Source organism: Clostridium sp. HBUAS56010 (genome assembly GCF_007115105.1).
Classification (GTDB): Bacteria; Bacillota; Clostridia; order Lachnospirales; family Lachnospiraceae; genus Lacrimispora.
Genome location: NZ_SULJ01000006.1, coordinates 498 through 115,840 on the forward strand (window position 1 = coordinate 498; position 115,343 = coordinate 115,840).

The 115,343-nt window shown below is 43.0% G+C and carries 90 protein-coding genes and 1 pseudogene (1 of these 91 only partly in view); 26 read left to right on the forward strand and 65 right to left on the reverse strand.

All coding sequences use genetic code 11. The features are described from left to right. Positions 1-204 (forward strand): annotated as a pseudogene (locus FAY33_RS19460) (hypothetical protein); the annotation flags it as partial. A gap of 147 nt (positions 205-351) precedes the next feature. On the opposite strand, the gene guaA reads toward FAY33_RS19460, so the two are convergent. The 12 genes from guaA to FAY33_RS10775 all read right to left on the reverse strand — a co-directional run bounded on the left by guaA (position 352) and on the right by FAY33_RS10775 (position 22,039). After that, positions 352-1,893 (reverse strand): glutamine-hydrolyzing GMP synthase, encoded by a 1,542-nt coding sequence (guaA, locus tag FAY33_RS10720; RefSeq protein WP_143321224.1) that lies wholly within the window; start codon positions 1,891-1,893, stop codon positions 352-354. Between the two features lie 208 nt (positions 1,894-2,101). Continuing rightward, positions 2,102-4,927: an excinuclease ABC subunit UvrA gene (uvrA, locus tag FAY33_RS10725; protein WP_143321225.1), complete on the reverse strand. Its 2,826-nt coding sequence runs from the start codon at positions 4,925-4,927 to the stop codon at positions 2,102-2,104. Positions 4,928-6,263: 1,336 nt separating this feature from the next. Further along, on the reverse strand, positions 6,264-6,686 hold the full coding sequence (locus tag FAY33_RS10730) for a pyridoxamine 5'-phosphate oxidase family protein (protein ID WP_143321226.1): 423 nt from the start codon (positions 6,684-6,686) through the stop codon (positions 6,264-6,266). Positions 6,687-6,698: 12 nt separating this feature from the next. Next, positions 6,699-10,061 (reverse strand): SbcC/MukB-like Walker B domain-containing protein, encoded by a 3,363-nt coding sequence (locus tag FAY33_RS10735; RefSeq protein WP_143321227.1) that lies wholly within the window; start codon positions 10,059-10,061, stop codon positions 6,699-6,701. Beyond that, entirely contained in the window at positions 10,042-10,692 is a 651-nt protein-coding gene (locus FAY33_RS10740; protein ID WP_143321228.1) for a DUF4194 domain-containing protein, read from the reverse strand. The genes FAY33_RS10735 and FAY33_RS10740 overlap by 20 nt, the downstream gene beginning before the upstream one ends. Continuing rightward, complete coding sequence (locus FAY33_RS10745; protein ID WP_143321229.1) at positions 10,692-12,050, reverse strand: Wadjet anti-phage system protein JetA family protein; 1,359 nt, start codon at positions 12,048-12,050, stop codon at positions 10,692-10,694. Before FAY33_RS10745 ends, FAY33_RS10740 begins: the two co-directional genes overlap by 1 nt. A gap of 213 nt (positions 12,051-12,263) precedes the next feature. Next, positions 12,264-14,237 carry an ATP-dependent zinc metalloprotease FtsH gene (gene ftsH, locus FAY33_RS10750; RefSeq protein ID WP_143321230.1) on the reverse strand — a complete coding sequence of 658 codons (1,974 nt, stop codon included), beginning with the start codon at positions 14,235-14,237 and terminating at the stop codon, positions 12,264-12,266. Positions 14,238-14,376: 139 nt separating this feature from the next. Beyond that, positions 14,377-15,357, reverse strand: a complete 981-nt coding sequence (locus FAY33_RS10755; RefSeq protein WP_143321231.1) for an ABC transporter permease — start codon at positions 15,355-15,357, stop codon at positions 14,377-14,379. Positions 15,358-15,371: 14 nt separating this feature from the next. Continuing rightward, on the reverse strand, positions 15,372-16,472 hold the full coding sequence (locus FAY33_RS10760; RefSeq protein ID WP_143321232.1) for an ABC transporter permease: 1,101 nt from the start codon (positions 16,470-16,472) through the stop codon (positions 15,372-15,374). After that, the gene (locus FAY33_RS10765; protein ID WP_347562683.1) at positions 16,469-18,013 is read right to left on the reverse strand and encodes an ABC transporter ATP-binding protein; all 1,545 of its coding nucleotides are present in this window, start codon (positions 18,011-18,013) and stop codon (positions 16,469-16,471) included. The genes FAY33_RS10760 and FAY33_RS10765 overlap by 4 nt, the downstream gene beginning before the upstream one ends. A gap of 95 nt (positions 18,014-18,108) precedes the next feature. Beyond that, positions 18,109-19,368 (reverse strand): BMP family ABC transporter substrate-binding protein, encoded by a 1,260-nt coding sequence (locus FAY33_RS10770; RefSeq protein ID WP_143321234.1) that lies wholly within the window; start codon positions 19,366-19,368, stop codon positions 18,109-18,111. A 307-nt stretch (positions 19,369-19,675) separates the two neighbouring features. Continuing rightward, positions 19,676-22,039, reverse strand: a complete 2,364-nt coding sequence (locus FAY33_RS10775; protein WP_143321235.1) for a right-handed parallel beta-helix repeat-containing protein — start codon at positions 22,037-22,039, stop codon at positions 19,676-19,678. A gap of 322 nt (positions 22,040-22,361) precedes the next feature. Here FAY33_RS10775 and FAY33_RS10780 point away from each other — a divergent pair, with 322 nt between their 5' ends. From FAY33_RS10780 to FAY33_RS10805, 6 genes are all read left to right on the forward strand, one after another. Further along, the gene (locus tag FAY33_RS10780) at positions 22,362-23,963 is read left to right on the forward strand and encodes a CTP synthase (protein WP_143321236.1); all 1,602 of its coding nucleotides are present in this window, start codon (positions 22,362-22,364) and stop codon (positions 23,961-23,963) included. Between the two features lie 210 nt (positions 23,964-24,173). Continuing rightward, the gene (locus FAY33_RS10785) at positions 24,174-25,355 is read left to right on the forward strand and encodes an ABC transporter substrate-binding protein (protein WP_143321237.1); all 1,182 of its coding nucleotides are present in this window, start codon (positions 24,174-24,176) and stop codon (positions 25,353-25,355) included. A gap of 119 nt (positions 25,356-25,474) precedes the next feature. Then, a complete protein-coding gene (locus tag FAY33_RS10790; RefSeq protein ID WP_143321238.1) occupies positions 25,475-26,356 on the forward strand; it encodes a branched-chain amino acid ABC transporter permease in 882 nt (293 codons plus the stop codon). A 10-nt stretch (positions 26,357-26,366) separates the two neighbouring features. Further along, complete coding sequence (locus tag FAY33_RS10795; protein ID WP_143321239.1) at positions 26,367-27,470, forward strand: branched-chain amino acid ABC transporter permease; 1,104 nt, start codon at positions 26,367-26,369, stop codon at positions 27,468-27,470. Then, complete coding sequence (locus FAY33_RS10800; protein WP_143321240.1) at positions 27,467-28,333, forward strand: ABC transporter ATP-binding protein; 867 nt, start codon at positions 27,467-27,469, stop codon at positions 28,331-28,333. Before FAY33_RS10795 ends, FAY33_RS10800 begins: the two co-directional genes overlap by 4 nt. Next, the gene (locus tag FAY33_RS10805; protein WP_143321241.1) at positions 28,320-29,030 is read left to right on the forward strand and encodes an ABC transporter ATP-binding protein; all 711 of its coding nucleotides are present in this window, start codon (positions 28,320-28,322) and stop codon (positions 29,028-29,030) included. The genes FAY33_RS10800 and FAY33_RS10805 overlap by 14 nt, the downstream gene beginning before the upstream one ends. An 84-nt stretch (positions 29,031-29,114) precedes the next feature. On the opposite strand, the gene FAY33_RS10810 is transcribed toward FAY33_RS10805, so the two are convergent. The 15 genes from FAY33_RS10810 to queD form a co-directional block, all read right to left on the reverse strand. Next, positions 29,115-30,158, reverse strand: coding sequence for a C40 family peptidase (locus FAY33_RS10810; protein ID WP_143321242.1), 1,044 nt, complete (start codon positions 30,156-30,158; stop codon positions 29,115-29,117). A 71-nt stretch (positions 30,159-30,229) separates the two neighbouring features. Then, complete coding sequence (locus tag FAY33_RS10815; RefSeq protein WP_143321243.1) at positions 30,230-31,168, reverse strand: bifunctional riboflavin kinase/FAD synthetase; 939 nt, start codon at positions 31,166-31,168, stop codon at positions 30,230-30,232. Between the two features lie 2 nt (positions 31,169-31,170). Beyond that, on the reverse strand, positions 31,171-32,073 hold the full coding sequence (truB, locus tag FAY33_RS10820) for a tRNA pseudouridine(55) synthase TruB (RefSeq protein WP_143321244.1): 903 nt from the start codon (positions 32,071-32,073) through the stop codon (positions 31,171-31,173). Between the two features lie 11 nt (positions 32,074-32,084). Continuing rightward, positions 32,085-33,035, reverse strand: a complete 951-nt coding sequence (locus FAY33_RS10825) for a DHH family phosphoesterase (protein ID WP_143321245.1) — start codon at positions 33,033-33,035, stop codon at positions 32,085-32,087. Between the two features lie 12 nt (positions 33,036-33,047). After that, complete coding sequence (rbfA, locus tag FAY33_RS10830; RefSeq protein WP_143321246.1) at positions 33,048-33,410, reverse strand: 30S ribosome-binding factor RbfA; 363 nt, start codon at positions 33,408-33,410, stop codon at positions 33,048-33,050. Positions 33,411-33,495: 85 nt separating this feature from the next. Next, positions 33,496-36,552, reverse strand: coding sequence for a translation initiation factor IF-2 (gene infB / locus FAY33_RS10835; RefSeq protein WP_143321247.1), 3,057 nt, complete (start codon positions 36,550-36,552; stop codon positions 33,496-33,498). After that, positions 36,539-36,937 (reverse strand): ribosomal L7Ae/L30e/S12e/Gadd45 family protein, encoded by a 399-nt coding sequence (locus tag FAY33_RS10840; RefSeq protein ID WP_143321248.1) that lies wholly within the window; start codon positions 36,935-36,937, stop codon positions 36,539-36,541. Before FAY33_RS10840 ends, infB begins: the two co-directional genes overlap by 14 nt. Continuing rightward, a complete protein-coding gene (locus FAY33_RS10845; RefSeq protein WP_143321249.1) occupies positions 36,930-37,199 on the reverse strand; it encodes a YlxR family protein in 270 nt (89 codons plus the stop codon). The genes FAY33_RS10840 and FAY33_RS10845 overlap by 8 nt, the downstream gene beginning before the upstream one ends. Positions 37,200-37,222: 23 nt before the next feature. After that, positions 37,223-38,413 carry a transcription termination factor NusA gene (gene nusA / locus FAY33_RS10850; protein WP_143321250.1) on the reverse strand — a complete coding sequence of 397 codons (1,191 nt, stop codon included), beginning with the start codon at positions 38,411-38,413 and terminating at the stop codon, positions 37,223-37,225. 29 nt (positions 38,414-38,442) lie between these two features. Continuing rightward, the gene (gene rimP / locus FAY33_RS10855) at positions 38,443-38,910 is read right to left on the reverse strand and encodes a ribosome maturation factor RimP (RefSeq protein WP_143321251.1); all 468 of its coding nucleotides are present in this window, start codon (positions 38,908-38,910) and stop codon (positions 38,443-38,445) included. Between the two features lie 127 nt (positions 38,911-39,037). After that, positions 39,038-39,535 (reverse strand): preQ(1) synthase, encoded by a 498-nt coding sequence (gene queF, locus FAY33_RS10860; protein ID WP_143321252.1) that lies wholly within the window; start codon positions 39,533-39,535, stop codon positions 39,038-39,040. Next, positions 39,535-40,230, reverse strand: a complete 696-nt coding sequence (queC, locus tag FAY33_RS10865) for a 7-cyano-7-deazaguanine synthase QueC (RefSeq protein ID WP_143321253.1) — start codon at positions 40,228-40,230, stop codon at positions 39,535-39,537. Before queC ends, queF begins: the two co-directional genes overlap by 1 nt. Before the next feature lie 17 nt (positions 40,231-40,247). Next, positions 40,248-40,823 carry a GTP cyclohydrolase I FolE gene (folE, locus tag FAY33_RS10870; protein WP_143321254.1) on the reverse strand — a complete coding sequence of 192 codons (576 nt, stop codon included), beginning with the start codon at positions 40,821-40,823 and terminating at the stop codon, positions 40,248-40,250. 15 nt (positions 40,824-40,838) lie between these two features. Further along, positions 40,839-41,507 carry a putative 7-carboxy-7-deazaguanine synthase QueE gene (queE, locus tag FAY33_RS10875; RefSeq protein WP_143321255.1) on the reverse strand — a complete coding sequence of 223 codons (669 nt, stop codon included), beginning with the start codon at positions 41,505-41,507 and terminating at the stop codon, positions 40,839-40,841. Further along, entirely contained in the window at positions 41,494-41,931 is a 438-nt protein-coding gene (gene queD / locus FAY33_RS10880) for a 6-carboxytetrahydropterin synthase QueD (protein WP_143321256.1), read from the reverse strand. Before queD ends, queE begins: the two co-directional genes overlap by 14 nt. A 335-nt stretch (positions 41,932-42,266) precedes the next feature. Between queD and FAY33_RS10885 the strand changes: the two genes are divergently transcribed. Next, the gene (locus FAY33_RS10885) at positions 42,267-43,031 is read left to right on the forward strand and encodes an ATP-binding cassette domain-containing protein (RefSeq protein ID WP_143321257.1); all 765 of its coding nucleotides are present in this window, start codon (positions 42,267-42,269) and stop codon (positions 43,029-43,031) included. Next, positions 43,028-43,822 carry an ABC transporter permease gene (locus FAY33_RS10890; RefSeq protein ID WP_143321258.1) on the forward strand — a complete coding sequence of 265 codons (795 nt, stop codon included), beginning with the start codon at positions 43,028-43,030 and terminating at the stop codon, positions 43,820-43,822. The genes FAY33_RS10885 and FAY33_RS10890 overlap by 4 nt, the downstream gene beginning before the upstream one ends. A gap of 205 nt (positions 43,823-44,027) precedes the next feature. Here the strand turns inward: FAY33_RS10890 and FAY33_RS10895 are convergent, their stop codons facing one another. The 12 genes from FAY33_RS10895 to FAY33_RS10950 form a co-directional block, all read right to left on the reverse strand. Beyond that, the gene (locus FAY33_RS10895) at positions 44,028-45,821 is read right to left on the reverse strand and encodes an L-fucose isomerase (protein WP_143321259.1); all 1,794 of its coding nucleotides are present in this window, start codon (positions 45,819-45,821) and stop codon (positions 44,028-44,030) included. Between the two features lie 71 nt (positions 45,822-45,892). Then, the gene (locus FAY33_RS10900) at positions 45,893-49,018 is read right to left on the reverse strand and encodes a glycosyl hydrolase (RefSeq protein ID WP_143321260.1); all 3,126 of its coding nucleotides are present in this window, start codon (positions 49,016-49,018) and stop codon (positions 45,893-45,895) included. Positions 49,019-49,021: 3 nt separating this feature from the next. Then, complete coding sequence (locus FAY33_RS10905; RefSeq protein ID WP_143321261.1) at positions 49,022-50,047, reverse strand: sialidase family protein; 1,026 nt, start codon at positions 50,045-50,047, stop codon at positions 49,022-49,024. Positions 50,048-50,124: 77 nt separating this feature from the next. After that, positions 50,125-51,783, reverse strand: coding sequence for an extracellular solute-binding protein (locus FAY33_RS10910; protein ID WP_143321262.1), 1,659 nt, complete (start codon positions 51,781-51,783; stop codon positions 50,125-50,127). A 35-nt stretch (positions 51,784-51,818) separates the two neighbouring features. Beyond that, positions 51,819-52,712 carry a carbohydrate ABC transporter permease gene (locus tag FAY33_RS10915; RefSeq protein WP_143321263.1) on the reverse strand — a complete coding sequence of 298 codons (894 nt, stop codon included), beginning with the start codon at positions 52,710-52,712 and terminating at the stop codon, positions 51,819-51,821. 17 nt (positions 52,713-52,729) lie between these two features. Beyond that, a complete protein-coding gene (locus tag FAY33_RS10920; protein ID WP_243126698.1) occupies positions 52,730-53,671 on the reverse strand; it encodes an ABC transporter permease subunit in 942 nt (313 codons plus the stop codon). A 15-nt stretch (positions 53,672-53,686) separates the two neighbouring features. Then, positions 53,687-54,646, reverse strand: coding sequence for a dihydrodipicolinate synthase family protein (locus tag FAY33_RS10925; protein WP_143321264.1), 960 nt, complete (start codon positions 54,644-54,646; stop codon positions 53,687-53,689). Positions 54,647-54,861: 215 nt separating this feature from the next. Continuing rightward, positions 54,862-55,626: an IclR family transcriptional regulator gene (locus FAY33_RS10930; protein ID WP_243126700.1), complete on the reverse strand. Its 765-nt coding sequence runs from the start codon at positions 55,624-55,626 to the stop codon at positions 54,862-54,864. A 167-nt stretch (positions 55,627-55,793) separates the two neighbouring features. Further along, entirely contained in the window at positions 55,794-56,810 is a 1,017-nt protein-coding gene (locus FAY33_RS10935) for a pirin family protein (protein ID WP_143321265.1), read from the reverse strand. Beyond that, positions 56,807-57,265, reverse strand: a complete 459-nt coding sequence (locus FAY33_RS10940) for a MarR family transcriptional regulator (protein ID WP_143321266.1) — start codon at positions 57,263-57,265, stop codon at positions 56,807-56,809. The genes FAY33_RS10935 and FAY33_RS10940 overlap by 4 nt, the downstream gene beginning before the upstream one ends. A gap of 75 nt (positions 57,266-57,340) precedes the next feature. Further along, entirely contained in the window at positions 57,341-57,709 is a 369-nt protein-coding gene (locus FAY33_RS10945) for a DUF6508 domain-containing protein (protein WP_143321267.1), read from the reverse strand. A gap of 67 nt (positions 57,710-57,776) precedes the next feature. Then, the gene (locus tag FAY33_RS10950) at positions 57,777-60,476 is read right to left on the reverse strand and encodes an HAD-IC family P-type ATPase (protein ID WP_143321268.1); all 2,700 of its coding nucleotides are present in this window, start codon (positions 60,474-60,476) and stop codon (positions 57,777-57,779) included. 460 nt (positions 60,477-60,936) lie between these two features. Between FAY33_RS10950 and FAY33_RS10955 the strand changes: the two genes are divergently transcribed. From FAY33_RS10955 to FAY33_RS10995, 9 genes are all read left to right on the forward strand, one after another. Beyond that, positions 60,937-62,349 (forward strand): PLP-dependent aminotransferase family protein, encoded by a 1,413-nt coding sequence (locus FAY33_RS10955; protein WP_143321269.1) that lies wholly within the window; start codon positions 60,937-60,939, stop codon positions 62,347-62,349. Then, positions 62,318-62,644 (forward strand): FeoA family protein, encoded by a 327-nt coding sequence (locus tag FAY33_RS10960; protein ID WP_185967587.1) that lies wholly within the window; start codon positions 62,318-62,320, stop codon positions 62,642-62,644. The genes FAY33_RS10955 and FAY33_RS10960 overlap by 32 nt, the downstream gene beginning before the upstream one ends. A gap of 146 nt (positions 62,645-62,790) precedes the next feature. Beyond that, a complete protein-coding gene (locus tag FAY33_RS10965) occupies positions 62,791-63,996 on the forward strand; it encodes an FTR1 family protein (protein ID WP_143321271.1) in 1,206 nt (401 codons plus the stop codon). 65 nt (positions 63,997-64,061) lie between these two features. Next, positions 64,062-64,706, forward strand: coding sequence for an iron transporter (locus FAY33_RS10970; RefSeq protein ID WP_143321272.1), 645 nt, complete (start codon positions 64,062-64,064; stop codon positions 64,704-64,706). A gap of 123 nt (positions 64,707-64,829) precedes the next feature. After that, positions 64,830-66,077: a Fe-S-containing protein gene (locus tag FAY33_RS10975; protein ID WP_143321273.1), complete on the forward strand. Its 1,248-nt coding sequence runs from the start codon at positions 64,830-64,832 to the stop codon at positions 66,075-66,077. Between the two features lie 16 nt (positions 66,078-66,093). Continuing rightward, positions 66,094-67,377, forward strand: a complete 1,284-nt coding sequence (locus FAY33_RS10980; protein ID WP_143321274.1) for an ABC transporter permease — start codon at positions 66,094-66,096, stop codon at positions 67,375-67,377. A 4-nt stretch (positions 67,378-67,381) separates the two neighbouring features. Continuing rightward, positions 67,382-68,518 carry an ABC transporter permease gene (locus tag FAY33_RS10985; protein ID WP_143321275.1) on the forward strand — a complete coding sequence of 379 codons (1,137 nt, stop codon included), beginning with the start codon at positions 67,382-67,384 and terminating at the stop codon, positions 68,516-68,518. 11 nt (positions 68,519-68,529) lie between these two features. Continuing rightward, on the forward strand, positions 68,530-69,195 hold the full coding sequence (locus FAY33_RS10990) for an ABC transporter ATP-binding protein (RefSeq protein WP_143321276.1): 666 nt from the start codon (positions 68,530-68,532) through the stop codon (positions 69,193-69,195). A gap of 11 nt (positions 69,196-69,206) precedes the next feature. Next, positions 69,207-69,641, forward strand: a complete 435-nt coding sequence (locus FAY33_RS10995) for an FMN-binding protein (RefSeq protein ID WP_143321277.1) — start codon at positions 69,207-69,209, stop codon at positions 69,639-69,641. A gap of 67 nt (positions 69,642-69,708) precedes the next feature. On the opposite strand, the gene FAY33_RS11000 is transcribed toward FAY33_RS10995, so the two are convergent. The 9 genes from FAY33_RS11000 to garD all read right to left on the reverse strand — a co-directional run bounded on the left by FAY33_RS11000 (position 69,709) and on the right by garD (position 82,044). Next, a complete protein-coding gene (locus FAY33_RS11000) occupies positions 69,709-71,502 on the reverse strand; it encodes an ABC transporter ATP-binding protein (RefSeq protein WP_143321278.1) in 1,794 nt (597 codons plus the stop codon). Continuing rightward, on the reverse strand, positions 71,495-73,228 hold the full coding sequence (locus FAY33_RS11005) for an ABC transporter ATP-binding protein (RefSeq protein WP_143321279.1): 1,734 nt from the start codon (positions 73,226-73,228) through the stop codon (positions 71,495-71,497). Before FAY33_RS11005 ends, FAY33_RS11000 begins: the two co-directional genes overlap by 8 nt. Positions 73,229-73,396: 168 nt before the next feature. Next, on the reverse strand, positions 73,397-74,164 hold the full coding sequence (locus FAY33_RS11010; RefSeq protein ID WP_143321280.1) for a TatD family hydrolase: 768 nt from the start codon (positions 74,162-74,164) through the stop codon (positions 73,397-73,399). 39 nt (positions 74,165-74,203) lie between these two features. Continuing rightward, a complete protein-coding gene (locus FAY33_RS11015; RefSeq protein WP_143321281.1) occupies positions 74,204-75,352 on the reverse strand; it encodes a BMP family ABC transporter substrate-binding protein in 1,149 nt (382 codons plus the stop codon). Between the two features lie 73 nt (positions 75,353-75,425). Then, the gene (locus FAY33_RS11020) at positions 75,426-76,340 is read right to left on the reverse strand and encodes an ABC transporter permease (RefSeq protein WP_143321282.1); all 915 of its coding nucleotides are present in this window, start codon (positions 76,338-76,340) and stop codon (positions 75,426-75,428) included. A gap of 13 nt (positions 76,341-76,353) precedes the next feature. Then, complete coding sequence (locus FAY33_RS11025; protein ID WP_143321283.1) at positions 76,354-77,448, reverse strand: ABC transporter permease; 1,095 nt, start codon at positions 77,446-77,448, stop codon at positions 76,354-76,356. Position 77,449: 1 nt separating this feature from the next. Then, entirely contained in the window at positions 77,450-78,991 is a 1,542-nt protein-coding gene (locus FAY33_RS11030; RefSeq protein WP_143321284.1) for an ABC transporter ATP-binding protein, read from the reverse strand. Between the two features lie 9 nt (positions 78,992-79,000). Continuing rightward, positions 79,001-80,269, reverse strand: coding sequence for an amidohydrolase (locus tag FAY33_RS11035; RefSeq protein ID WP_243126701.1), 1,269 nt, complete (start codon positions 80,267-80,269; stop codon positions 79,001-79,003). A gap of 251 nt (positions 80,270-80,520) precedes the next feature. Then, positions 80,521-82,044 (reverse strand): galactarate dehydratase, encoded by a 1,524-nt coding sequence (gene garD, locus FAY33_RS11040; RefSeq protein ID WP_347562684.1) that lies wholly within the window; start codon positions 82,042-82,044, stop codon positions 80,521-80,523. A gap of 169 nt (positions 82,045-82,213) precedes the next feature. Here garD and FAY33_RS11045 point away from each other — a divergent pair, with 169 nt between their 5' ends. Then, complete coding sequence (locus tag FAY33_RS11045) at positions 82,214-83,131, forward strand: LysR family transcriptional regulator (protein ID WP_143321285.1); 918 nt, start codon at positions 82,214-82,216, stop codon at positions 83,129-83,131. A 10-nt stretch (positions 83,132-83,141) separates the two neighbouring features. Here FAY33_RS11045 and FAY33_RS11050 read toward each other — a convergent pair whose 3' ends face one another. After that, complete coding sequence (locus tag FAY33_RS11050) at positions 83,142-84,353, reverse strand: glycoside hydrolase family 18 protein (protein ID WP_143321286.1); 1,212 nt, start codon at positions 84,351-84,353, stop codon at positions 83,142-83,144. A gap of 141 nt (positions 84,354-84,494) precedes the next feature. Continuing rightward, positions 84,495-88,562: a SpaA isopeptide-forming pilin-related protein gene (locus FAY33_RS11055; RefSeq protein WP_143321287.1), complete on the reverse strand. Its 4,068-nt coding sequence runs from the start codon at positions 88,560-88,562 to the stop codon at positions 84,495-84,497. Between the two features lie 187 nt (positions 88,563-88,749). On the opposite strand from FAY33_RS11055, the gene FAY33_RS11060 reads away from it, so the two are divergent. Beyond that, positions 88,750-90,150, forward strand: coding sequence for a hypothetical protein (locus tag FAY33_RS11060; protein ID WP_143321288.1), 1,401 nt, complete (start codon positions 88,750-88,752; stop codon positions 90,148-90,150). A 69-nt stretch (positions 90,151-90,219) separates the two neighbouring features. Here the strand turns inward: FAY33_RS11060 and FAY33_RS11065 are convergent, their stop codons facing one another. The 9 genes from FAY33_RS11065 to FAY33_RS11105 form a co-directional block, all read right to left on the reverse strand. Then, a complete protein-coding gene (locus FAY33_RS11065; protein ID WP_185967588.1) occupies positions 90,220-91,233 on the reverse strand; it encodes a GTP-binding protein in 1,014 nt (337 codons plus the stop codon). Between the two features lie 23 nt (positions 91,234-91,256). Further along, entirely contained in the window at positions 91,257-92,123 is an 867-nt protein-coding gene (locus FAY33_RS11070; RefSeq protein WP_143321290.1) for a TIGR03943 family protein, read from the reverse strand. Next, entirely contained in the window at positions 92,120-93,673 is a 1,554-nt protein-coding gene (locus FAY33_RS11075) for a permease (protein WP_143321291.1), read from the reverse strand. Before FAY33_RS11075 ends, FAY33_RS11070 begins: the two co-directional genes overlap by 4 nt. After that, positions 93,670-94,617: a GTP-binding protein gene (locus tag FAY33_RS11080; protein ID WP_143321292.1), complete on the reverse strand. Its 948-nt coding sequence runs from the start codon at positions 94,615-94,617 to the stop codon at positions 93,670-93,672. The genes FAY33_RS11075 and FAY33_RS11080 overlap by 4 nt, the downstream gene beginning before the upstream one ends. 19 nt (positions 94,618-94,636) lie before the next feature. After that, positions 94,637-95,443, reverse strand: a complete 807-nt coding sequence (locus tag FAY33_RS11085) for a metal ABC transporter permease (RefSeq protein WP_143321293.1) — start codon at positions 95,441-95,443, stop codon at positions 94,637-94,639. Next, positions 95,430-96,137: a metal ABC transporter ATP-binding protein gene (locus tag FAY33_RS11090; RefSeq protein ID WP_143321294.1), complete on the reverse strand. Its 708-nt coding sequence runs from the start codon at positions 96,135-96,137 to the stop codon at positions 95,430-95,432. The genes FAY33_RS11085 and FAY33_RS11090 overlap by 14 nt, the downstream gene beginning before the upstream one ends. Before the next feature lie 21 nt (positions 96,138-96,158). Then, positions 96,159-97,112, reverse strand: coding sequence for a metal ABC transporter substrate-binding protein (locus FAY33_RS11095; RefSeq protein ID WP_143321435.1), 954 nt, complete (start codon positions 97,110-97,112; stop codon positions 96,159-96,161). A gap of 63 nt (positions 97,113-97,175) precedes the next feature. Next, on the reverse strand, positions 97,176-97,487 hold the full coding sequence (locus tag FAY33_RS11100; protein ID WP_143321295.1) for an AraC family transcriptional regulator: 312 nt from the start codon (positions 97,485-97,487) through the stop codon (positions 97,176-97,178). 23 nt (positions 97,488-97,510) lie between these two features. Further along, on the reverse strand, positions 97,511-97,918 hold the full coding sequence (locus tag FAY33_RS11105) for a transcriptional repressor (RefSeq protein WP_143321296.1): 408 nt from the start codon (positions 97,916-97,918) through the stop codon (positions 97,511-97,513). Positions 97,919-98,067: 149 nt separating this feature from the next. On the opposite strand from FAY33_RS11105, the gene FAY33_RS11110 reads away from it, so the two are divergent. The 4 genes from FAY33_RS11110 (at position 98,068) to FAY33_RS11125 (ending at position 103,808) form a co-directional block, all read left to right on the forward strand. Continuing rightward, entirely contained in the window at positions 98,068-99,876 is a 1,809-nt protein-coding gene (locus tag FAY33_RS11110; RefSeq protein ID WP_143321297.1) for an aminotransferase class I/II-fold pyridoxal phosphate-dependent enzyme, read from the forward strand. A 16-nt stretch (positions 99,877-99,892) separates the two neighbouring features. Next, a complete protein-coding gene (locus FAY33_RS11115; protein ID WP_143321298.1) occupies positions 99,893-100,480 on the forward strand; it encodes a class I SAM-dependent methyltransferase in 588 nt (195 codons plus the stop codon). A gap of 352 nt (positions 100,481-100,832) precedes the next feature. Further along, complete coding sequence (locus tag FAY33_RS11120) at positions 100,833-102,011, forward strand: site-specific integrase (RefSeq protein WP_143321299.1); 1,179 nt, start codon at positions 100,833-100,835, stop codon at positions 102,009-102,011. A gap of 120 nt (positions 102,012-102,131) precedes the next feature. Beyond that, positions 102,132-103,808, forward strand: coding sequence for a HAMP domain-containing methyl-accepting chemotaxis protein (locus tag FAY33_RS11125; RefSeq protein WP_143321300.1), 1,677 nt, complete (start codon positions 102,132-102,134; stop codon positions 103,806-103,808). Between the two features lie 84 nt (positions 103,809-103,892). Here FAY33_RS11125 and FAY33_RS11130 read toward each other — a convergent pair whose 3' ends face one another. Then, positions 103,893-105,779: an ABC-F family ATP-binding cassette domain-containing protein gene (locus FAY33_RS11130; RefSeq protein WP_143321301.1), complete on the reverse strand. Its 1,887-nt coding sequence runs from the start codon at positions 105,777-105,779 to the stop codon at positions 103,893-103,895. 68 nt (positions 105,780-105,847) lie between these two features. Next, positions 105,848-108,469 carry a cation-translocating P-type ATPase gene (locus FAY33_RS11135; protein WP_347562690.1) on the reverse strand — a complete coding sequence of 874 codons (2,622 nt, stop codon included), beginning with the start codon at positions 108,467-108,469 and terminating at the stop codon, positions 105,848-105,850. Between the two features lie 533 nt (positions 108,470-109,002). Here FAY33_RS11135 and FAY33_RS11140 point away from each other — a divergent pair. Both FAY33_RS11140 and FAY33_RS11145 read left to right on the forward strand, forming a co-directional pair. Further along, the gene (locus FAY33_RS11140) at positions 109,003-110,406 is read left to right on the forward strand and encodes an AAA family ATPase (RefSeq protein ID WP_143321302.1); all 1,404 of its coding nucleotides are present in this window, start codon (positions 109,003-109,005) and stop codon (positions 110,404-110,406) included. Then, positions 110,390-111,076 (forward strand): hypothetical protein, encoded by a 687-nt coding sequence (locus FAY33_RS11145; RefSeq protein WP_143321303.1) that lies wholly within the window; start codon positions 110,390-110,392, stop codon positions 111,074-111,076. The genes FAY33_RS11140 and FAY33_RS11145 overlap by 17 nt, the downstream gene beginning before the upstream one ends. 74 nt (positions 111,077-111,150) lie before the next feature. Here the strand turns inward: FAY33_RS11145 and FAY33_RS11150 are convergent, their stop codons facing one another. The 4 genes from FAY33_RS11150 to FAY33_RS11165 all read right to left on the reverse strand — a co-directional run. Next, entirely contained in the window at positions 111,151-113,298 is a 2,148-nt protein-coding gene (locus FAY33_RS11150) for a polyribonucleotide nucleotidyltransferase (RefSeq protein WP_143321304.1), read from the reverse strand. Between the two features lie 185 nt (positions 113,299-113,483). Next, complete coding sequence (rpsO, locus tag FAY33_RS11155; RefSeq protein WP_143321305.1) at positions 113,484-113,750, reverse strand: 30S ribosomal protein S15; 267 nt, start codon at positions 113,748-113,750, stop codon at positions 113,484-113,486. Between the two features lie 143 nt (positions 113,751-113,893). Then, positions 113,894-114,094 (reverse strand): hypothetical protein, encoded by a 201-nt coding sequence (locus FAY33_RS11160; RefSeq protein ID WP_143321306.1) that lies wholly within the window; start codon positions 114,092-114,094, stop codon positions 113,894-113,896. A 61-nt stretch (positions 114,095-114,155) separates the two neighbouring features. Continuing rightward, positions 114,156-115,343: the 3' portion of a PTS sugar transporter subunit IIA gene (locus FAY33_RS11165; RefSeq protein ID WP_185967589.1), read on the reverse strand. 918 nt of this gene lie beyond the right edge of the window; only the last 1,188 of its 2,106 coding nucleotides appear in the window; the start codon falls outside the window, past its right edge; its stop codon occupies positions 114,156-114,158.

The following is a 115,343-nucleotide window of genomic DNA, read 5'->3' on the forward strand; positions in this document are numbered from 1 at the left end:
ATGAAATCATCTTCTTTCAATTCCATTCCGGTAAAAGAATTAACGGAGCAGGTCAACCGTGATTTCCAGACAACCATTCAGTATCAATTTGATTGTTTGGCAAGAAAGGTCATGATTCGTACACAAAGCAACTGCCGCGGTACTTCCGGAAGAAAAGCGGAACATTCTTCTAATGTTTTACTTTCTGGAAATGTCCGACGCTGAGCTTCACGCAGCATTGCTGGCTATACTAGCAATCAACATACTTCTATCTATCACAGAAAAGTGGAATAAATAATGCAATCGTGATGCAATAAAAAAGAAAAAAGCCGCTAGACCCTTGTGTTTACGGGCTTTGCGGCTCTGCTTCAACTATTCAAACTCAATAGTAGCCGGCGGTTTCCCAGTGCAATCATACAGCACCCGGTTCACACCTTTTACTTCATTTACAATTCTTCTTGTCACAATTCCAAGTACTTCCCAAGGCAGTTCTGCTGATTCTGCAGTCATGAAATCAGAGGTGAGTACTGCACGAAGTGCAATGGCATAATCATAAGTTCTCTCATCTCCCATGCATCCTACAGAACGCATGTTGGTAAGGGCTGCAAAATACTGACCAAGTTCCTTATCAACTCCAGCTTTCGCAATCTCTTCTCTGTAAATTGCATCTGCTTCCTGAACAATCCTTACCTTCTCAGGGGTAACTGCTCCTATAATACGGACACCAAGTCCTGGACCAGGGAATGGCTGACGGTATACAAGATACTCAGGAATATCCAGTTCCAGACCAGCCCTTCGCACTTCATCTTTGAAGAGAAGTCTCAAAGGCTCAATAATCTCTTTAAAGTCTACATGCTCTGGAAGACCTCCAACGTTGTGGTGGGATTTAATCACTGCTGACTTTCCAAGACCGGACTCAATGACGTCCGGATAAATGGTTCCCTGAACAAAAAAGTCCACTTTGCCAATCTTCTTCGCTTCATCCTCAAATACACGAATAAACTCTTCTCCAATGATCTTACGCTTTTTCTCAGGATCTTCCACCCCTTCCAGCTTATCATAAAAACGCTGCTGGGCATTGACCCGGATAAAGTTTAAGTCATATGGACCCTCAGGTCCAAAGACCGCTTCCACTTCATCGCCTTCATTCTTGCGCAGAAGACCATGATCAACAAATACACAGGTAAGCTGTTTTCCTACTGCTCTTGCCAGCATAACGGCAGCAACAGAGGAATCCACACCGCCAGAAAGTGCACAGAGAACTTTTCCTGATCCTACTTTTTCTCTGATTGCCTGAATGGAGGTTTCCACGAAGGAATCCATCTTCCAGTCACCAGAACACTGGCAAACATTGTACACAAAATTGGAAAGCATTCTGGTACCTTCCTGAGTGTGCATTACTTCCGGATGGAACTGCACTGCATAAAGTCCACGTTCTTCACATTCCATGCCAGCAACCGGGCATACTGGAGTGTGAGCGGTAACACGAAAACCCTCTGGTGCTTTCTCTATATAATCCGTATGACTCATCCAACAAATGGTCTTGGAACTTACATTCTCTAAAATTCTGCTGTCTGGTTCTACATCCACTTCCGTCTTTCCATACTCACTGACTGGGGCTGTGGAAACCTTTCCGCCCAGCATGTGTGCCATTAACTGGGAACCATAACAGATACCCAGAATCGGGATGCCCATTTCAAAGATCTCTTTCTCACAGCGAGGGGACTCTTCCTTATAAGCACTGTTTGGACCACCAGTAAAAATGATTCCCTTCGGATTCATTTCTTTAATCTTGTCCAGGGACAATGTATGAGGATGAACCTCACAGTAAACATTGCATTCTCTGACCCTTCTGGCAATTAGCTGGTTATATTGTCCGCCAAAATCCAGAACGATAATCATTTCTCTTTTCACGGGTATTCCTCCTAATTTCATCTTCAACAAATAACGCTTTGGGTTACATTATATTCTACTTCCATGGGCTTGACAAGTATTTTCTTGTTTTCAGTCGAAAGATGTAAAAAACAATACTGATTATTGTGTATTTCCATCAGATGAACATAGAATAGAAAGGGAACACAACGGAACCATCATTGTAGAAAACTTACGGAACTGGATTTACTCACTCCAGATATTTCTTCACATAATAACCGGTATAAGAATCAGCACAAGCCGCCACTTCTTCCGGTGTCCCCTGTGCAATTACTGTTCCACCCTTATCTCCGCCTTCCGGACCAATATCTATAATATAATCTGCTGTTTTAATAACCTCTAAATTGTGTTCAATAACGACCACCGTGTTCCCGCCGTCAGACAGTTTTCTTAGAATCTCTACCAGCTTGTGGACATCCGCAAAATGAAGTCCTGTCGTTGGTTCATCCAGAATGTAAATGGTCTTACCAGTTCCACGTTTACTTAATTCTGTTGCAAGTTTGATTCTCTGTGCCTCTCCGCCAGAAAGCTCTGTGGAAGGCTGTCCCAACTTAACATAGGAAAGCCCAACTTCATTTAAAGTGGATATCTTCCTTGCAATGGAAGGTACATTTTCAAAGAACTTCACTGCTTCTTCCACGGTCATGTCCAATACATCGTAAATACTCTTTCCTTTGTATTTTACATCCAATGTCTCACGGTTATACCGTTTGCCTGCACAGACTTCACAGGGAACATATACGTCGGGCAAAAAGTGCATCTCGATCTTAATGATACCATCTCCGCTGCATGCCTCACACCGCCCGCCTTTCACATTAAAACTAAAACGTCCCTTTGAATATCCTTTCGCCTTTGCATCGGAAGTTGAAGCGAATAAGTCCCTGATTAAATCAAATACGCCCGTATATGTAGCCGGATTTGACCTGGGAGTACGCCCAATAGGGGACTGGTCAATCGCAATGATCTTATCAAGCTGTTCCACGCCCTCCAGAGATTTATGTTTTCCTGGGACAGTTCTGGCACGGTTTAATTTCTTAGCCAGGGATTTGTAGAGAATCTCGTTAACCAGAGAACTCTTTCCTGAACCAGACACTCCAGTCACACAAGTCATAACGCCTAAAGGAAATTCCACATCAATGTTTTTTAAGTTATTCTCGGCTGCTCCCTTTACTGTGATGAATCCAGTAGGCTTTCTGCGTTCCTTCGGAACTGGTATCTTAATACGCCCGCTTAAATAAGCACCTGTCACAGATTTCTTATTCTTCATGATCTGCTTTGCATTACCGACTGCAACTACATTACCGCCGTGTTCTCCTGCTCCAGGTCCTATATCTACAATATAGTCTGCTGCCATCATGGTATCTTCATCATGTTCCACCACAATTACACTGTTGCCAAGATCCCGAAGGTGCAGAAGGGTCTTTAACAGCTTGTCATTATCCCTCTGGTGAAGACCAATACTGGGTTCATCCAGAATATAAGCTACTCCCACCAGTCCGGAGCCAATCTGCGTGGCAAGACGGATTCTCTGTGCTTCTCCTCCTGAGAGAGTTCCGGTTGCGCGGCTTAATGTCAGATAATCAAGACCTACATCTATCAGAAAAGAAATTCTGGCACGAATCTCTTTTAATATCAGATCGCCAATGGCATGCTGCATAGGAGTTAGTTCCAGCTGGTCCATAAATTCACGGGAACGGACAATGGACATATTGGTGGCCTCATAAATGTTCTTACCACCTACCGTTACTGACAAAGACTCCTTTTTCAGCCTCATTCCACCGCAGGCCGGGCAAGGAGTTATTCTCATGAATGTCTCATACTCTGCCTTTGAAGATTCTGAATAGGTCTCCCGGTATCTTCGTGCAACGTTCTGAATCAGACCTTCAAATGCCACATCATAGATTCCTTCTCCCCGCTGTCCTTTATAATAAACCTTCACTTCTTTTCCATTGGTTCCGTGGATGAGAACATCGTGAATCTCTTTGGAATAGTCCTGAAAAGGCGTGTCAAGCTGAAAATCATAGGCCTTGGCGAGAGCTTCCAAAACTGCTCTTGTATAACTGCCCTTATCCGTACAGGACTGCCAGCCTAATACAACAATAGCTCCCTCATCAATGCTAAGACTTTTATCCGGAATCATCAGATCCTCGTCGAACTCCATCTTATAGCCCAGTCCAAAACAATCAGGACAGGCACCGAAAGGGTTATTAAAGGAAAAACTTCTTGGCTCCACTTCATCAATGCTGATTCCGCAGTCCGGGCATGAAAAACTCTGGCTGAAATTAATCGGCTTACCGTCGATGACATCAACTACCATTAACCCGTCCGCAAGTTCCATAACAGTCTCAATAGAATCGGTCAGACGCTTTTCAATTCCTTCCCTTATGGCAAGACGGTCTACTACCACTTCAATATTATGCTTAATGTTCTTATCCAGTTTAATCTCTTCAGAAAGTTCATAAATACTGCCGTCAATACGGATTCTGACATATCCGCTTCTCCTTGCATTCTCTAAAACTTTTGCATGTTCGCCTTTTCTTCCTCTTACCACAGGAGCAAGAAGCTGGATCTTGGTCCGCTCAGGCAGTGCCATAATCTGATCTACCATCTGATCTACCGTTTGTTTACGGATTTCTCTTCCGCACTTAGGACAATGGGGAATTCCGATTCTGGCATAGAGCAGCCTCATGTAATCATAAATTTCCGTTACGGTTCCTACTGTGGAACGGGGGTTGCGGTTGGTAGACTTCTGATCAATGGATATAGCAGGAGACAGTCCTTCAATATTCTCCACATCCGGCTTCTCCATCTGTCCCAGGAACTGCCGGGCATAGGAAGAAAGGGACTCCATATAGCGTCTCTGCCCTTCTGCATAAATCGTATCAAAAGCCAGAGATGATTTTCCCGAACCACTCAGACCAGTTAAAACAACAAGTTCATTCCTTGGAATATCCACGGAAACGTTCTTTAGGTTGTGCTCATTGGCACCTCTTATCTTAATATACTGTTTTGCCATAATGTACTCCTGTAATAAATTGACAGCCATACCGCTGCTTCAAAACACACTTCTATTATCTATCTGGTGAAAAAATATTTGATTCTTCGATTATATCACATAATAATTTCATTTGCAAACATTTGTTCGATTGTTCTTTTGTACAAATTTTTTTCTAAAAACCCCTCTCCCTTAATCTTTTTTACTCAAAATGCTGCTGAAAGACCAGAGGAACAAAAAAGAACAACAGGTCTATTATATAACAGATTTTAAATAGAAGTAATACTGAAATCTCATCCAATCGCAACAAAAATTTACGATTAATTCTCCTCTATTTCCTGGACGTGTCGGAGTACTTCCTGTTTCAACAGGCTCGTTACATTTTGTGTAAGATTTGTTCCGGCTGAAAGGGGGGTAGTGGGTAGTGAGCTGCACGAACTAAATTTGATGCAACTATACTGCAAACTGGGTCGTATAAATGGAAGCAATGAGTTTTCAGACATATCATAAAATTCTGTTACCAATTATAATGACTCTTCAACAGAAACGGAAGCAGGATAATAATGATGTGGAACATGAGAAAATGGTTTTTAAAACTACCTGTTTCAAAAAATAAACAGATTTCTTAAAAATTATGTATAGAAGAAGATCAGCATAACCGAATTAGAAGTAAATACACAAAAAATCAAGAATACCGATTGTGGCATCAAATCTTCAGACGAGCTTTAATCAATAACTAAATTATTATGTTTTTACTGTTTTCATAATATTTAAGTAACTATTAACAAGCTTAAAAAACATTCTTATCCCCCTATCTGCTATAAATATCTTTATTTTAAAACCGCTTCCTGGTATGTATCTTGAAAACCATTGCATCATTTTCATCTGAAACAAATTTTTCCCAAAATGTATAGCACCTCTTGAAGCAGATGGTTTTCAAATCTTCCCTAATAAAAGCACAAATCCATGAGATTCAGAGATTTTAGACAATAAATTATAACAGAAACATTTGCTTTATAATTAACACCCGCCTATCAGTAACATAGTGAATTTAATATTATTAGAGGCTGTGACAAAATGAATCTGAAATAACCGTTTATACAAACATATGATACAGATAACATGATGATACACTTTGAGACAGGACGTTAAACTGACTTGATTCTTGGCAAATTATTCTTATAATATCTTGCCCTACATTCTGGAGCGTGCAGAGATTTAAACACAAAAAATCCTCCTAAAGTGGATTTGGTTATTTACCGCATCTACTTTAGGAGAATCCTATTACCTCCTAAATGCCTTGATACAGGTGCACCTGCATCAAGGCATACTTGTATTAGGTAGCTTTTGGGAACTTTTATTCTATGGGAAAACTTTCCGACTTAAAATTGGAATAAAACCTCCCTGCACTTGCCGTAAACTTTAAGACACAATAATCCGGGTCTGTAACACCTTTGGAGTAGTATTGTGTGTCACCTTCCTGCCAGATCATTTCTTTAATTGCAGCATCCTCCAGCACTTCCACCATACCGATTAGCATTACTCCTCTAAAAAACCTTTTATCACAGAAATAGATACATGCTTTCGGATTCGAGCGATACTGCAATACTCTCATAGAAGAAACATTTGTTGAAAAATAAAAGGTTCGAATCCCCTCCCTCTTTCTCGGAGGAAGCATCGCCTTTGTATTAGGAAATCCATCTTCATCTACAGAACTAATAAAAGAAACACGCTGATTATCAATCAGATTTCCTATGGTTTTCTCCTTATCTCTTAACACTCCTGTCACCTCCTACTCTTCTTCATCAAGATCTTTCATCAGCTCAGGAAAACTTTCCCGTTCAAATTCCTGAATGGATATGGACTTTTTATTGGGATTTGCAAAAACAAAAGTCTTATCAACGTTTTCCACATAATTCTGGATTTTATCATTGGTTGCACTGATGATTGCCTGGAATCCCAACCCGCGGATCAGTTCAATACAGCTTGCTACTTTCTCTGCATCCATCTTGGAGAATGCCTCATCGAGCACCACCAGGCGTATGGTTGGATTCCTCTGTACTTTCGGGGATAAATTAATCCGGTATGCCTGGGCAAAGCTTGCTAAAAGGGCGACATAGAGAGGATTCTGTCCCTCGCCTCCGGAATTCTTCTTAAGCATTTTGCTTAACCGGATTTTAATAACCTCATCATCATTCTGAATGATCTGCTGCATATCAAAAGACAGATAGGTACGATAATCTGCATACCGATCCATATTGCGCTTTGCCTCTTCCATCTGCTCTGGAGTTGCATTATCCGGAGGAATAAAAATATGAATTAAGTCGTTAATAACCTCTCCATACTGATTCTCATGTTCCATGGTAAACAAATTCATCTGATCATGATCTCCATCCGTAAGATGGGATGGATTCACGTCCAGAGAATCATCCATGAACATGTCAAAATATCTTCCGTCCGGACCTTTGTTTTTTCCAATCACAAACTGGTATTTATCCTTTCCAAAATCCAGCCGGCTGATGATCCGGTTCAGCTCATCTCTTCTTTGCAATGCATCTTTAATTGCACTCCTTATCTTAAACATAAAATCATCTTTAAAATGCAGAACGGCTGATTTTGCCTGCTCCGCTGCCCTTATTTTATATTCCTCCAGATTTGTGCACTCCATAATTTCAAGTAATCGGTCATATTCCTCATTCTCCTTTGCAGTCAGGGAACAGTTTCTATTGGGATACCGTCTGGCATACTCTCCTCTGGCAGACATCAGCACTTGAAAAGCTTCTTCTCTGGATTCCTCTTTTTCTTTTACCGCAGAAAAAAATTGGTCCTTTAACCTGTCATACCGGAGTGTTTCTGAAGTCTCGAACCAGGCTCTTCCTTCCTCTTCCAGATCGTCACAAACCTCCAGAGATTTTGTCTTCCATGCCAGTTCCTCCTCAATCTGTAAAATCTCCCTTTCAAATCCTTTGATTCTGCTGGTGCATTCAAACATCTGACGTTCCACAATCCTCTGCTTCTCTCGCTTCTCCTCGCAAACCTTTAAAACAGCATCTCGTTCTTTTTCCCATTCACTGACGTTCTGTGCCTTGATCTGCTCCAGTTTTTGTTCCAGCCTTCTTTTTTCCTTTTCCTTCATTTTTAAGGAAGAGATATCCTGCTGCCACTCCAGATAGACCAAAACGTCCTCCCCAAGTGCCTCCATGGAAAGAATTCTTTCGCATTCTTTTACCGTTGTCTCAGGTTCCTTTTTTTCCTCTTCCATTGAGACAAGACTCTTTTCCAGAAGACGGATTCTTCTGCGCACACTGTCCTTTCCAATATAGGCATACTTTGTATAATGGTCGGGATTCATATGCTGCAGACGAAAATTGTGATAAAGCATACATTCTGGAGTTACACCAACTTTACTGTTTCTCAATTCCATAACATTCTGGCATTTGACAACACGGCCAAAAAGAAGATCAATATAAGGCTTTAAATAGGATTCTCCTGCAATCACTTCCTCTGCCAGTGAATGTTCAACGGTTTTGCTGGTGGTGTCAGAGGCCTTTTCTGTATCCAGAACTGTAACGTTATAATATTCATTCCGATCCAGTTCTTCATATATTAGTAAAGCGGTCTTTGCATAAGCCGGAGGAACTACCAGAGAAAGCTTATTATTACCCAGATAACCTTCTACTGCATTTCTCCAGGTGTCATCCCTGATATCCAATAAATCAGCTAATACATGAACCTCCACTGCTTTTTTCGTCTCTTCCAGCAGCCGCTTTTGTATGATTGATCTGGCACGCTCCAAGTATTTGGGATAGGCTTTATTACCAGCCTTTAATTGAAGCAATTCTTCGTTGGTCTGACGCTCTTTTTTCCGGATATCCCGAAGAATTCCCTCTGCTTCTTTTTTTGCATCTTCCATTTCTTTTTGCATTTCAGCAATCAAACGTTTTAACCGGAGTATTCCCTCTTCATCCACTTCCTTTTTTTCAAAAGCTTCAATATCCCAAATGGTCTGATTGGAGGTGGTCTCTTCTTCAATCCATTCTAACAGTCTTTTAGCGGTCTGAGTCCACTTGTCTGCACTTTTCTGTAAATGAATGACCAGTTCCTGTGTGGAGTCAAGCTGATTCTTTAAATCCTCATATCCGGTGGAAGAAATTCTCCTTAGTAATTCCTCCCCCTGACCTGTCAGCTCCTGAATCTGAACCTCCAAATCCGACTTTTCTTTTTCCTGACGGCTTAAATCCTTCTTTGCCAGAAATACCTTATCAGCCAATGCCTTTATTCTGGTCTGAAGGTCTAACATCTCCGCTTTCTGGAAAAAATACTGATTCTTTCTGATTTCTTCTTCTAACTCCTGAATCACAGCATACTTTTGGGAAATATCCTTTAAAATACCGATCTCAACAGAGGTATCTTCAATCTTCTTCCGCATTCGCCCGTACTGCATTACGCTTTCCTGCATGTCCTCAATATGAATATCCTGCTCCATACAGATATATTCCCTGACAAAATCTTCCAGTCTGATATTCATTCGGAACGGGATGGCACGTTTGAATAAAAGAGGGAATTTTTCAGAATCCAGACCTCCCAGATACACATCGTAAAGTTGTCTGCGGAATCTTTCATTATGGGAAGTTGCAAAATAATCTTCTTTCCCATAAAAAGTCTGGAGATAGGACATGACCTCTTCTATTGCCATGGCTCTTTTCTCTGTCCGGTATTCATTCTCCCACAAAGGACCTTTATGCCAGAAAAACTTTCTGGAAATCTGATTGGTGGAAGTCTCCACATCAAAGACAACACCCACACACTGGCAATCCTCTGTATCCGTCCGTTTTAATTCCAGAACAATGGTAGTAGAAAAGTTCTGATTTCTCAAATAGGCAAATTCATTATTCTCCCCGATGTTTACCATTCCACGAAGGTATTCAATCAGATTCCGGTCTGAATCATCTGCTGCCGCTTTATTAAAAAAACCTCTTCCGTCTGTATTGGCATAAAGAAGAATCTGCATGGCGTCAATCACCGTTGATTTTCCACTGCCGGAATGTCCGGTGAAAAAATTGATCTCCTGGTGAAAAGACAATGTTTTCCGGTTAATATAATGCCAGTTGTTCAGAAGTATCCTGGAAAGAGCTTCAAATCTCTGGTTCGTCATCGCTGTCATCTCCTTCTTCAAATGATTCTAACAGACCTCTGGCATCATCACCGAACAGCACCACATTAATGCAGGGGTAGATGATGAACCGGCTGTCTCCTTCCAGATCTTCCAGAAGATCCAGAGGTTCAATAACCTGGTATTTTTTTAACAAACCGATGGTACGCCGTATTTCTGTAAGGGCAGGCTGCTTTTTAAATAAACGGTAACTGCCAAGCTTCTCATGAATGTCACTTAAGGTGGTATACACATTCACGCTGGTCGATGCTTCTGCCATCCGTTCATCATAGATCAGTTTTAAAACCAGGAGGTAGAGAGTTGTCAGTTTAGGAAGTCTTTCTCCCATTGTAGTCTCTCCCTGAATGTAAATAAGCCCGAGCTGACTGTTTTCCAAAACCCTAATGCCGATTACGGCAAAATATCCGCGGATAAATTCCAGATGTTTATTGCAGAATTTAAATTCCTGGTTATAGATGAAACGCCCGGAACGTTTGTCATATTTGTGTTCTAACATAAAAGTCTGTCCCAGAAGACGCTTTATGCTTTCTGTTACTTCTTTCTTTTCTTCCTGATTTAAGGCTTCAAAATAGGGAATCTGTCCCATGGCGCCAGCCGTTTCCTCATAAGTCATCAATCATTCCTCCTTACAAATACCAGCCTGGGATAGCGGTATCTTCCATTATCTATCACTTCCGGTTCCATCTCTTCCACCTGATAAAGGCTTTTCTGTCTGGTGGAGTAATCATAAGCCAGAATCAATTTTTCAAATTCCTCGGGAGAGTTTACCGTGTGTTCTGTTACTGTCATACGGCCTTGTTCGAAATGGGATGTAATATAGTTCTCAATCTCTCTTTTACTGTATCGGTTTTTTAAACGGTTCAGATTTAAAACCTCCTCGGTACTCAGTTCCCTGGATTCTTCATCTGCCATCAGATGTTCTTTAAATACAGATCTTGGTTTTCTTTTTTTATAAAGTGCCTGTTCCGATAGAACGGAAACCTGTGACAGATTCATCCGGTTTCCCATCTCCTTAATCGCCTCATCCTGATCCTTGGCGGCTGAAAGATGATTCAACAGACGAATCACAAGCCCTTTCATATTATCTTCCTGATTCAGAAGATAGTTAAGTCTTGTCACCGTTGCCCGAATGTACCTGGAATGTTCCCGGTCCATATTGGCAATCCTGTGCTCAATGTCATCAAATCCTCTTTCAATCTGATCCAGTTTCTCAATAATCTGGGCAGTTGCCATCTTATTCCCGCTGCGTCTGCTCATCTGTTCCAGCCACTCTGTGTCATCCCTCATACCCGCAAGCCAGCCCTTAATATCATTTTTATACAGATAAAAGTTATCAGAGGTCTTTAAAATATGGTATTTCTTCTTGACAATCTCCTCTACATAGCCTTCCAGATGCTCTTTTAAAAGTTCCCCATACGCCTTTTGTTCCAGCAGACTGGAAAAAAACTTATCCATATTATGAAGCATATCCTGCAGCGTCTTATTCAGTTTCTTGGTGTTGACATAGGCTGTATTCAACAGACTGACTCCCGCTCTTTTATCGTTCTGCAAAGAAAACAGAATGGCATACACATTCTGGATATAAATCTGGGTCTCATCCTCTTCATCATTGGTAAGTTTAAAAAACGCTTCAATCATGACTGCTGCATAATCAGGAATTACAATATGCACTGCCATGGAAGCATAATCATCCACTTTTCGAAGCCACCCGGACCTTAACAGCCAGTTCAACACCCGGTTTGCAGGCGGTTCCATCTCGTCCTCTTCCTCTTCCAGATCGTCATTCCAGATTACAAACCTTTTCTGGTTAAAATAATCTTCCAGCACCTGAAGACAGACTTCCCGGCTCAAAAAATAGTTGCTGTATTCATATTCCTCATTAATTCTCAACAAAGCTTCTATGTAAGTAGACCGGTTAATGGAACGGAACAACCCCCAGAACCGGTCTGGTATTTCATTCATCAATATCATTTGTCTTTCGCTTCCTCTCTCCTCTTTCTGCCATAAGAAAATCCTTTCGGATACACCAGATGTTCCGTAGAAATAGACAAAAAGAAACGGCTATCATCATTCATGACGCCGCTGTAATCTAAAGGCTTCTCCTGCTATTATACCAAAGATGTCCATTTCTTACAATAGAAAAACCGCTTCAGGCATCTATCCTTCAGCGGTTTTAAACCAATGTTAATCTTTAACATTCCCAAGTCCCAGATCAATCTCTTTTGCTTCTGTTCTTTCTTCTGACCAGTCGGAAAGGATGTCCCCGTTCTTGAATTCTGCTTCTTCTCCAGAAGTTTTATCTTCCTTCTCTGGCTCCGGAATTCCTTTTGCTTCACGGAATATCTTCATGAATTCCTTGCCTGTAATCGTCTCTCGTTCAATGAGGAATTCAGCAATCTTATCCATAACATCCCGATTCTCTTTGAGAAGGCTCTTTGCTTCTTCATATGCTTCCTTGAGCATTCTCATAACTTCGTCATCCACCTGGGATGATGTGGCTTCCGCACAGTTCATCACTGTCCGTCCGCTTAAGTACTGGTCTTCCTTGGCTGCCAGACCTATAAGACCAAACTTCTCTGACATACCGTACTGGGTAATCATGGCGCGGGCTACCTTGGTCGCCTGTTCAATGTCATTGGCTGCACCTGTGGTTATGGAATCGAATACGATCTCCTCTGCCGCCCGTCCTGCCAGATATCCAACCAGCATGGCATGAAGTTCCTTCTTGGAGTTTAAAAACTTCTCTTCTTCCGGAACGTGCATGACATACCCCAACGCTCCCATGGTTCTTGGAACAATGGTGATCTTCTGGACTGGTTCTGCATCCTTTTGAAGAGCGCTGACTAAAGCATGCCCCACCTCGTGATAAGATACAATACGCCGTTCTTCTTTGTTAAGCACACGATCCTTCTTCTCTTTACCAACCAGCACTACTTCCACTGCTTCGAACAGATCCTTCTGAGATACTGCATGGCGTCCGTTCTTCACCGCTAAAATAGCACCTTCATTAATCATATTGGCAAGATCCGAACCAACTGCACCGGAGGTTGCAAGGGCAATGGCATCCAGATCAACGCTTTCATCAAGAAGAACGTCTTTGGAATGAACTTTTAAAATATCCACACGTCCTTTTAAATCCGGTTTATCGACAATGATTCTCCGGTCAAAACGGCCTGGACGAAGAAGTGCCGGATCAAGAATCTCCGGACGGTTGGTTGCCGCAAGAACTAAAAGTCCTTTGGAGGAATCAAATCCATCCATCTCGGAAAGCAGCTGGTTTAAAGTCTGTTCTCTTTCGTCATTGCCGCCGCCAAACTTTGAATCACGGCTCTTACCAATGGCATCCACTTCATCTATAAAGATAATACAGGGTGCTGATTCCTGTGCCTGCTTAAACAGATCACGGACACGGGATGCACCGACTCCTACAAACATCTCTACAAAATCAGAACCGGACAAAGAATAAAATGGAACATGGGCTTCACCGGCAACTGCTTTTGCCAAAAGTGTTTTACCTGTTCCTGGAGGTCCTACTAAAAGGGCACCTTTTGGAAGTTTTGCACCGATCTTCGTATATCTGCCGGGATTATGAAGGAAATCAACAATCTCTGTCAGCGATTCCTTTGCCTCATCTTCTCCGGCTACATCTTTAAATGTAATTCCCGTCTCCTTCTGTACATAGACCTTTGCATTGCTTTTCCCGACTCCCATTAATCCACCGCCGCCACCGACCCGGCGCATCATGAAATTCAGCAAAAACCCCATAGCTGCAAACAGAATCAAGTAACTGAAAATGGTCTGGATAAAAAAATTACTGTCACGGCGGGTTCTCACTGTCTCAACGCCTGCATCATGGAGACGCTGTACAAGAGTCAAATCATTGTCCATCCGCACTGTATAATAGGAAACTCCCGGCTTATAACCCTCCCAGGTCTTCTTCGGGGTGATTGTAATCTTTGTATCTTCCACATGGACTGATACAACCTGCCCGTTATCCACCATATTCATAAAGGTGTCATAACTCAGCTCTTTATTGGTCCTTGTTGTAATCGCATTGTGCAAGTAAGAGATTCCTGCTACCGCAATCAGAAACGCAAAGATCCATATGCCGATTGCCTGAGCATTCTTCGGCATCTTATTTTGATTCTTGTTATCCATCTGTGTAAAGTCTCCAATCCGGATAGTTTCTACCCATTCTATATCTCTATCATTATAGTGTCAGTCTCTCCATAAATCAAGAAAAGAATTATAAAATCCTTATAAACAGCCGGACTGGTTTAATTTCTCAGTAATGGTTTTACCGGTCTTCCCGGAAATATGGCTGACCCAGACTTTCCGGTGGCTGGTGCTCTCTTTTTTTCCTTAAACTGGAAATAATTAATACGATTATGGTAACAACATAAGGCAATGCCTTAAATAATTCCTGTGACCCACGGCTTAAGCCGGGAATGTATAAATAAAGAATATACAACCCGCCAAACAGCAGAGAACCCCAGATGGCTCCCACTGGTTTCCAGAGTGCAAATATAACCAGGGCAATTGCCAGCCAGCCTCTGTCACCAAAACCATTATTTGTCCAGGTTCCTCCCGAGTATTCCATAACGAAGTACAGTCCGCCCAGTCCGCTTAATCCACCGCCAACGCATGTGGCTAAATATTTATATGCAGTTACAGGAATGCCAGCCGCATCTGCTGTTGCAGGGCTTTCCCCTACTGCTCTCAAATTAAGTCCCTTTCTCGTTCTATTTAAGAAAAAGCCAAGTGCTATGGCAAGAATGATTCCAAGGTAAGTCAAAAATCCATAAGAAAATAATGCCTGTCCCAAAGCTCCCAGTCTGGAAAGACCTGGAATAGGTCTTTTAAATGCTTCTCCTGTGACAGCAACGGAAATCTGTCCCACTCCGCCTGCCAGTTTTGATAAGGAACCTCCGAAGAAGTTGCCGAATCCAACACCAAAGGTCGTCAGCGCAAGCCCGGTAACGTTCTGGTTTGCCTTTAAGGTTATGGTCAGAATGCTGTAAATCAGACCTCCGAATGCGGCGCAGAGAAAGGCACAGAGAAAGGATATTAAAACTCCTGCAAATCCATTTGGCGCTGCTGCAGAATTTTCATATAAAAATGCACCAATCAGTCCTGCAATGCCGCCCATATACATCATACCCGGAATTCCCAAATTTAAATTACCGGATTTTTCCGTCAGGATTTCTCCAAGCGCACCGTATAAGATGCCAATTCCCTGACCAATGACTTTCTGAATAAATATAACCAAAAATTCCATGGTGGTTCTCCTCTCTATTCTGCAGTAGACCGTTTGCCGACCCGGAATCTGACCTTATAATCAATAAAGAATTCACAACCCAGAATGAAAAACAGAATGATTCCTGTGATGACATCAGAAGCATTTTCATTCAAATTAAACTGGGATGCGATCTGCCCCGCACCTTTTTGCATAAACACAAGGAAAAAGGAGACTAAAATCATGGCAAATGGATTAAATTTACTGAGCCAGGATACGATAATTGCTGTGAAACCGCGTCCTCCTGCAGTGCTGGTTGAAATCGTATGGCTGGCACCGCTTACAATAATAAACCCGGCAATTCCGCATAAGGCACCTGACAGGGCAACGGTCCTCATAATTACTTTTTTCACATTGATTCCGGCGTAACGTGCTGTATTGCCGCTCTCTCCCACTACAGAAATCTCGTATCCCTGTTTGCTGCTTTTTAAGTAGAAAAACATGGCAATTGCCAATCCCAACACAATTACCAAATTCCAGCCGTATTCCAGACCAAACAGTTTTGGAAGCCAGCCGCCTTTGGTTGCGGAGTTAATGGTTCCCACTGAATTGGAACCTTTGGGATTTTCCCAAAAAATGATTCCAAAGGTAATCACCTGCATGGCAACATAATTCATCATCAAGGTAAACAACGTCTCATTGGTATCCCAGTATGCCTTGAAAAATGCAGGAATAAATGCCCATATCATGGCTGCAGCAGCACTTCCCAAAAACATGAGGGGAAACAAAATGAGCGGAGGAAGGGTATTTCCAAAATAAATCATCATGGCTGCAGAAGTCACTCCTCCGATGAGTACCTGTCCTTCTGCTCCGATATTCCAGAATCTCATTTTAAATGCAGGGGTAATTCCTACTGCAATACAAAGAAGAACCAGGGTATCCCGGACTGTCATCCAGATTCTACGCCTGGTGCCAATGGCACCTTCTACAATCCCTTTATAAACTTCCAGGGGATTTAATCCCGTCAGTGCTACGATTACTCCTGCACAGACCACCAGAGACAGAAATACCCCCAAAAGGCGGATGACCCATGCGTTCGCCGGTTTTATGGATTCCCGCTTTGCCACCTGGAAAAGCGGTTCTTTTCCCTTTCTCATTCCTGCTTTCCTCCTGTTTTCATCATCAGTTTTCCGATTTCTTCTTTTGTAGCTGTTCTTCCGTCCACAATGCCGCTGATGGTTCCGCCGCACATGACAAGAATGCGGTCACATAATTCCATCAGCACATCCAGATCTTCTCCTACACAGATTACAGCGGTTCCCCGTTTCTTCTGCTCATTGAGAAGATTGTAAATGGTATGGGAGGAATGGATGTCCAGCCCCCGGACCGGATATGCTACCAGAAGAACGGCAGGAGCCGATGCAATCTCACGTCCCACCAGCACCTTCTGTACATTTCCACCGGAGAGTTTTCTTACTGGAATGGCAGTTCCTGGTGTGGCAATTCCCAACTCCTGAATCAGCTTCTCCGCAAGCTGTTTTGGCGATCTTCTGTCTGCAAAGAAAGAACGTCCCCGTTTATAACTTCTCAGCATAATATTATCTGTTAAATCCATGGTTCCCACAAGTCCCATTCCAAGACGGTCCTCCGGTACAAAGGACAGGCGGACTCCCGCTTTTGCAATGTCCGTGGCACTCATCTCCGTCAGTTCCCGTTCTCCCCCTTCGGGTGGGTAATAAACGGCAGAACCAGAAGCGGCAGGCATTAAACCTGCAATGGCTTCCAGCAGTTCTCTCTGTCCGCTTCCAGCCACACCAGCAATTCCAAGAATCTCTCCGCCGTTGGCAGTAAATTCTGCATGATCAAGCGTTTTTACTCCTTCATTGCTGATGCAGGTAAGCCCTTTTACATCCAGACGTTTCACTGGTGAAACCGGATCAGGGCGTTCGATGTTTAAGGCAACTTTCTTTCCCACCATCATCTCTGTCAGAGATTCTTCGGTTGCATCTCTGGTATCAATGGTCCCGATATATTCCCCTTTCCGAAGAACGGACACACGGTCGGACAGAGACAGGACTTCCTGAAGCTTATGTGTGATGATGATGATGGAATGGCCTGCTTTGCGCATGTTCCGCAAAACGGTAAATAAACGGTCCGCTTCCTGAGGAGTTAAAACAGCCGTAGGCTCGTCTAAGATCAGAATATCCACACCCCGGTATAAAAGCTTTACGATCTCAACGGTCTGCTTTTGGGAAACGGACATGGAATAAATCTTCTGGTCCGGATCTAAGTCAAATCCATACCGGTCTGTCAATTCCTTTATTTTCTCCGTAACAGCCTTTCGGTCAAGCAGCTCTTTCCCAGGCAATCCAAGAATAATATTCTCGGCTGCTGTAAACACATCCACCAGTTTAAAATGCTGATGAATCATACCAATTCCAAGATCAAAGGAATCTTTGGGAGAGCGTATGGACACCTCTTTTCCATTCACGCTAATCTGTCCTTCATCAGGGAAATAAATTCCTGAGATCATATTCATAAGCGTGGTCTTTCCACTTCCGTTTTCACCCAGAATCGAAAGAATCTCTCCCTTTTTCACAGAAAGGCAGACCTTGTCATTGGCAATGACGTTGCCAAAGTGTTTGGTAATATTTTTCAGTTCAATGGCGTAATTTTCGTTCACCGGGGTAACCTCCATTTTTTCCTGTGTTTTCCATCCATATTATAATAGGAAAAAGCGGGGCCAGAATTCCTGGCGCCGCTTTTCAGTCTGACTCATCTCCGTCTGAGCATTTATTTGTCAATGGTTGTAATACCATCAATCAAAATATCAAATGCCGGTGCAGAACCGTATTCAGACTCATGGAAATATCCATCAGAGACATATTCCACATCACTTCCATCTTTTTTATAGGTTTCCAGCTTCTTGCCGTCTACGGTAAAAGTAGAGGTATCAAATACATGAAGGGTTCCTGCTGTTATAGCTTCTTCCACTTCTGCTACCTTTTCCTCGGTTCCTGGAACGACTACATTTTTATTCAGTTCTGTAATAGAAACTGCCCCGTCTTTGTAACCCTGACACCAGTCCGTGTCAATGGCAGTTCCATCAATCACACTCTGAACAGCGTAGGTTACATAAGGTGCCCAGTTGATGGAGGCAGATGTAAGTGCTGTCTTAGGTGCAGTTGCAATCATGGAAATATTATAGCCTACATCAGGAACACCGGCTGCCTCACAGGCAACAGGAGCGCCTGTTGTATCTGCATGCTGGCTGATCAGTACACAGCCATTGGAAATCAGCGCATCAGCGGCTTCCTTTTCCAGATCAAAACTTCCCCAGCTATTGGTAAACTTCACTTCCATGGTTGCCTGAGGGCATACAGAACGAACGCCCAGGAAAAAGGAAGTATAACCGCTGATTACCTCAGCGTAAGGATAAGCTCCCACATATCCGATCTTTACGGCATCTTCTTTTACTTTGCCTTCTTCGATCATCTGATTTAACTTAAGACCGGCTACCACACCGGAAACATAACGGGATTCATATACATTGGTAAAATAATTGTGCATGTTACTCAGACCGCTTGATTTTGCCTGAAAACCAGTTGCATGACAAAACTGTACATCAGGATATTCTTTGGCAGCCTCTATTATATAAGATTCATATCCAAAGCTGTTGGCAAAGATAATGTTACATCCCTGGTCTGCCAGATCCATAGCTGCATCTTTTGCTGTTTCATCTTCTGGTACATTCCACTTTACAATGACCTGATCATCAGAAAGTCCAAGAGCTTTCTTCATCTCCAGGGCACCATTGTAATGGGCAGCAGTATAACTTTCGTTCTCATCTCCGATGTAGATAAAGCCTGCCTTGATATTCTCTTTGGCAATGGGACCGTTTGGTTCACCGGCTTTTGCATTTTCGGATTCTGTTGCCTGATTCTCTGTTTTTTGTGTACCTGTAGCGGATGGGGAACCGGATTTACCGCAGGCGGTTAATGACAGGGCCATAATGCCTGCCAAAGCCAGACCAACCAACTTCTTTGTTTTCATAACCTAATCCTCCTCGAACATGGGCATCAGTTGATTTTAAAATGCGCCAGATACTGCCTCTGGCATACCTGACGCAATTGTCAACTTTTTATGAATGATAAAAATTACACTACTCAGTATAACATTCTTTTAATGCTTGTCAATACGAATTATGTCATTTTTCCTGGTATTTTAGCAGCCCATTAGCCCCTTTAATCAGTGTTCATAAGCGTTGATTATAGCAGGATATATGACAGCGCCATTCTCCCCTTATTGTCTGACTTATTTTTAATTAATATACATATATCTGCCTTTTGTAAATCTTGTTTTATCTTGCTCCTGCATGGGCAGGTGCAAGAGGTGTCAGCGTGAGAAGACCATGTCTGTCAATAGATCCATCCTCCCGCCGTTGCGGTTCCCGTTTTGTATCCAGACTTTCAAACATATTTTTACGGATGACCTCTCCCCGGCTGTTGGCAGATTTACCGCCCTGGTACAGGTAGTTGCTCTCTGTATAAATCTGACCGGCTTCCTGTCCGTTTAAATCAATCTTTTCTTCCACATTGAGATATTTATCCCTAAATGAGATGATTCCTTCTGCCTTAAATCCTGTTTTGGTTCCCTTATTGCCATATAGTGCAACGTTGGCACCTTCATTGTTATAGGATATGGAATTGTATACTTCAATATCCGGGCAGGAGTTGGAATCAATTCCCTTGGCTTTGTTTTCATAAGAAATACTGTTTTTTAACACATGATGTCCGGATAATCCGGAACCGCCCATCTTAAAACCGTTTCCATTACCGGCATCAATGACTTTGCCGTCCCGGATAATGTATCCGTTTTTATATGCCACACAGTTTTCAATGGTAACAGCACCAATGGTTCCGCTTCCTACCTTTGCAAAGAAATCCCAGCCGTCATCGGCATTATAACTGGCAATACAGCCATCAAACACATTGCCTTCCCCGCAAGTCAGCTTTGCCGCAAATCCATCGGCATCTTCCATGGCTGCATCAGAATTGTTGTAAGAATTACAGTTCTTAATTAAATTATAAGAAGGCCATTTTTCAAAAGATTCCGCTGAGGTTCCGCTGATCTGGATTCCAGTATTTCCATTGTGATGGGAATTCACCAGTTCAACGATATTATGACTGCCTGCAACCTGTAAACCTGCTTTTAAATCCCTTGTTCTGGTGATGTCAATATTTTTCAGATGCCAGTAATTTCCCCATAACTGAACGCCGGTTCCCTGTTCCTGGAAATCAAATACAGCACGTCCCTGTTTTGCAGGATCGGTTTCTAATGTAATCATATTGTCAGCGGTTCCGTTAATTCCACGCTCTATAATCAGCTCTCCTAAGGAATAAGTTCCAGGCGCAAGGTAGATCTTTTGTCCAGGTTTTGCATACTTTACAACTTCTGAAATGGACAGAGGTTCTTCACTGGTTCCTTTTCCTTCTGCAGTTCCCTCTGGAGATACATAAATAACATCATCAGGGTAAGACTTGTAAATAACCGTTTTTTCTACTGCTTTTGTGGTATAGGAACTGAGTTTTGTAAAAGCAGCCGGCTCATAAGAACCAGAAGGAGTAAAGATCATGGTAACCTTATTCTCTCCGTTATTAAGATATAAAGGCTGAACCACCTCTTCTCCTGCCTTTACCTTTCTGGAAGGCATGGACAGCTTATTGAGCTTTGGTGTCACCCAGCCATCTGCATTTGCCTTAAATACGGTCTCATAGGTGCCTGTTGCAGAGCTGGAAGCGGAAGTGATCTGGTAGTCCGGTTCCACATAAGTAATTGGATGAGCCATTGCCGGAGGATCGGTCTTTTTATCTGTCACTGTAAATTCTATATTGGAAAATGTAGCATTACAGCCTCTTGCCACGGCAAATCCCACATAAATATGATCTTTGTCAATCTGACATAAAGGGTCCGGCATGCCGTCAAAATAATAAACCTGTTCCACATTCTCTCCTTTTTTGTTGATGTAGGAAACGTGGTATCCGGTATTGGTTCTTTTTAATGCCATTGTATAGGTTTCTCCTGCCTTCACCAGCCTTGATGGATCAAGGGCGCCATCCTGGACTGTAAAACTTTTTCTTGCAGGCGCTTTATCCGTGGAAGCAATTCCTGTGAAAAAACGATACCCCAACCCGTCTTTTAAGGTTTTTGTATCGCCCTCCTGGGTATTATAATTTAGTTTGGTGCCTATGGCTGCCATGGAATTGGTATAAAAAGCTTTGTTGCTTACTTTATCTTCTCCAATGCTGTCTCTTGCCAATAAAGCAAATCCCTCCTGACCATCTGGAGATGGATTGATATAATTTATGGTTACATCTGCTTTTAAGGAGAAATTCTCTTTTTTAGGATCAATGGTTGTATAATAATAGGATATTCCATCGTAACCATCGGTGGATACGAATTTCCCCCCCTTTTTATCAATACTGCCATCTTCCCTGATGGAGCAGGAAGTAAGATCAACCCCTGTTTCAATGGAACTTCCTTCCTTCATGGTATTAATACTTTTGTTCGTCGAGGTTCCGAAGAAAGTAAAGTTCCACTCTTTTTTATTCCCCTCCGCCGTGGGTTCCGGTGCTGACGCCCAGGCAGAGCTATTCGTTGCTGCAAGTGTTACCCCACACAAACAGCATAGAGCCAGGACTTTTTTTAAACTGTGTTTTCTCATTTTAATCCCCCTTTTTTAATTATATAGGTAATTTTTTTTGTTGATACATTGATGTAAGCGCTTACATTGTGCAACATATCCTATTTTAGCACATTTAATTGGGTTTTTCAATACAATATACCTAACACATTTCTATTTATTGTGTTTTTATCTGTTTTTATTATCTTATTTAAAGGTAAAGTATAATTTTTGCACAAAATCTTTTCTAGACTTTACTATCTTAGTTTTTTTTTTTAATACTGGATTTTTCTTTTATTTAGATGTATAATACTTTTTTTGAAAACATCCCCATACCATCACCACAGAAGGAGGTTACACTGTTATGTCAGTGAAATACGTATTTGTCACCGGAGGCGTCGTATCCGGACTTGGCAAAGGTATTACCGCAGCATCGCTTGGACGGCTGTTGAAAGCCAGAGGCTACAAAGTCACCATGCAAAAATTCGATCCCTATATCAATATTGATCCAGGTACCATGAACCCGGTTCAGCATGGAGAAGTTTTCGTCACGGAAGATGGAGTAGAAACAGACCTTGACCTTGGTCACTACGAGCGTTTTATTGATGAAAATCTGACCCAGAATTCTAACGTTACAACCGGTAAGGTTTATTGGACCGTATTAACCCGTGAACGGCGGGGAGATTTCGGGGGAGGCACCGTACAGGTTATCCCTCATATTACAGACGAAATAAAGAGCCGTTTTCACTGCAACCACAACTCCTCTGAAACAGAGATTGCTATTATAGAGGTAGGCGGAACAGTGGGCGACATAGAAAGCCAGCCTTTTTTAGAAGCAATCCGCCAATTCCAACATGAAGTAGGCCACGAAAATGCCATTCTCATTCACGTGACCCTGGTTCCATATCTAAAAGTTTCCGGAGAACTGAAAACCAAACCAACCCAGTCCAGTGTAAAAGATCTCCAGGGAATGGGAATCCAGCCCGACATCATTGTATGCCGTTCCGAACTGCCCCTTGATGACGGAATCAGAAGCAAAATCGCACAATTCTGCAATGTCCCCAAATCGAATGTAATCCAGAACCTGGATGTGGAAGTCTTATACGAGCTTCCATTAGTAATGGAAGAAGAACATCTGGCACAGGTTGCCTGTGAACGTTTAAAACTGCCATGCCCCGAGCCGGATTTAACCGAGTGGTGTGCCATGATTAACAACTGGAAACATCCAGAAAAAGAAGTAACCATTGCTTTAGTAGGAAAATACATCCAGCTTCATGACGCTTACATCTCTGTGGTCGAAGCATTGAAACACGGCGGCGTACACAACCGGACAAGCGTAAACATTAAATGGATCGACTCCGAACTGGTTACCGACAGCAATGCAGAAGAATATTTCCATGATGTAAACGGAATTCTTGTTCCAGGCGGCTTTGGAAGCCGTGGAATTGAAGGAAAGATCTCTTCCATTCGATTTGCCCGTGAACATAACATTCCTTTCCTTGGCATATGCCTTGGCATGCAGATGGCAATCGTGGAATTCGCCCGCCATGTGGCTGGATTTTCTGATGCCCATACCGTGGAGCTTGATGAGAACACCACCCATCCGGTGATTCATCTGATGCCGGACCAGAACGATGTGGAAGATATCGGCGGCACTTTAAGGCTTGGCTCCTATCCCTGTATTCTTGACAAAACTTCCAAATCCTATGAAGTCTATGGGCAGGAACTGATTCATGAACGGCACAGACATCGTTATGAAGTGAATAACGACTTTAGAGAAGATCTGGTAAAGGCAGGAATGAAGCTTTCCGGCATCTCTCCTGACGGACGGATTGTGGAGATGGTGGAGATTCCAACCCATCCTTGGTTCATTGCCACTCAGGCTCATCCGGAATTTAAATCAAGACCAAACAGACCTCACCCACTGTTCCGGGATTTTATCCGGGCGGCTGCAGAAAACAAATAATATCCATACATTGAACGAAGGAGTTCAGGTTTCGGTAAAAAGAACCTGGCTCCTTTTTTATTGCATACTGCAGATGTTTCCTTTCATTTATTAATTTATTTCAATTTTTTCTTGCACTTTTTTCATCTTCTGCTATAATATAATGCAACGTGTGTCCACAGGAAAGACAGTTGTATTTGTTGGAGATACATATAAAGGAGGATATAGTTTATGAAATTAAAAAAGGTATTTGCGCTCACTCTTGCAGCTTGTCTGAGTGCCAGTCTTATTGTGGGATGCAGCAATTCAGGCTCTGGTACAGCATCAGAAAAAGGTGAGAAAATTATCAGGATTGGTGTCTTTGAACCAACCACCGGTGAAAATGGCGGAGGCGGTTTTCAGGAAGTTTTAGGTATACGGTATGCTAATAAGGTTCATCCAACTGTTAAGATCGGCGAGGAAGAATACACCGTTAAATTAGTGGAAGTAGATAACAAATCAGATAAGACAGAGGCAGTCAATGCTGCTCAGAAGCTTGTAAGCCAAAAAGTTTCTGTTGTTCTTGGCAGTTATGGTTCCGGAGTTTCCATTGCAGCGGGACAGATCTTTGCAGATGCCAAGATTCCTGCCATCGGTGCTTCCTGTACCAACCCTCAGGTAACCCAGGGCAATGACTATTACTTCCGTGTGTGCTTCCTGGATCCATTTCAGGGAACTGTAATGGCTAACTATGCCAATGACAACGGTGCAAAGAAAGCAGCCATTATCACCCAGCTTGGAGATGACTATTCCTCCGGTCTTGGTTCTTTCTTTAAGACTTCCTTTACAAAATTAGGGGGAAGCGTTGTCAGCGAAGAACAGTTCCAGACGAACCAGACAGATTTTAAAGCAATCCTTACTAATATTAAAGCTCAGAATCCTGACATCATTTTTGCACCATCTTCCATCACCACAGCACCGCTTATCATCAAGCAGGCACGTGAACTTGGAATTACTGCAACCATTGCTGCCGGAGATACCTGGGAAAACTCAACCATCATAGAAAACGCAGGTGCTTCTGCAGAAGGAATTGTCCTCTCCACCTTCTTTGATGAAGCTGCACCAGCGAACGATGAAGCTGCTTCCTTTGTTTCCGGATTCAAAACATATTTGAAAGAAGAGAAACAGGCTGAAATTATCCCGGCAGTTTCTGCCCTTAGCTATGACGCTTACTTAAGTGCCTTGAAAGCAATCGAAACAGCAGGTTCCACAGATGGAGCCGCTATCAAAGACGCATTAAAGGGTGTTACCATTGAAGGTGTAACCGGCTCCATCTCTTTTGATGAAAACGGGGATGCAAAAAAGGATATGGCATTTATAAAGACAGTCGAGGATGGAAAATTTAAATTCTTAACAACTACAACTGTAAAATAATCGGGTTAGCAGCAACATATAATATCACTGGATGAGTGGGGCGATTTACCTTCCCCACTTCTTCCATTTTTAACAGGAACTTTTATCACATACCTTACAGATAGGAGGCTTTACGCCACATGAGTTTTTCAACCTTTTTACAGCAGTGCCTGACTGGTATTTCCTTAGGCGGTGCTTACGCGCTCATAGCCATTGGCTATACTCTGGTTTACGGCATTCTTCGTCTTATTAATTTCGCCCACGGCGATATTTTTATGATGGCTGGTTACTTTATGATCTTTGCGATGGCAAGTTTCCCATGGTACATCTCCATTCCCCTGGTTTTAATTATAACCGTTGTTCTGGGCGTATCCATTGAGCGAATCGCTTACCGCCCTCTCCGTACAGCTCCCAGAATGTCTGTTATGATCTCTGCCATTGGTGTCTCTTACCTGCTGCAGAACCTGGCTACATATCTGTTTACAGCTTTGCCAAAGGGCTATCCAGAACTTCCGGTTTTAAAAAAGATCTATCAGATCGGCGGACTTTCTGCTTCATTTGTCACTTTTTTAACACCAGTTCTTACTTTGATCATTGTATATGTACTGATCACACTGATTAATAAAACAAAGATCGGTATGGCAATGCGTGCAGTTTCAAAAGATTATGACACCGCTTCCTTAATGGGAATTAAGATCAACCGCATTATCACTTTTACCTTTGCTGTAGGTTCTCTGCTGGCTGCTGTAGGATCTATTTTGTACTTCACAGACCGTATGACTGTTTTTCCCTTCTCTGGCTCTCTGCCGGGATTAAAATGCTTTGTGGCTGCTGTATTTGGCGGAATCGGAAGCATACCAGGTGCCGTCATCGGCGGTTTTATCCTGGGACTTGGGGAAACGGCTCTGGTCGCTATGGGGTATTCTACCTTTAGCGATGCGTTTACCTTTATTCTGTTAATTGTTATTCTTCTGATCAAACCTACGGGATTGTTCGGTGAGAAAACAACCGATAAAGTGTGAGGTGTCTTTTATGAAGAAAAAAGCAGTATCCAAAAACAAACTTTATACTCTGATTGCCCTTTTATTCCTCATCGGCATTCTGGGTATTTTACAGGCGAACAGCGGGAAATACAGCTATCAGATTTCCATTCTGGAAAGAAGTGCCATCTATGCGGTAGTTGCTGTTTCCATGAACCTTCTTACGGGATTTACCGGGCTGTTTTCCTTAGGTCAGGCAGGATTTATGGCAATTGGTGCCTATACTGTCGCCATCTTAACCATACCGGTTGATGACCGGGCAAGCGTTTACTATGTGCAGGGAATCGCACCTGGTCTTGCTTCCCTGCAATGTCCATTCTGGGTTGCCCTTATTATTGCAGGATTGATTTCAGCCGCCATTGCCGCACTGATTGGTATTCCGGTGCTCCGGTTAAAAAGTGATTACCTTGCCATTGCAACCCTTGGTTTTTCCGAGATTATCCGGGCTGTCATTGCAGCTCCCCAGCTGGATAAGATCACAAATGGTTCCTACGGTCTTAAAAATATTCCAGGCTTTCCAAACATTTTTGTTGCCTTTGGTTTATGTGCCCTCTGCATTCTTTTGATGGTTCTGCTGATTAATTCCTCTTATGGGCGGGCTTTTAAAGCTCTTCGGGAAGATGAGGTTGCAGCACAGGCAATGGGACTTAATTTATTCCGTTACAAAGAACTGGCATTTGTCATTTCCTCTTTCTTTACAGGAGTGGGCGGAGGTCTTCTGGCAATCTTTATGCGTTCCATTGATTCCAAAACCTTTTCCATTAACCTGACCTATGATATTTTGCTTATTGTTGTTCTTGGAGGAATCGGCAGCATAACAGGAAGCGTTATCGGAGCCTTTTTAGTAACAGCAGGAAGAGAATGGCTGCGTTTCTTTGATAATCCATTAATCATTGGAGGCGTTGATATTCCATTATTCCGTTCTGGTTTCCGTATGGTCATCTTCTCCATTCTTCTTATGGCAGTGGTACTCTTCTACCGCAGAGGTATTATGGGAAGCAATGAATTTTCATGGGAAGGACTTGGACGGCTGATCCGCAGCATTCCAGACCGGCTTAAGAAACGAGGAAAGCAGAAGGGAGAAAACGTATCATGACAACAGATGTTAAAAACCGGGCAAACGTCCTTCACATGCAGGATGTTACCATGCAGTTTGGTGGTGTTGTGGCTGTCAATGGTCTGACCCTTGATGTAAATGAAGGGGAAATCGTTGCCCTGATCGGACCCAACGGTGCTGGAAAAACTACTGCATTTAACTGTGTTACCGGTATCTACGAACCAACCTTTGGGCAGGTAGACTTTATGGGTGAAACCATTCTCTCCAACACTCCGAAAGGAAAGATGCAGAAGATGTATCTGGGAGAAATTCCTGCAAGACCAATTCCAGTAATCCGCAATTCTCCCGACAAAATCACACAAAAGGGAGTTGCCCGTACCTTTCAGAACATCCGGCTTTTTGGAGAGTTGACCGTTTTTGATAATGTTCTGATTGCAAAACATATGAGAGCAAAACAGAACGTATTGTCTGCCACTCTTCGTTTAAACTACAAGGAAGAACAGCGGATGAGGGCAGAAACCAATGCGCTTTTAGAAGAACAGAACCTGCTTCATTTAAAGGATGAAATCGCATCTTCTCTTCCTTATGGCTTACAGAGAAGACTGGAGATTGCCAGAGCGCTTGCTACAGAACCAAAGTTTCTGCTTCTGGATGAACCGGCTGCGGGAATGAATCCTCAGGAAACCCAGGAACTGACCGATTTCATCAAACAGATCCGGGATTCCTACCATCTCACTGTATTTATGATTGAGCATCATATGGATCTGGTTATGCAGATCTCGGACCGCATCTATGTACTGGATTTCGGAAAGCTGATTGCCCAGGGAACACCAGACGAGATTCAGAATAATGAACGGGTAATTGAAGCATATCTGGGGGTGAGCGACGATGCTGAAGATTGATAATTTAAGAGTGAATTACGGCGGTATTGAGGCTGTTAAGGGAATCTCTTTTGAGGTTCCGGATAAAAGTATTGTAACCTTAATCGGTGCCAACGGTGCAGGAAAAAGTACTACTCTGCGTTCTATCGTTGGGCTTGTAAAACCTTCTGCCGGAAGCAGTATTACCTTGGACGGGGAAGAGTTAATTGGAGTGGACACCACGGAAATCGTTGCCAAAGGAATCGCCCTGGTTCCAGAAGGACGTCATGTATTTCCAGATATGACCGTAATTGAGAATATTAAAATCGGTGCTTATTTAAGAAAAGACAGCCTGGAGGAAGATATCAACTGGGTCTACTCTCTTTTTCCACGGTTAAAGGAACGAAGCTGGCAGCTTTCCGGTACACTTTCCGGTGGAGAACAGCAGATGCTTGCTGTTGCAAGGGCATTGATGAGCCATCCAAGAATTCTAATGATGGATGAGCCTTCTCTTGGGCTTGCACCGCTGATTGTAAAGGATTTGTTCTCTATTATACGGGAGATTAATAAAAAGGGCGTTACGGTCCTGTTAATCGAACAGAATGCAAATATGGCACTCCACACAGCCGATATTGGATATGTGCTGGAAACTGGACGGGTTATCATGTCTGGAGCTGGAAAAGAGCTTCTGGCTGATGAATCTGTGAAAGCAGCTTATCTTGGAAAAAAGAAAAACTAAATGATAAAAGCAAAAAAGCCCTGGAAGAAAATTGGTATCTAATCAATTTTCTTCCAGGGCTTTTCTTTCCGCCAGGTTCCTCTTCTATGGAATCACCCGGCGGATGGTCACTGGTTTTCTGTAATTCCAGGTGGATATCTTGACTCCGCTTCTTCTGTTGGCAGCATGGACAATCTGACCTTTCCCAATATACATGGCTACATGGTCAATCTCGCGGCCGCTGGAATAAAACAGCAGATCTCCCGGTTCCATACTAGAGGCTGGAATTGCCTCACCTTCTCCTGCCTGCTGCCTGGAAGTCCGATCCAGACGGACGCCTGCTCCATGTTCCATGACATACTGAACAAAGCCGGAACAATCCGCTCCTGTATTCGGGTCAGTTCCTCCCCACCGGTAAGGTTTTCCTACAAACTTTACTGCATAATTTACAACCTGGGTTCGTATGTCATCATTTTTGACTGCCTCTGGTATGGTATATGCAATGGTCGCATATTCCGGTACAAACGCATAGGCAGCCTGTCCCTGATACTCAATCTTTGCCCAGCCGTCCTTTGCGGAAATGTACCGGTAGGTTTCTCCTTCATGAATTCTTCCTACAATTTCAGAATCCGTACCTGGCTGCCGGCGGACCCGGAGGGTATCGGTATCTACCCTGAGCATAAGCCGCATATCGTAATATGCCATGGCTCTTGCTTCTTTTCCGGTCGCTAAATATTTTCCATACACATAACCGGTTACCTGACCTGATTTTATTTTATACCAGCCATTTTCTTCCGACAGCACACTGGCTCCGGCATGGCTTTTCAGTTTCCCTACAATTTCCGCGCTATTCTTTGGTTCTTTTCTGATATTCAGAGAATCTTCCACGGTTGCTACTCCAAGATTTTTAAATATTGTGTGGAAAGTCCCATATCTCATTTTCTCCTGCGTAAGACTGGCCCCAGTCTGTTCTGACTTCTGTTTTACGGATTCCTGATACTCATCCATATAGACTTCCATACCGGCTACCGGAGTACCGGCAGTCACAGTCGTCGTCTTCCCTGCGGCCTGCACATCTGCTGCTCCTATCCATACGGCACTGCCGCATAAAAGGACGAAGCCCAGCATTTTCCATGCTTTATCAGTCATATGCACGTTCCTTCGCAAGTTATTAATTGTGAACCTGGCGGATCTACCGCCTTTTTCTTATATTTCGGTTCTTACTGCTCTGACAGTTGTTCCAGATACTGTTTTCCGTAATCCCTGTCTTTTTCTATTTGCACTTTTAACTGCTCCAATCCGTCAAATTTCCGTTCCGGACGGATGAAGTGCAATAGCTGTACTTCTATATTCTTTCCATAAATATCCTTATTTATACCATAAATGTAAGTTTCTATTCCTACAGGGGAATCTCCTTTTACCGTTGGCTTCTTCCCCAGGTTCGTAACCCCTCCATAATATGTGCCGTCAATATAAACTCTGGAGACGTATACCCCGAATGCAGGCAGATGTTTTTCCGGTTCGGGTATGATGTTGGCTGTGGGAAATCCCAGAACAGGCCCTCCTAAGTGGTTGCCGTGAACAACAACGCCATGAATAGCATACGCTTCTCCCAGAAGCTCATTTGCCTTTTCCATGTTCCCGGCATCCAGCAGTTCCCTAATATAGGTACTGCTGATATCCCTGTGATCATCCCTCTTTTTGGGTATCACAATCAGCTCATACCCATAACGGTCTTTCCACTGATATAAATGCTCTGCTTTTCCAGCGCCCTTATAGCCAAACGTACAGTCTGTTCCTACCACAATGGTTTTTGCATTCATCTGCCGGATCAATATATTTCTGACAAACTCCTCTGGCTCCATACGAGCCGTCTCATCTGTAAATGGGTATTCCACCAGATAATCAATTCCAATCTTCTCCAGATTGTTTTTTCTTTCCAGATTGGTAGTTATGACTCTCTGGGGACCGTTTGTTCCCAGAGAAAGAGGAGCCGTATCAAAGGTAAAAACCGCAATCTTATATCCTTTTTCTTTCTTTACTTCCGCCATCTTCTTTAACAGTTTCTGATGACCGATATGCCGTCCGTCAAATTTTCCTAACGTTACTACTGCCGGTTCTTCTATGTGAAATTCTCTGGTTCCGGTTATATACTCCATCTTTAATTTCCTCCCAGAAATACCTTTTGAGGCTTTAGTAAGTCCCGTTCTTTTCCCGGCTCATAAATTCCTATAAACTGTCTTAAGCTGTCATAAACTCTCACCGGACCCTGTTCCATCTCATAATCGCCCAATGCCTGATGCCTGTAAATAGGATTTCCATTATGAACCAGCTTATCATAACTCTCATCCATAACCAATAGGGGATACTCTTCAAACACCTTGTCCACCGCAAGAATGTGTTCTTCCAGTTCCCCTCTATCCCGAAGCTCTTCAATCTGAGAGAGAGTCAGACTTTCTTCCAGAGAGAAGTTGGAAACGCGGGTCCGGACAAGTGATTCCATACACCCTCCGCATCCTAATTTCCTTCCTATATCATAACAAAGTGTCCGGATGTAAGTTCCCTTGGAACAGGTTACCGTCATGGTAACCCTGGGGAGTTCTATCCGGTTCACTTGAATTTCCAATATTTCCACTGGTCTTGCTTTTCGTTCGATTTCTTTTCCTTCTCTTGCTAATTCATATAACTTTTTTCCGCCTACTTTCAAAGCGGAATACATGGGCGGTATCTGATCGTAGGGACCTAAAAAGCTGACAACCGCTTCCTGTACCTCTGCCTCGCTTACTTCTACTGCATATTCTTCCAAAATCCTGCCGGTCACATCCTGGGTATCGGTTTCTCTGCCTAAGAGCATAACGGCTTCATAGGTTTTGGTTTTGTCAGTCAGCATATCACAAAGCTTGGTTGCCTTTCCCAGACAGACAGGAAGCACTCCCTCTGCCATCGGGTCCAGGGTTCCTGTATGCCCTATCTTTTTCTGCTTTAAAATACCTCTCATTTTCGCTACGACGTCATGAGAGGTAAAACCTTGTTCCTTATAAACATTGATAATGCCGTCTGCCATTGCCTGATCTCCTAATTAAGCTGTTTTACAATCTGATCGGACAGATTGTTGATTACATCATGAACATTTCCTGCCATCGTGCAGCCAGCAGCCTTTTTATGTCCGCCGCCGCCAAAATAGACAGCAATCCTGCTCACATCAAGATCTGTAGTGGAACGCAGGCTTACTTTGTATTCCCGACAAGCTGTTTCATACATGAATATGGCACATTCCACTCCCTGGGTAATCCGGAGCTGGTCAATGATTCCATCCATATCTCCGCTGGAAACTCCATAAAAATCCATATCCTTTTTCCCGATTACGCTGAAAATACAGCGGCCATCATGAAACGCAATACTCTCCAGCAGCGCTCTTCCAAGAATCTGGTTCTGAATGTAAGTCTTTCGGTAAAAACTATCATCTATAATCCTGGAAAAGTCGATTCCCTTTTCCATCATTTTTCCTGCAATCTCCATGGTTCTTCTGGAGGTACAGTCATATTTAAATACGCCGGTATCGTGAATGATTCCCGTGTAAATACATTCCGCCACATCTTTACTGATCTTTTCTTCTTCCAATAAACCAAACAGCACTTCGCAGGTGGAACTGGATTCCACTTCCACAAAATTCTCCTGTGCATATTTAAGATTGGTAATATGGTGATCCACACAAACACTCTTTTTTGCAGCTTTTAAGTATCTGACTGCTTCCCCAAGCCGAAGGGTATCACTGCAGTCAAGGCAGATACACAGATCATATGTCCTGTCTTTTGAAAAATCACTGACAATGCGTTCAAAATTCTTTAAGTACGCAAATTTCTCCGAAGGAGTCTCTAAATATACCACTGCCTCCACATCGGGATAGTTCTCATTTAAATAGTTGTAAACCGCCAGACAGGAACCAATGCAGTCCCCGTCCGGGCGGATATGGCCGATAATAGCCGTATTCTTTACATCTTTAAGGATTGTATCAAGGGTACTCAAGGTTGCACCTCCTTAATCTTTGATGTCTTTTGTAACCTCGTCAATAAGCTTTGACATGTTAACGCCATACTCAATGGACTGATCCAGAATAAATTTAATCTCCGGTGTATTGCGCAGATTGATTCTTCTTGCCAGTTCCCGGCGAATATATCCTTCTGCACTTTTAAGACCTTCAATCGTTGCTTTTCCTGCCTCTTCATTTCCTAAAATACTGACATAAGCTTTGCAGAATTTTAAATCTGGAGTGACTTCAACGGATACAACGGTTGTCATCGGGTGGATTCTCGGATCCTTAATTCCCAAACGGATAATCTCACTTAATTCTCTCTGAACTTCCATATTGATTCTTGTATTCTTTATACTGTTTTTACGCATATTATTCCTTTCGCACTTCTGACGCATATTCAAAAAGATCAGCCCGCATATACGGGCTCATCTCTTTAAATTCCACGAGGAGTTCTTAGCGGGGAACTTCTACCATGGCAAATGCTTCAATCATATCGTCTTCCTGAATATCGTTAAATTTCTCGAATACAAGACCACATTCATAACCGGTTGAAACTTCCTTTACATCATCTTTAAATCTCTTTAAGGAAGCCAGCGGTCCTTCGTAAACTTTCTCTCCTGCTCTTGTGATGCGTACGCTGCAGCCTCTGGTGAACTTTCCATCCATTACATAAGAACCGGCAATTGTACCTACACCGGATGCCTTGAATGTCTGGCGGACAATCGCATGACCGATGATCTGTTCTTCGAAGATCGGATCAAGCATTCCCTTCATGGCTGATTCCACATCTGCAATTGCCTGATAGATTACCTTGTAGAGTCTCATATCAACTTTTTCCCGGTCCGCAATGGATTTTGCCGTCACATCTGGTCTTACGTTAAAACCGATGATAATTGCATTGGATGCGGAAGCCAGGGATACATCAGATTCATTGATGGCACCTACACCACCATGAATCACTTTAACCATAACTTCTTCATTGGAAAGCTTAACAAGACTCTGTTTTACTGCTTCTACAGATCCCTGTACATCAGCCTTCACAATAATCGGCAGTTCTTTTATATTGCCTGCTTTGATCTGGCTGAATAAATCATCCAATGATAACTTAGCTTTTGTATCTTCCAGTAATTTATTCTTTCCTTCGGAAATAAATGTCTCAGCAAAAGTTCTTGCTTCCTTTTCATTCTCTGTTCCAACTAAAACTTCTCCTGCATTGGGAACATCGTTTAAGCCTAAAATTTCTACCGGAGTCGATGGACCAGCTTCTTTCACTCTGCGGCCCTTATCATCCATCATGGCACGCACTTTACCATAACAGGAACCAGCAGCGACAGTATCACCTACATGAAGAGTACCCTTCTGTACCAGAACGGTAGCAACAGGACCTTTTCCCTTGTCAAGCTCTGCCTCAATGATCAGACCTCTTGCAGTACGGTTTGGATTGGCTTTTAACTCTTTTACTTCTGCTGTAAGAAGAACCATCTCTAAAAGCTCTTTGATTCCTTCTTTTGTATGAGCAGATACCGGAACAAAGATGGTGCTCCCGCCCCAATCTTCTGCAATCAGTTCATGCTCAGATAATTCCTGTTTTGCACGTTCTATATTGGCACTTGGTTTGTCAATCTTATTGATTGCAACAATGATTTCAACTCCTGCTGCTTTGGCATGATTAATTGCCTCAATGGTCTGAGGCATAACACCATCATCAGCAGCAACCACTAATATTGCTATATCAGTAGACTGAGCGCCTCTCATACGCATAGCGGTAAACGCTTCATGTCCTGGAGTATCTAAAAATGTGATCTTCTGTCCGTTAACTTCTACTGTATACGCACCGATATGCTGTGTGATACCACCAGCTTCTCTGGAAGTTACACTGGTCTGACGGATCGCATCAAGAAGAGAAGTTTTACCATGATCGACATGCCCCATAACGCAGACAACCGGCGGTCTGGAAACCATATCCTTCTCATCTTCCTCTTCCTCTTTTAACAACTCTTCAATTACATCTATTTTAATTTCCTTTTCGCACAGAACTTCGTATTCCATTGCAATTTCTTCTGCCTGCTCAAATGTAATATCAGAGTTCAGTGTAACAACTTTTCCCTGTAAAAACAGTTTTTTTACAATTGCAGAAGGCTGCAGTTTCATGCTTTCTGCCAGCTCCTTGATTGTTAAAACCTCTGGAATCGTAATTGTTTTGATCTCTTCTACCTTCGCTTCTTTATGAACCGGAGGATGAATTCCTGCCTTTAAGCCTTTGCCTGCTGTCTTGCCTTTTGTATCTTCATCTTTATCTCTCTTATCAAATCTGCCGTTCTTGTAAGAGTTCTTTACGCCTCTGTTGCTGGTAGGCTTTGCCTGGATTGGTGTATCAAAATTCTTTGGTGCACCATCTCTGCCGGTACGAGGACCACCCTGACCCTGTGGTCTTCCTCCACGGTTATCACGGTTGCCCTGATAGCCGCCCTGCCCCTGCGGTCTTCCGTCACGGTTACCCTGATAGCCGCCCTGACCCTGTGGTCTGTTGCCCTGGTAACCGCCCTGACCCTGTGGCCGGTTGCCCTGGTAACCGCCCTGGCCCTGCGGTCTGTTTCCCTGGTAACCACCCTGGCCCTGCGGTCTGTTTCCCTGGTAACCACCCTGGCCCTGTGGTCTGTTTCCCTGGTAACCACCCTGGCCCTGCGGTCTGTTTCCCTGGTAACCACCCTGACCCTGTGGCCGGTTGCCCTGGTAACCACCCTGGCCCTGTGGTCTGTTTCCCTGGTAGCCACCCTGGCCTTGTGGTCTGTTTCCCTGATAACCGCCCTGACCCTGTGGCCGGTTGCCCTGGTAGCCGCCCTGGCCTTGTGGTCTGTTTCCCTGATAACCGCCCTGACCCTGTGGTCTTCCATCACGGTTGCCCTGATAACCCTGACCCTGCGGTCTTCCGTCACGGTTGCCCTGATAACCCTGACCCTGCGGTCTTCCGTCACGGTTGCCCTGATAGCCCTGACCCTGCGGTCTGTTTCCCTGATAGCCCTGACCCTGTGGTCGGTTGCCCTGGTAACCCTGACTCTGCGGTCTGTTTCCCTGATAGCCCTGACCTTCCGGTCTTGCTGTTTCAGAACCAGGCGCATGCTGTACACTTCCGGTTTCTCCCGTAGCAGGTGAGGCGGACTGCTCTCTTACCTGTGGATTCCTTGCAGAATAATCTCTTTGTGATGGGTTGGAATTCTGAGCTGGTCTTGTATTTCCTCTTTGTCCCTGAGGTTTCATCTGTGCATTCTGTGGACGGAATACTGCTGCGATTTTCTTCTTTGGAGCATCTGGATCTTCTCCAGCCTGTGCCTCAGAATGTCCCGCAGAGTTACTCTTATTATACCCGCCAATTTCCTTTTTTACAATTGATGCCTGCTCTTCCGAAATATTAGAAGAACTTTTTAAATTTATACTATGCTTTTCCAAAATATCCAGGATCTCCTTACTACTGTCTTTTCCAAGTTCCTTTGCCAGATCATATACTCTCATGTTTTCCTCCATTCTGTGCGCACTCTACAGCACATGCGGTTAGAGGTGAAGGTTCTTTTTTACACTCACTACCAACCATTGTATTCATTAGTTTCATGACTGCCTTAGCAAATCCATTATCCACGATAACAAGAGATGCCCTCATCTCTTTTCCCATGGCGCGGCCCAGTTCATTCTTACTTGCAAAGAAGTAGATAGGAATCTGATAATAAGTACACATGTTAGTAAACATCTTTTTCGTATTTTCTGAGGCTTCCTCTGAAACAATTACTAATGATGCTTTTCCTGTTTTTACAGATTTTTCTGTCATGAATTCCCCGCTGGCAGTTTTTCCTGCTTTGGTTGCCAGACCAATCAGATTCAGGATCTTTTGTCTGTTATCCAAACTGTTCCATCTCCTTTTCCAATGATTCATATACTTCTTTCGGAATCGCCATCTTAAAGGAGCGCTCCAAACCCTTATTCTTCACTGCCTTCTTAAAACATTCCATAGAAGGACAAAGATAAGCCCCACGCCCGTTCTTACGTCCTGTTGCATCAAGAATAATCTCATCTTCCGAGGTTTTCAGCACACGAATCATCTCTTTTTTATTTTTCATCTCACCACAGCCGATACACTGTCTGAGGGGTATTTTTTTTGTACTCACGCTTCCATCACTTCCTGTTTTCTTTATTCCTGGTAATCGCCGTTCTGGCTGTTGTCCTGATACTCTACCGGGTAGTCTGATGTCTCCCCGTCACCGCCTTCCTTATAGTCACTGCCAACTTCTTCATATGGTGCACCAGGGTCCTGATACTCCAGTCCCAGTTCTTCAAAAAGTCCCAGTTCTCTTGCCTGTGTTTCGCTCTTAATGTCAATCTTAAATCCAGTCAGTCTTGCTGCAAGTCTGGCGTTCTGGCCTTCCTTACCAATCGCAAGAGATAACTGATAATCCGGTACAATCACCTGCGCTTCTTTTGATTCCTCATCCGCAACCACACAGATCACTTTTGCAGGGCTTAAGGCATTCTCAATCAGATACGCCGGATTCTCATCCCAGTTAATGATATCAATCTTCTCGCCTCTTAATTCATTGACAATGGAATTCACTCTGGCACCATTTAATCCGACACATGCACCCACCGGATCAACATTGGCTTCATTGGATTTCACTGCAATCTTGGTTCTGGAACCTGCTTCTCTTGCAATCGCTTTGATCTCTACGGTTCCGTCCTTTACTTCTGCAACCTCTGATTCAAACAGACGTTTCACAAGGTCCGGATGGGTTCTGGAAACAGAAATTCTTGGTCCTTTTGGTGTATCCTTTACTTCCAAAACAAGAACCTTGATTCGTTCTGTGGCTTTAAATACTTCGCTCTTAACCATCTCGGTTTCATTTAAAATGGCATCGACTTTTCCCAGGTTAATGCTTACATTTTTGCCTAAATATCTCTGCACAATTCCAGTAACCACTTCTCTTTCCTGGCAATACCAGTCATTATAAAGAGATTTTCTGCCTTCTTCCCGGATCTTCTGCAAGATTACGTTCTTGGCATTCTGTGTTGCAATTCTTCCGAACTTTTTTGAATCAATCTGGCAGCGGATCACATCGCCTAAATCATACTTGGGATCTGCCATCTTTGCATCTGCAAGGCTAATCTGCAGCAGAGGATCTTCAACTGTTTCAACCACTTCTTTTTCTGCAAAAACATGAAAATCACAGGTATCATGATTGATGGTAACCTTAACATTATCCGCTTTCCCGAAGTGATTCTTGCACGCTGTCAGGAGAGAATTCTCAATTGCTTCCAGCAGGGTTTCCTTACTGATGTTATTCTCCTTTTCCAGAATATTCAGTGCTTCTAACAGTTCCTTATTCATTTTTTTATCCTCCTAATATCTCTTACTGTTTAGAAATCAAAGGCCAGCCGGATTAATGCGATTGCCGGACGGTCAAACACGAGTTCTGTTCCATCTTCCTGGGTGATTGTCACATGCTCTTTATTATATGATACAAGTGTACCTGTAAAATCTTTTTGCTTATTCATTGGGCTGTATAATCTGATATCGACCTCTTGCCCAATGCTTCTGTCAAAATCTTTATCTTTTTTTAAGGGTCTTCCAAGTCCTGGAGAACTTACTTCCAAAATATAGCTGTCTTCAATAAAGTCTTTTTCATCAAGCCATTCTCCCAGACGGCGGCTGACAATCTCACAATCATCAACGGTAATTCCGCCTTCTTTGTCAATGTATGCCCGTAAATACCAGTTTCCTGCTTCCTTAACATATTCCACATCAACCAGTTCAAAGTTATTCTCTTTCATCAGAGGCATCAAAAAGCTTTCTGTCTTTGACTCATATTCTTCTCTTTTTGCCATGATCAACCCACCTTTCCAAACAAATTGAAAGAGTGGACTTTCGCCCACTCTTCATCAGTCATACTGTCTTGTTATCCTAAATAGTATAGCACCAATTATTTCTTAATGCAAGGGGTTTTTCTATCTTTTACCTGTTGTCAACTTTCTCCGGATAGAGATCGTGATTGGACAACCTGGTAAAAGCCACATTTTCCCATGGTGTTCCTGGTCTGCCGTAATTGCAGTAAGGATCAATGGAGATTCCGCCTCTTGGAGTGAATTTCCCCCATACTTCTATGTATTTGGGATTCATCAGCTCAATTAAATCATCCATGATGATATTGACACAGTCTTCATGAAAATCCCCATGATTGCGGAAACTGAACAGATAAAGCTTTAATGATTTGCTTTCCACCATCTTTTCCCCGGGAACATAGGAAATAATGATATTTGCAAAATCAGGCTGTCCGGTCATGGGACACAGACTGGTAAATTCGGGGCAATTAAATTTGACAAAATAATCCCGGTCCGGATGTTTGTTGGAAAACGCCTCTAAAATCTCTGGTGCATAATCCATGGCATATCTGGTGTTCTGATTTCCTAAGAGAGTGATCTCTTTTTCTTCGTTCCTGTCTCTTCCTGTCATCACGCTTCTCCTTTTATGGCTGCTGCCGGATCCATGATTTCGTTCTTTTCAAATGCTGCTGCCCGGTCAATACAGGTTCCGCAGACTCCGCAAGGCTCTTCCCCGCCTTCGTAACAGCTCCAGGTCAGTTCATAGGGTACATGCAGCTCCAGTCCTTTTTTTACTACATCGGCTTTTGTTGCCAAGACAAATGGAGCCTCCAGCCTGACCAGGTTTCCGCTTCCTATATAAACTGCCTGATTCATGGCATCCTGAAATTCACTGCTGCAATCGGGATAGGCATTGCCAGCCGCATCATCACCATGAGCGCCGTAATAAACCACGCTGCAGCCTTTTGACAGAGCAATGCTTGCTGCCGTTGATAAGAACAAGCCATTCCGGAAAGGTACATAAGTAGAAACAGGACCGGTCTGGTCTGAATCAATCTGTTCTGAATAGGATTTGTGAGGGATCTCCTTTTTAGAATGTTCCAAAAGGGAACAGTCGCTATAGGAAAATATCTTTGACAAATCCATGGATATCCATTCCACCTGGTAATGCTCTGCTATTTTCTTTGCTGCTTCTAATTCCTTTGTATGTTTCTGTCCATAAGATAAGGAAAGAGCACATACCTGTTCCTTTCCATATAAAGAGACAGCCATACCAAGACAGGTTGTGCTGTCAATTCCACCGCTGAATAATACCAATGCTTTCATTTTTTTCTCCGTTTCTTCTATATTATATGTGCGTAAAGCTCCGGTTCTGTCTGAAATCTTCCTCTGAGGGTACGGGTATGGGTTCTGGCAGAAGAATTCCTGATCCCCCTGGCGCTCATGCAGCTATGACTCGCTTCAATGAATACCGCCACATCCGGTGAACCGGTCACCTCTTCCATGATTTCTGCAATATCCGCACCAATTCTCTCCTGTAACTGAAGACGCTTGGATACCATATCTGCAATCCTTGCCACCTTACTGAGACCGATTACCTTTCCTTTTGGCAGATAGGCGACGGACACCTTCATATCGTACATCAATGCCATATGGTGTTCACAATAACTGAATACCTCTATATCTTTGATGTAAACCACATCATTACCATTCTTGCCATTGAAACTGTCCTCTTCAAATACAGAAGAAAACATCCGGGCAATATCATGATTGGTATAATTCATTCCCTCAAAGACCTCTTCATACATGCGGGCTACCCGAAGCGGGGTATCTTTCAGTCCTTCCCGTTCCGGATCTTCTCCTAATGCCGCCAAAAGTCCTTTAACATGCTTTTTTACCGCTTCTGTATCAATTGCCATTTCCTGCTTCCTTTCTTAAACACCCCTTGCTTCCGGTTCCCAGATGATCTTATGAAGCTGTAACTGCAAATTTACACCGTTCATCCGTTTTTCTTTCATGTATTCTACGACTTCTTTCAAATCCAGTTTTCCAAATACTGTGCTGATATAAACCCGGCAGTGATCCGTCAGTCGGCGGATTCCGATGATCTCTCCGGCTTTCTCCAGATCTTTTCTGCTTCCTGCAACAAACTTCACGGTATCCTGATCTGTGAGAAGTTCAAAATTGGATAAACACATCTGTTGTTCCATCCCACTGTCCGGCAGTTTATAGTCCATGGTAAGGGAAGGGGCGTTGGAAATGGTTTTCACCTTGGAAATGTCCATGCTCCCATTGGTTTCAATCTCCACTGACAGACTTCTATCTCTGGATAACCGTTCCAGAAGAATGAAAATCTCCGGCTGGCAAAGAGGTTCTCCTCCAGTCAGGGTTACATTTTTATATCCGGTCTCTTTAATGGCATGATAGATCTGCTCTTCCGTCATAGCCATACTGGCTGCCGAAGATTCATTTGCCCATGCCGTATCACAGTAGCTGCAGCGTAAGTTACAGCCTTTAAACCGGACAAACACTGCCAACTGACCAGCAAAAGGTCCTTCCCCATTAATGCTTTCAAAGATTTCAACCACCTCATAATTCGCCATGAGCGTCCTCCTCATAAGAAGCACAGTTATCCGGTGTTTCATAGACAGATGCCCTTGCTACCTGATATCCTTTTTCTTTCATACGTTCATAAAAATAACGGGAAAATGATTCTGCTGTGGGTCGGAAATTCACTTCAATAAAACGGAAACCGCCTTCTTTAAGAGCTTCCATGGCTGTCTGCTTTAAACTGCCCGCTTCCAGAATCAGCGCATGGTCAAAAAAGTCCGTTTCTTCTTTTATGTCCTTTTTTAACTGGGAAAAGTCTACCACCATCCCTTTTAACTGCCCTTCGGTCCTAAGCTCCCTGCTTTTAATCTCAATGACCACCCGCCACCGGTGACCATGAATATTTCTGCATTTTCCATCATAGTTTGCCAAAAAATGGGCGGAGTCAAAGCTCTGCTCCGATTTTAAATAATACATGATTCTCTTTCCTTTCCTCAAACATGGTTTGGGGCTGACGTAAAAAAAAGCAGGCATCCCATTGTGCCTGCTTCATCTATCTTTATAGAAGATTATCAAAATAATTATGGTTATCTTTGTAAGATATATAAATTCAGCCCTGGTTTTGTTTATAGACAGGATGGTACAAACGAACTGTCTTTTTCTTTCATTTTCTTTGGAATTATAGCACTTTTTTCAGCTTCCTGTCAAGCCTGTTCCTTTTTTCTTCTCCCCTGTCCGTTTCTCTTCACACTCCATGTTTGTATACATATTATAACATTATACCAGATTATTTTTAAGTATAAGGAGGACCCATGAAACCAAAACTGGAAGTTCGGGGGCTGAGTTATTCCTATCATTCTCTTGACGGTGAAACCCTGGCCCTTTCTGATATATCATTTACTGCTGATAATGGGGAATTCCTTGCAATCGTCGGACCATCCGGCTGTGGAAAATCAACTCTTCTTTCCCTGCTCAGCGGATTGCTTACCCCTGACAAAGGAGAAATCTATATCAATGGCGTTCCCCGGGCAGAATCCGGTGTAAATATTGGCTATATGCTGCAGAAAGATCACCTGTTTGAATGGAGAACCATTCTGGGTAATGCCCATCTGGGACTTGAAATCCAACGAAAGAAAAACAGCAATTCCATTGAAAAAGTTCAAAACATGCTTAAAACCTATGGACTTGAAAATTTTGAAAATGCAAAACCTTCTGAACTGTCAGGAGGTATGCGGCAGCGTGCCGCACTGGTCCGTACATTAGCCTTGGAACCGGACCTTCTTTTATTAGATGAACCATTTTCCGCTCTGGATTATCAGACCCGTATATCGGTTTGTGATGACATCAGTTCAATTATAAAAAGCACACATAAAACCGCAATTCTGATCACTCATGACTTATCAGAGGCAATCAGCGTTGCAGACCGGGTGATTGTGCTTACAAAAAGACCTGGAAGATTAAAAGCGATTATTCCCATTTCCTTTGGCGAAGAAGATATCAGTCCTTTGCACCGGAGAAATATGCCGGAATTTTCAGTTTATTTTAACCAGGTATGGAAGGAGCTGCAAAAAACATGAGTGAACATCCTTCATTGGCACAACAGGAATTTATAGAAAAAGAAAAGCTCCACCGTCGCAATGTGCAGATATGGCGGAGTATGCTTTTAGTACTTTTGCTGGCTCTGTGGGAATTGTGCGCAAGACTTGGAATCATCAATGATTTTATTTTCAGTTCGCCTTCCCGCGTGACTATCTGCTTCTGGAAAATGCTGGTGGATAAAAGTATCTTTTTACACACAGGCATTACGATTATGGAAACACTGATCAGTTTTCTGCTGGTCATTACCCTTGGTCTTATGATCTCTGTTCTGCTCTGGGCAAGCCGCAGCGCTTCCGAAGTTCTGGAACCTTATCTTGTTATGTTAAACAGCCTTCCAAAATCAGCTCTGGCACCTATCCTGATTGTGTGGCTTGGAAATAATATTAAGACAATTATTGTGGCTGCTATCTCTGTGGCTGTGTTTGGATGTATTATGACAATTCATACCGGATTTACCCAGACTGACCCGGATAAGATTAAACTGATTTACTCTCTTGGCGGGAAAAAGAAAGATGTATTGCTTAAAGTACTGCTTCCCGGCTCAGTTCCCCTGATTATCAGCAATATGAAAGTCAATATCGGACTTTGTCTGGTGGGCGTTATCATCGGAGAATTTTTAGCAGCAAATAAGGGACTGGGATATCTGATTATCTATGGAAGCCAGGTGTTCCAGATGGACCTGGTAGTAACATCAATTGTAATCCTCTGCATCGTATCGGCAATCTTGTATCAGGGCATTTCCCTGTTGGAAAAGAATATCAGGTTTTAATTTCACCTGATAAAAAAGGAATAAACGATACCCCTTACCCCAAGGATTTTTTGTACAAAAATGACATACCTTTAAATTTTTATTTAAAGGTATGTCATTTCCCTTGATCAGCCCCATATGATGTATGATTTCCTGGTGCCAATCCTTTTTTTATTAACGCTTTCAAGCATAAAAGCTTTTAAATAAAATATATAAATCAAAACACTTAATATAGGGGACCAAAGGTCTCGCATGCACGGTAATCAGCGGCTTCCTGATCCATCCCAAATGCATTCCATACGGCTGGACGGAACACTTCTTCCGGGTCCACGTTATGCATTGCCACCGGTATCCGCAGCATGGAACACAGGGTGATAATATCGGCACCTATGTGCCCGTAGCTAATTGCCCCATGGTTGGCTCCCCATTGGTTCATGACCCCATAGGCAGACCCAAACGGTCCCTGTGTGCTATTACAGCGCGGTACAAACCAGGTGCAGGGCCAGGTATAATCCGTTCGTTTCCAAAGCTGGTCGGAAACCTCCCCCGGAAGCTTAATGGTCCATCCTTCTGCAATCTGCACCACAGGACCAAGTCCCTTGATCAGATTCAGACGAATCATGGTAACAGGCATGGAAGTATCGGTGAGAAATCTGGAAGAATATCCTCCTCCTCTGAAGTATCCGTTGTCCGCCGGGCACCACTGGGTTGCTTTAAGCATTGCCTCCTGATCCTCTTCTGTCACATCCCACCACGGTTTCATAACGGAATTTCCCTGTTTGTCCAAAGATGCCCCGCTGGCATCCAGACAGGCTGCACCGGAATTGATCAGATGAATAAAACCGCCGGCCTTTTTTGCTTCTCCGGTAAGCTCATAACCGGTTGCCTTTTTGACCGCATCTTCTGACCAGAAGGTTCTGACATCCGCAAATAACTGTGCCCGGTTTGTTAACAGCTTCATGATCAGCATACTGATGCCGTTTAGCACGTCATTTTCCGTTGCCACTATGTAAGGTTCCCGTTTTCCGTTCCAGTCAAAGGAGGTATTGCACAGTGCTTCGGCAAAATCAGCATTGGGATAATGGTCGGTCCACTGCCTCTGCCCTTGAAACCCGGAAGCAATGGCATTATGACCCATGGCTTCTTCCGGGAAGCTCTGCTTTAACTGTTCATTGCCATTCATCAGATCCTTAATAATCAGCATCATTTTGACCGTGAATTTCCAGTCCTCATCCTTTTGACTGCGGCTCTTTTGAATATGGGGTGGATTCTTGTCAAACCCTTCTGTGATTCGGCTGCTGACCCATTCCATGGCGGTCTCATATTCCTGTTTATCATAGATTTCTTCCTCGATCCGGCGTAAAACCTCCACTTCGTCTACAGACTCCAGCCGCATTCCCAGATAATCCTCCAGAAAATCACAGTCCACAATGGAACCTCCGATTCCCATACAGACAGCCCCTATCTGAAGATAACTTTTTCCCTTCATGGTTGCCACAGCAACGGCTGCACGGGCAAATCGTAACAGCTTTTCTTTTACTTCCTCCGGGATGTTCTTATCGTCTGCTTCCTGAATGTCATAGCCATAGATTCCAAAGGCGGGCAGACCTTTCTGAGCGTGAGTAGCCAGCACGCTTGCCAGATAAACAGCTCCCGGCCTTTCCGTTCCGTTAAATCCCCACACCGCTTTTAAGGTGTCTTTTTCCATATCCATGGTCTCCGCCCCATAGCACCAGCAAGGAGTTACGGTCAGCGTAATTCTGACTCCCCCACGGCGGAACTGTTCCGCACAGGCCGCGGCCTCCCGCACACCCCCAATGGTAGTATCTGCTATGATTACGGATACTTTTTCTCCATTGGCATAGAACAAATTCTCTTCCAGAAGATTTTTTGCAGCCAATGCCATTCCCATGGTCTGTTCTTCCAGGGAACCTCTCACATCCAAGGGACCTCTTCTGCCATCAATGACCGGACGAATGCCGATGACCGGATAGGTTTCCATATATCGGTTTTCTGCCATTTCAATTCTTCCCTTCTCGTTTTCTTTTTGCTAACTTATTTATTTACTTTTTTTGCTTATGATTCAAATAATCAAATCCGGCTTCTTTCCTGCTTTTTCATGATCTGAATACTGGGTCTTTTGTTCAGCCCATAAAACACGGTCTGATAAGACTCCTCATACTCCTTTTCAGCCGGAGAAAAACAGGCATCATTTGTAGTGACCGGGTGTTTTTCTTTTATATGGAAGGGGCCAAGCATGTTTCTTGGACTTCCGGTCAGTTCAATTTCGATCTCATTTTCTCCCAGATGAATGAATTCGGTTATAGGAACCGGTTCGCCATAGATCCAGGGGATATTTATAGAACTGCCATTTACCAAAACTCTGACGCACACTGCAGTTGGATCCATCAGAAGAAGAATCTGATCCCCTTTTCCATGCCAGAAGAAATGGTACTGATAGGAAACACTTCCGCTATAGTGAAACAGTCCCTGCCTGCACCAGTCTCCCACAGCCAGAGCTTTTACCGGTTTTCCCAGCCTGCGCATGGGGGACACGGAAAAATCACCGGACAGATAGATATTTTCCAGCTCCATGTCATTTCGGTAGGCGCAGAAAAGCTGGATTTCATTGTATCCCTGCTTCACTTTGGGAACGGGAACCGTATGAAAGGAACGGTCTAAGTACCAGTCCTTTTTGCTCTGATCCAGCAAAGCCCCATTTATGTAAATCTCAAACTCTTTTGCCCGCTCCACAACAAGCTGGCACCCTTTTACCGGACAATCGGAATCAAATCCAAATATCAGCTCCAGTTTTTTGCCATCCGCTTTATGAGGGGTGTTTATCCACCGATATCTCTGCTCCATTCCATTTCTGCTGATGGATCTCATGCCAAGGTCTTTCCTTATTTTCTCCTGGGCCTGCCACACTTCCATGAGATTGGATAAGGGGTCATTCTCAAGATGATAACGGCACATATCCAGCGTTAAGACATTGGGACCGGATAAAATGATCTGGCATTGTTTTGGAAGGTCAATCACATTAGACCGGGTCAGGACCGGATCCTTCACATAGGTTTCTATCTGGTTTTTATCAATGAGATAAAGTCTGGAATCACAAGGAGAATAATCTGCTGTCAGTAATGATTTTCCTTCTATCTGACGGATTCCTGACACTTTGTTACACTCCCCGGTCAGAAGATTCATTTCCTTCCAAAGCCCTTCTCCATTCATGCTGATCCGAATGGAATGAGGCTGTTCCCGATCCGTATTGACCACAAAAAGAATATACCCCCATTCCGTTCTCCGAAGCTGGTATAATATCTTTTCATCCGGATTACCGTCAGGGTCTGTGATACCAACGGTCCTATATGGTTCTAATTGTTGGAGTAATTTCTCTTTTTTATTAAGCTGCACCAATTGAGAATGATTCAAAAACCGTTCTCTGATTTCTTTCTTTTGCTCCGATCCATCGGTCAGAAATGGCTGATTTCCCACAAGAAAGACAGTTTTTCCTTCCTCCATCCACTGAATCAGTATCTGATATGTAGATTCCATCAAGGTATCCACGGGAGGGATCACTACCGCATCATAACCTGCATTACCTATAAAAAAACGCCCTTCTTCCACACGTCCGTAGTCCTTTATCAGCATTTCATCACCCAGGTCACAGTCAAAATGCTGCTCCAGCAGATAACGAAGGAACTCCTGAAACCGATCTCCATACTGGTTTAGCTTCGGAACATCCCGTTCCTCACGCCTTACCGGATTTCCATAAGGATTGACCCCCAGCAGAGACCAGACCGTGGACGCAGGGTGAAGAAGCAGGACCTTTCTTACCGGCACACCTTCTTCCAAAGCGGTCCCCAGCCTTGCAAAGTAATCCTCCACCCCCTTATTTTGCTTCCACCAGGTGGTATTGTAATGAAATGACGGGGGATAATCTCGTTTCCTGCAGCCTCTGAGAGAATAAAGGGCCAGGTGCTGGCACCTTCTTGTGACACCTAATACATACTGCCAGTCTCCCATCCATTTCTGTCCCTCAAAGGTAAAGTCCCAGCCCGTGCAGCCATACATTTCCGAAAGAACAAATGGTTTTCCCAGTTGACTCGCAACACTGGTGCACTGCTTGACGGTCAGAAACTCCTGAATCTGTTCACAAAGCATATCAATGCCTGGCACATGCTGATATTGATAATGAGGCATTACCCCGCCGTTGACTCTGGCGCAAAGCCCCATCTTGTCTTCCTGGAGAAAATGCCCGGTAAACAGAAGATGATTCTCTTCACACCAGTTTCCTATGCGCTTAAAATAAGTCTCACCAAACCGCATGGTAAGGGTATACCAGTAATCATGCCGTATTTTCCGGCTGTTTGTTCCGTGAAAATACAGTTCCGGCAGAAACTCTAAAAAGTCATATCCTGTTTTTTCCGTAAAATAGGCTGCAAATCCAAAGGTCCAGGGAATCCAGCCTTTCTTTTCTCCAAAATACGCGTGCCGGTCATGAAGGCTGGGCTCATCCGTAAAGATGCCGGGCACCGTACGTCCAAATTCTGAGCCTGCAAGCGCTTTGTATGTTTCGTGGGTTTTCCGTATAAATGCATCCACGCAGTCCGGATTTAAATTGTCCGGGGGAGCCTCATGATTAAACCACTGGCTTGCTGCCGACACCTCCAGCCGGACCGCCAGAAGTATTTCTCCCGACTCTGTGTGACAATGGTGGTTCAAATCCATTCTCCGGTATGAGGTTATCTCCATATCATGAATCACAGCGGCATACAATGCGGTCAGGCCTGTTTTCCCATCCGGTCCGGCACTGGAATCCATGCTTGTATCTTCCTTTAGAATCTGGTTTAACTGTTCCCGCTCCAGGATCTCCAGGGTCAGACCTTTGCACCGATAGGCATCTCCCATGGCAGTCACCCTGCCCCCAGCCATTCCCGAAGGCCATCGGTCTTCATCATAAAGCCAGGCTTGCATTCCAAGCTTTTCCGCCTCTTTTATGGCAGTCTCAATGGATTGTTTCCATTCTTCCCCCATATATTCAGTTTCCAGCCCCTCTCTGGAATGCATAAAAAAGCCGCCGGCTCCTGCTTCCTTCATGGAATGGATCTGCCGGATGATTTCTTCCCGGTCAAGTTTCTCATTCCAGGCCCAAAAAGGCAGGGAGCGGTGAGACATCTCCGGATTTTTCAGTCTCTCCATAAACTTATTATCCATTATTTAATCCTCAATGGTGAACGAACAGTATACGATCCTCTCCCTGTTCCAGGTATAAGTGATTTTCACCTCATTATGGCTGTTGCAGACAATGGCCGGATAACAGTAATTGCCCCGTTTCTCCTCCAGAACCTTGATGATGGAAAAGTTCTCTCCGTTGTCCAAGGAAATGGCCACCACCAGAGGCGTTCTAGGTCCTTTATAGTAACCCGGCAGATTTTCCCTGGGATTATAGACAAGGAGCAGTCTTCCGTCTGCCATCCGGTCTAAATCAATGCCGCTATTATTGTTTGGAAGTCCCGTATCATAAGCCGTACACCAGGTTCTTCCTCCGTCTTTGGAATCACTTCGAAAGATTTTGGAGCTGGTGCTGCGAAGAAGCATATGTACCTCTCCCTTTTCGTCTTCCCAAAGGGCAGGCTGAATGACACCTTTTCCGTAAATGTCCCGTTTGTCATAAGGTCTGTCAACCATCTGAATGTCAAAGCAAGATCGTTTTAATGGCACCAGCCCACTCTTTTCCCAGGTTTTACAGTCATCTTCCGAACGGTCTGTAAAAGAATCCCATACGGAACCTTCCAAAGATGCCGGGGCAAGCACGGCTCCATCGGATAAGCGGATGGGCTTATTTTTCACCGGTCCGCGGCCTCCCACATCGGAAGACACCAGCTCTTCTGGCTGTGTAAAGCTTTCTCCCTCGTCAGCACTTTCCACATACCAGGTCTGCCATTCGGAAATGGTGGCACCCACCTTGTAAAACAGGATGATCGTTCCGTCCTCTTTCCGGAATAACACCGGATTCCACATGGCAACGCCTCTTACATCTGCCACATTCCTGGGCTGTTCCCACACTCCCCTGATTCTTCTGGAGATCCATATGGCAACATCAGATCCTTTCTCCCAGCTTCCGCCGAACCAGGAAGCCAGAACAGCCCCATCCTTTAATTCCAAAACAGTGGAGGCATGGGAACTGTTAAAATCCCTGTCTTCGTCCATAATAAATTCCTGCGTAAAATCTTTAATTTTCATTCTTCTGCTCCCTTTTGTTCGATTAAAAGGGGCAGCCTCAGATGCGGCTGCCCCTCCAGTTCTGGCTCATCAGCCTGTTATTTCTGCTCAAGAGCTCTCTGATCCGCTTCGTTGTATATTTTCTCAAGTTCTCTCACTCCCATGGATTCCTGCTGGGCAATTACCTTATCCCAATCCTCAATGGGTGCTTCTCCCATAATGTACTTATTAAACTCCTGTTCCAGCATTGTGTTAAGATCCACTAAAATATCATTGACCGTTTCCGTCTCCTCTTTTGTCAGAGGCGGATTGATATGAGGCTGTTCATAGGCCTCATCATTATTGATGATATCCCAGTATTTTTCCGCAAGATCATCCCAGCTTCCGGTCAGCTTCTGGATTTCAAACCAGGTTTTGGTGTTGCATGCCCACAGGCTCCAGTCCAGCTTTGTAATTCCAAGATCCGCGTAAACGGCATAATAATCCGATGGCTGTGCATCCTGAAACTGCATCACATAATCCTTTATAAATTCTGGTTCTCCCTGCTCATTGTACTCAAATGATTTTCCTTCCACGCCGTAGTTGGTGATATCTGAGCCTTCCTTCGAATACATCCAGTCAATAAATTTGATGATTTCCTTTTTATTTTTTGCTTTTGCATTCAGGGCATAAAAACGTCCGGGAAGCTCTGCGGCGTATGCCATGGCCCGTTTCTGACCGAAGCTGTTTTCAGGAATCGGAATAATCTGCATGGCTGCTTCCTGGTTTCCGTCAATCTTTTTCAAAGCCTTTGTATAGTTCTGTCCAAATCCGCTGTTATCCAGGAAGAAAAATGATTTTCCGCTGGAAAGCTTTGATTCCATCTGCTCTGCTGTACTGGTTGCAAAATCAGGATCCAGGACCCCGGATTCATAGGCTTTATTTAAATAGGTGAGAACTTCTTTGAAATTCTCTGATGCAGGTCCGAACACATACGTTCCGCCCTCCAGATCATAATCGTAGTAAAGTCCGTTGCCATCATAACCGGATCCAAGCATATAGGCGGTGGTCTTTAACAGATTGGCGGTTCCTTTTCTGGTGGTCCAGGGTACGCTGTCCGGATATATTTCCTTTAATTTCTTTAGCACCTCAAGAAGCTCATCAAAGGTTTGGGGCGTCTCCAAATTGTTGCTTTTCAGCAGATCTTCCCGAATGACCGGGCCCGGGCCGTTGGCGGATTCTCCTCTGGCAACCACCGGGAATACATAAAGCTCACCGTCTACCAGATACTTCTTCATCTCCGGATACTGCTGCCAGAACTTATATAAGTTTGGCATATCTGTTTCATTGACATACTGGGACAGAGGTTCAAAAATTCCAGAGCCTGAATAGGTAACCACATCGTCCATGCCCTGAAGATAAACGATATCCGGGAAATTATTGGTTCCCAAAAGAATGTTCTTTTTATCCTTGTAGCTGCTGGAAGGAACGATCTGCAGATTCAGCTTTACGTTTGTTTTCTTCGTAATTTCCTCATGAGCCGGAGCATCATTTTTTAAGGGCTGGCTGGGACTGTCCATCAGCATAATGCTGACCTCGATCTGCTTATCGGAAACCCAGGACGGATGGTCCTTGCTATTTGCAGAGCTCTCTGTGCCGTTTTCCTTTGATGTTTTGCCTTCTCCCCCTGTACCGGCTGCGCAGCCGCTTACCCCTGTAGCTGCAACGGTCATTGCAACAAATGCTGCAACTAATTTTGTTGAAAACCTCTTTTTCATATTACCTCTCCTTTATATTTTATTTCCTATAGCTTTTAACCTTTTACTGCTCCTACCATAACTCCTTTTGTAAAGTACTTCTGAAGGAGAGGGTAGACCATTAAAATCGGTATGACAGAAATTATAATGACGGCATATTTATAGTTAGTCGCTACGACATTCATATTTCCCGCAATATCCGCAGATAAATCCCCCTGAATGACGATATCTCTCATAATGACCTGAACCGGATATTTTGCCTGGTCATTCAAATAGATCATGGCCGGGAAATAACTGTTCCAGTGCTGCACTGCGTAAAAGAGGGTCATAGTTGCCATAATCGGTTTCGATAGAGGCAGAATGATCTTTAAGAGAATCTGAATATCGTTGGCTCCATCCAGATAAGCGGATTCCATCAAGGACTCTGGAATTGAGGAAAAGGAGGTTCTCATAACGATCATGTTGTATGTACTGATGGCAGGCGGCAGCACAATGGCCCACATGGTATTAAGCAGGTGAAGCTGATTGATCACCAGATAAGTTGGAATCAGTCCTCCGTTGATAAACATGGTAACTGTAATAAGTACTGTAATAGGACCTCTTCCATATAGATCCTTTCTCGAAAGAGGATAGGCACATAAGGAGGTGCAGACCAGGTTGATCAAGGTACCTGAAATCGCATACAAAAACGTATTTTTATATCCCGACCATATGGCCTTATTTCCAAACACCACTTTATAAGCTTCAAAATTAATGCCCTTTGGAAGGAACGATACCAGTCCCTGATTGATGTACTGGGAGGAACTGATGGATACAATAAACACATAAAACATTGGGTAAAACATGATAATTCCGATTACTGCCAGCAGAATTCCATTCACCACATCAAACGCCCTGCTTCCGATTCCCTGTGGCTTTCTGCTTTTCACTTTCAATTTTAGTTTACTCATATCAACTCTCCTCAGCATCACCACAGGCTGGTATCACTTAATTTCTTTGATACCTTATTTGAAATTACCAGTAACAGAACTCCTACCACGGACTGAAACAGTCCCACAGCCGTTGCATAGCTGAAATCATTATTTAAAATACCTCTCCGGTATACATAGGTAGAGATAATATCTGCTGTCTCATAAGTGGAACCGTTGTAAAGAAGGAGGATCTTCTCATATCCAAGGGTCATCAGCTTTCCTAACTGCATAATCAGCATAATAGAAATGGTGGGTGTAATGGACGGCAGGGTCACATTCTTTATCCTCTGCCACCGGTTTGCGCCATCAATCATGGCAGCTTCTAAAATCTCCTGATCCACACTTGTTAAAGAAGCCAGATAGATAATAGAAGTCCAGCCGCAGGTCTGCCAGATCCCCGAAGCAGTAAAAATAGTCCGGAAGTAACTGGGGATCATTAAGAACTGAACCTTATCAAATCCCAATGCACTGACAAACTGATTGATCACTCCGTCAAGAGACAGGAAATTGACCACCATACCGCAGACAACTACGGTTGAGATGAAATGAGGCAGGTAACTGACGGTCTGTATGAGCCGTTTGTATCTGACATGGGACACCTCGTTTAACATGATTGCAAGTATGATTGGAATGGGAAATCCCCATAGCAAACCGTAGATGTTTAACAACAAAGTATTGCGCACCAGTTTCCAGAAGTAAGGGTCTGTTAAGAATTTTCCAAACCACTTACCTCCCACCCAGGGACTCCCCCACACGCCCTTACCGATGTTGTAATCCTTAAATGCAATCAGTACCCCGTAAAGAGGCATGTAATGAAAACAAAAATAATAGACAAGCGGAATTAACAGCAGTACATATAAATACCTGCATCTTTTCATCTGCTTTATTCTTCTGCCGCGGTTTCCCCCCTGTTTTTTTGCTGCATATAGTTTTGCCACTAATCTGTCCTCCCTCTATTGCCGGCAGGGATCCTGCTGTGCCGGAATCTGATCTGCCTCCAGATATTTCTGCTCATATCTTCTGGTTATGGATTCAAGCATATGCACCTCTGCCTTATATGTATTGGTTAAAAGTTCATGGTCTTTGGTCCGGCTTATGGTAGACATGCCAAGCCGTTCAAATTCCTGTAAGTAATACTTGGCATTGACCGGATAGCACTGCCGTTCAATGAAGGAGGCCAGGGTTAAAAACTCTTGAAGCATGGCAACCTTATCGCCTTCTTCCCTGCTGTGATCACAGAGGTAGGTATAGAGCCTGGGGTGAAAATTTGCCATTACTCCGCTGTAACCAGCGGCACCAAGCTGCAATGATTCCAAAAGAGTTGTGGTATTTGCGTTATAGAGTTTTAATTTTGATCCTTTTACCGCTTCCAGCCGTTCCTTGATCCGTTCAATATCACAGCACGTATCCTTGATGAAATAAAACCGGCCCGTCTCAACACACTTTTTCATATTTTCCAGGGAGAGAAGACGTTTGTATGGATAAGGGCACTCATAAAATCCCAGTGGAATCTCTGAATCAATTCCCTCCATCAGCCGATTGCAGTTGTTCAGCCATATTTCATCATCCTCATCCTCCGCTGCAAGGCGGTTCGTGATCAAAATAAGAGCATCAATTCCTGTCTTCGCCATCTCATTCAGCTCATGGATCTGTTCCTCTAAGCTGTCAGACACATGGCCCGAAGCAATGACCGGAACTCTTCCTCCTGCCGCTTTTACTACCGCCTTTGCCACCTGAATCCGTTCTTCCAAATCCAGGAAAAACATCTCACTGGACTGGCAGACCGCAAACAAACCATTGACCCCATTTTCTATGTACCAGTTCACCAGCCCGCTTAACGCCTCATCATCAACCTTACCTGCCTCGTTATAGGGCGTAAGCATCACCGGCCATACTCCTCCTGGAAAATTCATATTCTGCTCCCTTTCTTTTGTTCATTATTAATGAACTATATTCATTATTATTGTCTTGATTGTATTATAATATAAAACAGATGCACTGTCTATTTATGAAGTATAAAAAATACAAGAGTTTTTTTGTGTATTTTGCACAATATTTTTAAAGTCTCTCTATAAAATGATAACAAAAAAGCCTACGGGGTTTTTATACCGTAGACTCCTTTTTCTGCTTATAATTGATTTTTAACCTGCTTTGCCATATTCTGAAGGCTGGCAGCCAGGCGTTTGATCCGGTCTGCATTGAATCTGGGAGATGGTCCGGAGATGCTGTATGCACCGATCACTGCCCCTTCCTTGTTGCGAATGGGCACTGCAACACACTTGACTCCATATTCATGTTCCATATTATCAATGGAAAACCCGCGCTGCCTGATTTGATCCAATTCCTTCCTTAACTTCTCACCGTCAGTAATGGTATTATGGGTGAAAGGCTCCATTCCCCCTTCCTCTACCCTTTTTATTACCTCCTCATGGGCAAATGCAAGAATCGCCTTGCCAATTCCCGTACAGTAAGAAGGTGCAGTCACTCCAGTCATATTCCGTCCGCCAGTAGATGCCGTCGGGAATGCGGCATCAATATAAACCACATCAAGATCACTCATAACCGCCAGATAAACGCATTCCTCCTCCTGATCTGCAATCTTCTGCATAAAAGGTTTCATTACCTGACGAATGTCGTTGTTCTGATAGAATTGATTGCTCAGTTCCAAAACCCGGACTCCCAGGCGGTATTTGTTTGTTTTCTTATTTCTCTCCACAATTCCGCAGGTCTCAAAGGTGGACAGGATGTTGTGTATGGAGCTTTTTAACATTCCGCTTTTTTGGGCAAGCTCTGTGACCCCCAGCTCGTCTACTTCCCTTGTAAAATAAAAAAGGACCTGCATTGCCTTATAAAGGGATTTTACTTTTACACCTTCCGGTAAATTCTCGTTCATGCTCATCTCTTTCATTATTAATAAACAGCTTTCATATTTTTTCTTTTAGCTTATTTTATATAATAAATGATAATTTTTCAATCCCTTTTCCTATTAATCTGTGAAATTTTTGAATTTCCCTTATTATCTTCCTGATAAACCTCAATCAATAAAACAAAACGTCTCTATTACTTTTTCACAACACTACCGTCTGGATAACGGGCAAATCGTCCTGTCTCTCTTTCATGAACCGGCTCATCATCATTCCATGGCCAGCCGCCAAACCGGGTATTCTGATAATCTTCATATGCCTCTCGTATCTCTTGTTCAGAATTCATGACAAATGGTCCATATTGTGCCACTGGCTCAAGAACTGGTTCTCCTTCTAATAACAGAACATAACTGGTTTGATCTCCATTTACCACAGTAATCTCCTCTTCTCCGGAAAGCCTGATTCGGGAGGATGGATCAATGGTTTTACCATCTATCGTAATAGAACTGCTTCCCTGATAGAAATACAGGTTCCGGTTTAAGGTTTTAGAGCCTGCCTGAATGTAAAATTCTGCCTCAGGTTCCAGTTCCACAAGCTGGATTCCCACATGGTTTTCTTCCTTTGCTGCCCATGAATCTTTTGTCGGCTCCAGGCTTTTTTTATCTTCATATTTGCCTGCAATTAACCGTATGGTTGCTGTCTTTCCTTTTTCATTGGTATTTTTTATCACTGGAATTTCTTCTGCCCATAACATCTTATAATCCGGGTCTGTGAATTTACTTTTTGCAGGTAAATTCAGCCAGATCTGGAATAATTCCAGGGGATTTTCCTTATCCTGATGAACCAGCGGGAACATCTCTACATGCTGACATCCCGATCCGGTTGTCAGCCACTGGACATCTCCATTTCCATAACGCCCTTCTGCTCCCTTGGAATCAAAATGGTCAACAATTCCTTCCAATACAACGGTAACCGTCTCAAAACCACGGTGAGGGTGAACCGGAAATCCAGGAACCTTCTCTCCATGATACATACTAAAACCATCTTTTCCGGAAAAATCATTCCCCATCCTTCTTCCTGCTAAAGAGACTGCAGGCCCTTGAACCTCATTGCCTGCCGGAAATTGGTCGTGATGGTGCATACATGCCAGAAACGGACTGTCCATTCCCCATTGAAATCCTATTTTTTCAATTAATTTAATTTTTTTACTCATACTAATTCACTCCTTGTCTTGATTTTTTTTAACAGATGCAGTAACATTTCTTTTTCCTCTTCATAAAGTCCGGTAAAGCTCTCTGCTAAATCTTCTACATGCCTGGGAAATATCTCTTCGATTTTTTCTCTGCCCTTATCGGTAATCGCAATAATGCAGGATCTTTTATCATTGGGATTCGGCTGCCTTTCTATCATGGCATCTTTTTCTAAATTATTAATTACCACCGTCATATTCCCGGAGGTAGAAAGAATACTGGCAATAATCTCGCTAATTGTCAAATCACCTTTATGGTACAATGCCTCCAGCACAGCAAATTGCGCAGAAGTAAGACCTCCCTGGTTAAAGATCGCACCTGCTCTTCTATGAAGTCCCTGAGTTGTCCTGCTTAGTCCAATAAATGCTTTTAAATTAAGATCATTTTCTTTTCCATAAGATATTGTGTTTTTCTTCATGATTTTAATATATCACTAATTAGTGATATTGTCAACTGCACTGTCATTGAAATTTAAGACAGTCCCGCTTTCCATTTATTTTCCGGAGTCTATATCTTTTAATCGTTTCAACCATTTTGCAATAGAACCACTTAAAAAAAAATCCAGCAATACCCCTTCACAAAACCTCTCAGCCCGAATAGCTCCTACGATAAGAGCCATGATACACGGGGCATCTAATAACCGGACTTCTACATCCTTTATGGAATCCATTTCCAAATTAATTCCATTTTTATTCAAAATATCTCCATAGCGTTTTAATTCCATCTCTTTATTTTCATCTATAAAAGCATATAAATCATGAATAAAAGTTCTGACTAAATTGGTGTAATTAACAAACGGCATCTGAATCGGATTTTCTGCCGTACCATCATGTTCTGTATCAATTACCCAACTGCCATACAAACAAGGAGCTGCTTTTCAATTAAGAATAGCAGCTCCTCATAAATCATAGAATTATTTTATTTTTCTTTTAACTGCACTTCGATACAAACATATCTTTTTTTCTTCTGCGTTTCTCGTAAATCCGATATGCTTTATCAACTTCCGTAATCAGTAAAATGATTAATCCGGTAGCAAATGCAATCCCCCATTCCCGAAGGGTAAGGGCTTCTGTCTGAAATGCCTGCTGCATAAATGGAATATAAGTAAACGCCGCCTGGAGCAAAAGCATGATTCCGATAATGAGAAATGCTTTCGGGTTGGTAAACAGGGCATCCGATAGTGCTGGTTTTGAAGTACGGATATTAAACAGATAAAAAATCTTGCTGATAACAATGACATTAACCATCATTGTACTTGCCGTCTTCTGATCTAACCCGGCACGAATCAGCCAGTCTTGTGACACTAAACTTATCACCGCTATCAAAACGGATACATAAGCCATCTGAATGATATCATGGCGGTTCATTAATCCGCTTCCTGTCTTTCTGGGAGCACGCTTCATAATTCCTGGTTCTGCCGGTTCAAAAATAAATGCAAACTGGATCGTAATTGCAGAAACCATGTTGATCCACAAAAGCTGTGTTGCCTGAAGCGGCATGTCTCTTTGCATCAAAAGGGTAAATGCAACAATCAGACCTTCTGCAAACGAGGTAGGCAGTAAGAATAAAATACTCTTTTTAATGTTGTCATATATGCGCCTGCCTTCTTTTATGGCAACAGACATGGTCGCAAAGTTGTCATCGGTTAAAATCATATCGGCAGAATCTTTTGCAACATCCGTACCTTTCATTCCCATGGCAACTCCAATATCAGCTCTCTTTAAAGCGGGAGCATCGTTTACCCCATCTCCTGTCATTGCCGTTACCTTTTCACTTGCCTGCAGCGCTTTTACAATCTCTAACTTATTCTTTGGTGTTGCTCTTGCAAATACCTGGTGAGTAAGAGCCGTTTCCTTTTTATCCTCTTCCGTCAGTTTATCCCATTGGGGACCTGTAATAACTTTAATATGGTCCGCAAGACCTAACTTCTGTCCAATGATCCTGGCTGTTATAGGGTGGTCGCCGGTTATCATCTTTACTTCCACACCGGCTCTTCTCATCTCTTTCAGGGACTCAATTACCTCTTCCCTTGGCGGGTCAATAATTCCTGTTAATCCAAGGAAACACATTCCCTCATGAAGCAGGGTATGGCTGACCTCCTGGACATCAGAAGAGACTTCTTTGTACCCAACAGCAACAACCCTTTTTCCCTGTTCGGATAAAAGCTTAACCCGCTGATTCCATATATTTATATCAAAAGAACTATCGTATGCCTGAGCCATTGGAAATAGTTTATCCGGTGACCCTTTGATAAATACTTTCCTTTTACCGTTCTGATCCTCTACTAATTTTGCTATATAGCGGTAATCAGAGTCAAAGGGCAGTATATCTATTTCCTGGTAATGAGGTTCTGAATCAACCGGAAAAACTTTGTGGTAAAGCGTTAAAAATGATCCATCGGTTGGCTCTCCGCTTATGTTCCATTTTCCATTTTCCTCAATTAACTGTGTATCATTTGCCTCATAACCGGCTTCCAGAAATAATTGGAGCTCCGGTGATAGTTCTGCTGGTTTATTGTTTTCTGTTATTTCTCCTTTTGGTTCATATCCGGTTCCGCTTACCTTGTAGACATGATCGCTAATCATAAGGTTTTTTACGGTCATTTCATTCTTTGTCAACGTACCTGTTTTGTCTGTTGCGATGACGTCTACGGAACCAAGTGTTTCAATTGCGGGCAGGGATTTGACGATGGTATGTTTTTTCTTCGCCATATCATTGACACCCATTGCAAGAATTACCGAAGTCGTAGCAGGCAGACCTTCCGGCATGGAACCCACAATCATGGTTACAACGGCTAAGGAAAGCACAGGCAATGAGTAAATCTGAAAGATCATTCCCAGAGCAAACAATAGAATGGACGCAATAATTACTACGATGGATACACCTTTGCCAAGGTTATCAATTTCTTTCATCAGAGGAGTTTTTCTTTCCACAACGTTATTTACTTCCGTTGATATCTTACCGATCTCTGTATGTTCACCCGTTGCAACAACGACTGCAACTCCACTTCCGCTGGTTATAGAGGTGGAAGCAAAAGCTATATTCTTCTGCTCTGCCAATGCTACATCTTCGTCCAATATGGTTTCGTTTGTTTTCTCTACGGAATCAGACTCTCCTGTTAATGCAGATTCCTGAATCTTTAAATTATCGCAATCCACAATACGCAGATCTGCCGGAACGTTATCTCCTGCTTCCAAAAAGACCACGTCTCCAACGACGAGCTTTTCAGCAGAAATATCTTTCCGGATGCCATCCCGGTATACGGTGGCTTTGACCGAAAGCATGGCTTTGATCTTCTCCAGTGCATCGGATGCATTGGCCTCCTGATAGTAACCGATCAGGGCATTGGCGATAATGACCAGTCCGATTATAATTGCATCGGAATGATGTCCCATTATGATGGTCAGCATTGCGGCTACAATCAGAATATAGATAATCATGTTGTTAAATTGCTTTACAAACAGCTTCCATTTCTGCACCTTCTGACCTTTTAATTCATTTGGTCCAAATTCAATCAGTCTCTTTGCCGCCTCTTCTTCACTTAATCCCTGTTCAAAATCCTGTTCTAGATAATTCCCTGTTAATTCTTCTAAACTTATTCGATAATGTTCTTTTTTCTGTTGTTCCATTGTTTTCTCCTATTATTTTTAAGTACGCAAAAATAGCACCTTGTTAAAAACAACGTGCATCACAAAAATTACTTATTCAATTTGGGGAAAACAATGAAACGTATTTAATGAGTACGTATGTATATGCGTATCATCCGAATCATCAGACATCAATTACACCTCCTTTTCTGATGTTAATTTATCAGATTTTTCGACATAATTCAAGTGAAGAATTATTATTTTATACTTTTTTTAGAATTATAAACTTTTTTTATGCTGATAATGACATTTTTTCTCTGTTTATCCGTCTTTTAATTATTTGTTACCAGCCTCAAAATCCATTTCCTACTTCCATATCTATACAACTTTTCTCAACTAGCCCTTTTTCCTAAAAAAAGCCCGAAACACACACACCTTCTACACATAACAATTATATATAGTTGGAAGGCTTACCAAAGTTTAACGAAAGGATACCATCATAATGATTTTAGACCTAACCAGCAAAAAACCATTATATAACCAGATATATCAGCAGATCAGACAGGATATTCTTACCGGTGTTATGAAGCAGGGGAGCAGGCTCAAATCAAGCCGGGCTCTTTCTTCGGAACTGGGAATCAGCAGGAATACGGTTGATCTTGCCTATGATCACTTATTTGCAGAAGGCTTCATCACAAGCGTGCCGAGAAAAGGCTATTATGTAGAAATACCTGATATGCTCCCTGTACCAGACAAGGGCACTTTTAAGGAAACCTGCTGCTGTTCCAATAAAGAATCTCATCATGATGACAAAATTTTATATGACTTTCAATCGGATAAACTGCTCATAACAGAATTTCCCTGTCATCAATGGAAAAAACTGCTTTTAAGATGCATCCATGAACATTCTGAAGAATCAGAAGAAGCTTCCGTATTTGGCAGTCTGGGGCTTCAGACGGAAATCAGGCGGTTTTTACATCTATACAGCAATGTGGAATGCAGTACCGAACAGATTTTAATAACAACAGGGAGGCAGCATTGTCTGGAGCTGGCATGCCGGCTGATTAAAACCGTGGATTCCAGACCATACATCGCCTTGGAAGATCCTGGCTTTGATCAGTCCCGAATTACCCTTCAAAACAATGGATGTCAGATCTTCCCCATGAAACTGGATTCCCTTGGGCCACTGATTCCTTCCATAGAGAAAACAGCCATTGGGGCAGCATATGTTACACCATCCCATGAATTTCCAACAGGCATTGGGATGTCTCTGTCCAGACGCAAGGAATTCTCCCGTTGGGCTGACACAGCCAGTACCTATCTCATTGAGGATGAATCCAACTGCTTTTTTCACCACAATTTAAAACCTTTTCCGCCTCTCCATCACTTAAACCCGGAAAGGACCTTTTATCTGGGTGGTTTTTCTGATCTTTTATACCCATGTGTGGATGTGGCCTTTCTGGTGGTTCCTGCTTCCCTTGTTACTGCCATGCACAGGCTGATTGACCAGCATACTCCATTTGTGCCTTACCTTTCCCAAAAACCACTGGAACTGTTTTTAAAGGAAGGCCACTGGGATGCCCATATCCGGAGAGTGAGAAAAATGAAAAAAGAAAAATGCAGACTTCTGATTCATGCTTTAAAGCATCGGTTCGGGCATCAGATTCATATCTCCGATTTTCAATCCGGGATGTACATTCTGATTCAGGCAAAATGGCACATCACGGAAGAAGAACTGGTAACACAGGCTTATGAAGCAGGAATCCTGGTATGCCCTGTATCCAAATCCTGGTATGAGCCCGAACCGTGCCAATCCCCGTCTCTGCTTCTTCATTACAGCCACATCTCTTTCGAAGACATTGCACCTTGTGTGGACCGGCTCTATGAAACGTGGTCTGCTGGACTGGAACCATAAGAGAGGGCGACTCTGGCTCTTTTCTCCTTTTGGAAAGGCCGATAATATAAAAGAAAAAAGCAAAAAGGGGGATATTATGCTTTTGTCACTGGCACCCATTGGGGAGTTAATTCAAATCAGCGGAATCTGGGCGGAGGAAGAATACACTGCCCTCTTAAAGGAAGCTGGGATCGTAGTAAATGCAAGGGTACGCATTCTGTTTAAACCCTCAAAAGAAATATTTGTTATCGGAAGCAATGGAAGGCGTATCATGATTGATGAATTTCTGGCAAGAAAAATTATTGTGCACTGTTAAATCTCTTTTTTATGCTTGTCTGGCACCATGAGTATTTTCAAATCTGGCACTTGTCTGTTTAGTTAGTTTGAACTAACATGAATGCGGTATATAGATTTTACGGCTTACAGCCGGTATACCTAAACTTTAAGAAAGGAGGAAATAAAGTGCGCAGATTATTATCCATACTTATGTTTGTACTTGTTCTTTTCAGTACATTTCCAACTGCCGCCTATGCAGAATCCGCCCATGACACATGGAACGATGTGGTCGATGACATGGAAGCCATTCTATTGGAATCTTATGATCTTTATACAGCAGGATCTCCCAAAGAGGCGAAAGCCAAAGTAGACGTGGCATATTTCTCTTACTATGAGAAACTGGGATTTGAAAAGACAGTTATGGCACATATATCCGGCAACCGGGCTGCTACCGTAGAATATCAGTTCAGCTTTGCAAAAAAAGCAATCAACGGAGACAAAAGCAACGAAGAAGTAAAAGCTTCCCTTGATGAACTGACCAAACTGTTACGGGAAGATGCAAACCAGTTAGATGGAAAGCAGGAAAGTGCACTGGGTGTCTTTCTTGGTTCTCTTTTAATTATTACCAGAGAAGGCTTTGAAGCGATTATTATTGTGGGTGCAATTATCGCATATCTGGTCAAGTCCGGTCATAAGGACAAAACAAAAGCCGTCTACGGCGGTTCTGTCATCGCTCTGGGAGCAAGTGTTATTATGGCTTTTATTTTAAATGCTCTTTCTGGGGTGAACGGAGCCAATCAGGAGATTACAGAAGGTGTGACCATGCTGATTGCCGTTGCCGTACTTTTTTATGTCAGCAACTGGATGGTCTCCAAATCAGAAGCTCAGGCATGGACTCATTACATTGAAGGCAAAGTACAAAGTTCCATTACAAAGGGAAGTCTCTTTTCACTTGCTTTTGCTGCATTCCTGGCTGTTTTCAGAGAAGGGGCTGAAACCATTCTCTTTTACAAAGCTTTGCTTGCAGGAACCCAGAGTTATTATAACATGGTCTGGCTGGGACTTGGAGTCGGATGCATCATTCTGGTTGTGATCTATCTGTTGATCCGCTTTATGAGCATTAAACTGCCGTTAAAGCCGTTTTTCCTCGGCACCAGCATTCTGCTGTTTGTAATGTCCATATCTTTTATCGGTTCAGCCGTAAAAGAATTGCAGGAAGGCAACCTTGTGGGCGTAACACCGGTACCTGGAGTTACCTCCATCAGCATCCTTGGAATCTATCCAACCCTGGAAACCTTAATTCCACAGGTAATTCTGCTGATTCTGACACTTATTACATTTGTAATCCAGATCCGCAAAACAAAACGATCTAAAATAATCCATTCCAAGTGAGAATGGGACAGGCACTGATGAATACCATCATGCCAAGGCTACTTACATAAAAGGAGGATTTCATTATGAAATTAAAAAGTTTAACGAAACTCACATTTGCTCTGGCGGTAGGCGCATCCGTTGCAATCACCGGCTGTGCATCAGGCGGTAATTCCACAGCAGCAAACAAAGACACAACCGCTGCTGGTGCTTCCGCAGAAGGCGCTGAAACCACCGCTGCCATTGCTGCTCCCGGAGATGCCGCAGGATTTGAAGAGTTTCCAATTGGGGATGACATTGAACTTCCGCCACTGAATGTTGCTGCTGTGTATTTTCAGCCGGTAGATATGGAGCCTACAGGCAACAGCCTTCCTGCTTCCGAATCTGATATGCACATTGAGGCTGATATCTCTGCATTAAGCAACGACCTTGGATACGGTGTTGGAGACTTCGTTCCCAACCTTACCGTAAAATACGAGATCACAAGTGAAGACGGAAAGACAAAAGTAGAAGGTACTTTCATGCCGATGAATGCAAGTGATGGTCCTCATTACGGCGCAAACATCAAGTTAGGAGATGCCGGTACCTATAAAGTTCGTTTTATGATCGAAAGTCCTGAAGCCCAGGGATTCCTGCTTCACGTTGACAAAGAAACCGGTGTTACCGGACGCTACTGGACTGAGCCGCTTGTAGCAGAGTGGGATTTCGATTACGTTCCAAGAGTCTGGTAATTCTTTAACCAGGTGATTTGGAACGCGCCATGATAGTTCGCGTATAGGTGCGGGCTGTCATGGCGTTTTTATTTGTCTGAAGTTGGTAAACAATACTTTTACATACCAGGAGGTGGTAACACCATGCTGAAATATCTGATACAAGTCATACAAAGTTCGCTTTCCACAGGAATCCTTGTGGCTATGCTGGTTTCTTTTTCACATTTACAAAATAAAAATCCAAAGAAAAAATGGGTGTTGTGGGGACTGGCTGCAGGATCTGCACTTGCCTTTATACTGGCTGTCTTAAAATCTACTACCGTACTGATTAACCGGGAATATGTGAACATTGTCCTTCTCACTTCTGCCCTTGTTACAGAACTGGTTTTCTATGGATTTTTATTTGGAACCAGACAAAAAGTACAGACTGAATTTCAGAAACACGCCCTTCATTTTTTAACCGCTTTTATTACTGGTGTACTTGTGCTCTACTGTCTGCCGGATATTTTTCTCTATCCAACAGAGTTTGCCGCTATGGGAACCAGTATGATCAGCACTGACGTTCTGTTTAAATCCATTGGTTATCTGGCTGGGCTGGCTGTGACAGGGATCTCTGTCTTTACCCTGTATCAAATAGGTTCTTCCTTATCCGGCAGTCTGTTAACGTGGATTCTGTCTCTGGGCATTGGAATCAATATGATTCACCAGCTTGCAACGATTTTACAGTTTCTTCTTGCAAGAAGAATGATCCCAATGAAAAAATGGCTGTTTGAATTCATTAAACTATCCGTTAATTACTATAACTTTTTCCTGTACTTCATTCTCCTGCTCTCTCTTTTCCTGCCGGCCATCTTATGGATCAGAAGCCTTCGCAACGACCAAAGCTATGATAATCCGGCACAGCACAGAAAAATCCGTTCCCTGGCACGCCGCCAGAGACGCTGGTGCAGCGTGGTCTGTTCCGGATATGTACTGGCACTTCTGATTCTGACCGTAGGAAAAGCCTATAATGAGAAAGAAATCGTCCTGTCTCCTGCTGAACCAATGAATCTGTCTGGAGATGAGATTATGATTCCCTTAGAAACCATTAATGACGGACATCTTCACCGCTTTGTCTATACAGCTTCTGACGGAACTGATGTTCGCTTTATTGTTATTAAAAAGAATGCCAACGCGTTTGGTGTAGGTCTGGATGCCTGTGACATCTGCGGAGAAACCGGATACTACGAACGAAATGACCAGGTAATCTGCAAGCTCTGTGATGTTGTTATGAATAAACAGACCATTGGCTTTAAAGGAGGATGCAACCCAGTTCCCCTTACCTATAAGCTCAACGAAGGAAACATGGTAATCCAGACACAAAGCCTGGAAAATGAAAAACACAGATTTTAAGGAAAGGAGTGATCATATGTTCTGGAGAATGGTAAAAGGTGCCCTTTTCCGGCAGAAAGGGAAAATGCTTATGATCGCATTTACCGTCGCACTGGGCGCTTCCCTTGCTACAGCCATGCTGAATGTCATGCTGGATGTGGGGGACAAGGTCAATCAGGAGCTGAAAACCTACGGTGCTAATATTAATGTTCTGCCAAAAGGCGCCTCAATTCTCGACGACCTTTACGGAGTGTCAGAAAGCTCAGGAACTTTGGACCAGTATTTGTCGGAGGAAGAGCTTGCTAATATTAAAACCATCTTCTGGGCTCATAATATTGTGGATTTTACTCCATATTTAAACACCAAAATCCATTTAAATGACCAAAAAGAAGATGTGAAACTGGTTGGCACCTGGTTCAGCCATCAGATGGATCTTCCTACAGGCGAATCCCTGCGCACAGGCATGGAGAATCTGAAAAACTGGTGGGAAATCAAGGGAGAATGGCTCTCTGATGATGACAGGAATTCTGCCATGGTAGGAAGTATAACAGCAGAATTAAACAATCTGAATCTTGGTGATACCATCGTGATTCAAACCGAAAAAGGAGAAAAAAAGTTAACGGTGAAAGGAATTTTCAGTGCCGGAAGTGATGAAGATGAAAAAATCTTTGTCTCCCTGCCGGTTGCACAGGAACTGGCAGGATTAAAAGGGGCTGTAAGCAGCATGGAAGTCAGCGCTCTCACTACGCCAGATAATGAGCTTGCCCGCCGTGCCGCTAAAAATCCTGCCAGCCTCTCCATCAAGGAGATGGAAACCTGGTATTGTACCGCATATGTCAGTTCTATTTCCTATCAGATTGAAGAAGTGATTACGGATTCCGTTGCAAAACCAATCCGTCAGGTGGCGGAATCGGAAGGTGCCATCCTGGAAAAAACCCAGCTCTTGATGCTTCTCATTACAATCTTAAGTCTGGTGGGCTCTGCTCTTGGCATCTCCAACTTAGTAACTGCCAGCGTCATGGAACGAAGCAGAGAAATCGGGCTGTTAAAAGCAGTAGGTGCCCATAATTTCCCCATTACCGGGCTGGTTCTGACCGAGATTCTGGTAACCGCCATTATTGGAGGTGTGGGAGGATATTTTGCAGGGCTTTCCTTTGCACAGATCATCGGTCAGTCCGTATTCGGGTCTGCCATTGACATTAAACCAATGGTAATTCCTCTTGTAGCAGTTCTGGTTTCTTTAGTAACTCTGGCGGGAAGCATTCCGTCTATCCGATTTTTACTTTCACTGCATCCAGCGGAAGTCTTACATGGCAGGTGATAAGATGAAAAGACAAACAATGTATTTTAAAATGATAACAAGTTCCCTGATTCGACGGCGTTCCCGCATGTTGGTGGCACTGCTTGCAGTTGCAATCGGAGCCACCATTTTATCCGGACTTGTAACGATTTATTATGATATTCCAAGACAGATGGGACAGGAATTCCGTTCTTACGGTGCCAATCTGATTCTGGTTCCCAAAAAGGGACAGACAGCCCTTACCCCACAGACTGTGGAAGTGGTCACCGCTCTGATCCCATCGGATGATGTGGTTGGAATTGCGCCTTACCTGTATGAAACCATTAAAGTCAATGAGCAGCCCATGATGGCAGCAGGAACCGATTTGGAGCAGGTAAAAAAGACAAGCCCCTACTGGTATGTGACAGGCGAATGGCCAGAAGAGGAAAACTCTGTACTGATCGGACAAGAGGTTGCCTCTCTGATCGGACTCTCTCCTGGAGATCCGTTTACAGTGACAGGAACCGATGAACATGGAGGCAGTCTTACCCATGAGTATACCGTATCCGGCATTGTACAGACCGGCGGACAAGAAGAAGGCTTCCTCTTTATGTCTCTTGAAAGCCTCAATAATTTCATGGGCACCAAAAACGGATTTGATGTGGTGGAATGCAGCATCTCCACTTCCCAGGAGAAGCTTTTGTCTCTGTCGGAAGAAATCAGCCAGCAGGTAGAGGAAGCCGCCCCCCGTCTGGTGAAACGGGTCACGGAATCGGAAGGTACGGTTCTGACAAAGCTCCAGGCTCTGGTATATCTGGTAACCGCTGTTGTCCTGTTGCTGACCATGATCTGTGTCGCCACCACCATGATGGCAGTTGTGGCAGAACGGCGTAAGGAAATCGGACTGAAAAAAGCCCTTGGAGCTGCCAATGGAAGTATTATTATGGAATTTCTGGGAGAAGGACTGATGCTTGGCGGACTTGGCGGACTTTTAGGGTCCTGTTTTGGATTTGGATTCGCCCAGACAGTCAGTATGAACGTCTTTAACCGGTCCATATCCTTTCAACCCCTTCTGGTTCCGCTTACTATGATTATCTTTGTGGCAATTACCGGTCTGGCATGTCTGCTTCCTGTCAGAAGTGCCACAGAAGTAGACCCGGCAATTGTTTTGCGCGGAGAGTAAAGGAGAAGAACATGAATTTATTGGAATTAAATGATATCTCAAAAATATATGGAACTGTAAAAGCATTGCAAAATATCAACCTGACGGTCAAACAAGGAGAATGGATTGCCATCATGGGTCCTTCTGGTTCTGGAAAAAGTACCATGATGAACATTATCGGCTGTATGGATAAGCCCACAAGCGGCTCTGTGATCTTAGATGGAACCAACATCTCAAAGGAAAACTCCAGAAGCCTGACAAACATCCGGAGGGATAAAATCGGACTGGTTTTCCAGCAGTTTCATCTGGTCAATTATTTAACAGCACTGGAAAATGTCATGGTAGCCCAATACTACCACAGTATACCCGATGAAAAAGAAGCAAAAAAGGCTTTGGAGCGGGTCGGACTTTTAGAACGTGCAAAACATCTTCCCAGCCAGCTCTCAGGCGGAGAACAGCAGCGCGTCTGCATTGCAAGGGCACTGATCAATTACCCCATGCTGATTCTTGCCGATGAGCCTACGGGCAATCTGGACGAAGCCAACGAAGGTCTTGTTATGGATATTTTCAAACAGCTTCACAAAGAAGGCAGTACGATTGTGGTTGTAACCCATGACCCGGAAGTTGCGGAGGAAGCCCAGAGAACCATTGTTCTGGAACATGGACGGATCGCAGGAGTCGAAGAAAATAACAAATAAGGAGGTTTTTTATGAAACGTTTTACCACTTTCATTCCTTTTATTCTAATTCTGAGCATCGTCCTTTTATCCGGATGCAGTAAAAGCACCGGTCAGACTGCTTATAAAGATGGAACCTATACCGGAAAAAGCAGTACGGACGACAGAGGTGCCTATGGAGAGGCGTCAATCACGATTGCAGATGGGAAAATTACGGAATGCACGTACATAACCTGGCAGGAGGACGGAACGCAAAAAGATGAAAATTACGGAAAAGTAAACGGGGAAGTCTCCAATCCGGATTTTTACAACAAGGCTCAGACAGCCGTTCATGCCATGAAGGAATACGCAGATAAACTGGTAGAAGTCCAGAAACCAGAAGAAATTGATGCAGTTTCCGGTGCAACCGTTGCTTATAATCAATTTAAAGAGGCTGTTTCCCAGGCACTTGACAGTGCAAAGCAGTAACTGAAAAAGTACTTCTCTTACCTGTTTCATTGTGTAAGAGAAGTACTTTTTTTGCAGACAGGGCAGATTATGTCAACTGCTTTGCACCTGTATATAGTTCATAATAACGGCCTTTTTTTGAAATCAATTCTTCATGATTGCCCCGTTCCATGATCTCCCCCTGGTCAAGAACCAGTATGACGTCTGCATTGCGGACCGTGGATAAGCGGTGAGCGATGACAAATACCGTCTTATTTTCCATAATGGCATCCATTCCCTGTTCCAGCAGTTTTTCCGTACGGGTATCAATGGAACTTGTTGCCTCATCAAGAATCAGGACTGGAGGATTGGCAACGGCTGCCCTGGCAATGGCAAGAAGCTGCCGTTGTCCCAGAGACAGATTGTCTCCGTCATTTTTCAGCATGGTATCATATCCCATAGGAAGTCGGCGGATAAAAGAATCCGCATTGGATAACCGGGCGGCTTTTCTCACATCTTCGTCTGTAGCCTGAAGATTGCCATAGCGGATATTCTCCGTAATGGTTCCCGTAAACAGATGGGTATCCTGTAATACCAGGGCAAGACAGGATCTTAAATCCTTCTTTTTCATATCCTTAATATTAATTCCATCGTAAGTAATGGTACCGCTCTGAATATCATAAAACCGGTTAATCAGATTAATAATGGTGGTTTTTCCCGCCCCTGTTGCCCCAACAAAAGCAATCTTCTGTCCTGGTTTTGCATAAAGGCTGATCTTCTTTAATATGGTTTTACTGGAATCATAACCAAAGGCCACATCGTGAAATGTGACTTCTCCCCGCACAGGAACCAGGTTTTTGCTTTCAGGCATCTCCCAGGCAGAACTTTCCCTGGATAAAACCACCTTTCCTTCATCTGTTTCTTTTTCTAAATCAAAAACGTGAAGAATCCGCTCCGCTCCTGCCATGCCGGCAAGAAAGAGGTTGATCTGCTGAGTGAACTGATTGGCTGGCACAGAAAACTGCCTTACAAAAATCAGATAGGAAGCCAGTGTTCCAAGATCCAGCAAATTTTTGATCACCATAAATCCCCCTGCACAAACAGTAAACGTATAATTCATGAATCCAATGCTTACAACCATAGGTCCCATAATACTGGAATACGTAAATGCGTTGGTGGAAGCAACCCGCAGCTCTTCATTATAAGTCCTGAAATTTTTTAAGTTTACTGCTTCACGTCCAAAGACCTTCTCAACCTTCTGCCCTTCGATCATCTCCCGGATAAATCCATTTAAAGCTGCCATAAAGGTTTGTCTTCTGCCATAATACTTCTTTGATCTTTTTCCATTATCGTAGATTACAAAGACCATGGCGCCCAGACAGACAAGCGTGAAAAATGTCAGGGGAATGTTTAATACAAACATCATAATAAGAGAACCAAAGACTGTAATAAAGCTTTGTGTCATAAGAGAAAAGCAGGTATTGAGTGCATTCTCAATGGTATCAATATCATTGGTAAAATAACTCATTACATTACCGTCGCTATTGGAATCAAAGTAAGAAAGAGGCAGGGAATTCACATGTCCAAACAGGTCCTTTCTGAGCGCAGTAATCATCTTCTGGGTTACTCTTACCATGATCTGACTGCTTATAAAATTAAATAAAACACCAATCAGATAAATCACAATGAGCGCTGCAACAGACATTTTAAGTCCCCTTACATCTCCCGGAAGAATGTAGCGGTTGATGATGGGACGCAGCAGATAGGAACCTGCAATTCCAGCCAGTCCGCTGATTCCCGACAGGATAACCACCAGGATCAAAAAAAACCGATTGGGTTTAAAATACGCTTCATACCGTTTTAGAATTGCCATCATACTTTTCTGTCTGGATGATTTAGTCATTGAGAACGCCTCCCTTCTGTTGAGAATAATAAATCTCCTGGTAGATCTGATTATGGGAGAGCAATTCCTCATGGGTGCCTGTCTCATCAATCATTCCGTCATTTAAAATGACAATTTTGTCCGCATGGGAAACAGAAGTAATACGCTGGGCAATGATAATCTTTGTGGTATGCGGATATTCCTCTTTCAGATTTTCATACAGCTTCTTTTCCGTATTCATATCCAGGGCAGACGTGGAATCGTCAAAGATTAAGATCTTTGGTTCTTTCAGCAAAGCTCTTGCAATACAGAGTCTTTGTTTCTGTCCTCCGGAAAGGTTATTGCCCCCTTCCTCCACATGGAATTCATACCCGTCTTTTTTCTGTTCAATAAATTCACTGGCACAGGCAATGTCACAGGCCCGTCTCATCTGAGAGACTGTGGCATCTTCATTGCCCCACCGTAAATTTTCTGTGATGGTCCCGCTAAAGAGGGTATTTTTTTGAAGCACCATGCCAACCTCTTCTCTTAAATGTTCCAGAGAATAATCTTTTACCGGAATATTATCAATCCATACCGTTCCATCAGTGGCATCGTAAAGCCTTGGAATCAGTTGTACCAGAGATGTCTTGGAAGATCCGGTTCCGCCAAGGATTCCAACGGTTTCTCCCGGCTGGATAAAAAGATTCACATCTTTTAAAACAAACTCTTTTGCAGACTTGCTGTATTTAAAGGAAACATTCTCCATTCGTACAGAGCCTTTTGTTATCCGGTTTTCCCGGCTGCCTTCATCCCCTAACTCAACCTCCTCTACCAACACTTCATTGATCCGGTGAAAGGATTCCCTTGCCTTTGTCAGATTAATAAAAACTGCAGAGATCAGCATAAGAGAGTTTAATATCTGCAGAACATAGCTTAAAAAGCCCGTAAGCTGACCAACCAAAAGCCTGTCTGCAATTATAAGATTACCGCCAAACCAAACAATTGCAATAATGGTTCCATACATCACAAACTGCATGATGGGGGAGTTCATCATGGACAGACTGTATGCGTGAATGGATGAATCTTTTAAATCCTGGTTCACTTCTTCGAACTTGACCCCTTCATAAGGCTCTCTTGCATATGCCTTTACCACCCGAATCCCCCGTAAGTTCTCCTGTGTGACCCGGTTTAACACATCAACTGTTTTTTGCATCCGATGATAAACAGGAGCCAGATACTTAACCACCAGATAAAGTAAAAAACCTAAGATTGGAATGGCAATAAAGAAAACCACCGCCAGTTCTCTGCTTAAAATCACTGCCATCACAACACCGGATAAAAGCATAATCGGCGCCCGAAAGATAGACCGGACTCCAGGTGTGACCGCATTCTGTATGATCACCACATCAGAAGTCAGCCTGGTAATCAAAGAGGGATTGGTAAAGTGATCCATATTGGAGAAGGAAAAAGACTGTACCTTCTGATAAACCTTATCCCGGATTTCAGCCGCAAATCCATTGCCGAACTTAGAAAAATTATTGCTGCATCCCCTGCCAAAAAGAAAGGATAAAATGGATAAAAGTAAAATCACCCCTCCAATTCTCAAAATATAACCAAAATCCTTTTTGACAATTCCATAATCAATAATCTTTGCCATAAATGTTGGAATCATGATTTCAAATACAGCTTCCAAAATACAGCAAAAGAAACCAATGCCCCACTCTTTCTTGTACTTCCCCCCATACTTTACGAACTTTCTAAACATCTTCCTTCCATCCTCGCCTTTGTTCTTTGGTTATTCCGTATAATTGTAAGCGCTTACAATTTCTATTATAATCCTGAAAAAGGAAAAATACAAACACAATTTAAAAAAAGACAAATTCACTTTATTTCCAATGAATTTGTCTTTTTTTATTATGTTTGATAACAGGTTCTATGCTTTTTTAAACAGACGGTTATAGTTTTCCCACACTGCCGTTTCCAATACCTCTGAGGGGATTTTTCTCTGTTCACAGATATATCTGGCTACATGGGATACAAAAGCTGGTTCATTTTGTCGATCCTGAACCGGCACTGGTGTCAGATTGGGTGCATCTGTTTCAATCAGAATACGATCCAGAGCAATCTCTCTTACTGCCTTCTGGGTCTCTGTATCCTCCAGCTCAAACGTAATATTTCCGGAAAAAGAAAAGTACATGCCCAGTTTTTCAAACTCTTTTACATAGGAGTATCCGGCACTGTAACAGTGCATAATTCCACCTGTTTTAGAGTATTGTTTCATAAGTTCCAGCGTATCATCGGCAGCCAGCCGGTTGTGAATCAGAATTGGTTTTTTCACCTTTTGGGCAAGTTCCATCTGCCGGATAAATGCTTCTTTCTGAATGGAACGGGGTACGTCATCGGAAAAATAGTCCAGACCGATCTCTCCCACCGCCACAATCTTTTCATGCTTCACAAACTCTTCCAGTAATAGAAAATCTCTTTCCGTAAACTTTAAGATATCATTGGGATAATACCCTACTGCCACATCATACAGATCATCTTTCTCCGCATATTTAAGAGCTGTCTCCGCCTCTTTTAAATCGAGACAGACCGCAAGAATCTTTCCCACTCCTGCGTCCTTCGCCGTTTTTGTGATCTCTTCCAGTCTGGGAAATAAAAATTCACCAAACACATGGGCATGACTGTCTATTAATCTCATACACTTCTTCTCTTTCTGCAGATATACAGGTGTTTTGTCTTACTCAGCCGCACTCTTAATCAATGCAGAAATATCATCTGTTGACATGGAAGCTGCTGTACTGGAAGTAATGCTTCCATCAGCAAGCTGAGACTGAATGTCTTTTAACTTCTTTACATTTTCTTCGCCGATTGCAGCAGTTAACTGATCGTTGTATACAATTCCAACACCATCAATTTCCAGACCATAGGTAATCTCTGATCCGAATGGCACGCTGTTTTCATCTGCTGCATACTGATTAATAATATTGATAAAAGCATTGCCCAGGTTCTTAAGAGCTGATGTCATAACTGCTTTTTCGTATCCGCTTCCAGCTAATGTAACTGACTGGTCTGCATCCACACCAATTGACATAACGCCATCGGCTTCTGCTGCTGCTTCAAGAACTCCGTTACCAGAACCTCCTGCACACTGGAACACCACATCAGCACCTTCTGCAATCTGAGCTTCTGTGATGGATTTTGCATTGGCTGTATCTGTATAAGAACCATTATAAGCAGTTAAAACTTTAATGTCAGATCTTACACTTTTTGCTCCTTCAATATATCCTACAAGAAATTCATTAACAACGATAGAGTCCTTACCGCCTACAAAAGCAATGGTGCCGGTTTTGGAATAATAAGCCGCTGCTGCACCAGAAAGATAACCGGACTGGCTTGAGTTAAATAACACGCTTAACACATTTGGAAGATCTCCAGCGGAAAAATCAAGGGGCTGGTCAAATAAAATCCATTTGATGTCCGGGTATTCTTTTGGAAGATTTGCAAATGTCTCTGCATTCTGATATCCGGTTCCTACAATCACATCATATCCAGCATCGGCTGCTTCATAAAATGCATCCACCCATACGGTATCATCGGTTCCTATTTCAACTGGTTCCACATCAACCGTATCGCTGCTCTCTTCTTTCAGCTTTACTGCACCTTCATAAAGAGACTGGGAAAAGGAGTTGTCGGAAAATGTACTCAGACATACTTTCACTTTCAGTTTATCTTTCTTTGCAGTGCTGTCAGCACCTGCCTTTGTTTCTGCACCGGAAGTCTCATTGCCGGTAACTTCGGTTTTGGACTGGCTGCCGCCACATGCTGCTAAGGATAATACCATAGCTGATGCCAGGGTAACTGCCAAGATCTTCTTAACTAATTTCATAACGATTTCCTCCTAAAATAATTCACTGTGTTTCTATATAAACGAGATACCAGATACCTCTATTTAATAGCAATTAAAAACTTTCTTTTTCCTTATTGCGATGTTTATAATAAGCGCTGAATATACCATAAAATATAATAATCAGGATAAATGGCACCAGACTCACCAGATAGCTGTCCACATTCTTTAACTGGAGATAGATCGCAATCGCGCTTCCAAATCCATAAAGTAAGGAACTTAACATTCCTAAGAGAGCATTTCCTGCTGCAATCGCATTGGTTGCCAGAGCAATGTAACCACGGCCTGAAACCATTCCGGTTGTAAACTGATGGATATATCCCATGGAAAGATAACACCCTCCAAGGCTTACCAGTGAACCACTGATGAACATTGCCTGATACTGTATCTTTTTAATATTAATACCAACTGATTCTGCTGCTTCTGGTGATTCTCCTACTGCCCGGACTTTAAATCCGAACTTTGTCTTCTTTAAAAGAATGTAAATCAATACAGAAACTATAAATGCTAAGTACGTCAACACATTATGCCCGGAAAAAACTCTTCCCAGTATAGGAATGTTCGCTATAATCGGAAGATTTATGTTTGGAAAATAAAGGGATGCAAGAGAATTGCTGGTTGTCTTGTCACCTGTAATGGCAAATAGAAGTAACGTACAGCCGCCTGCCGCTGCAAGATTCATGGCAATACCTGCAATTACCGCATTGGTCTTCATACCAATAATACAATAGGCAAGGATCATGGCAAACACGACTCCGCAAAGCCAGCCACCAAGCAGTCCCACAAAAAGATTGCCGGAAAAAGCGCTGAATAAAACGCCTGCAAGTGCGGAAACCGACATGCCTCCCTCCATACCTAAATTTAAAATTCCTGCCCGGCTTGCAATCACAGCCGCAATGGTGGCAAATAACACAGGGGTGGTTGCCTTAAAAACCGTATACCAGAAATCCACTTTAAAAAACATATCCATCTCAACTGCCTCCTTACGCTGCTTCCTCTGCCGATGTAATCTGATTCATCAATGCTTCTTTTTCTTCCCTGCGTTTTTTCAGTTGGTAAAGGAAACGCTCCGAAGCAATCAAAAGAATAATAATTGCCTGAATAACGGACAGAATATCTTCGTCTGCATAACCGCCACGGGACATCAGCCTTGCGCCGATTCTGATGTAAGATAAAAAGAATGCGGCTGCCGGAATCAATGCAGGATTTTTTCCAGCCAGCAAGTTGATTAAAATTCCATCCCACACATAGCTGAGGGACTCCGTCCAGGAAAACTTATTATATCTTCCTATCATCTCCACTGCGCCCCCGATTCCTGCAAACGCACCGCCGATGATCTGAGAAGAGATGATAACGGCACTTACGTTAATTCCTGCATATTTGGCAAACTTTTTATTGGAACCTGTCACCTGGAGTGCCCGTCCGTAACTGGTTTTATTAATAAGAATTGAAGCAAAAACCACCACGAGAATCATAATTACAAATCCCCAATGGGTGCTTGTACCCTTTACCATGGTTCCAAGTGTTGCAGTAGGTTCAAACTTTACAGAGTAAGAGCCATTGGAACTGTCCAGATAAAAACGCCGGATAATAAAGTATCCGCCATTGAAAAAGATATATCCCATCATCAGGGAAACAACCATCTCACTGGCACCTGTATATTTTTTTATTAAAACCGGAATATAGCCAATCACCGCTCCCACCAGAGCACCTGCAAGAATAATGAGAAGCTGGTGAAGCCCGTTTGGAAGCTGGAACTGAATGGCAATCGCAGCCGCCGTTACACCAGAGAAATAAAAAGCACTGTCTGCTGCCAGAGAAAACAATCCTGATTTGTGCATAATATTAATAGAAAGCCCTGCAAACACAAGGGGAATCATAGTCTCAATAATATTAAAAAATGTTCTTCTTCCAGAAGTAAATGGCCCTGCAAAAAATTTAAAAAGGGCTTTATTCCAATCTGCTCCCGCACTGATACTGATAATAATTGCTGCTATAATAAATGCAAGTCCCACCGCAGCGGTGATTCTTGTAATACTATACCAGTTCTTATTCCAGAATGCTTTGATTTCCTTCATCTCATGCCTCCATTAGCTTCTCTTTTGAATCTTTCTTTAAACCAAGCATGTAGTATCCCAGTTCCTGATCACTGGTATGTTTTACATCTTCAATCAGCCCTGCTATCTTTCCTTCACTAAAGACAATAATCCGGTCACTTAACGCCCGAAGCCGTCCTAAATCCCCGCTTACTAAAATCATGGACTTTCCCTTTGCACGCATGTTTAAGATCTCCTGATAGATGAAATCCTCTGCACCTACATCCACACCACGGGTGGGCTGGTTCAGAATAATGACCTCTGCCTGATTGGTAAATTCTCTGGCAATAATGGCTTTTTGAATATTTCCGCCGGATAAACTTTTGATAGTTGACTTGCTGCTCATGGTCTTTACTTTAAAGTCTTTGATACACTGGCTGCAGTATTCTTCAATTTTTCGTTTATTTAATACTGCAAATCTGCTGGTAAACCGCTTTAAATTGGTTGCAATTAAATTGTCCTCTACACTCATATTCAAAGAACAGCCATCTGTATCCCGGTCTTCCGAAATATGCCCGATTCCAAGATCCCGGATCTTCTTAATGCTGCATGAGGTCAGATCTGTTTCCTTAAAAATTACGGTCCCCTCATCAGGTTTCATATTGCCGGTAATCACATCCATGGCTTCTTTCTGACCATTTCCCTCAATTCCTGCAATTCCAAGAATCTCTCCTGCCCTTAAAGAAAAGCTGACTTCATCAAGTCTCCTGGTTCCAAACTTGTCGGTATAACGAATGCCATTGACCTTTAAAACAGGAGCACCTGCCTTAATCTCATCCTTTTCATAGTCAAAAGAAACATCCCGCCCCACCATTAAGTTGGAGATCTGTTCTACCGTGACATCTGCCACTTCATAGGTTCCAACAGACCGCCCGCTTTTTAAAACAGTCAGCCTGTCGCATAAATATTTTACTTCATTGAGTTTATGAGAGATAAAAAGAATGGTATATCCTTCTTTTTTCAGATTTAAAAGCTGCTCAAAAAGCTCCTGTGTCTCCTGAGGTGCCAAAACTGCCGTAGGCTCATCCAATATAATGATCCTGGCTCCCCGGTACATGGTCTTCAATATCTCCAGCTTCTGCTTCATCCCTACGGAGATATCCCGTACCAGCTTTTGCGCTTCAACATGAAGATTATACCGTTCTGCAATGTCCATCGTCTCTTTGATACACTTCTTTTTATAAACAAATCCCAGCTTATTGGGTTCAATTCCAAGTGTCAGATTCTCAGCAACCGTCAAAGATGGAACCAACATCATGTGCTGGGGCACCATTCCGATTCCTGCTCTGATGGCATCCTTGCTGGAATGAAAATGAACTTCCGATCCATGGAGATAAATCTTGCCTTCCGTAACTTCCTCCACACCAAACAACATCTTCATTAATGTGGATTTTCCTGCTCCATTCTCTCCGACAAGAGCATGGATCTCCCCTTCCCTTGCGCTGAAATTAATCTTATAATTCGCTAATGTACCTCCGGGATAGATCTTCGTCAGATCCTCCACTTTTAATATCTCTTTTTCCATGTCGACCTCTCAATTATTCGTCTCACGCAGCCAGTTTTTTAAATAAAATTCTTTTCGTTCTTTATATGATTCTGTTTTTACCTGATACTCCGGATTCATAAATATATCGTAAATCGTGCCTGCCATCACTTTAATGACATCGCCGTAAACAAATTCTTCCTCCACAATCTCGAAATCATGGCTGTGGAATCTTCCCTTCATTCCAGAAAAACCAAACTGAATGGTAGGAAGTAAATACCCCACATCTCCAATATCTCCTGCCGCACCGGATATTACGTTGCGCTCAATTAGTTCTTCTTTGCAGTATAGCTTCATATTCGCAAATACGGCTTCATTGATCTTTTCCGACTGTTTTAAAGGCATATAGCCGATGGTGTCAATGATATCACAGGTCAGACCAAGCGCTTTTGCACATGCGTTTACACAGCAGTCAAATTTTTCTTCCAGTTCCAGCAAAGTATCGGTCTGATTGGCCCTTAAATCCGATTCAATCACCGCTTCATCCGGAATGGCATTGGAAGAAACTCCTCCTTTTGTAAGCAGCGGATACAGTCTGATTCCCTGTTCCGGTGCAAACTGGTCTGTTAAGAAAGACAGAGCCTGTATTGCAAGAGTTGCCCCATGAAGGGCATTGCGTCCAAGATAAGGTGCTGCTCCTGAATGAGCCGCCTTTCCATGGAAAACCACCTGCTTTCTCGTAAATCCTGCCAGGGTGGAATTCACATCAAAAACCCTTCCTTCCTCTCCATTAATATGAGCAGACAACACACAATCCATGCCGTCAAAGACACCTTTTGCAATCATATCCTGCTTCCCGGAGAGATAGTTTACTTCCCCTGATTCCACATAACGCTTCCTGTCCTCCAGACAGATGAATTCTTCTGCCGGAGTGAATAAAAAGGTTAATTTCCCATTTATCTTATCCATAAATCCGCTCTCGCTGAAAATAAGAGCAAGAGCCATCAGCATGGTTACCTGTACGCTGTGACCGCAGGAATGAATCTTCATCTCCCCTTCCGGTCCTTTGACCAGCATGGCATCCATGTCTGCCAGCACACCGATATGATATCCGCTTCCGCTTCCCAAGGTGACTTTTATCCCGGTTCTGCTGATGTGTTCCTCATAAGGAATCTTATGGGCATTAAAAAAAGAAGCGATGAGTCGGGCCGTATCCTGTTCACAAAACCCCAATTCTGGTGTTGCAAACAACATGCGCCCTTGCATCCTCAACTCTTCCTTATATTTATTTACATATTCTAATAATCCATTCTTTGTCATATGGTTGTCCTTTATGAAAATAGTTATCCCCCTATGATACTATATCACCGCCATTTAACAATATCTTAACATGACTAATACTCTAACATAAAACGACAAAAAATTCAATCGAATTTTCGCACATTTTATATCTGTCGAAAAATGTCTTATTCTGTCATTTTGGTAAGAACCAAAATCCCCCGTACAGAAGAATAGAGCGGGATTCTTTTGAATCCCACTCTAAGTATTATTGCCTTTATTAAAATTAATAATCAGGTGATTGGCGCAGGGTTAAAAATACATAGATCATTATGGAATCCATATTGATCACTATAGGGTCTTTTTCTTCCTGATGCCACATCAATCATATATTCAAACAGTTCTGTTCCCACTTCTGCAATGGTCTTCTCTCCGGTTGCGATCTTACCGGCAGAGATATCAATCATATCAAACCAGTGCTCCTTCATCTCTGTTCTGCTGCAGACTTTAATGACTGGTGCCAGTTCCAGTCCATAAGGAGTTCCTCTTCCTGTCATAAACACCTGAAGCCCTATTCCTGCTGCAAGCTGGGAAGGACCGCAGACAATATCAGATGCAGGAGTTGCACAGTATACCAGACCGTGAGTGGATGGCCGTTCTCCAGGTCCGATCACTTCCACAATAGGAGCTGTACCGGATTTTGCAATGGAGCCCATGGCTTTCTCCACAATATTCGCCAGTCCTCCCATCTTATTGCCTGGAGTTGGATTGGCATCCCGGTCCACTCCTCCTTCTGCCAGATAATCATCATACCATTTCATTTCCTGTGCCAGACGGTCCCTTACCTCTTCATTCACACATCTCTCCGCCAGCAGATGAACGCCGTCACGAACCTCCGTCACTTCACTGAATAATACCGTTCCACCGCCTCTTACCAGCATATCGGCAGCATAGCCTGCACTTGGATTGGCTGTCAGACCGCTGAACGCATCGCTTCCTCCGCACTGCATTCCCACTAACAGCTTTTTTAAAGGCAGTTCTACTCTGCGCCGTTCATTCAGCTTCATTAACTTCTTTTCAGCCATATTAAGAATCTGCTTCATCATCTCATCATGTCCATGGCAGTCCTGAATGGTGAGGCAGTTTTCCGGTGTGATTTCTTCCGGCTCCAGAAGCTGGTCATAAGTCAGCTTTTCACAGCCAAGTCCCAACAGCATGATCTGTCCGCCAAAGTTTGGATGCCTGATGATATTTCTGAGCGAACGAATGGGAATCTCCGCCCTGGGTGCCTTGATTGCAACCCCACAGCCATAAGGATGGGTGACTGCAATCACATCTTCTACATTGGGGTATTTGGGTAGCAGTTCTTTCTTTATTCTTTCTACTGCAACTCTTGCCACGCCTGCCACACACTGGACGCTGGTCATTATCCCCAGTATATTTCTGGTTCCCGCATATCCCTCTCCATTGTCATATCCCATAAATGTCTTAACCGGAGGCTCTGGCAATTCTTCCATTGCAACCACATTGGTTCCATAGGGCATGTTGTGAAGTTCTGGAGATTCCGGCAGAATGAGCATATGCTCATTTACCCATGCTCCGGCTTTGATATCCTCCTTCGCATAGCCAAGAACCACGCCATAACGCCGTATGGGTTCTCCTTTTTTAATCTCACAAAGGGCAATTTTATGAGATTGGGGAATTGGGGAAAGGGTAAAAACTCCAGATACAATCTCCGTCCCTCCTTCCAGATCATGAATGGCGATCCCTACGTTATCCTGGGGTTTCACCTGAATAAAAAGCGGTTTTTCCATCATCCATTACCTCCATCACTGTTTTTTGGATTTTTGTCTATTATTTTTTCATTTTACACTTTTCTTTTATGCACTTTTATTATATAAATAAGGTATATAAAAATCAACTTAATTAAAATAACATAATGTTTAGTTTTTCTTAACTTCATTCCAAAAATCAGGAGGATATCAAATGGACACAAAATTAATTGAATATATTCTGACTATTGCCAAGCATCAAAGCATCTCCCGTGCAGCCGACGAATTATACGTTACCCAGTCTGCACTGAATCAGCAGCTTCTTAAACTGGAACGGGAGATGGGTTCCCCTCTTTTTATTCGGATCAGAAACCACTGGGAACTGACGGAGATCGGAAAACTCTACGTGGAAAACGGCAAAAAGATCTTAACCATTAAACAGGAAACCTACAAACAGATCCAGGACTTATCCAGACACTGGAACAGTTCCATTGCCATCGGTCTGACACCGGAACGAGGTATTCAGATGTTCACTGCCATCTATGAAGACATTCATAAAAAGTATCCGGACACTGTTTTTCTGCCTATCGAAGCCTCTGTGGATTCTCAGGTGAAAATGATGGACAGCAATCGTCTTGATCTGGGCTTTCATACCATTTCAGATCACAAGTACAAACATTTTACTTACGAACACATTTTGTGGGAACCCTTTTACCTTTGCGTCCCTAAAACCCATCCGCTGGCGCACTCCTTGAGTAATACCGATGAAAAATATCCTTTTCTGTCTTTGGCAGAATGTAAAAACGATGTTTTCAGTCTGGTTAAAAAAACATCAACCATGCGAAGCATCATAAACCTTCTCTTTGAAAAAGCAGGATTTTCTCCTCAGGTCATGTTTGAATCAGACAGCATGAGAACCCTGCGTCATCTGGCTGCAAACGGACGATGCTTAACAATTATTCCAAGATGCTATGCCACCAAAAGAGAGGATGTCTCCTACTTCTCCCTGGGAGACAATGCCACCTGGGAGCTTTGTGCCGTTTATCCGAAGAATACTTATCTGACCCTTGCAGCCAGAGACTTTATCTCCATGGCTTCTGCTTACTGGAAAACACATTTATATATAGAATAAACAGGAACACCTAATGCTGATGCAGTCCCTTATGTAATTCACCAAGCAATTCTCCCGACGGGTCCTGGCTCAATTCCCATACCATGGCCCCTCCCAGCTTTTTCGTGTCAATAAAACCTGATTTATAGGAAATGGATTCCGGGTCCTCATAACTGATAAAGATTGTTCCATTAAATAGCCAGGGGACTTTTGACTGGGAATGAAATGATCTGGTGTATCCGGACTGATTGAGATAATTATTTTTAATTGCCTGATAGCCAATGGAGCTTGCTCCCCCAAACCTCTGGTATACTCCCTGGTTTAAATCGGTAACGGAGGAATAGAGATATCCATAAAACGGAATTCCCATTACCAGCTTTTCCGATGGAAATTCCGCCTCCAGCCAGGCATTGACGCCCTGCTCCACACTGGTTTTGTACTGAGGGGAAGGATCATCGTTGCTGTAAAGGGGTGCAAGAAAATCCGTATGTAAATCCCAGTGACCATGAAGATCATAGGTCATAAGATTGGCATAGTCTAAATAAGGTGCAATCCGGGCTAATTCAACCTTATTGACATAAGAACTGTCCGCTCCCCCTGCAATGGTCAAAAGGTAATGTCTGCCATCCTGGCTGCCTCTTGTATCCAGCTTCTCTCTCACCGTTTTTAAAAGCAGAGTGAAATTTTCTTTATCTTCTTGGCGCTTTCCGTTGGTGGCTAAGCCTCCGCCAACCGGATACTCCCAATCCAGGTCTACACCGTCAAATCCGTATTGAAGAATAAAATCCACACAACTGTCAGCAAATGCCCTTCGGTTTTCCTCTGTCAATGCGGCATCGGAAAATCTCCCTGACCAGTTCCAGCCTCCTACAGAAAGCAAAATCTTTAAATCCGGATTCTTTTCTTTCAAAGACATGAGCTGTCTGATGTTCTCCCCATCTATGTCCGGATACCCAAGAGCCAGTTTGAAATCGGAATCAATGTTGGCAAACGCATAATTAATATGGGTCAGCTTGTCTGCCTGGATCTGATTGGGAGTAAACTGGGAATAGGCAGCCCATGCCGCGTAATATCCCACGATCTTTTTTTCCGGCACTTCCTGGGTTTCCGTTAATGAAACCGGCTGGGAAGATGGAGCTGGTTCATTTTCCGCAAATACGGGGGAACTGCCCTGGGAGATACTTACGGTTAACAGAAATGCAGAGATCGCAGCTATCATCGTTTTCATCTTACGTTTCTTCATTTTACCATCCTTCTTATACCTGTTTTTACAAGTATATCATATGGTTTTTCCTTGCATAGAGAGTAAAATATGGTTGAAATTCCTTATATTGGATGAAAAAACCGGAGCAGACACAACTAGGTCTGCTCCAGTCTTTTTATCTTATTTTCCCTTCCGGGCCCTTACTAACAGCAAGAGGGATAGTAAAAGTGCTCCAAAACCGGTAGTCATAAGAATGATTCCATAGATTGCTCTAGACTCCATTCCCACTTCTCCTGTTTTAGGAAGTCCTTCTGGATTCCCCCATTTTGCTCCTTTGGGAACCTGGTCTGATAAATTAACGGTTTCTTCCGGTTCTGTTGTAATATTACCAGCTGGAACCTTATTAATTATGTCAACCAACTCTTTCTTTGGTTTTCCGGGAGAATTACTGGTTCTTTCATTTCCGCCGGAATTTCCGGGTTTTCCGGGTTTTTCTGGCTTCTCTGGCTTTTGGGGTTTCTCCGGCTCTGATGGAGTTCCAGGAGTAAGTTCTCTGGTATTCATAAAAGCCGCTGTCTGAACTTCATCTGCCTGGATTATTCCCTGGGCGCCTGAACTGGTGCTGGTATAACCATCGGCACTGTAGTCTGCTTCTGTAACCACATAACCAGTATCCTTCGGCACTCCCTGTATGGTAATGCTTTCTCCGTGAGCAAGAGAAATCTTGCCGCCGTTTGATATGACTCCATCTAAAACACCATCGCCTACATAGGAATAAGGACCTGCTTTTCCATCAAAGGTTACGGTAAAGTCAAATTTTTTCCTGATGTCAGAGCCATTACCTGCTACTGTTTTTGTAATTTTCAAATTTCCGACCGTACCATCTTTATGATTTTCAATGGTTATGGCATTGCTGTTTTCCCCCTCTTTTCCATCAATAGAGGCAGTTACCTTTTTGCCATCCCGTTTCACAACCAGGGTATGGGCTGTGCCGTCTAATACATATCCGGCCGGGGCAGCAGTTTCCCGTAAGATGTATTCTCCATCAGGAATCACTTTCATTTTTAACAATCCATCACTTCCTGTAACACCTTTACGGATTATGGTTGTTTTATCTTTTGCAAAGAGGGTAAACGCCGCACCTTTTAACGGATTTCCTAATGGGTCTGTTTTCGTAATGGCAATCCATCCATTTCTCTTCATGCTGGCTCCACCGTCTGCATTGGTAATTACATAAGACTGGCTGGTTTCCACACTATGAGAATCCTCTCCAAACAGCAGGACCTTGTTTGACACATTTCCCGGCTCTCCGGTTACATCTGTAATGTAACTGAAACGATATGCAGTTTTAGGGTCTGGAATATCAAATCTCAATTCCCTTGCCGTATTGTCATAGAACAGATTCTTTCCTGGCTTTAATTCTACCTCGGCACCAGGAGTGTAAGATCCGTCTGCCTGAAGAATCATTTCGTTGACTTTAAAATTATCTTCCTCCCCATCGTTCATGAGAAGCTGACCTGCCTGATTCATACGGACATCAATTCCCGCAGGTAGTGTATCACGCAGGCTGAGAGCCATTGTTGAAATCTCAGAAGGTTGATACTCCACGGTCCACAGCAGAACTCCTGGAACTGGAATCGAAGAGGATTTGTTTAACAATCTGCTGATAATCTGTACATCACGGGTAACCGATACCTCCGGAGACCGCTCTGTGGTCAATGACAGCCTGTTTGTTACCGTAGTTGTCTGATTGTCATTAAAATATCCTTTCACCGTGTCTGCATCTGGCTTTGCTTTCACAAGGATTACATAGGGTTTATCCAGGTTCTTAAAGGTGAAGGTAATGGTAGTGTTATCTTCACTGATCTCATGAGTCAATCCTTCCACCTCTACTGCTTGTGAGGGACTGGCAGTAATACTGCCATTGGAATCACCTGATTTTTCTCCGGTAAAGATGAGATACGGGGAACCTTTTTCTATCTCTTCCAATATCCAGCCTTTTGGCAATGTATCTTTTACCGTAACGGAACCCATCATGGCACCTGTTCCATCTTCCTTGTGGGATAAATCCAAACCATTTGCATTGACATTGAGACGGAATATAACTGATTTTTCTTTGTAGTCAAAGCCTTCCGCAGAATTTTGGGTTTTGTTATTCACACCTGACTGAGGGTCTTTGACTGCCTCCCGTTTTAACATCTCTTTCCATAACATCCGGCTGTTATAGGGAACCCGGGGGGTGTCTTCTTTCAGCTTTATATCTTTGCTGAAAAGAGCAGCCGTATTCTGAACCGATGAACCGTTAACAGAAGTAAACACAGCCGGATTCATTACCTCAGTTTCGTAAGTAAAACTGGCTTCTGATGTTTCATAACCAGTGATTTCCAAAAGGTCTCCGACCCGCTCTTCTCCCTGTAATATCGGAATAACCTTAAGTTCTAAACCAGAACCGTTAAAAGTGCCGGCTTTATACTTTAAGCCATATCCGGCTTTTAGATCCTGATTTTTAATACCTTTTGGAATTCCGGTTAAAGAACTGAGATCAACCCCACTATTCTCGTAAATGAGGAGATCGTATACCTTTGCATCCGGAATGATCTGACCTTGAGGCTTGACTGTTACAGTCCATGAAACAGTCCCCTTTGAAGGATCTGCTTTTCCAGTCTTATGAATGGCATCGTATCCAATTCCTACTCCGATTTTTCCTGTTCCTACCCCTTCAGCTCCCTCCCACTTCATGGAAGCTTCATTGTAATAAGTAGTCTTTCCTGCAGTAATTTCATCATTGGGAACTTTTGTAACAATGGTCAGCCGAATCTGAGATTCAATATCTCCGATTTCATATTCGCCCTTTTCGTTGGGTTCTATCTCCGTGGAATTTTCATAAGAAGAGCCATTCCATATTTCCCAATTTGCAGAAGCAAACTCAAGCTTTTTACCTGACTCCCTGATTTCCGGAGAAAGTACATCGGTAATAACTACACCCTTTAGGGGAACGCCGTTTTGATTGGCTATTATGGTCCAGGTAATGGTTCTGTCTTTGGGATTATAGATGCCTTCACTTCCCTCACCGCCTGGTTCTCCCTTCTTTTCAATCCACTTGGGCACCCAATAAACAATTGCTTCATCATCTTTTTTTAATTCATATTCTTCATTATAAAGCTCTGCCTTATTGCGAATGGTCTGTGGGGTGAGAGCATAATAAAGTTCTTCCGGAACCTTTGTCTCAAAAGTGATAATCTGCTTCCCCACCGATTCTGCAGGAAATACATATTCCAGCTTATTTTCCTGGTGCACAGGGGTTTTGGGTTCTCCACCTATCTGAAAGGAATCGGTAAGATATTCTCCAACTGTCTTTAAATCATCTGAAAATTTATATCCTGCCAGATCAACCGCTTCTCCGCCCTGACTGGCACTCACCTCAACCTTCCATTCTACAGAATGATTTTTCATATTGAAATTGCCGGACTTTTTCACTTCATATACAATTTCAACAGGAGGTATCACCACTGTGTATGACTTATCAAGAACATAAATCTGTTTCTCCCCTTCTTTTTGGGGAATATCTGAGGTATCTAAATCAAAGTCCAAATGAAACCAGCCGCTGACTGTATTTAAAGTTCCATCAAAAACTTCTTCGTCTCCATCAAAAATAATATGAGCAGAAACCACTTTTGTATCAGGGTTCAAAGAAATTTTGGCATGACCGATTACATTGGTTCCGCTTTTTTCTTTTAATTCAACTGTTTTTCCTTCTAAAAGCTTAAATCCATCACTTAAATCAAATTCTGCCGTATCATTTCTGTTTATGATTACAGGAGGCGTGGGTTCATCGCCCTCTACCGGAACATCAAAAAAGATATCAACAGAAACCTTTTCTTTCCCGTTTAGTTTTCCCCCTTCTTCTATCTTGTCTTCACCCTGTTTTAATTCAGCTCTAAGGTTTTCCAAAGCCCCCGTCTTGTCTTCACCCATTTCATTTTTTAGTGCGGTGGCAGGTGTTGCCATAGGGTCACCTGGCTTGATTTTGCTCCTGTCAGAGACTTTCGCTGCACTGGAATGGGTTGCCTTTTTGGAAATGCCTGTTTCCTTTCTCGCACTGGAAGGAGATGCCAGATCTGTTCCTGCCATCTCCGCCCCGGCTCCCATCTCACCTGCATAAACAGTATGAACAGGCATTATCATATTCCATATAATCATCAGTATTAACATCCAGCTTATGTATTGCTTTCGCTTCTTTTTTTTCACTCATTGTCCTCCTATACTCTTCTTTCGAGATTATTTCCAGATCATTCCAGTAAAACCTCAAAAAAATTATACCCAGTATGGAAAGTTCATGCTTGAAAAAATGGGAAAATAAAGTTACAATACATAGTAAAGTTCAGAAAAATTATGTAACTATTTTTCCAGGATAGGAAAAAACGGGAGATATTCTATGAGAATTGGTTTGTTATTAGAAGGACTTATTAATATTGCGCAGACAGCTAAGACTGATTTTGCAATCAGTATGAATATGACCCCAAGCGGGTTAAGTAAAATTCTAAAGGGCGGCAGACTGCCCTTTATCAAAGAGAAGAGACTCTTTAGCAGACAGGCGGCAGCATATTTTGCAGAAGTGTTTTACAGTCACCAATGTTACACAAAACTTTTTTCTTTATTTCCAGTCATCTATGATTTTAATTCCAAATATGAGTTGGAGATATTTTTGTCCTGTGCTATAGAACATGCCATTGACAAAGACTTTGAAGATGAAAATGACGGAAATCCAGTTCATCCAGACCGGGAAGCAACCTTTTTGGGGAAGAAAAATGTTTTGAATCTGTTCTGCGTCATCGTATCAGACTACCTGACTGATGGAAATAAAGAACCATTGGAATTCTACAGCACCCTGCCTTTTATGGATCATCAATATTCTGATATCTTTAGCCGGATCAGAATCACCGATTCAAAAAAAGACGAAAACATTCCATTTTATCAGTTTCTGCACTTTTCCGCACTGGAATCGGTTCAGGAACTCTACCATCTGGACACGATTTCCTCCATTGCAAACGTGCAAAAATACTTAGATTTAAATCTGCTGGATACTCAGGAGGACACCGGCAACCCCTTTTTACTCCTTCGTGGACAATACCTCCTGCTTTTTGGCATTCAGCTTGACGGAACCCCGATGATGACCTTTATTACCCAGAAAAGTTATCTCAACACCTTTTACACCGCTCTGATGCGGAAAGGCAGAAAAAAGATCAGCTACAGCGGAGAAGAAGCAAAAGCATTGCTTTCCGCCGATTCCACCCTGCTTTCCAGGCTGACCGGCGGTTCCATTGATGCAATATATAATTTTATTCCCATTGGATATCTGGTTCGAAAGGAAGAATTAATTTCCGATTCCGTCGACGATCCTCTAAAAGATACCATGCTTACATACCTGCAGAACATTTTAACCGAAAAAACACGTTTTTATTTTACCATTGATTCCACCGTTGTTTTTCAGGCAAACGGACTTACGATTATTCCCTTACTCGGTACAACCCAGATTCCCCAGGAGGAACGGATTGATTATTTAAAGAGATTTAACCCTTATATCAGCCAAGGGCATTTTCATCTGGTTAGCAGAGACTTTCCTAATATTGCAGTAATCTGCTCCAAAGGAATGAGTATTGTTTATCTGCATGACAATGAGCAGGAAAAAATCCACTACTTTCAGACAGATATTCTAAACCGGATTTTGAAGAAGGAAATTGCAGATAATACCACCAAATCAGTGGATTTTCATGTGGATTTGTGGAATATATTCCTGGATGAAATGTCCAAAGATAATCGCAACATCGCCTATTGAATTCATTATATCAGACAATAAAAAAGCCAGAGACTTCCGGTTTTTCCAACCGTACAATCTCTGGCTTTTTTACTGTCTGATACAGGCATTTAAGGACTCTTTTAATTTCTCTTCCTCTAACTGCTTTCCAATAAATACAATCTGACTGCCCTGTTCTGAGTCTTCAACGGAAGGAACCGGAGTGATCGCAACACTGTTTCCTGCCTGTTCAAAAAGAATTGTCTCTTCCGGTCTGTCAAAAAAGCGGATATACCCTTTTGCTCTTATAATTTCCCTTGGATAATGATTCTCAATCCAGTCATAGAAACGGGCTTCCTCAAACCCTTCCTCTCTCTCATAAACAAAGGACTTTATTCCATAATCATGGTCATGCTCCCCGTCTGCCAATGCTTTATTCAGTGCACAGGCTCCATGGAGACGGTCATAATCATAGAGTCTCCGGTTAAATATTTTGTGAAGGGGTACTTCACTGTTGGTTGTCTTAATCAGTTCCGCCTCCGGAGACAATATTTTAATGATGGACTCCACCTGCTCCAGTTCCTTCGATGTAAGAAGATCACATTTATTCAATAGAATAATATTAGAAAACTCGATCTGCTCCATAACCAGATTTATCACATCTTCTTCCTCTGTTTCATAGGAAGTCTGATATTGTTCCAATTCTTCCAGAAATTCAGAAGCAATCCGGTTTCCATCGGCTACAGCCACCACCGAATCCAGATATGCTGGAAATTCTTCTCCCTCTTCCTCAAACCCATCGGCAATGCTCATGGGACTGCTGACACCAGAAGCCTCCACAACAATTGCATCTACCGAGTCATCCATGGCAAGCGTTCGGATGTCCTGAATAAAATCTTCTTTTAAGTCACAGCAGATACAGCCATTTGTAAGCTCCAGCACCGGATTTTGAAAATCCTGCCTGCTTTTGCCCCGAAGCAGCCTGGCATCTACGTTAACGGCTCCCAGGTCATTGACAACCACAGCAAGACGTGTTTCCTGTGCCTGGTTTAACAGATAATTTAACAACGTTGTCTTGCCCGCTCCCAGATAACCACTTATTAATGTAACTGGTTTTTTCCTCATGATTCTCCTTCTTATCTCTGTCATCAGTAAGGATATACATATTCCTCAGACGGTTTCTCCGCCTCCTTCATATCCAGTGCATCAATCACCGCATAACCCTCTTTCACTTTCACGTTTCCTGTGAGGGTAATCCAGTCATTTTCTTTGAAAGGCATATCTCCCGGAACCTCTGTCATAAGCCCCATTGGAGCCATATCTGCCGCACAGCACCACATGGATAAACGGACCAGAGCAAATTCATTGTCCTTCCGGTCCTCTAAATCCGTCAGCACCAGTCCTTTCATGGTAATCGTATATCCTTCATATTTCTGGGGATTCATTCCCAGTTCATTTACCCATACCCCAAAGTCTTCATCACTGACATCAATGGTTTTTGTCTCTTCATTCAGTCCCGGAATCTCAAAAGAAGGTGGTGTAGTCTGGATCACCGTTCTTGTCTTTTGTTCTGGAACTTCCAGATCGTTTCCTTCTTCCACCTGTTCCGGCTTTTCCAGATTCTCTTGTCCATAGTATTCATAATCTTCCCTGGACTCTTCCGGAATCTGATATCCGCCGGAAGATGAGGTAATACTGGAACTGGAAAGCCCCTTTACCATGGCACCAGCTGCTGGAGGTGCCGGCGGAACAGCAAAAAGCAGAATGGGAACCACCAGAACCAGACACCGCTTCACTCTTTTTTTATACTGGGGGCGGAACAGGTTTTTTCCGTTGACTCCTGCCCACAGTATCATCAATGCGGATAATCCATACAGATAAGGCTTCATGCGAGGAGTTACATAATTAAGATATGTGCCGGTAATTGTAAGGCGGAATAGAAGCACACCAAAAAGAAAATAACACCCCGACTCTATAAGCACCTGGGGATTCAACCCTTTTCCTTTTAATTTCATACTCTGATTCCTCCGTTTTCAAATACTGAAAATGCCAATACCGTCAAAAAACAGACGACAAAAACACTGACCAGCAGTCTTAAAATAAAAGTCTTTCTAAAACCCGATAAAAGCATGGCTACATTTTTTATATCCATCATGGGACCAAAGACAAGAAACCCGATGACTGCACCTGCCGGAAAGCTTTGAGACAGACTTCTTGCCACCACTGCATCTGAAGAAGAACACAGCGATAAGACAAATGCCATTGCCATCATGAACAAAATTGCAGCCCATAACGTAATTCCTGCCCCGGAACGGACCATAGCCGGCTGAAACTGCTGGAACAGGCTGGAAATAAATATCCCGGTCAACAAATACTTACCTACATTAAAAAATTCATTCTGTGCATGACGCATCAATAGAAAAAAGCGGGAAGTTCCCTTTGTCTCATTTCCTCTGTTCCAGTTATCCTCCCAGTCTTTTGCTTTTACTGGAAGTATCTCTGCTCCAAACACTGCTTTGGGTGGAACCAGAAGATAGGTCAGACCAGTGACCACCGCACAGAAGATTCCAAGCCCTAACCTGGCACCGAGAATCTTTATATTTCCCTGAAACGCATACCAGGTGGAGAGAATCACAACCGGATTAATGACCGGAGATACCAGCATGAATGTTACCGCTGCTGATATGGGAACCTTTTTCTTCACCAGACTTTTAAAGATGGGAATGGAGGCACAGTCACAGACCGGAAGGCAGAAACCGGCAAATACCGCAAATAACTGGGCAAGAACTACGTTCTTTGGAAATCTTCTCTGAATCCAGCCAGGGCTGATGAACACCTGAATGGCTGATGAAAGCAAAACACCAATGGCAAGAAATGGAACCGCCTGTAAAAACACTCCTAAGAAAACGGTCAGAAATACATCTACAGAAAAGCTTGAACTGCCAAGAGCCGGCTTCACAATCAAATACAAAATTACTGCAACAGATATGGATAAGAGCCACATCTGAGGTTTTAAATCATAGTGAAACAATTTCCTTCGAAGCTGTTTCCATGAATTTTCCGTATAAACAGGAATTCCGGAAAGGACCTTTAAGCCCTTTCCTTTCCTTCCTGCTTCTTTTGTTACATAAACACAATCACTGGCAGCAATCTGTGACATGGATATGGAACCGGAATCTGCGATCTGACGTTCCAGGTTCTCTCCTGCCGCTGCATAAATCACCTTTTCTATACTGATAACCGGTCTGGCACAAAACTGCAAAAACATCTGTTCCAGAGTATGAAAGTGCTCCATCCCGTTCCACTCTATCAAGACCAGATCAACGGGATGCGCTTCCAGCTCCTCCCATATTCTTTCACTCACCTCAAAAGGTGTTTCTTCTATCTGAGTCTTTGAACAGGCAAAAGACCTGACCTGATCTGATTCCAGTAACGGCACATCCCCTTGCTCAAACTGAATTACAAGAACCGTCTGCTCCTCAAGTTCTTCCTTTATCAACCGGTTTATCAGCGTGGTTTTGCCGGAATCCAGCAATCCGGTTATTACCCATGCCGGAATAGTCATATAATTTCTCCTTCAAATAACAATTTTATTTGTTCTTCTTTCAGTCCAGTTCCGATGAAACAGAGATAAAAGCCTTCTGCGCCAGTGGATTGTACTTTAAGCATGCCTGGTATGTAATGAAATATTAACCTTCCATTCGGACTGTTTATGATTCCTTTTCCACGCAGAATCATCCCATCGGCTTCCTTTATAACCCGGTTAATCTTTTCCCTCAATTCTTCCTCTGTCAGCACGTTCTCATATTCCAGTGTTACTGAGGTAAAGATTCCTTTTACCAATTGAAAGGGAGAAGAAATCCGGTTGGCGATACGCCCCATCTTCGGCACCTGACGGCTTTCATTTTCTAGCACTTTTACAGCGTTCACCCTCTCCCCGGAACAAAATACTTCCCCGGGAATGCTGTCCCAGAAGTCTGCTTCGATCCGGGCTTCCTGATTCAGTTCTCTTATTTTTCCAATGATATCTTCCGTCTTTGCCATATCTCCGCTTTGATGGCTTAACAAAATCAGATCCGCATAACAGATCTGATCCACATAAAATTCTCCGTAATTTTCCCTGTATTTATCAAATCTCGTTTCATCTACAACTGCAATACACCGTTTGATCTGAACAAGATCCTTTCGTTTCAGACATGCCCGGATAATATCAGAAAGCTTTCCCACACCAGATGGTTCTACCACAATTACATCAGGCTCATATTCTGCTGACACGAAAGAAAGGGATTTATGGAAATCCCCTGTCATGCTGCAGCAGATACAGCCTGATTGAATGCTTGTAACTGTAATCTCACTGTCTGTTAAATAGCTGGAATCAATTCCTGCTTCTCCAAAGTCATTTTCAATGACTACAATTTTCTTTCCCTGGAACACAGTACCGGACATGGTCTGTATCAGCGTAGTCTTTCCTGCTCCCAGAAAACCAGATACAATATAAAGGTCTGTCATATTCTACTCCTTATGGTTCCTACCCCTTCACCCCGGATAACTTCTTCCAGATAAAACAAAGAAGAAGGAAGACAACTCCCACGAGAACAATGGTCCCTCCCGGCTTTAATCCAAGATAATAAGCCAGAACCAGACCAATCATCATAAATACCACATCAAAGCACACTGCATAAATAACTGTCTGTTTATAATTGTTTCCAAACTGCATGGCACAGGCAACGGGAATAACCATCATAGAAGAAACGATTAACGCTCCTACCGTCCTTGCAGCAATGGATACAGTAACTGCCGTCAGAATGGTAAAGATAAAATTCACTCTCTTTACAGGAACTCCTGCAAGCCGTGCGCTCCGCTCATCCAGCGCAATGTAGAACAGTTCTTTATATAAAAGGAAGAACAGAAGAAGAACGGTTAAGGACACTCCGATGACAAGATACATCTCCAGATCACTAATGGCAACAATGCTTCCAAATAAAAAGCTGTTAAAGTTCGCCGAATTCTTAACAAAACCGGATAACACACCGGCAAGCCCAATGCCGGCAGACATCATAATGGCAATGGACATCTCAGAATAACGTGGCAGCTTTCTTCGAATCCCTTCAATACCAAAAGCCGCAATAATACAGGCGGCTGCTGCACCGGCAACCGGATTGATTCCAAGAATCAATCCAGCCGCCACCCCAGCCAGGGAAGTATGGGAAAGCGCATCTCCAATCATGGACAGCCGCTTTAACACAATCACAACACCAATGCAGGGGATGACCATGGCAAGCAAAATGCCTACTAAAAACGCCCTCTGCATAAATCCATAACTAAGCATTCCCATGGCACATCTCCTCCTTTTCCTGCGATACCTGTCTCATGATTCCTTCTTCCAGCTCCCACACATCATCAGCAAGACCTGCCAGACAGCTTCTGTCATGAGTTACCATAAAAACAGTCACTCCTGCCTTCTGGTTAAATTCTTTAATCAGGCGGTAAAACTCTTTGGTATTGGCTTCATCCACTCCTGAAGTCGGCTCATCAAAAACCAGCAGATCCGGACTGTTAACCAGTGCCCGTGCTAATAAAACCCGTTGCTGCTGCCCTCCTGAGAGTTTCCCAATCAGCCGTCTTTTATAAGATTCCATTCCAACCTGACAGAGTGCATCATACACCAGTTCTTTCTCCTTTTTCCCGCCAAAACGGAACAGACCGATCCTGCTGTATAAATTCGCCTGAACAATTTCCTCTACTGATGCCGGAAAATCCTTATAACCAGCCATTCCATTCTGAGGTACATACCCCACCCGGCTCCAGTCCTTAAACTGTTTTATCTCCTGATCCATCAGCTTCATGCTTCCAGACTCTCCTGTTATAGGCAGTTCCCCTAACAGTATTTTTATTAATGTACTTTTTCCAGCACCATTGGCACCGATCAAAGCGGCGAACCGCCCCTGTGGGACCACCAGGTTAATACCCTTTAAAACAGGTGTATCACCATAGGAAAAAGTCAGGCTTTTTATATCTATCGCATTCACAATCCTTACTCCCGTCTCTATTTACTCAAGTGCTTCTTTTAAAGCGGCAAGATTCTTTTCCATAATGGAAATATAATCTTCTCCTGCCTTTATTTCTTCATCGCTTAATCCCTCTACAGGATTTAAAACCTGGGTTTTGGCTCCTGTTTCCTTCGCAACCACTTCTGCTACTTTAGGGCTTACCAGCTCTTCAAAAAAGATGGTCTTCACCTGATTTTCTTTCACGAAATCAATGATCTCAGCCATTCTTGCCGGATCCGGTTCGGAATCTGGTGTCAGCCCTTCAATTCCCATCTGGGTTAACCCATAGGCACTGCATAAGTATCCGTAAGCTTCATGGGATACCACAATCGACTTGTTGGGAAGAGCTGCCAGTTCTTCCTGAAAGGACTTGTCAAGAGCATCAAGCTTTTCTGCATAAGTTTTATAATTGGACTCATAATAATCCTTATTGTCCGGGTCTGCATTTACAAGCGCATCCTTAATATTCTCCATCTCTTTTTTGGCATTTTTCGGGTCCAGCCAGACATGAGGATCAAATTTCTCCTCATGATCTCCATCTTCTTCTTTTTCATCTTCCTCATGACTATGACCTTCTCTCAAGGTTATTCCTGTAGATGCTTCTACCACGATCAGATCTTGATTGTTCAGACTTTTTAAAACATCCTCTGTCCAATGCTCCATGCCTGCTCCGCTGTATACAAATACATTGGCAGCTTCCAGATTGACAATATCACGGGTTCCTGGTTCCCAGTCGTGAGGTTCCATTCCTGCTGGAACCATATTTGTTACATTGACCTTATCCCCGCCTACTTTTAAAGTAAAGTCATATACAGGGTAAAAACTTGTCATGACATTTATTTTATCATTTTTTGCTTCGCTTTTCTTCTCTCCCGTACAACCGGAAAGCATGGCGCCTGAAACAAGCACCAGAAGAGCCAGCATACAACCGGTTTTCATCTTATTTTTCTTCATCATTCATTCTCCTGTTTTCTTCCTCATTTTTCATCTGATACGCCTTTTCATTTCCTATATGCTTCAATTATTTAACCGCACCTTCAGGCGTACAAGGGAAAACGGACGAAGATAAAGACCTGCAAAGTAAATTCTCGCAAGATTTTCCGCACTGATCAATGCGACAATCATGCTTAATCCCAGTCCTATCACTCCCGAAATCAGATGAATGGTTCGAATACAGGTCTGAATCTCTGCACAGACATGGCAGCCTGTTCCAATACAGTCATGTTGAAAGTGAGTCAGTACAAAAAAGGATGAGAAAAAGAGAGTGACTGCCAAAAGCAGAGCCAGAAGAAGCGCTCCGCTGCGCCTGCTGTTTTTTAAATACTTCATGTGTCCCTCTCTCTCCTTTCTTTTTATTGGCTGCACTGACTGCAATAGCCGTAAAGTACCATATGGTGCTGATCCAGTTGGAATCCATGATCCTCATGAATATGTTCATAAAATGCATCCAGTCTGGAACATTCCAAAGGAATAATACTGCCGCACTTTAAACACACCAGCTTTCCCACATTCCAGCTTAATTCTTCCCCTATATAGCGGAATTGTGCCTTGGACCCGTCAACCGATGGAATCTTAACCACCATCCCATCCTCTGTCAGACGTTCCAAAGCCCGGTAAACCGTAGTCTGCCCAACATGAATCCCATCACGGTGAAGGCTTTCCATAAACTGTTCTACTGTGCTGAATCTTTCTTTTTGTTTTTTTAAACAGCTAAGGATCAGTTCCTGCTGTTTTGTCCGGTATCTGCCTCTCTCTGCCATTTTCTTCCCTCGTTTCGAAATCAGAAATCATTTTCATATTATAGCACTCTCCCGGAGATTGTCAAGTTTCTTATTGACAATGATGGAAGAACCTGCTATTATGTTCATAAATTACTCATTAATTATATTTTTGAACAAAGGAGAGTGTCATGCAGGCTATCATTCTCGCTGCCGGTATGGGGCGCCGGCTCAAGCAATTAACGGAACACCAACCCAAATGTATGGTAAAGGTAAACCAGGTTCCAATGATTGAACGCATGTTAAAGCAACTGGATCATTACCATTTCAATAAGATCATTCTGGTAACTGGCCACGAAGGAGAACAATTAAAATCATTTGTCCGCTCTCTCGCCATACATACCCCAGTCACCTTCATTGACAATCCGGTCTACCAGACCACCAATAACATTTATTCCCTTTACCTGGCAAAAGACCATCTGCTTGAAGATGATACACTGTTGCTGGAATCCGACTTGATCTTTGAACAGGAGGTCCTGACCCAGATCATCAATGACCCCTATCCCAATCTGGCACTGGTGGCTCATTTTGAAAGCTGGATGGATGGAACCGTGGTTCTTTTGGATCAGCAGGATAATATTATGAAGTTCCTTACCAGGAAGGATTTCCGCTTTGAAGACATTCATTCCTATTATAAAACAGTAAACATCTATAAATTCAGCAAAGGATTTTCGTCTACTCACTACGTTCCTTTCCTGGAAGCTTACAGCAAAGCTCTTGGGAATAACGAGTACTATGAGCAGGTATTGAAGGTAATCTCTCTGTTAGATGATCATGACTTAAAGGCAAGCCGCCTGGAAAACAGATTCTGGTATGAAATCGACGATGAACAGGATCTGGACATTGCAGAATCCATTTTTACCGACTCCCAGAGCCGTTTTGCCAGACTTTCCAGCCGATACGGAGGCTTTTGGCGCTATCCCGGACTTTTGGATTTCTGCTATCTGGTCAATCCCTACTTTCCCAACAGCCGCCTGATGGGAGAAATCAAAGCAAGCTTTGAAGCACTGTGTACCAGTTATCCTTCCGGGCTTGATGTCAACAACTTACTTGCCGCCAAATCCCTGGGGCTTGAGAAAAACCAGGTTCTTACCGGAAACGGAGCCGCCGAACTGATTAAACCTTTAATCCGTTCTTTTCCCAAAGGGGTGGGTGTGATCAAACCTTCCTTTGAGGAATACGGCAACTGTGCCCGTTTCCCCGTTCCATTTTTTGTCTCCACACCTGACTTTACCTATACAACCAGAGACATTATGGACTTTTATCAGGATAAAGAACTAAGTGCCATCGTTTTAGTAAACCCGGATAATCCTACCGGAAGCTATTTAAAGAAGTCAGAAGTGCTGGCTCTTGCCGCCTATTGTAAAAAAAGAGATATCTGTCTCATACTGGACGAATCCTTTTTAGACTTTTCTTCTGCGGAAGAGGAACCTTCTCTCATGAATCAGGAGACTTTAAATGCTTATCCCAATCTGGTTTTAATTAAGAGTATTTCAAAATCTTATGGAGTTCCAGGACTCCGGCTTGGAATCCTGGCCTGCAGTGATCCGGAGATTGTCCGTCTGGTAAGAGAAGAACTGCCGGTATGGAACATCAATTCCCTGGCAGAATATTTCCTTCAGATCTTTGAAAAATATCAGTCCGACTACAAAGATGCCTTAAAGAAATTTAAAACTACCAGAAAGAAGATGTATGAGGACCTTTGTTCCATCCGTCAGCTCAAGCTATATCCCTCAGAGGCAAACTTTATTCTCTGCGAGATCACAGACGGCTGCTCTGCTACACAGATTGCAGAACTGCTTCTAAACCGCTATAACATTCTGATCAAAGACCTGTCCCAAAAAACAGGCTTGGAAGGAAGAGAGTTTATCCGCATCGCAGTCCGTACTCAGGAAGACAATGAACGACTTGCAGATGCACTAAAACATATATTACGCTAATAAGGAGGCTATTAAGATGAATGCACAAGAAACAAACAAAGAAAGCTGGAAACAGATCTGGACCCGGAAAGGAAAAGCAGACGGTTCCATTACCGATCTTCTGGCTTATGACGGATACGAAGCCACTCATGTGAACATGGAAGAAGTATCAAGAGAAATCATCAAAAGACTGGATATCCGCAAAGAAGATAAGGTTCTGGAAGTCGGTTGCGGAGCCGGTGCACTGGCACAGTATCTGGATTGTGACTATGTGGGCATTGACTATTCTCCCACTCTGGTAGAAAAGCACATTGAACTGTTACATAACTCTGTTTTGACAGGGGAAGCCGCAGATCTGCCTTTTAAAGACAAGTCTTTTGATAAAGTGATCTGCTACGGTGTTTACCTTTATTTTGAAAATAAAGAATATGCGGCTGCCGCCACAAAAGAACTTCTCCGTGTTGCAAAAAAAGGAGTGTTAATCGGAGAAATCCCCATGCGTTCCCATAGAGACGAACACCTCTTATTCCAAAAAGATGAATTTGACGGCTGGGAAATCAGCGACGGCTTTTACGATCCATACCGAAAAGACAGATTTAATGCTGTATACCGGTTCTCATTATAATAAGAAGAAAAAGGCAGTAAATCCACTTATGGATTGCTGCTTTTTTTATTTTTTCTACTCTTATAATTCTTACCGTTTAAATGGTAAAATTTAGGTATGGTAAATTTTAGAATAACGATTATACTTAGATAGACATATCTCAGACAGGCGCAGTTTAACTAAAACCATGTCGCAGTTTTTGGACAAATTTCGACATTATAGATTATATAATACTCGATTATTGTTTGTCAATCCTAACAAAAATTGTATTGATGATAGAAATTAAACACATATAAACAAAAAATGTAAAGCATTTTAAGGCGATTTTATTGTAATCGCCGTCAAAAATTACGTCAAAAGGAGATAGCCATCAATGCCAAGAAGAGGGGAAAATATATATAAGAGAAAAGATGGACGGTGGGAAGGCCGTTTGTTAAAACCAGAAGGCAAATACCAGTACTTCTACGGAAAAACCTATCGGGAAGCAAAGGAAAAGATGAAACTCTTTCTGGAAAACAAGCCAGCGGCTCCAGATATAAATTCCAAACCAGAGACAAAGGCGGCAGACCTGTTTCTGTCATGGTTAGAATGCAGAGCCATCCACAGGGTAAAACCTTCTACCTATGAAAGTTACTATCACTGCATCCAAAAATATATCATACCATTCTATCAAAATGACGGTTATAGAGATATATCGGAAGATACCGTTTCAATCTTTAGCATAAATATAACCAAAGATTCTTCTCTATCCGATGCTTATAAAAAAAAGATACTGACTGTTTTTAAAACGGCACTGCGCGAAATCCTTCTCGACCAGAAAGAAGCTTCCGTTATTCTTCAATCCATAAAAATGCCCAAAACAGAACAGAAAGAAGTACCAATATTTACCAGAAACGAACAGCGTCTGATTGAATGGACCGCCATGAATGATGGAGATAAACGGGCACTTGGCATTGTACTATGCTTTTACACAGGAATTCGGCTTGGAGAACTTTGTGGTTTAAGATGGTCTGACTTTGACCTGGAGGCGGCAACCATGTCTGTAAAACGCACGGTTTCCAGAACTAAGAATTTTAAGAATTCAGATAAGAAAACAATTCTTCACATAGGAACGCCTAAGAGCCGGACTTCGATCAGAAAGATTCCGCTCCCCGCTTTTCTCATTCCCATTGCCAGACAGTATGAACTGACAGGCAAAAAGGAGGACTGTTACATATTATCGGGCAATGATACCCCTATTGATCCGAGAGCCTATCAAAAGCTATATAAAAAAATATTAGTAAAGGCAGGAATGAAAGACCGAAAGTTTCATTCCACCCGGCATACCTTTGCGACAAGAGCACTGGAACTTCATGTTGATATTAAAACAGTCAGTGAAATCCTTGGACATTCCAGTGTAGCAATTACCATGAATGTTTATGCACACTCACTCATGGAACAAAAAAAAATAGCCATTGATAAGTTCAACGACATGTATATTGCCAGCACCGCTCCCCAGCCATTCGCCGTCACAATCCCCGTCACAACAGTTTTACCCCCTTTCACTCCTTAAATATAGTAAGGCAGGCACAGTCTTAGTTAAACTGCGAATCCCACATGCACAAAACCAACACCCTTTTGCAGAAAAATGGAAAAATTCATACAAAAGATAAAATCTCAGGAGGTTCTCAGCATGAAAAATTTTAGGGATTTCAGCATTGGCAAAAAACTGCTAGCCGCTTCTTTCAGCATGGTATTTATGATGTTTATCATCGGCGGTGTAGGAATTGCCGGCATGATCCGAATCAATCAGATGGATACATACTTGTACGAAAACCGTACAGCCCCCATCAATGAGCTGTTCCATGCCACCAAAAACCTTTATAAACTCAAGGTAGATCTTAATGCCATGGCGAATCACACCGGCAACCAGCAGGAACTGGCAGAAATAGAAGGACGCTATCAGGAAGAGAAAAAACTCTTCAAAGATTATGCAGTTGAATACAGAAAAACCCTGGCAACAGACAAAGGAAGGGCATTGGTCGATGACTCCATAAAACTCTTTGACCAGTCCTTTGATCCCACCATAGAACGATGTCTGGAGGCAGCAAAAGCGGGTAATACCAAAGCTGCTTTATCCGCACTTGACAGCGAAGCCGAGAACATTGAAAAAATCTATGATAATATGGATCAGTTAATCGAACTGCGTATGAACAGCGCCAAAGAGACCAGCCAGAGCAACGATTCCATTGCAACGGTTATTACCGTGGTTCTATGTCTGATTCTGGTACTGGGTATTGTAGTTGCCCTCTATTTAAGCCTTAGAATCTCAAAGATGATCAGCACTCCTATTGGACAGGTTGTCTCAGCCGCCAAGAAAATCTCCATGGGTCATGTGGATATTGATTTAAATGATATTGATTCCAAGGATGAAACCGGCGAACTTGCGGCTGCATTCAACGAGATGCTCAAAGGAATCCGGGAACAGGTACAGATTGCAGAAGACATCAGCAACGGCGATTTTACACAGGAAGTTCCCGTCCGGTCCGAAGAAGATGTCCTGGGACTGGCTCTCCGTAAGATTGAAAATGACTTAAATCATACCATGGTTTTAATCCGTATGTCTGCCGAAGAAGTCAACACCGGTGCGGAACAGGTTTCTTCTGCTGCACAGGCGCTTGCTTCTGGTTCCACAGAACAGGCAGCAACCGTAGAAGAACTGAACGCCTCCATCAATACAGTCACAAAACAGGCGGAGGACAATGCCAACAACGTCCGTCTTGCAACCACTTATGTACAGGAAAGCGGCACAGGTATCGCTGCCAGCAACGAATATATGGAGAAGTTAAATACCTCCATGGCAAGAATCGGTACCGCTGCCACAGAGATCTCCAACATTACAAAAGTCATTGAAGACATTGCATTCCAGACAAATATTCTGGCCCTCAATGCTGCCATTGAAGCTGCCCGTGCCGGAGATGCCGGCAAAGGATTTGCAGTGGTTGCCGATGAGGTGCGCAATCTTGCCATAAAATCAGCAGAGGCTGCAAAAGAAACTGCAAACCTGATCAACCATTCTGTAGAGGCTATAACAGAAGGGGAACATATGGCTTCGGAAACCTCTAATATTCTAAAAGAAGTTTTCACCAAAGCACAAATGGTTGATCAGGCGATTCAGGAAATTGAATCCTCCTCTTCCGGTCAGGTTCTTGCCATTGATGAGATTAATCAGGGACTGACACAGGTATCTTCTGTGATCCAGACCAATGCTGCAACCGCAGAGGAAAGTTCTGCTTCCAGTGAAGAACTGGCTGCACAGGCACAGACACTGATGCAGGAGGTTTCAAAGTTCCAGTTAAAACAGATATAATAATTGTGATTGGAATCAACTGAATCAGGGATTGCTTAAAGCGTAGAATCATGACGAAACCTCTCGTCTGCTTCTACGCTTTTCCTACTCCCTCTCTCCCTCATAAGCGGCATCAAACCACTCCATACACCATGTTGTCCAGTCCTCCCAGGCATTGGTCCGTTCCAGAATTAACTTCTCGTACCGTTCTTTCTCCTGCCAGACCTCTCCTTCCCAGAATCCGGAAGAATTAACCCACTCATTTTTCATCTCTTCCATCTCATCAGTCAGCCTCTCCACCCGCTCTTTTGCAGGCAGAAGCTTTAAAAGAACAAGCCCCAGTTTCCAATCCAGGTAAGCATCCTCCGTAGAAATCTCCTTTAACCGGTGCCGTTCTGCCCTGGGAACCGCCTTCATTCCGGCAATCAAAGCCTGCTCCTCTGCCTTGATCCTGGCTCCTATGGATTCTCCGCTCTCAGCGCTACGGCTTCTCTCCAGATAATGTTCATAACCAAATGGATAATAAAATACAGACTGATCCTCAAACAGCAGAATGGATTCTGCTACTCTGTTAAGAAAATAACGGTCATGAGAAACAAAAAGAATGGTTCCCGTATAATTTCTGAATGCAGATTCCAATGTCTCTTTTGCCTGGATATCCATATGATTGGTGGGCTCATCCAGAATAAGAAAATTCGGTCTGCTCTGCAAAAGTTCCATAAGAACAAGTCTTGATTTTTCACCACCAGACAGCACATCTACTGATTTCTCCGCCTCTTTTCCACGAAACAGGTAAGACCCCAGAATACTTCTGAGCTCTTTTTCTGTCAAAGAAGGAAAAAGGTCATGAAAATGTTCTACCACTGATTTTTTGGAAGAAATCTCCGATGAATGCTGATCAAAATACCCTATTGTAATCTGGTTTCCCAGACAATATTCTCCTGATATTTTCGGAAGAAATCCGGCAACTGTCTTTAAAAAAGTAGTCTTGCCGGTCCCATTAGCTCCCAAAATCCCAATCTTTTGTCCTCTCCGGATTCTCATGGTAATCTCCGTAATCGGCCGGTCATAACCAATCTTTAAATGTTCTGATTCAAAAACCCACTTGCTTCCCAAAACGGCTGGTTCAATAGGAACCGTAAATGTATGAGCTTCATCCTCTCCAGGCATTTCTACCAGCTCAATCCGTTGGATTGCTTTTTTCTTTGCTCTGGCAAATGCCGCCTTTCGCGGTTTCTGTTTAAACCGTTCCACCAGATCATTTAAACGGTTAATCTCCTGCTGCTGCCTTTCGTATTCCTTTGTCCGAAGTCTTATAAACTTTTTCTTCTCCTCCCGGTACCGGGTGTAATTACCGGAATACCGGATAAGCTTTTTTTGCGATAACTCATAAACCACGGAAACCGTCTGGTCCAGGAAAAAGCGGTCATGGGACACCATGACAACTGCTTTTTCATACTGCTTCATATACTGTTCCAGCCATTCAATGGTTTGTACGTCCAAATGATTGGTAGGCTCGTCCAAAAGAAGAATATCCGGGCGTTTCAGCAAAAGACTGACCAAAGCAATCTTTGTCTGCTCTCCTCCTGAAAATTCTGAAAGTCTACGGCTTTTATCCGCCTTTCGAAACCCAAATCCTGTAAAGAGCCTGTCATATTCCCGTTCATAAGAAAATCGTTCCATGGAATAGGAATCCTGATAAGGACAGGAGGATAATAATTCTTCCTCCACTGTTTTGTCCTTATCCGAATATGCCTGCTGCTTTAAATAGCCAACCGTCAACGATCTGGAACTGGTAATTCCGCCACTTTTCCGCTTATCATCCCGATCCAGGAATAATTCCCCTGCAATCAGTTTTAACAGCGTGGTTTTCCCCGCCCCGTTGCTTCCCACCACTGCAATCTTTTCATTTCCTTTAATCTCAAAATCAATATGGGATAAGATCACATTTCCGCCGGCACTTACGGTGCCGTCTTTGATCTGATATAGCATGGCTGTGTCCTCTATTTCAATAATTTCTTATATTGTAACACAACTCTGCGGATTTTTTTACTTTATTTTCATCTCTCTCTGTTTTCTCTTCTAAAAATTTTGGTAAGCTGAATCACGAAGGTCGGCACCACACCAAGAGCATAGACACGGGCAACCTGACCGCCGTCTAAAGGAGTCACAGAGAAAAGCCCTGACAAAAACGGCACAAACAGCACCAGATTCAATAACAGCACACCAGCTGCAAAAGCTGCCAGACTATACCAGTTTGTTGAAAAACCAATTTTAAAAATAGAATATTTGCTTCTGCAGTTAAATCCATGAAATAACCGGGATAAGGTCAGAGTTGCAAACGCCATGGTGCTTGCTGCTGCAGGGTTTCCTGTCTCTAGTCCCATATGAAAAGCAGTCATGGTACAGGCAGCAATCAATGTTCCCTGTAACAGCAGTTTCATCAGAAATTCTCTGGTAAGAATCCCTTCTTTTGGATTTCTTGGCTTCTCTTCCAGAAGATCCTGCTCCGCAGGTTCCATACCAATGGCAATTGCCGGAAGAGAGTCTGTAAGCAGATTAATGAACAGCAGATGAACCGGAGCAAAGGGAATGGGCAGTGCAAACACTGAAGTATAAAGCACGGAAAGAATCCCGGCTGTATTGCCTGAAAGCAGAAATTGAATGGCATTTTTAATATTGCGGTAGACATTGCGTCCATTGGCAACTGCTTTCATGATTGTGGCAAAATTATCATCGGACAGAATCATGGAAGCGGCATCTTTGGAAACTTCCGTACCGGTAACTCCCATTGCTACTCCAATGTCCGCTTTCTTCAATGCCGGTGCATCATTGACCCCGTCTCCTGTCATGGCAACAATGCTGCCCCGCCTCTGCCATGCCTCCACAATGCGTATCTTATTTTCTGGAGAAACCCTTGCATAAACCGAAGTTTTTGTAATCTTCTGATCCAGTTCCTCTTCTGACATGGCATCCAGTTCAGTTCCAGTCACCGCAAGATCCCCATCTAAGAAAATGCCGATCTGTCTGGCAATAGCTGTTGCCGTAATCTTATGATCCCCTGTAATCATAACAGGGCGGATTCCTGCCCGTCTGGCATCAGCAACTGCTGCCTGAGACTCTTTCCTTGGAGGATCAACCATGGAAACAAGACCAAGGAAGGTAAAATCAGCCTCCGAATGAAACGAAAGCACATGATCTTGTTCCACTTCTTTATAAGCAAAACATAGAACACGAAGACCCTGCTCGGAAAAACTCTGATTCTGCAGGATAATTTCTTCCCTGTCTTTTTCTGTCAGTTCCCTTACCCCCTCCTGTGTACGGATAAAGGTCATTCGGTTTAGTAAAACATCCACTGCTCCTTTTGAAAGAACTGTAGGCACTCCATGAAGTTCATACTTTGTACTCATCAGTTTCCGCTGGGAATCAAAAGGAAGTTCTTCCAGCCGCTTCATCACATCTCTTAAAAAATTGTGATTTACGCTTACCCGCTCCGTCATTTCCAAAAGGGCATATTCCGTAGGATCACCAATCCCTTTTCCTTCTGCAAAAACAGAATCATTGGTCAGCACCGCATCGTAAATCAAATAACGGTGAAGCTGACTGGTAATATCTAATTCCTCTGGTTTTAAAATCTTCCCGTCAACGTATATTTGTTGTACCGACATCTGGTTCTGGGTAAGAGTTCCTGTCTTATCGGAACAGATTACCGAAACACATCCCAGACTTTCCACCGCTTTCAGTTCTTTCATAATGGCATGTTCCTTTGCCATTCTCTGGGTTCCCATGGCCTGTACAATGGTTACAATAGAACTTAAAGCTTCCGGAATTGCTGCCACTGCCAGTGCCACAGCAAACATTAGAGAATCTAAAACCGGCATGTTCCGGAATAAACCAAGTAGAAATACCAGCCCGCAGATGATCATAATTCCCACAGAAAGCCGGCTGGAAAACTGGTCCATACTCGCCTGCAAAGGTGTTTTCTTCTCTTTTGTTTCATTCATTAACCTGGCAATTCTGCCAATCTCTGTATCCATTCCTGTCGCTGTAATTACTACAACTGCTCTTCCATAGGTTACCAGACTGCCCGAATAAACCATGTTGGTCCGGTCAGCCAATGGTACCTGTTCCTCAATCACCTCCGACTCCTTATCTACATTGGCAGATTCTCCTGTGAGCGAACTTTCATTGACCTGTAGGGAATAATTTTTAATCACTCTTCCGTCCGCCACCACAATATCTCCTGCTTCTAAGGATATGATGTCTCCAGGAACCACAAACCTGGAAGCAATCTCTAACTTCTGTCCAGCCCTTACTCCCTTTGCACTGGGAGAAGACAAGGACTTTAAGCTGTCGAGAGATTTTTGTGCCTTTCCATACTGGACAGTTCCTAGCACTGCATTGAGCAGGATCACCGCCATAATTACAATGGTGCTCTCCGTATTTCCAGAAAACATGGAAATAACAGCCGCCACAATCAGTATCATAACCAGAAAATCCTTAAACTGGCCTATAAATACCTGCAGCATACTCTTTTTTCTTTCTTCCGAAAGAATGTTTTCTCCCTTTTCCACAAGAAGCTGCGCTGCCCTCTCAGGGCTTAATCCTTCCTCTGTGGTGCCAAGCTCCTTTAATACTACTTCTTCCCTCTTCTGATACCATTCCTTCAATTCTTCCTCCATTCTGCTGTCCCATGGATCAGCCTGAGAAAGAGTCTGACCGATCAGACTCTGGTGCTGATTCGCTGTCACTTCCGTGACCGTTTCCTTTAAAGCAATGTACATCCGGGAGTGTTTCTTTCTTTTACAGAAAATCCGCAGAACTTTTCCTACAAAAGAAAAGACTTTCAATGTACATATTCTGAAAAAACTTCTGCAGAATATGCACATTAAAAGTCTGGTAACCATCATATGGTATGCACTACCAGTCTGCCACAGGCATCCGGATGTTGACAGTGCATTTAAACTACTCCCTTTTAATGAACTATGTAATTGTTGTGTTTCGGTTTTGCTATTATACTTGAAATACTACCCCTTTGTCAATACAGGTAAAAATGAGGTCGAGAAGAAAACAGGGGAATATTTTTTTCAAATCAGCAGATAATAGTAGGAATCGAATAAAAATGTATCGAATCTAAAAATATTCTTGCTATATATAAGGAATATGATAGGATAGAATTACTTGAATATCTTAAAACAGGAAAGGATTTCAGCTTATGAATGACACTGCCGTCAGAATCAGTGAAATTGAAATATCAGGATTTAAAAACACCCAGTATGGGCGTATTGAAATGCCCTCCTCTATTGATAAAAACCATTTCTCCAACACTGCCGATATCCTTGGAATCTATGGACAAAACGGCTCTGGCAAAACAGCAATCATTGAAGCCATGTCCGTCATACAGATGCTTCTAACCGGCAATTCCCTTCCCAAAGAGACAAGCCATTACATCTCAGAGGACAAAGACTCCTGTACCATCCGTGTTAAATTCATGGTACAGTCTCCGGAAAAAGCCGCTCTGGCAGAATACACGGTACAGTTTGAACGATCAGAGGAGCAAGGACTGGCAATCTCCAGGGAAACCCTGACCTCTTCTTTGTGGAACGGGGAAAAATTCGAGACAAAACGTAATTTAATTGACTATTCCTGCGCTTCTAAAGGTCCTTTGTTCACACCTAGATACCGCTTTGAGGACTTGATCCGCACCAACGAAGAAAACTGGATTAATCTAAACGTTGCCAAAAGACTGGCGCAAAAAAATATGGTTTCCTTTCTATTTGGTCCAGAAGGAAAAAGTGTTTTCTTATCGGCTCCAGACCGGATCTCCCAGGACTATGCCTATTTAATAGACGGGCTGTCCCAGTATGCAGGCATGAACCTGTTTGTCATTACCAATGCCCATTCCGGTTCCATCAGCATGAATTTCATGCTTCCTTTTGCCTTTCGTCTGAAAGTGGGACAAACCATCACAAAAGGAGAACTTCCCATCCGTCTGGAAGGTCCATCGGTCATCACAAAAGAGCAGTATGACATTGTGGATCGGATTATCACAGATATGAACACGGTTCTTTCCGCCATGATACCAGGGCTCACCATCGGCATCCATAACTTTGGGGAACAATTAAACGAAAGAGGAAGAGAAGGATACAAGATACAGCTCATATCCAAACGGGATCACTTGATTATTCCACTGAGCTATGAATCAGAGGGAATCATTAAGATTATTTCCGTATTAAATGTGCTGATGTGCATCTACAATCATCCCTCCATGTGCCTGATTATTGATGAGCTGGATTCCGGAATCTATGAATATCTTCTGGGAGAACTGCTGTCTGTCATGGAAAAAGGCGCCAAAGGGCAACTGATCTTTACTTCCCACAACCTCCGTGCTCTGGAAATGCTCCACAAAAAAAGCATTGTTTTTTCCACTACCAACTCTTCAAATCGCTACATCCGTCTGCAGAATGTAAAAAGCAACAATAATTTAAGAGATTTGTATCTGAGAAGCATTACACTTGGAGGACAACGGGAAGAAATTTATGCAGAAACCGATACAGTAGAGATCGGAAGAGCATTCCGCCGTGCCGGGAAAGGGGTTTTTGATGGCTTTAAAAAGTAAAAAAGTGATTCTTTTTATTGCAGAAGGTCCTACCGATGAGGACACCCTAAGCCCTATACTCAAAAATATTTTAAAGGATCAGGAGATTCGTTTTCACATTGTCCACGGAGATATGACCAGCAACTGGTCTGTATCCGTAGACAATGTGGTGAAAACAGTCTGCGAACATATTGAAATCGAACGAAAACGATATGGATTCCAGAAAAACGATATTTTAAAAGTGATTCATCTGGTGGATACCGATGGAGTATTTATTCCCGATGACAGGATTATAAAGAGTAAAGGAAGAGATATCCGGTATTACGATGACCGGGTGGAAGCTTCCGTCCCCAGACGGGTTCTTGAACGGAATGAACGAAAATCCCAGATATTGTGCCGTCTAAGGCAAACCGGAAAGGTGGATACCATTCCTTACCGGATCTATTATTTTTCCAGAAATTTAGAACACGTTTTCCACAATAAAACGGAAAATCTGACCACGGAAGAAAAAGTGACTTTTGCAGATGAATTTGCAGATTATTACAGCTCCAATCCAGACAGTTTTCTATCCTTCTTATCCCATAGTGATTTTACAGTTACCGGAGATTATAAGGAAACCTGGGAGTTCATTGAACAAGGACTTCATTCCCTGGAACGTCACAGCAACTTCCATCTTTTATTTGAACAATAACAGCAGGAACCCAAAACAGGCAGCGTACAGAGCCATCAAACTCTGTACGCTGCCTGTAAACTTCCATCGGCTGCTTATTCTGCTGTTTTTGTTTCTTTTGTCTCTTTTTCTTCTTTGGACTCTTCTGCTTTTGCAGTTAAGTCTGTTGGCTTCATGCTTAAATTGATACGTCCCATCTTATCCACTTCCATAACCTTTACGGTTACTACATCGCCGATGTTCACTACATCTTCTACCTTTGCCACTCTCTTCTCAGAAAGCTTAGAGATATGAACCATACCGTCTTTATTCGGTGACAGCTCCACAAATGCACCAAAGTTCATGATTCTGACTACCTTACCTGTCATGATCTGACCTGCTTCAATATCAGTTACAATGCTCTTAATAATATTAACAGCACGGTCAATCATAGTCTGGTCGGTTCCGCACACGGATACGCTTCCATCATCAGAAATGTCGATCTTAACACCAGTCTCTTCAATAATCTTATTAATAACTTTGCCCTGTTTACCAACAACATCACCAATCTTCTGAGGATCAATGCTGATCTGGTCAATCTTAGGAGCATACTGTCCTACTTCTTTACGAGGTTCTTTGATTGCCTTTGCCATAACCTCATCCAGAATGTAAAGTCTTGCCTGTCTTGTGGTGCGGATTGCTTCTTCAATAATTGGTCTTGTTAAACCGTGAATCTTAATATCCATCTGAATGGCAGTAATCCCCTTATGGGTACCGCCTACCTTAAAGTCCATATCACCAAAGAAATCTTCCAGTCCCTGAATATCGGTAAGAACGATATAATCATCATCAGTATCTCCAGTAACCAGACCACAGGAAATTCCTGCGACTGCGGACTTAATTGGAACACCTGCTGCCATCAATGACATAGAGGAAGAGCAGATGCTTGCCTGAGATGTGGAACCGTTGGATTCCATGGTCTCAGATACGGTACGGATCGCATATGGAAATTCTTCTACAGAAGGAAGAACGGGAACCAATGCCCTCTCTGCCAATGCTCCATGACCAATCTCACGGCGTCCCGGACCTCTGGAAGGTCTTGTCTCTCCAACGGAGAAGGACGGGAAATTATAGTGGTGCATATAACGTTTGGAAGTCTCCATATCATCAATGCCGTCTAATCTCTGGCTCTCAGATAATGGTGCAAGAGTACAGATGTTTAAAATCTGTGTCTGTCCACGGGTGAACATGGCAGAACCATGAACTCTTGGAAGCATGTCAATCTCTGCTGCAAGAGGACGGATCTGATCCATGGCACGGCCATCAGGACGTTTATGGTCTTTTAAGATCATCTTACGGACAGTCTTCTTCTGATACTGGTAAACAGCCTCTCCCAGTACTTCAAGCCATTCTTCCTTGTCCGCAAATGCTTCTTGTAACTTGTCTGTAATCTTACGGATATTTTCTTCTCTTACCTGCTTCTCGTCGGTAAATACGGCAACTTCCATCTCTTCTGGTGTTACCACCTCACGAATTGCTGCAAATAATTCTTCCGGTACTGCGCAACTGGTGTAAGTATGCTTTGGCTTTCCGCATTCTGCTACGATGGTATCAATGAACTTGATAATCTCCTGATTCATCTGATGCGCCTTAAAGATAGCTTCAATCATGGTGTCTTCCGGTACTTCATTGGCTCCGGCTTCAATCATGATTACTTTTTCTCTTGTGGACGCAACGGTAAGTGCCATATCTGATTCCTGCTTCTGTGACTGGGTCGGATTCACCACAAGCTCACCGTTCACAAGACCGATCTGAGTGGAAGCACAAGGACCGTCAAAGGGAATATCAGAAATGCAGGTAGAGATTGCAGAACCTAACATTGCAGTCAGTTCCGGGCTGCAATCCTGGTCTACAGACATTACGATATTATCCAAAGTTACGTCATTGCGGTAATCTTTTGGAAACAGAGGACGCATAGGACGATCAATGACACGGGATGTCAAAACCGAATTCTCGGATGCTTTTCCTTCTCTTTTGTTAAAGCCGCCTGGAATTTTACCTACGGCATAAAGTTTTTCTTCATATTCCACACTGAGAGGGAAAAAATCAATTCCATCTCTCGGTTTGTCTGAAGCAGTTGCTGTGGACAAAACCACAGTATCTCCGTAGTGCATAAGCACTGCACCGCTCGCCTGCTTCGCTACTCTGCCAACGTCAACAGTCAGGGTTCTGCCGGCAAGTTCCATACTAAAACTCTTGTACATACTGGATCTCCTTTTAAATCATTCATTATTTATATTAAACTGCAGAAGCTGCCGAAACTACTGATCTGCGCACAACCAGCCGTCTGTCATGAGTACATCAGCGGTCTCGGGGGATACTCCTGCTTTTAACACTCTTTTCTTAATAGACAGATAGGGTGGAGAAGTTCTCCACCCTAAATGGTTTATTATTTTCTGATTCCTAACTTCTCAATTAAAGCACGATAGCTGTCTAAGTCTGACTTCTTCAAGTAATTAAGAAGACCTCTTCTCTGTCCCACCATCATCAGAAGACCTCTTCTGGAATGATGATCTTTTGGATTGTGCTGAAGGTGATCAGTTAATTCTGTGATTCTCTCTGAGAGAATTGCAATCTGAACCTCTGGTGAACCTGTGTCGCCAGCTTTTCTTCCATATTCAGCAATAATAGCTGCTTTCTTTTCCTTTGAAATCATGTTGATTTCCTCCTTTAAATAATAAGTCTCACCACATGCCAAGCAATGGTTGGAGTATCCGAAATACCGGGCATCGGCGCAATTTAATACTTGTACAGTTTACCACAGTGGCATATCATTGTCAATTATTTCTATGACCTCATTTACGCCTGTCTCGCCAAAAGCTGAGTCGCCAGTTCTGCTGGTGTTAAACCATTTTCCTTTGCATTTTCCACAAACCTCCGTACCTCTTCCCGCTCTTTTGCGGCAACAAGCTGTTCTTTTCTTTCCTGAAGATCGTGAATAATGCAATCAATCTCTCTGATCTGTTCTTCCAGATTTGTTTTTCCTGATTTCTTTCGCATTGTCATTACCCTTTTTTGTTCATATTCGTTATTACTTCGGACTGGCAGTGAGGCACAGTTCCTATAAAAATAGCTGATGCAGTTCTTTTGCCGTATCTGCTCCCATAAACCTGCCATAAGCACCTTCATCTGCAAAAATGACAGACAGATCCCTAAGTACCTCCAGATGACTGTTTCCATCTGCACTTGCCAGGACAAAAAACAGATTGGCATATTTCTCTTTTGTAAAATAAACCTTTTCCCTTACTTTTAACAGGGACATGGACGCCGTCCTGACACCTGCCTGGGATCTTGCACTTGGAAGTGCGATTCCAGGAGCCAGCAAAATATAGGGACCAAGTTTTTCAATGGATTCAATCATGGCATCGGTATAGGAAGGTTCAATGCTTTTTTCTTCCTCCAACGGCTTTGCGGAAAGGCGGATGGCTTCCTTCCAGTTATTTACAGAATCTTTGATCCTGATCCTGTTCTCTGTCAGTAAATCCTTCAACATCTGGCTTTTTCCTGCCCCATAATTTATTTTCACCCTGTTTATCCTAAAATATTCTTCCATTTTACTGCGCAGATATATCTGGTCCCCTATATTCATAAATTCCTCTGACATTGCGGAAAAATCTTCTAAAAATCTCAACAGATCTTCATCCTTTGAAATCTTATGTTCTGCCAGTTTTTTTATTCGTTCTTTCTCATGATCTGTAAGAAACGTATTCACAACAACAACGGGAATTTCATGAAACTCTATGGGAATGGCGGATACGATCATATCCGCGTACTCTGAAAATCTGATTAGATCGTGAAACAAAGAAGCCGTCAGCACCCTTGCTCCCGGCAAAAGGTTCTGAATCTGACCTTGAAGCAAAACAGCCGTATGGGAATTTCCGGCGTATACCACCAACACATAGGGTGCCCGCACTGCAATCCGCTTTGTCTTATACATACCCCCTAAAAAATTAAGACTAAATAAAACACAGTCCTCTTCAGTGAATGTCCCCAAAACACCGCCTACATCTTCTACGGACTTCTTAGTCAGCCTGATGATATGAATGTAATGCTTTTCTACCTCCTGTATTAAAGGATTAAATACTTTAATACCATATCTCCTTCTAAGCAGAATACATTTTAAGCTAAGGGTCACGGCTTTTTCCAATTCCTCTTTGTCTTCAAAAAAGATTCCTATGTAAGTCTCGAATTTTTCAATAATCTGCCTGGCATAAAAATTCAGATTCTCCCTTTTTACAGGAATAGAAAT

Bases quoted from the DNA above. Each gene is read 5' to 3' on its own strand.
- FAY33_RS11125 (WP_143321300.1), top strand. From the start codon at position 102,132: ATGAAAAATTTTAGGGATTTCAGCATTGGCAAAAAACTGCTAGCCGCT.
- FAY33_RS10805 (WP_143321241.1), top strand. From the start codon at position 28,320: ATGCTGAAGATTGATAATTTAAGAGTGAATTACGGCGGTATTGAGGCT.
- FAY33_RS10770 (WP_143321234.1), bottom strand. From the start codon at position 19,368: ATGAAAACAAAGAAGTTGGTTGGTCTGGCTTTGGCAGGCATTATGGCC.
- FAY33_RS11010 (WP_143321280.1), bottom strand. From the start codon at position 74,164: ATGAGATTAATAGACAGTCATGCCCATGTGTTTGGTGAATTTTTATTT.
- FAY33_RS11020 (WP_143321282.1), bottom strand. From the start codon at position 76,340: ATGGATATGTTTTTTAAAGTGGATTTCTGGTATACGGTTTTTAAGGCA.
- FAY33_RS10985 (WP_143321275.1), top strand. From the start codon at position 67,382: ATGAAAAGACAAACAATGTATTTTAAAATGATAACAAGTTCCCTGATT.
- uvrA (WP_143321225.1), bottom strand. From the start codon at position 4,927: ATGGCAAAACAGTATATTAAGATAAGAGGTGCCAATGAGCACAACCTA.
- FAY33_RS10885 (WP_143321257.1), top strand. From the start codon at position 42,267: ATGAAACCAAAACTGGAAGTTCGGGGGCTGAGTTATTCCTATCATTCT.
- FAY33_RS10900 (WP_143321260.1), bottom strand. From the start codon at position 49,018: ATGGATAATAAGTTTATGGAGAGACTGAAAAATCCGGAGATGTCTCAC.
- FAY33_RS10795 (WP_143321239.1), top strand. From the start codon at position 26,367: ATGAAGAAAAAAGCAGTATCCAAAAACAAACTTTATACTCTGATTGCC.
- FAY33_RS10815 (WP_143321243.1), bottom strand. From the start codon at position 31,168: ATGGAGTATATAACCGGAACCAGAGAATTTCACATAGAAGAACCGGCA.
- FAY33_RS10905 (WP_143321261.1), bottom strand. From the start codon at position 50,047: ATGAAAATTAAAGATTTTACGCAGGAATTTATTATGGACGAAGACAGG.
- FAY33_RS10915 (WP_143321263.1), bottom strand. From the start codon at position 52,712: ATGAGTAAACTAAAATTGAAAGTGAAAAGCAGAAAGCCACAGGGAATC.
- FAY33_RS11105 (WP_143321296.1), bottom strand. From the start codon at position 97,918: ATGGCAGAGAGAGGCAGATACCGGACAAAACAGCAGGAACTGATCCTT.
- FAY33_RS10960 (WP_185967587.1), top strand. From the start codon at position 62,318: ATGAAACGTGGTCTGCTGGACTGGAACCATAAGAGAGGGCGACTCTGG.
- garD (WP_347562684.1), bottom strand. From the start codon at position 82,044: ATGATGGAAAAACCGCTTTTTATTCAGGTGAAACCCCAGGATAACGTA.
- FAY33_RS10890 (WP_143321258.1), top strand. From the start codon at position 43,028: ATGAGTGAACATCCTTCATTGGCACAACAGGAATTTATAGAAAAAGAA.
- FAY33_RS11110 (WP_143321297.1), top strand. From the start codon at position 98,068: ATGCAGGCTATCATTCTCGCTGCCGGTATGGGGCGCCGGCTCAAGCAA.
- FAY33_RS11000 (WP_143321278.1), bottom strand. From the start codon at position 71,502: ATGACTAAATCATCCAGACAGAAAAGTATGATGGCAATTCTAAAACGG.
- FAY33_RS11080 (WP_143321292.1), bottom strand. From the start codon at position 94,617: ATGACAGACCTTTATATTGTATCTGGTTTTCTGGGAGCAGGAAAGACT.
- folE (WP_143321254.1), bottom strand. From the start codon at position 40,823: ATGGCAATTGATACAGAAGCGGTAAAAAAGCATGTTAAAGGACTTTTG.
- FAY33_RS11075 (WP_143321291.1), bottom strand. From the start codon at position 93,673: ATGACTATTCCGGCATGGGTAATAACCGGATTGCTGGATTCCGGCAAA.
- FAY33_RS10975 (WP_143321273.1), top strand. From the start codon at position 64,830: ATGCTGAAATATCTGATACAAGTCATACAAAGTTCGCTTTCCACAGGA.
- FAY33_RS11085 (WP_143321293.1), bottom strand. From the start codon at position 95,443: ATGGGAATGCTTAGTTATGGATTTATGCAGAGGGCGTTTTTAGTAGGC.
- FAY33_RS11100 (WP_143321295.1), bottom strand. From the start codon at position 97,487: ATGAAGTATTTAAAAAACAGCAGGCGCAGCGGAGCGCTTCTTCTGGCT.
- FAY33_RS10810 (WP_143321242.1), bottom strand. From the start codon at position 30,158: ATGACTGATAAAGCATGGAAAATGCTGGGCTTCGTCCTTTTATGCGGC.
- FAY33_RS11150 (WP_143321304.1), bottom strand. From the start codon at position 113,298: ATGTACAAGAGTTTTAGTATGGAACTTGCCGGCAGAACCCTGACTGTT.
- FAY33_RS10745 (WP_143321229.1), bottom strand. From the start codon at position 12,050: ATGATATTGATGAATGAAATACCAGACCGGTTCTGGGGGTTGTTCCGT.
- FAY33_RS10775 (WP_143321235.1), bottom strand. From the start codon at position 22,039: ATGAGAAAACACAGTTTAAAAAAAGTCCTGGCTCTATGCTGTTTGTGT.
- FAY33_RS10950 (WP_143321268.1), bottom strand. From the start codon at position 60,476: ATGGAACAACAGAAAAAAGAACATTATCGAATAAGTTTAGAAGAATTA.
- ftsH (WP_143321230.1), bottom strand. From the start codon at position 14,237: ATGGATAACAAGAATCAAAATAAGATGCCGAAGAATGCTCAGGCAATC.
- FAY33_RS11070 (WP_143321290.1), bottom strand. From the start codon at position 92,123: ATGAAATTAAAAGGAAAAGGGTTGAATCCCCAGGTGCTTATAGAGTCG.
- rbfA (WP_143321246.1), bottom strand. From the start codon at position 33,410: ATGCGTAAAAACAGTATAAAGAATACAAGAATCAATATGGAAGTTCAG.
- FAY33_RS10930 (WP_243126700.1), bottom strand. From the start codon at position 55,626: ATGAACGAGAATTTACCGGAAGGTGTAAAAGTAAAATCCCTTTATAAG.
- FAY33_RS11005 (WP_143321279.1), bottom strand. From the start codon at position 73,228: ATGTTTAGAAAGTTCGTAAAGTATGGGGGGAAGTACAAGAAAGAGTGG.
- FAY33_RS11095 (WP_143321435.1), bottom strand. From the start codon at position 97,112: ATGAAGAAAAATAAGATGAAAACCGGTTGTATGCTGGCTCTTCTGGTG.
- queE (WP_143321255.1), bottom strand. From the start codon at position 41,507: ATGGCGAATTATGAGGTGGTTGAAATCTTTGAAAGCATTAATGGGGAA.
- FAY33_RS10940 (WP_143321266.1), bottom strand. From the start codon at position 57,265: ATGAAGAAAAACACAATATCTTATGGAAAAGAAAATGATCTTAATTTA.
- FAY33_RS10780 (WP_143321236.1), top strand. From the start codon at position 22,362: ATGTCAGTGAAATACGTATTTGTCACCGGAGGCGTCGTATCCGGACTT.
- truB (WP_143321244.1), bottom strand. From the start codon at position 32,073: ATGGCAGACGGCATTATCAATGTTTATAAGGAACAAGGTTTTACCTCT.
- FAY33_RS11160 (WP_143321306.1), bottom strand. From the start codon at position 114,094: ATGCGAAAGAAATCAGGAAAAACAAATCTGGAAGAACAGATCAGAGAG.
- FAY33_RS11115 (WP_143321298.1), top strand. From the start codon at position 99,893: ATGAATGCACAAGAAACAAACAAAGAAAGCTGGAAACAGATCTGGACC.
- FAY33_RS10765 (WP_347562683.1), bottom strand. From the start codon at position 18,013: ATGGAGGTTACCCCGGTGAACGAAAATTACGCCATTGAACTGAAAAAT.
- FAY33_RS11025 (WP_143321283.1), bottom strand. From the start codon at position 77,448: ATGAAGGAAATCAAAGCATTCTGGAATAAGAACTGGTATAGTATTACA.
- FAY33_RS11015 (WP_143321281.1), bottom strand. From the start codon at position 75,352: ATGAAATTAGTTAAGAAGATCTTGGCAGTTACCCTGGCATCAGCTATG.
- FAY33_RS10910 (WP_143321262.1), bottom strand. From the start codon at position 51,783: ATGAAAAAGAGGTTTTCAACAAAATTAGTTGCAGCATTTGTTGCAATG.
- FAY33_RS10790 (WP_143321238.1), top strand. From the start codon at position 25,475: ATGAGTTTTTCAACCTTTTTACAGCAGTGCCTGACTGGTATTTCCTTA.
- FAY33_RS10785 (WP_143321237.1), top strand. From the start codon at position 24,174: ATGAAATTAAAAAAGGTATTTGCGCTCACTCTTGCAGCTTGTCTGAGT.
- queF (WP_143321252.1), bottom strand. From the start codon at position 39,535: ATGACAGGAAGAGACAGGAACGAAGAAAAAGAGATCACTCTCTTAGGA.
- FAY33_RS10740 (WP_143321228.1), bottom strand. From the start codon at position 10,692: ATGACTTATGAGGAAACGGCTGGCGCCATGGGACAGATTCCCTATTTT.
- FAY33_RS11035 (WP_243126701.1), bottom strand. From the start codon at position 80,269: ATGACAAAGAATGGATTATTAGAATATGTAAATAAATATAAGGAAGAG.
- FAY33_RS11140 (WP_143321302.1), top strand. From the start codon at position 109,003: ATGAATGACACTGCCGTCAGAATCAGTGAAATTGAAATATCAGGATTT.
- FAY33_RS10995 (WP_143321277.1), top strand. From the start codon at position 69,207: ATGAAACGTTTTACCACTTTCATTCCTTTTATTCTAATTCTGAGCATC.
- FAY33_RS10980 (WP_143321274.1), top strand. From the start codon at position 66,094: ATGTTCTGGAGAATGGTAAAAGGTGCCCTTTTCCGGCAGAAAGGGAAA.
- FAY33_RS11145 (WP_143321303.1), top strand. From the start codon at position 110,390: ATGGCTTTAAAAAGTAAAAAAGTGATTCTTTTTATTGCAGAAGGTCCT.
- FAY33_RS10970 (WP_143321272.1), top strand. From the start codon at position 64,062: ATGAAATTAAAAAGTTTAACGAAACTCACATTTGCTCTGGCGGTAGGC.
- FAY33_RS11030 (WP_143321284.1), bottom strand. From the start codon at position 78,991: ATGGAAAAAGAGATATTAAAAGTGGAGGATCTGACGAAGATCTATCCC.
- FAY33_RS11045 (WP_143321285.1), top strand. From the start codon at position 82,214: ATGGACACAAAATTAATTGAATATATTCTGACTATTGCCAAGCATCAA.
- FAY33_RS11065 (WP_185967588.1), bottom strand. From the start codon at position 91,233: ATGAGGAAAAAACCAGTTACATTAATAAGTGGTTATCTGGGAGCGGGC.
- FAY33_RS10925 (WP_143321264.1), bottom strand. From the start codon at position 54,646: ATGAATTTTCCAGGAGGAGTATGGCCGGTGATGCTTACGCCCTATAAC.
- FAY33_RS11130 (WP_143321301.1), bottom strand. From the start codon at position 105,779: ATGCTATATCAGATCAAAGACGGCACCGTAAGTGCCGGCGGAAATGTG.
- FAY33_RS11050 (WP_143321286.1), bottom strand. From the start codon at position 84,353: ATGAAGAAACGTAAGATGAAAACGATGATAGCTGCGATCTCTGCATTT.
- FAY33_RS10800 (WP_143321240.1), top strand. From the start codon at position 27,467: ATGACAACAGATGTTAAAAACCGGGCAAACGTCCTTCACATGCAGGAT.
- infB (WP_143321247.1), bottom strand. From the start codon at position 36,552: ATGAGAGTATATGATCTGGCAAAGGAACTTGGAAAAGACAGTAGTAAG.
- FAY33_RS10755 (WP_143321231.1), bottom strand. From the start codon at position 15,357: ATGGAATTTTTGGTTATATTTATTCAGAAAGTCATTGGTCAGGGAATT.
- queC (WP_143321253.1), bottom strand. From the start codon at position 40,230: ATGAAAGCATTGGTATTATTCAGCGGTGGAATTGACAGCACAACCTGT.
- FAY33_RS11060 (WP_143321288.1), top strand. From the start codon at position 88,750: ATGAGAATTGGTTTGTTATTAGAAGGACTTATTAATATTGCGCAGACA.
- FAY33_RS10760 (WP_143321232.1), bottom strand. From the start codon at position 16,472: ATGAGAAAGGGAAAAGAACCGCTTTTCCAGGTGGCAAAGCGGGAATCC.
- FAY33_RS10935 (WP_143321265.1), bottom strand. From the start codon at position 56,810: ATGAGTAAAAAAATTAAATTAATTGAAAAAATAGGATTTCAATGGGGA.
- FAY33_RS10735 (WP_143321227.1), bottom strand. From the start codon at position 10,061: ATGACGAACCAGAGATTTGAAGCTCTTTCCAGGATACTTCTGAACAAC.
- rimP (WP_143321251.1), bottom strand. From the start codon at position 38,910: ATGGCAAAAAGAGAAGAATATGAGTCAAAGACAGAAAGCTTTTTGATG.
- FAY33_RS10990 (WP_143321276.1), top strand. From the start codon at position 68,530: ATGAATTTATTGGAATTAAATGATATCTCAAAAATATATGGAACTGTA.
- FAY33_RS10955 (WP_143321269.1), top strand. From the start codon at position 60,937: ATGATTTTAGACCTAACCAGCAAAAAACCATTATATAACCAGATATAT.
- FAY33_RS11120 (WP_143321299.1), top strand. From the start codon at position 100,833: ATGCCAAGAAGAGGGGAAAATATATATAAGAGAAAAGATGGACGGTGG.
- FAY33_RS11135 (WP_347562690.1), bottom strand. From the start codon at position 108,469: ATGGAGGAAGAATTGAAGGAATGGTATCAGAAGAGGGAAGAAGTAGTA.
- rpsO (WP_143321305.1), bottom strand. From the start codon at position 113,750: ATGATTTCAAAGGAAAAGAAAGCAGCTATTATTGCTGAATATGGAAGA.
- nusA (WP_143321250.1), bottom strand. From the start codon at position 38,413: ATGAATAAGGAACTGTTAGAAGCACTGAATATTCTGGAAAAGGAGAAT.
- queD (WP_143321256.1), bottom strand. From the start codon at position 41,931: ATGTATTATTTAAAATCGGAGCAGAGCTTTGACTCCGCCCATTTTTTG.
- FAY33_RS10895 (WP_143321259.1), bottom strand. From the start codon at position 45,821: ATGGCAGAAAACCGATATATGGAAACCTATCCGGTCATCGGCATTCGT.